General features: G+C 59.7%; 99 protein-coding genes and 1 pseudogene (2 of these 100 cut by a window edge). 49 read left to right on the forward strand and 51 right to left on the reverse strand.

What is annotated here, in order from left to right; genetic code table 11:
• The 3 genes from aceF to msrA form a co-directional block, all read left to right on the forward strand.
• On the forward strand, positions 1–800 hold the end of the coding sequence (gene aceF / locus AOC04_RS18390; protein ID WP_060695873.1) for a dihydrolipoyllysine-residue acetyltransferase. The gene continues 841 nt to the left of window position 1, outside the view; 800 of the gene's 1,641 nt are visible here — the last part of the coding sequence; its start codon lies off the left edge, out of view; its stop codon occupies positions 798–800.
• A 357-nt stretch (positions 801–1,157) separates the two neighbouring features.
• The gene (locus AOC04_RS18395; protein WP_060695875.1) at positions 1,158–3,857 is read left to right on the forward strand and encodes a putative bifunctional diguanylate cyclase/phosphodiesterase; all 2,700 of its coding nucleotides are present in this window, start codon (positions 1,158–1,160) and stop codon (positions 3,855–3,857) included.
• A 67-nt stretch (positions 3,858–3,924) separates the two neighbouring features.
• Positions 3,925–4,575 (forward strand): peptide-methionine (S)-S-oxide reductase MsrA, encoded by a 651-nt coding sequence (gene msrA / locus AOC04_RS18400; protein WP_060695877.1) that lies wholly within the window; start codon positions 3,925–3,927, stop codon positions 4,573–4,575.
• A gap of 98 nt (positions 4,576–4,673) precedes the next feature.
• On the opposite strand, the gene AOC04_RS18405 is transcribed toward msrA, so the two are convergent.
• The gene (locus AOC04_RS18405; RefSeq protein WP_060695879.1) at positions 4,674–5,510 is read right to left on the reverse strand and encodes a 23S rRNA (adenine(2030)-N(6))-methyltransferase RlmJ; all 837 of its coding nucleotides are present in this window, start codon (positions 5,508–5,510) and stop codon (positions 4,674–4,676) included.
• 183 nt (positions 5,511–5,693) lie between these two features.
• Complete coding sequence (putP, locus tag AOC04_RS18410) at positions 5,694–7,181, reverse strand: sodium/proline symporter PutP (protein WP_060695881.1); 1,488 nt, start codon at positions 7,179–7,181, stop codon at positions 5,694–5,696.
• Between the two features lie 475 nt (positions 7,182–7,656).
• Here putP and putA point away from each other — a divergent pair, with 475 nt between their 5' ends.
• Positions 7,657–11,610, forward strand: coding sequence for a trifunctional transcriptional regulator/proline dehydrogenase/L-glutamate gamma-semialdehyde dehydrogenase (putA, locus tag AOC04_RS18415; protein ID WP_060695883.1), 3,954 nt, complete (start codon positions 7,657–7,659; stop codon positions 11,608–11,610).
• An 88-nt stretch (positions 11,611–11,698) separates the two neighbouring features.
• Here the strand turns inward: putA and AOC04_RS18420 are convergent, their stop codons facing one another.
• Positions 11,699–12,280, reverse strand: a complete 582-nt coding sequence (locus tag AOC04_RS18420; protein WP_060695885.1) for a hypothetical protein — start codon at positions 12,278–12,280, stop codon at positions 11,699–11,701.
• A gap of 286 nt (positions 12,281–12,566) precedes the next feature.
• Here AOC04_RS18420 and AOC04_RS18425 point away from each other — a divergent pair, with 286 nt between their 5' ends.
• The 4 genes from AOC04_RS18425 to trxC all read left to right on the forward strand — a co-directional run bounded on the left by AOC04_RS18425 (position 12,567) and on the right by trxC (position 19,884).
• Positions 12,567–14,309, forward strand: a complete 1,743-nt coding sequence (locus AOC04_RS18425) for a potassium/proton antiporter (protein WP_060695887.1) — start codon at positions 12,567–12,569, stop codon at positions 14,307–14,309.
• A 35-nt stretch (positions 14,310–14,344) separates the two neighbouring features.
• Positions 14,345–17,686: a mechanosensitive channel MscK gene (gene mscK, locus AOC04_RS18430; RefSeq protein ID WP_060695890.1), complete on the forward strand. Its 3,342-nt coding sequence runs from the start codon at positions 14,345–14,347 to the stop codon at positions 17,684–17,686.
• 106 nt (positions 17,687–17,792) lie between these two features.
• Positions 17,793–19,256 (forward strand): protein adenylyltransferase SelO, encoded by a 1,464-nt coding sequence (selO, locus tag AOC04_RS18435; RefSeq protein WP_060695891.1) that lies wholly within the window; start codon positions 17,793–17,795, stop codon positions 19,254–19,256.
• 187 nt (positions 19,257–19,443) lie between these two features.
• Positions 19,444–19,884 (forward strand): thioredoxin TrxC, encoded by a 441-nt coding sequence (trxC, locus tag AOC04_RS18440; RefSeq protein ID WP_060695893.1) that lies wholly within the window; start codon positions 19,444–19,446, stop codon positions 19,882–19,884.
• Here the strand turns inward: trxC and AOC04_RS18445 are convergent.
• Positions 19,881–20,654, reverse strand: coding sequence for a ParA family protein (locus AOC04_RS18445; RefSeq protein ID WP_060695895.1), 774 nt, complete (start codon positions 20,652–20,654; stop codon positions 19,881–19,883). The two genes, trxC and AOC04_RS18445, sit on opposite strands and share 4 nt — an antisense overlap.
• 314 nt (positions 20,655–20,968) lie before the next feature.
• Here AOC04_RS18445 and AOC04_RS18450 point away from each other — a divergent pair, with 314 nt between their 5' ends.
• The 21 genes from AOC04_RS18450 to AOC04_RS18550 are packed head-to-tail and all read left to right on the forward strand — an operon-like array spanning position 20,969 to position 39,548.
• The gene (locus tag AOC04_RS18450) at positions 20,969–21,688 is read left to right on the forward strand and encodes a beta-ketoacyl synthase chain length factor (protein WP_060695897.1); all 720 of its coding nucleotides are present in this window, start codon (positions 20,969–20,971) and stop codon (positions 21,686–21,688) included.
• Entirely contained in the window at positions 21,664–22,470 is an 807-nt protein-coding gene (locus AOC04_RS18455) for a lysophospholipid acyltransferase family protein (protein ID WP_060695899.1), read from the forward strand. The genes AOC04_RS18450 and AOC04_RS18455 overlap by 25 nt, the downstream gene beginning before the upstream one ends.
• Positions 22,451–22,711, forward strand: a complete 261-nt coding sequence (locus AOC04_RS18460) for a phosphopantetheine-binding protein (RefSeq protein ID WP_060695901.1) — start codon at positions 22,451–22,453, stop codon at positions 22,709–22,711. The genes AOC04_RS18455 and AOC04_RS18460 overlap by 20 nt, the downstream gene beginning before the upstream one ends.
• Before the next feature lie 9 nt (positions 22,712–22,720).
• Complete coding sequence (locus tag AOC04_RS18465; RefSeq protein ID WP_060695903.1) at positions 22,721–22,975, forward strand: acyl carrier protein; 255 nt, start codon at positions 22,721–22,723, stop codon at positions 22,973–22,975.
• The gene (locus AOC04_RS18470) at positions 22,972–23,517 is read left to right on the forward strand and encodes a COG4648 family protein (RefSeq protein ID WP_060695904.1); all 546 of its coding nucleotides are present in this window, start codon (positions 22,972–22,974) and stop codon (positions 23,515–23,517) included. Before AOC04_RS18465 ends, AOC04_RS18470 begins: the two co-directional genes overlap by 4 nt.
• The gene (locus tag AOC04_RS18475; protein WP_060695906.1) at positions 23,514–25,223 is read left to right on the forward strand and encodes an acyl-CoA synthetase family protein; all 1,710 of its coding nucleotides are present in this window, start codon (positions 23,514–23,516) and stop codon (positions 25,221–25,223) included. Before AOC04_RS18470 ends, AOC04_RS18475 begins: the two co-directional genes overlap by 4 nt.
• The gene (locus AOC04_RS18480) at positions 25,216–25,950 is read left to right on the forward strand and encodes a glycosyltransferase family 2 protein (protein WP_060695908.1); all 735 of its coding nucleotides are present in this window, start codon (positions 25,216–25,218) and stop codon (positions 25,948–25,950) included. Before AOC04_RS18475 ends, AOC04_RS18480 begins: the two co-directional genes overlap by 8 nt.
• Positions 25,947–26,885, forward strand: a complete 939-nt coding sequence (locus tag AOC04_RS18485; RefSeq protein WP_060695910.1) for an LpxL/LpxP family acyltransferase — start codon at positions 25,947–25,949, stop codon at positions 26,883–26,885. Before AOC04_RS18480 ends, AOC04_RS18485 begins: the two co-directional genes overlap by 4 nt.
• Positions 26,866–28,410 (forward strand): HAL/PAL/TAL family ammonia-lyase, encoded by a 1,545-nt coding sequence (locus AOC04_RS18490; protein ID WP_060695912.1) that lies wholly within the window; start codon positions 26,866–26,868, stop codon positions 28,408–28,410. The genes AOC04_RS18485 and AOC04_RS18490 overlap by 20 nt, the downstream gene beginning before the upstream one ends.
• A complete protein-coding gene (locus AOC04_RS18495; RefSeq protein WP_060695914.1) occupies positions 28,403–28,828 on the forward strand; it encodes an acyl-CoA thioesterase in 426 nt (141 codons plus the stop codon). Before AOC04_RS18490 ends, AOC04_RS18495 begins: the two co-directional genes overlap by 8 nt.
• The gene (locus AOC04_RS18500; protein ID WP_125878531.1) at positions 28,825–29,532 is read left to right on the forward strand and encodes an outer membrane lipoprotein carrier protein LolA; all 708 of its coding nucleotides are present in this window, start codon (positions 28,825–28,827) and stop codon (positions 29,530–29,532) included. The genes AOC04_RS18495 and AOC04_RS18500 overlap by 4 nt, the downstream gene beginning before the upstream one ends.
• Positions 29,516–31,837, forward strand: a complete 2,322-nt coding sequence (locus tag AOC04_RS18505; RefSeq protein ID WP_418054923.1) for an MMPL family transporter — start codon at positions 29,516–29,518, stop codon at positions 31,835–31,837. The genes AOC04_RS18500 and AOC04_RS18505 overlap by 17 nt, the downstream gene beginning before the upstream one ends.
• Positions 31,831–32,991: a hypothetical protein gene (locus tag AOC04_RS18510; protein ID WP_060695917.1), complete on the forward strand. Its 1,161-nt coding sequence runs from the start codon at positions 31,831–31,833 to the stop codon at positions 32,989–32,991. Before AOC04_RS18505 ends, AOC04_RS18510 begins: the two co-directional genes overlap by 7 nt.
• On the forward strand, positions 32,982–34,229 hold the full coding sequence (locus tag AOC04_RS18515) for an NAD(P)/FAD-dependent oxidoreductase (protein WP_060695919.1): 1,248 nt from the start codon (positions 32,982–32,984) through the stop codon (positions 34,227–34,229). The genes AOC04_RS18510 and AOC04_RS18515 overlap by 10 nt, the downstream gene beginning before the upstream one ends.
• Positions 34,226–34,951, forward strand: a complete 726-nt coding sequence (locus tag AOC04_RS18520) for a class I SAM-dependent methyltransferase (protein ID WP_060695921.1) — start codon at positions 34,226–34,228, stop codon at positions 34,949–34,951. Before AOC04_RS18515 ends, AOC04_RS18520 begins: the two co-directional genes overlap by 4 nt.
• The gene (locus tag AOC04_RS18525; RefSeq protein WP_060695923.1) at positions 34,948–35,502 is read left to right on the forward strand and encodes a DUF3261 domain-containing protein; all 555 of its coding nucleotides are present in this window, start codon (positions 34,948–34,950) and stop codon (positions 35,500–35,502) included. The genes AOC04_RS18520 and AOC04_RS18525 overlap by 4 nt, the downstream gene beginning before the upstream one ends.
• Positions 35,499–36,686: a beta-ketoacyl-[acyl-carrier-protein] synthase family protein gene (locus AOC04_RS18530; RefSeq protein ID WP_060695925.1), complete on the forward strand. Its 1,188-nt coding sequence runs from the start codon at positions 35,499–35,501 to the stop codon at positions 36,684–36,686. Before AOC04_RS18525 ends, AOC04_RS18530 begins: the two co-directional genes overlap by 4 nt.
• Positions 36,683–37,150: a hotdog family protein gene (locus AOC04_RS18535; RefSeq protein WP_060695927.1), complete on the forward strand. Its 468-nt coding sequence runs from the start codon at positions 36,683–36,685 to the stop codon at positions 37,148–37,150. Before AOC04_RS18530 ends, AOC04_RS18535 begins: the two co-directional genes overlap by 4 nt.
• The gene (locus tag AOC04_RS18540) at positions 37,143–37,871 is read left to right on the forward strand and encodes a 3-ketoacyl-ACP reductase FabG2 (RefSeq protein WP_060695929.1); all 729 of its coding nucleotides are present in this window, start codon (positions 37,143–37,145) and stop codon (positions 37,869–37,871) included. The genes AOC04_RS18535 and AOC04_RS18540 overlap by 8 nt, the downstream gene beginning before the upstream one ends.
• Positions 37,871–39,097, forward strand: coding sequence for a beta-ketoacyl-ACP synthase (locus AOC04_RS18545; protein ID WP_060695931.1), 1,227 nt, complete (start codon positions 37,871–37,873; stop codon positions 39,095–39,097). The genes AOC04_RS18540 and AOC04_RS18545 overlap by 1 nt, the downstream gene beginning before the upstream one ends.
• A gap of 19 nt (positions 39,098–39,116) precedes the next feature.
• Positions 39,117–39,548: a hypothetical protein gene (locus tag AOC04_RS18550; protein WP_060695933.1), complete on the forward strand. Its 432-nt coding sequence runs from the start codon at positions 39,117–39,119 to the stop codon at positions 39,546–39,548.
• A gap of 46 nt (positions 39,549–39,594) precedes the next feature.
• On the opposite strand, the gene AOC04_RS18555 is transcribed toward AOC04_RS18550, so the two are convergent.
• Positions 39,595–40,497, reverse strand: coding sequence for a LysR family transcriptional regulator (locus AOC04_RS18555; RefSeq protein ID WP_060695935.1), 903 nt, complete (start codon positions 40,495–40,497; stop codon positions 39,595–39,597).
• A gap of 151 nt (positions 40,498–40,648) precedes the next feature.
• Between AOC04_RS18555 and AOC04_RS18560 the strand changes: the two genes are divergently transcribed.
• Positions 40,649–41,896 carry an MFS transporter gene (locus tag AOC04_RS18560; RefSeq protein ID WP_418054952.1) on the forward strand — a complete coding sequence of 416 codons (1,248 nt, stop codon included), beginning with the start codon at positions 40,649–40,651 and terminating at the stop codon, positions 41,894–41,896.
• 25 nt (positions 41,897–41,921) lie between these two features.
• Here the strand turns inward: AOC04_RS18560 and gspM are convergent, their stop codons facing one another.
• The 24 genes from gspM to pilM form a co-directional block, all read right to left on the reverse strand.
• The gene (gene gspM, locus AOC04_RS18565) at positions 41,922–42,374 is read right to left on the reverse strand and encodes a type II secretion system protein GspM (RefSeq protein ID WP_060695939.1); all 453 of its coding nucleotides are present in this window, start codon (positions 42,372–42,374) and stop codon (positions 41,922–41,924) included.
• Positions 42,371–43,468 (reverse strand): type II secretion system protein GspL, encoded by a 1,098-nt coding sequence (gene gspL / locus AOC04_RS18570; RefSeq protein WP_060695941.1) that lies wholly within the window; start codon positions 43,466–43,468, stop codon positions 42,371–42,373. Before gspL ends, gspM begins: the two co-directional genes overlap by 4 nt.
• On the reverse strand, positions 43,465–44,322 hold the full coding sequence (locus AOC04_RS18575; protein WP_060695943.1) for a type II secretion system minor pseudopilin: 858 nt from the start codon (positions 44,320–44,322) through the stop codon (positions 43,465–43,467). The genes gspL and AOC04_RS18575 overlap by 4 nt, the downstream gene beginning before the upstream one ends.
• A complete protein-coding gene (gene gspJ / locus AOC04_RS18580) occupies positions 44,322–44,882 on the reverse strand; it encodes a type II secretion system minor pseudopilin GspJ (RefSeq protein WP_060695945.1) in 561 nt (186 codons plus the stop codon). The genes AOC04_RS18575 and gspJ overlap by 1 nt, the downstream gene beginning before the upstream one ends.
• A complete protein-coding gene (gene gspI, locus AOC04_RS18585; RefSeq protein WP_060695947.1) occupies positions 44,875–45,243 on the reverse strand; it encodes a type II secretion system minor pseudopilin GspI in 369 nt (122 codons plus the stop codon). Before gspI ends, gspJ begins: the two co-directional genes overlap by 8 nt.
• Positions 45,233–45,748: a type II secretion system minor pseudopilin GspH gene (gene gspH / locus AOC04_RS18590; protein WP_335337692.1), complete on the reverse strand. Its 516-nt coding sequence runs from the start codon at positions 45,746–45,748 to the stop codon at positions 45,233–45,235. The genes gspI and gspH overlap by 11 nt, the downstream gene beginning before the upstream one ends.
• Positions 45,717–46,157 carry a type II secretion system major pseudopilin GspG gene (gene gspG, locus AOC04_RS18595; protein WP_060695951.1) on the reverse strand — a complete coding sequence of 147 codons (441 nt, stop codon included), beginning with the start codon at positions 46,155–46,157 and terminating at the stop codon, positions 45,717–45,719. The genes gspH and gspG overlap by 32 nt, the downstream gene beginning before the upstream one ends.
• A gap of 3 nt (positions 46,158–46,160) precedes the next feature.
• Positions 46,161–47,372: a type II secretion system inner membrane protein GspF gene (gene gspF / locus AOC04_RS18600; RefSeq protein WP_060695953.1), complete on the reverse strand. Its 1,212-nt coding sequence runs from the start codon at positions 47,370–47,372 to the stop codon at positions 46,161–46,163.
• A 2-nt stretch (positions 47,373–47,374) separates the two neighbouring features.
• Positions 47,375–48,847, reverse strand: coding sequence for a type II secretion system ATPase GspE (gspE, locus tag AOC04_RS18605; RefSeq protein ID WP_060695956.1), 1,473 nt, complete (start codon positions 48,845–48,847; stop codon positions 47,375–47,377).
• Positions 48,844–50,766: a type II secretion system secretin GspD gene (gene gspD / locus AOC04_RS18610; protein WP_060695957.1), complete on the reverse strand. Its 1,923-nt coding sequence runs from the start codon at positions 50,764–50,766 to the stop codon at positions 48,844–48,846. Before gspD ends, gspE begins: the two co-directional genes overlap by 4 nt.
• Before the next feature lie 9 nt (positions 50,767–50,775).
• Positions 50,776–51,309 carry a type II secretion system protein N gene (locus AOC04_RS18615; protein ID WP_237178881.1) on the reverse strand — a complete coding sequence of 178 codons (534 nt, stop codon included), beginning with the start codon at positions 51,307–51,309 and terminating at the stop codon, positions 50,776–50,778.
• Positions 51,310–51,373: 64 nt separating this feature from the next.
• Positions 51,374–51,907, reverse strand: coding sequence for a cytochrome b (locus AOC04_RS18620; RefSeq protein WP_060695960.1), 534 nt, complete (start codon positions 51,905–51,907; stop codon positions 51,374–51,376).
• Between the two features lie 59 nt (positions 51,908–51,966).
• Positions 51,967–53,439: an N-acetylglucosamine-binding protein GbpA gene (gene gbpA, locus AOC04_RS18625; RefSeq protein ID WP_060695962.1), complete on the reverse strand. Its 1,473-nt coding sequence runs from the start codon at positions 53,437–53,439 to the stop codon at positions 51,967–51,969.
• Positions 53,440–53,925: 486 nt separating this feature from the next.
• On the reverse strand, positions 53,926–54,993 hold the full coding sequence (gene hemE, locus AOC04_RS18630; protein WP_060695964.1) for a uroporphyrinogen decarboxylase: 1,068 nt from the start codon (positions 54,991–54,993) through the stop codon (positions 53,926–53,928).
• 207 nt (positions 54,994–55,200) lie between these two features.
• Positions 55,201–56,619, reverse strand: coding sequence for an FAD-dependent oxidoreductase (locus AOC04_RS18635; RefSeq protein WP_060695965.1), 1,419 nt, complete (start codon positions 56,617–56,619; stop codon positions 55,201–55,203).
• A 33-nt stretch (positions 56,620–56,652) separates the two neighbouring features.
• Positions 56,653–61,101, reverse strand: coding sequence for a glutamate synthase large subunit (gene gltB / locus AOC04_RS18640; RefSeq protein WP_060695967.1), 4,449 nt, complete (start codon positions 61,099–61,101; stop codon positions 56,653–56,655).
• Positions 61,102–61,431: 330 nt separating this feature from the next.
• Entirely contained in the window at positions 61,432–63,003 is a 1,572-nt protein-coding gene (locus AOC04_RS18645) for an AAA family ATPase (protein ID WP_060695970.1), read from the reverse strand.
• A gap of 10 nt (positions 63,004–63,013) precedes the next feature.
• Complete coding sequence (aroB, locus tag AOC04_RS18650) at positions 63,014–64,114, reverse strand: 3-dehydroquinate synthase (protein ID WP_060695973.1); 1,101 nt, start codon at positions 64,112–64,114, stop codon at positions 63,014–63,016.
• A gap of 339 nt (positions 64,115–64,453) precedes the next feature.
• Positions 64,454–64,972, reverse strand: a complete 519-nt coding sequence (gene aroK / locus AOC04_RS18655) for a shikimate kinase AroK (RefSeq protein ID WP_060695977.1) — start codon at positions 64,970–64,972, stop codon at positions 64,454–64,456.
• A 4-nt stretch (positions 64,973–64,976) separates the two neighbouring features.
• Entirely contained in the window at positions 64,977–66,332 is a 1,356-nt protein-coding gene (locus AOC04_RS18660; RefSeq protein ID WP_060695980.1) for a type IV pilus secretin PilQ, read from the reverse strand.
• A 12-nt stretch (positions 66,333–66,344) separates the two neighbouring features.
• Positions 66,345–66,872 carry a pilus assembly protein PilP gene (locus AOC04_RS18665; RefSeq protein ID WP_060695982.1) on the reverse strand — a complete coding sequence of 176 codons (528 nt, stop codon included), beginning with the start codon at positions 66,870–66,872 and terminating at the stop codon, positions 66,345–66,347.
• Entirely contained in the window at positions 66,869–67,489 is a 621-nt protein-coding gene (locus AOC04_RS18670) for a type IV pilus inner membrane component PilO (protein WP_060695985.1), read from the reverse strand. Before AOC04_RS18670 ends, AOC04_RS18665 begins: the two co-directional genes overlap by 4 nt.
• Positions 67,489–68,052, reverse strand: coding sequence for a PilN domain-containing protein (locus tag AOC04_RS18675; RefSeq protein ID WP_060695987.1), 564 nt, complete (start codon positions 68,050–68,052; stop codon positions 67,489–67,491). Before AOC04_RS18675 ends, AOC04_RS18670 begins: the two co-directional genes overlap by 1 nt.
• Positions 68,052–69,017, reverse strand: a complete 966-nt coding sequence (gene pilM, locus AOC04_RS18680) for a type IV pilus biogenesis protein PilM (RefSeq protein WP_060695989.1) — start codon at positions 69,015–69,017, stop codon at positions 68,052–68,054. Before pilM ends, AOC04_RS18675 begins: the two co-directional genes overlap by 1 nt.
• A gap of 207 nt (positions 69,018–69,224) precedes the next feature.
• Between pilM and AOC04_RS18685 the strand changes: the two genes are divergently transcribed.
• On the forward strand, positions 69,225–71,648 hold the full coding sequence (locus tag AOC04_RS18685; protein ID WP_418054953.1) for a penicillin-binding protein 1A: 2,424 nt from the start codon (positions 69,225–69,227) through the stop codon (positions 71,646–71,648).
• Between the two features lie 67 nt (positions 71,649–71,715).
• Here AOC04_RS18685 and AOC04_RS18690 read toward each other — a convergent pair whose 3' ends face one another.
• From AOC04_RS18690 to rpmE, 4 genes are all read right to left on the reverse strand, one after another.
• Positions 71,716–73,788, reverse strand: coding sequence for a lipase family protein (locus AOC04_RS18690; protein WP_237178882.1), 2,073 nt, complete (start codon positions 73,786–73,788; stop codon positions 71,716–71,718).
• A 264-nt stretch (positions 73,789–74,052) separates the two neighbouring features.
• On the reverse strand, positions 74,053–75,321 hold the full coding sequence (locus AOC04_RS18695; protein WP_003438767.1) for a malic enzyme-like NAD(P)-binding protein: 1,269 nt from the start codon (positions 75,319–75,321) through the stop codon (positions 74,053–74,055).
• Between the two features lie 181 nt (positions 75,322–75,502).
• Positions 75,503–76,330: a thermonuclease family protein gene (locus AOC04_RS18700; RefSeq protein ID WP_060695993.1), complete on the reverse strand. Its 828-nt coding sequence runs from the start codon at positions 76,328–76,330 to the stop codon at positions 75,503–75,505.
• Positions 76,331–76,335: 5 nt separating this feature from the next.
• The gene (rpmE, locus tag AOC04_RS18705; RefSeq protein WP_003438761.1) at positions 76,336–76,584 is read right to left on the reverse strand and encodes a 50S ribosomal protein L31; all 249 of its coding nucleotides are present in this window, start codon (positions 76,582–76,584) and stop codon (positions 76,336–76,338) included.
• A gap of 219 nt (positions 76,585–76,803) precedes the next feature.
• Between rpmE and AOC04_RS18710 the strand changes: the two genes are divergently transcribed.
• The 6 genes from AOC04_RS18710 (at position 76,804) to AOC04_RS18735 (ending at position 84,316) form a co-directional block, all read left to right on the forward strand.
• On the forward strand, positions 76,804–79,023 hold the full coding sequence (locus tag AOC04_RS18710) for a primosomal protein N' (protein ID WP_060695995.1): 2,220 nt from the start codon (positions 76,804–76,806) through the stop codon (positions 79,021–79,023).
• 201 nt (positions 79,024–79,224) lie between these two features.
• Positions 79,225–80,961 carry an arginine--tRNA ligase gene (argS, locus tag AOC04_RS18715; protein WP_060695998.1) on the forward strand — a complete coding sequence of 579 codons (1,737 nt, stop codon included), beginning with the start codon at positions 79,225–79,227 and terminating at the stop codon, positions 80,959–80,961.
• Between the two features lies 1 nt (position 80,962).
• Complete coding sequence (locus tag AOC04_RS18720; RefSeq protein WP_060696000.1) at positions 80,963–81,655, forward strand: SPOR domain-containing protein; 693 nt, start codon at positions 80,963–80,965, stop codon at positions 81,653–81,655.
• Positions 81,656–81,851: 196 nt separating this feature from the next.
• Positions 81,852–82,382, forward strand: a complete 531-nt coding sequence (hslV, locus tag AOC04_RS18725; RefSeq protein ID WP_003438754.1) for an ATP-dependent protease subunit HslV — start codon at positions 81,852–81,854, stop codon at positions 82,380–82,382.
• A 62-nt stretch (positions 82,383–82,444) separates the two neighbouring features.
• The gene (gene hslU / locus AOC04_RS18730; protein WP_060696002.1) at positions 82,445–83,779 is read left to right on the forward strand and encodes an ATP-dependent protease ATPase subunit HslU; all 1,335 of its coding nucleotides are present in this window, start codon (positions 82,445–82,447) and stop codon (positions 83,777–83,779) included.
• A gap of 147 nt (positions 83,780–83,926) precedes the next feature.
• A complete protein-coding gene (locus AOC04_RS18735) occupies positions 83,927–84,316 on the forward strand; it encodes a gamma-butyrobetaine hydroxylase family protein (protein ID WP_060696004.1) in 390 nt (129 codons plus the stop codon).
• 71 nt (positions 84,317–84,387) lie between these two features.
• Here AOC04_RS18735 and AOC04_RS18740 read toward each other — a convergent pair whose 3' ends face one another.
• Entirely contained in the window at positions 84,388–85,134 is a 747-nt protein-coding gene (locus AOC04_RS18740; RefSeq protein WP_060696006.1) for a phasin family protein, read from the reverse strand.
• A 148-nt stretch (positions 85,135–85,282) separates the two neighbouring features.
• A complete protein-coding gene (locus tag AOC04_RS18745; protein WP_060696008.1) occupies positions 85,283–85,558 on the reverse strand; it encodes a polyhydroxyalkanoic acid system family protein in 276 nt (91 codons plus the stop codon).
• A gap of 110 nt (positions 85,559–85,668) precedes the next feature.
• Between AOC04_RS18745 and ubiE the strand changes: the two genes are divergently transcribed.
• From ubiE to AOC04_RS24540, 11 genes and pseudogenes are all read left to right on the forward strand, one after another.
• On the forward strand, positions 85,669–86,439 hold the full coding sequence (ubiE, locus tag AOC04_RS18750; protein ID WP_003438744.1) for a bifunctional demethylmenaquinone methyltransferase/2-methoxy-6-polyprenyl-1,4-benzoquinol methylase UbiE: 771 nt from the start codon (positions 85,669–85,671) through the stop codon (positions 86,437–86,439).
• The gene (locus tag AOC04_RS18755; RefSeq protein ID WP_060696010.1) at positions 86,439–87,062 is read left to right on the forward strand and encodes a ubiquinone biosynthesis accessory factor UbiJ; all 624 of its coding nucleotides are present in this window, start codon (positions 86,439–86,441) and stop codon (positions 87,060–87,062) included. Before ubiE ends, AOC04_RS18755 begins: the two co-directional genes overlap by 1 nt.
• Positions 87,059–88,663 (forward strand): ubiquinone biosynthesis regulatory protein kinase UbiB, encoded by a 1,605-nt coding sequence (gene ubiB / locus AOC04_RS18760; protein ID WP_060696012.1) that lies wholly within the window; start codon positions 87,059–87,061, stop codon positions 88,661–88,663. Before AOC04_RS18755 ends, ubiB begins: the two co-directional genes overlap by 4 nt.
• A gap of 89 nt (positions 88,664–88,752) precedes the next feature.
• The gene (hisI, locus tag AOC04_RS18765) at positions 88,753–89,154 is read left to right on the forward strand and encodes a phosphoribosyl-AMP cyclohydrolase (RefSeq protein WP_060696014.1); all 402 of its coding nucleotides are present in this window, start codon (positions 88,753–88,755) and stop codon (positions 89,152–89,154) included.
• On the forward strand, positions 89,147–89,479 hold the full coding sequence (locus AOC04_RS18770) for a phosphoribosyl-ATP diphosphatase (RefSeq protein ID WP_003438737.1): 333 nt from the start codon (positions 89,147–89,149) through the stop codon (positions 89,477–89,479). Before hisI ends, AOC04_RS18770 begins: the two co-directional genes overlap by 8 nt.
• Before the next feature lie 23 nt (positions 89,480–89,502).
• Complete coding sequence (locus AOC04_RS18775) at positions 89,503–89,781, forward strand: twin-arginine translocase TatA/TatE family subunit (RefSeq protein WP_019825245.1); 279 nt, start codon at positions 89,503–89,505, stop codon at positions 89,779–89,781.
• 10 nt (positions 89,782–89,791) lie between these two features.
• A complete protein-coding gene (gene tatB, locus AOC04_RS18780) occupies positions 89,792–90,205 on the forward strand; it encodes a Sec-independent protein translocase protein TatB (protein ID WP_060696016.1) in 414 nt (137 codons plus the stop codon).
• A gap of 4 nt (positions 90,206–90,209) precedes the next feature.
• On the forward strand, positions 90,210–91,004 hold the full coding sequence (gene tatC, locus AOC04_RS18785; RefSeq protein WP_060696018.1) for a twin-arginine translocase subunit TatC: 795 nt from the start codon (positions 90,210–90,212) through the stop codon (positions 91,002–91,004).
• Entirely contained in the window at positions 91,001–91,711 is a 711-nt protein-coding gene (locus tag AOC04_RS18790) for a 16S rRNA (uracil(1498)-N(3))-methyltransferase (protein ID WP_060696020.1), read from the forward strand. Before tatC ends, AOC04_RS18790 begins: the two co-directional genes overlap by 4 nt.
• Positions 91,712–91,976: 265 nt before the next feature.
• Positions 91,977–92,990: pseudogene (locus AOC04_RS24535) on the forward strand (methyl-accepting chemotaxis protein); the annotation flags it as partial.
• 198 nt (positions 92,991–93,188) lie between these two features.
• Positions 93,189–93,893, forward strand: coding sequence for a methyl-accepting chemotaxis protein (locus AOC04_RS24540; RefSeq protein ID WP_397457322.1), 705 nt, complete (start codon positions 93,189–93,191; stop codon positions 93,891–93,893).
• Between the two features lie 81 nt (positions 93,894–93,974).
• Here the strand turns inward: AOC04_RS24540 and AOC04_RS18800 are convergent, their stop codons facing one another.
• The 15 genes from AOC04_RS18800 to hutC form a co-directional block, all read right to left on the reverse strand.
• On the reverse strand, positions 93,975–94,709 hold the full coding sequence (locus tag AOC04_RS18800) for an amino acid ABC transporter ATP-binding protein (protein WP_060696992.1): 735 nt from the start codon (positions 94,707–94,709) through the stop codon (positions 93,975–93,977).
• A complete protein-coding gene (locus AOC04_RS18805) occupies positions 94,702–95,661 on the reverse strand; it encodes an amino acid ABC transporter permease (protein WP_369826398.1) in 960 nt (319 codons plus the stop codon). The genes AOC04_RS18800 and AOC04_RS18805 overlap by 8 nt, the downstream gene beginning before the upstream one ends.
• Before the next feature lie 102 nt (positions 95,662–95,763).
• Entirely contained in the window at positions 95,764–96,561 is a 798-nt protein-coding gene (locus AOC04_RS18810; RefSeq protein ID WP_003438717.1) for a transporter substrate-binding domain-containing protein, read from the reverse strand.
• A 272-nt stretch (positions 96,562–96,833) separates the two neighbouring features.
• On the reverse strand, positions 96,834–99,386 hold the full coding sequence (gene mdoH / locus AOC04_RS18815; RefSeq protein ID WP_060696024.1) for a glucans biosynthesis glucosyltransferase MdoH: 2,553 nt from the start codon (positions 99,384–99,386) through the stop codon (positions 96,834–96,836).
• The gene (locus AOC04_RS18820; protein ID WP_171970587.1) at positions 99,379–101,064 is read right to left on the reverse strand and encodes a glucan biosynthesis protein G; all 1,686 of its coding nucleotides are present in this window, start codon (positions 101,062–101,064) and stop codon (positions 99,379–99,381) included. Before AOC04_RS18820 ends, mdoH begins: the two co-directional genes overlap by 8 nt.
• Before the next feature lie 276 nt (positions 101,065–101,340).
• Positions 101,341–101,778, reverse strand: coding sequence for a D-aminoacyl-tRNA deacylase (dtd, locus tag AOC04_RS18825; RefSeq protein ID WP_060696027.1), 438 nt, complete (start codon positions 101,776–101,778; stop codon positions 101,341–101,343).
• Positions 101,775–102,746, reverse strand: coding sequence for a prolyl aminopeptidase (pip, locus tag AOC04_RS18830; RefSeq protein ID WP_060696029.1), 972 nt, complete (start codon positions 102,744–102,746; stop codon positions 101,775–101,777). Before pip ends, dtd begins: the two co-directional genes overlap by 4 nt.
• 150 nt (positions 102,747–102,896) lie before the next feature.
• The gene (gene hutG / locus AOC04_RS18835; RefSeq protein WP_060696031.1) at positions 102,897–103,697 is read right to left on the reverse strand and encodes an N-formylglutamate deformylase; all 801 of its coding nucleotides are present in this window, start codon (positions 103,695–103,697) and stop codon (positions 102,897–102,899) included.
• 11 nt (positions 103,698–103,708) lie between these two features.
• Positions 103,709–104,914 (reverse strand): imidazolonepropionase, encoded by a 1,206-nt coding sequence (gene hutI / locus AOC04_RS18840; protein WP_060696033.1) that lies wholly within the window; start codon positions 104,912–104,914, stop codon positions 103,709–103,711.
• Between the two features lie 27 nt (positions 104,915–104,941).
• Positions 104,942–106,342 carry an amino acid permease gene (locus AOC04_RS18845; RefSeq protein ID WP_060696035.1) on the reverse strand — a complete coding sequence of 467 codons (1,401 nt, stop codon included), beginning with the start codon at positions 106,340–106,342 and terminating at the stop codon, positions 104,942–104,944.
• A gap of 74 nt (positions 106,343–106,416) precedes the next feature.
• Complete coding sequence (gene hutH / locus AOC04_RS18850; RefSeq protein ID WP_125878530.1) at positions 106,417–107,949, reverse strand: histidine ammonia-lyase; 1,533 nt, start codon at positions 107,947–107,949, stop codon at positions 106,417–106,419.
• A gap of 63 nt (positions 107,950–108,012) precedes the next feature.
• Positions 108,013–109,482, reverse strand: coding sequence for a purine-cytosine permease family protein (locus AOC04_RS18855; RefSeq protein ID WP_060696037.1), 1,470 nt, complete (start codon positions 109,480–109,482; stop codon positions 108,013–108,015).
• Between the two features lie 99 nt (positions 109,483–109,581).
• Positions 109,582–111,279 carry a urocanate hydratase gene (hutU, locus tag AOC04_RS18860; protein WP_060696039.1) on the reverse strand — a complete coding sequence of 566 codons (1,698 nt, stop codon included), beginning with the start codon at positions 111,277–111,279 and terminating at the stop codon, positions 109,582–109,584.
• 350 nt (positions 111,280–111,629) lie between these two features.
• Positions 111,630–112,208, reverse strand: a complete 579-nt coding sequence (locus tag AOC04_RS18865) for a HutD/Ves family protein (protein WP_060696041.1) — start codon at positions 112,206–112,208, stop codon at positions 111,630–111,632.
• On the reverse strand, positions 112,205–112,915 hold the full coding sequence (gene hutC, locus AOC04_RS18870; protein WP_171970595.1) for a histidine utilization repressor: 711 nt from the start codon (positions 112,913–112,915) through the stop codon (positions 112,205–112,207). The genes AOC04_RS18865 and hutC overlap by 4 nt, the downstream gene beginning before the upstream one ends.
• A gap of 146 nt (positions 112,916–113,061) precedes the next feature.
• Between hutC and AOC04_RS18875 the strand changes: the two genes are divergently transcribed.
• On the forward strand, positions 113,062–114,426 hold the full coding sequence (locus AOC04_RS18875; protein ID WP_060696045.1) for a formimidoylglutamate deiminase: 1,365 nt from the start codon (positions 113,062–113,064) through the stop codon (positions 114,424–114,426).
• Here AOC04_RS18875 and AOC04_RS18880 read toward each other — a convergent pair.
• On the reverse strand, positions 114,406–115,343 hold the 3' end of the coding sequence (locus tag AOC04_RS18880) for a RecQ family ATP-dependent DNA helicase (RefSeq protein WP_060696047.1). The gene runs 1,024 nt beyond the window's last position; the window shows 938 of its 1,962 coding nt (coding positions 1,025–1,962); its start codon lies off the right edge, out of view — the gene reads right to left on this strand; its stop codon occupies positions 114,406–114,408. The two genes, AOC04_RS18875 and AOC04_RS18880, sit on opposite strands and share 21 nt — an antisense overlap.

Here is a 115,343-nt window from a genome sequence, read left to right on the forward strand (position 1 = left end):
CTTACGTCAAAGCCATGATGCAGAAGGCCAAGGAAGCTCCAGCAGCCGGCGCAACCGGCGGCGCGGGCATTCCTCCGATCCCTGTAGTGGACTTCAGCCGCTTCGGCGAAGTTGAAGAAGTGGCCATGACCCGCCTGATGCAAATCGGCGCGTCGAGCCTGCACCGCAGCTGGCTGAACATCCCGCACGTGACTCAGTTCGACCAGGCTGACATCACCGAGCTGGAAGCCTTCCGCGTCGCGCAAAAAGCCGTCGCAGAAAAAGCTGGCGTGAAGCTGACCGTACTGCCTCTGCTGCTCAAGTCCTGCGCCCACCTGCTCAAGGAAATGCCGGACTTCAACAGCTCGCTGGCGCCAAGCGGCAAAGCGATCATCCGCAAGAAGTACGTCAACATCGGCTTTGCCGTAGACACCCCGGATGGCCTGCTGGTCCCTGTGATCAAAAACGTCGACCAGAAAAGCCTGCTGCAACTTGCCGCGGAGGCCGCTGCACTGGCTGCCAAAGCCCGTGACAAGAAGCTCACTGCCGACGACATGCAGGGCGCCTGCTTCACCATTTCCAGCCTCGGGCACATCGGCGGCACCGGCTTCACGCCGATCGTCAATGCACCGGAAGTGGCGATCCTCGGCGTTTCCAAGGCAACCATCCAGCCAGTCTGGGACGGCAAAGCCTTCCAGCCGAAACTGATGCTGCCTCTGTCGCTGTCCTACGATCACCGCGTGATCAACGGCGCGGCGGCTGCACGCTTCACCAAGCGCCTGAGCGACTTGCTGGGCGACATCCGCACTATCCTGTTGTAAGCCACGCCCCGGCCTTCTTCACCGAAGGCCGGGGTAGCGCACAGTTTTCCGGGCGCCACGCTCGTACCTCAACCCCGCCCGTTTGGCGGGGCTTTTTTTGCCCGCGATTTTTGCCGGTCATCCGACTCACCCCATAACCCTGAATGAACTGTGGCACCGATGACGACAGAACCGGGCAGACAGTCATAAAAACGCAATAGCCGACGGACAACCTGCAGCTATCGGCAAGCCCGCCGATAGCGCCTAGAGTCATCATGCTCACTTGTCAGCACCGTAAGCATGATGCAACCTTGCCCAAGACCGCAGGACCAGGGCGCCAGCCCGTATGCAATCAGCATTTGTGAAGCGAGTGTCTTAATGAAAAGCCATCCTGATACTGCCCTGCGTATGGCAGTCGAGGTCGTGACCCAGCTACCCGTGCCTTCCCGGCTCGGCATGCTGCGTTTCGAACGGCTTAATGAAGCCAGCTGGGCACTGCTCTACCTGGACCCGCACTGCGAACGCCAGTTCGGCCTGCCAGCGGCAGAACTGTGCGCGTTCACCGGCTCACCCTATGCCAGCCTGATGGAGCCCAAGGCCCGCTATCACCTGCACGATGCGATTGAGCTGCAACTGCGTACCAGCTCCCACTACGTGGTGCATTACACCCTGCATACGCCTCAGGGAGCGCTGAGCCTCATCGAGCTGGGCGAGGCTTACAAACAACATAACCGGCACTTGCTGCGTGGCTATCTGCTGGTGGTTGAAAGCGCGGTGAACAGTGCGCTGCCTGTGGTTGCGCCCGGGGCCGAACCCGAAACCCAGAACAGTCGCCTGCACCTTGCCCTGGAGCTCAACCAGCGGGCCCAGCAGGAACAACTCCAGCACCTGGAGCGGGTGCGGGCCCAACAGGATTTGATCCTGCTGCTGGCCCGCCACCGGTACAGCCAGCACAATTCGCTCCAGGAAGCCGCAGAACTGATTACCCGCAGTGCCTGCGAGATTTATCAGGTCGACGGCGCCAGCCTCTGGAACCTTGAAGGCAACCAGCTGCTGCCGATTTCGGCCTATCAACGCGAAAGCCAGGCCTTTGCCGAGCTGCAAGTCTTCGACGCCAGTGCCTTTCCGGCCTACCTCGAAGCCCTGCACACCAGCCGTTCCATCGATGCCCAAAACGCCAACCGCGACCCGCGCACCCGCGAGCTGATGGCAAGCCCGGGGCGATGCAAGGCCAACGCCATGCTCGATGCCAGCATCCGCATCGACGGTCAGGTCGTCGGCGTGCTGTGCCTGGAACAGACCGGTAAAACCCGCGTCTGGCAGGCGGATGAGATCGCCTTTGCCGGAGAGCTGGCAGACCAGTTCGCCCAGGTCATCAGCAACCACAACCGGCGCACCGCCACCAACGCCCTGCACCTGTTCCAGCGGGCCGTCGAACAAAGCGCCAACGCCTTTTTACTGGTCAACTGCATGGGAGTGGTCGAGTACGTAAACCCCAGTTTCACCGCCATCACTCAGTACAGCTCCGACGAAGTACAGGGCCACAAGTTGTCTGAACTACCGGCCCTGGAGAACCTCAGCGAGCTGCTGTTTGATGCGCACTCAAGCCTGAGCAAAGGCAATAGCTGGCAAGGCGAATTCAAAAGCCGGCGCAAAAACCTGGAACCTTACTGGGGCCAGATGTCGATCTCCAAGGTGTATGGCGACAACCGTGAACTGACCCACTACATCGGCATTTACGAAGACATCAGCGAATCCAAACTAGCGCAGCAACGCATCGAGCGCCTGGCCTATACCGACAACCTGACCAATCTGGGCAACCGCCCGGCTTTCATCCGAAACCTCGATCAGCGCTTCGCCCGCAACAGCACCACCCAGGTCTGCCTGCTGCTGGTGGACATCGACAACTTCAAGCGCATCAATGACAGCCTCGGCCACCAGACCGGCGACAAATTGCTGATCAGTCTGGCCAGACGCCTGCGCAACAGCCTCAACCCCGGTGACAACCTGGCGCGTTTCGCCAGCAATGAATTCGCCGTGCTGCTCGACGACACGGGCCTGGAAACCGGACAGAAAGTCGCCAGCCAGCTGCTGATGACCCTCGACAAGCCGATGTTCGTCGACAATCAACTGATCAGCGTCACCGGTTCGGTCGGGGTCGCCTGCTCCCCGCTGCACGGGCGTGACCCGCAAACCCTGATGCGCAACGCCGGCCTGGCGCTGCACAAGGCCAAAGCCAACGGCAAGCATCAGGTGCAAGTGTTCACCGAAGCCCTGAATGCCGAAGCCAGCTACAAACTCTTCGTCGAAAACAATCTGCGTCGGGCCCTGACCCAAAATGAGCTCGACGTGTTCTACCAGCCCAAGCTCTGCCTGCGCAGCGGCCGCCTGCTGGGCATGGAAGCCCTGTTGCGCTGGAACCACCCTGAAAAAGGCATGATCCGCCCCGACCAGTTCATCAGCGTGGCCGAAGAAACCGGGTTGATCATTCCGATTGGTAAATGGGTCGCGCGCCAGGCCTGCCGTATGAGCAAGCAACTGTCCGGCGCAGGCCTGGGCAACCTGCAGGTGGCAATCAATTTGTCGCCCAAGCAGTTTTCCGACCCAGACCTGGTGGCCTCGATTGCCAGCATCCTCAAGGAGGAGCAGCTGCCCGCCTCGTTGCTGGAACTTGAACTGACCGAAGGCCTGCTGCTCGAAGCAACCGATGACACGCGCCTGCAACTCGATCAGCTCAAAGAACTCGGCCTGACCCTGGCCATGGACGATTTCGGCACCGGTTATTCATCGCTCAGCTACCTGAAAAAATTCCCGATCGACATTCTCAAAATCGATCGCAGCTTTATCAAGGACATCCCCGACAACCAGAACGACATGGAAATCACTTCTGCGGTGATCGCCATGGCCCACAACCTCAAACTCAAAGTGGTTGCCGAAGGCATCGAAACCGCTGCACAGTTGGGGTTCCTGCGCCGCCATCGTTGCGATGTGGGTCAGGGCTACCTGTTCGACCGCCCGATTCCCGGCAGCGAACTGATTGCAAAGCTCAAACGCTATCCGCGTGGCCCCCTGGCCTGACAACGATGCAACACTGGGGCAAACTGCAGATCTTAATTCCTACAATCTGACTGAGAGGACTTGAAACATGGTCTTGCGCTCGGAAATCCTGGTGAATAAAAACGTGCTACCTACTCAAGAACAGGCCCTGCCGGGCCGTGAAACGCCCATGGTGTTGCCGCAATACCATTTCGTCCACAAAGACACCCCGCTGCTGGGCCCCTTTATCGGCAATGTCGGTTTTGCCATTTTCGGCCTGGGTTGTTTCTGGGGCGCTGAACGCAAGTTCTGGCAGCGTGAGGGCGTGGTCAGCACGGTCGTGGGCTACGCGGGCGGCTACACGCCGAACCCGACCTACGAGGAAGTCTGCTCCGGCCTGACAGGCCACACCGAAGTGGTTCTGGTGGTCTACGACCAGGACAAGGTCAGCTATGGCGAACTGTTGAAGATGTTCTGGGAACTGCACAACCCGACCCAGGGCATGCGCCAGGGCAACGACATCGGCACCCAGTACCGCTCGGTTATCTACTGCACCACGCCTGAACAGCTGGACGAGGCGCTGGCCAGCAAAGCCGCATTCCAGACCGAGCTGACCAAAGCCGGTCTGGGCACCATCACCACCGAAATCGAAGAAGCCCCGACGGTTTACTTCGCCGAGGCTTATCACCAGCAATACCTGGCGAAAAACCCGGAAGGCTACTGCGGTATCGGCGGCACCGGTGTGACCTGCCCGATTTGAGGTGACACAAACAACATCGCGAGCACGCTCGCTCCTACAGGTATCAACTAAACCTGCAGGAGCGAGCGTGCTCGCGATGGTTTTTTGCCTGATGCAAATTACTCTGCGATCAACCATTCCATCTGAAAGCCGCCCTGGGTTTGCCCCAGGTTCCTGGCCAGCCACGGCATCAATTCGCGCAGCTCTTCTTCCAGACCCCAGGGCGGATTGGCAATCGCCAGGCCTGAGCCATTGAGGCTGTTCGGGGTATCCAGTGGATGAACAAACAACTCCACCTGCAGCAATTTAGGCGCACCTGAACCTGCCAGGTCCTGATAGAAGCGACGCAGCTGACGCTTGTCCTTGATCGGGTACCAGATCGCTACAACGGTTTGACGCATACGGCTGATCGCATCTTTGAGCGATTCGGCACAGCGCTTCATCTCATCGAGCTTTTCAAACGGCGGGTCGATCAACATCAATCCGCGCTTCTCGGCTACCGGAAGCAGAGCCCGCGGCACATGCCAGCCCTCACCCAGGTGCACCGCCACCCGGCGATCGCCCTTCATGTTCTCTTTGAGCAACACGCCGTCTTCCGGGTGTTTCTCGTTCAACAGCACGCGATCATGGGAGCGGGTCAAACACCGCGCCAGCTCGGGCGAGCCCGGGTAATAGCGCAACTCGCCATCCGGGTTCATTTTGTTGAGCACCTGCATGTAATCGGCAGTCACCGCCGGCAAGTTCTTCTTGCCCCACAACCGCGCAATGCCTTCCAGATACTCGCCCGTGCGATTGGCCTGATCACCCTTGAGGTCGTACAGGCCGATCCCGGCGTGGGTATCGAGGTAGGCGAAAGGCTGCTCTTTACGCGACATCAGGGCGATGAGGCGGGTCAAGACAATGTGTTTAAAGACGTCGGCGTGGTTGCCGGCGTGGAAGGCGTGACGATAGTTCATGGTTGCTCCTGCGCAGGGAGCGAAGTTTACCCTGTGCAGCGGATAACGTCAGGGGTTAAGCCCGCGGCTGCGCCAAACGGTGCTGCAGATCCGCGCCACCGCGGCCTCGCAAGCAAAAAAGGCCCGCCTCCAAAGGAGACGGGCCTTTTTCAATAGCGCCAGAGCGAACCCGGCGCAAAGCATTTAGCTGTTCTGCAGGAAGTCTTTCTCGGCAGCGTCGAAGCGCTCGAGCATCTTCTTGCTAGGGCCCTGGCCCATGGCGCTGACTGCCAGAATGGCAATGCTGGCGAAGATGAAGCCCGGGATGATTTCGTACAGCCCGAACAGCGAGAAGTGTTTCCACACAATCACGGTAACGGCACCGACCAGAATACCGGCCAGCGCGCCGTTGCGGGTCATGCCTTTCCACAGTACCGAGATCAGTACCACTGGACCGAAAGCAGCACCGAAGCCTGCCCATGCGTAGCTCACCAGGCCCAGAACACGGTTCTCGGGGTTAGCGGCCAGCGCGATAGCAATCAGTGCAACGGCCAGCACCATCAGACGACCGACCCATACCAATTCTTTCTGGGACGCATTTTTACGCAGGAAAGATTTGTAGAAGTCCTCAGTCAGGGCGCTGGAACACACCAGCAACTGGCAGCTCAGGGTACTCATCACGGCAGCCAGAATGGCCGACAGCAGTACACCGGCAATCCACGGGTTGAACAACAGCTTGGCCAGCTCGATGAACACACGCTCAGGGTTTTCATTGACCGGGCCTGCCACTTCCGGGTGCGCCGAGAAGTAAGCAATACCGAAGAAGCCCACGGCTACGGTACCGGCCAGACACAGGATCATCCAGGTCATGGAGATGCGACGCGCCTTGGCGATCGACTTGACCGAATCGGCAGCCATGAAACGCGCCAGAATGTGCGGCTGACCGAAGTAACCCAGACCCCAGCCCATCAGCGAGATGATGCCGATGAAAGAAGTGCCCTTGAGCATGTCGAAGTTGCTTGGGTCTTTGGCTTCAATCGCCAGGAAGGTGGTATCTACGCCGCCGGTGGCCAGCAGCACGATGATCGGCGTCAGGATCAGCGCGAAGATCATCAAAGTTGCCTGGACGGTATCGGTCCAGCTGACAGCCAGAAAGCCGCCCACGAACGTGTAAGCAATGGTCGCTGCAGCGCCTGCCCACAGTGCAGTCTCGTAAGACATGCCGAAGGTGCTTTCAAACAGACGGGCACCGGCCACGATGCCGGAGGCGCAATAGATAGTGAAGAACACCAGGATCACGATCGCCGAGATGATCCGCAGCAGCCCGCTGTTGTCTTCAAAACGGCTGGAGAAGTAATCCGGCAGGGTTAGTGCATCACCGTTGTGCTCGGTCTGTACCCGCAGGCGACCGGCAACAAACAGCCAGTTTAGGTAAGCACCGGTTACCAGACCGATAGCGATCCAGCTTTCCGACAGGCCGGACATGTAAATCGCACCCGGCAAACCCATCAACAACCAGCCGCTCATGTCGGAGGCGCCAGCGGACAGTGCCGTTACTACGCTGCCCAGGCTACGGCCACCGAGAATATAGTCAGAAAGGTTGTTGGTGGAGCGATAGGCCATAAAGCCGATCAACACCATTGCCGCGATATAGATCACGAACGTGATCAGGGTTGGATTACTAACGATCATTGAATAAAGCCCTGGCATTGTTTTTATGTTTAGCGGCGGTCTGGCCGTACGCTCACAAACGTCCTGTCTGAGACGAATAACCTGGCCGCGCATTTATGACTGACGTTTCCCCAGGAAATCCATCAGCCGATGAACCATCCGCAAGTGAGGTTGCACCTTAACCGCGAATGCTATGCAACAAAGCAAATAAGGTGCAACCAGTTTCTTGCGCGACAGTTGCACCTTGTCGCATTTTCAACTCAATCGAGCTTTTTTGCTCCTTTTCGGAGCAAGAACTCACCGTAACGGCCAAAACACCACCCACCCTGCAGGAGCGAGCTTGCTCGCGAGCAAGCTCGCGCCTACATTCGGGTTAGACACACCGCCGATTTTTCCGACAAAAAACGGGTTGCACTAGGTTGCACCTCTATCAGCGCAGCGCTAATCTTGCCGCCAGCTGCTGCCACGCAAATGTGGCACCCATGAGGATAAAAATATGGCTACCACCACCCTTGGGGTCAAACTTGATGACCCTACCCGCGAGCGCCTCAAAGCCGCCGCGACCTCGATTGATCGCACGCCACACTGGCTGATCAAGCAGGCAATCTTCAATTACCTGGAAAAACTCGAGGGTGGTGCAACCCTGAATGAGTTGAGCGGTATCCCTGGCATTAACAGCGATGACGCCGACGACGTACAAACGGACCACGCGCATCAGTGCTTCCTGGAGTTCGCAGAAAGCATCCTGCCGCAATCCGTATTGCGCGCAGCCATTACTTCAGCCTACCGCCGCCCGGAACCGGAAGTGGTGCCCATGCTGCTGGAGCAGGCCCGTCTGCCCGCGCCAATGGCGGAAGCCACACAAACCCTGGCCGCCTCGATTGCCGAAAAACTGCGCAATCAGAAGAGCGCTGGCGGCCGTGCAGGTATTGTCCAGGGCCTGCTGCAAGAATTCTCCCTGTCGTCCCAGGAAGGCGTGGCACTGATGTGCCTGGCCGAAGCGCTGTTGCGTATCCCGGACAAAGGCACCCGTGACGCCCTGATCCGCGACAAGATCAGCACCGGCAACTGGCATCCGCACCTGGGCAACAGCCCGTCGCTGTTCGTTAACGCGGCCACCTGGGGCCTGTTGCTGACCGGCAAGCTGGTGTCGACCCACAACGAAGCAGGCCTGACTTCCTCCCTGAGCCGGATTATCGGCAAAAGCGGCGAGCCGATGATCCGCAAGGGCGTCGACATGGCCATGCGCCTGATGGGCGAACAGTTTGTAACCGGCGAGACCATCGCCGAAGCCCTGGCCAACGCCACGCGCTTTGAAGCCAAAGGCTTCCGCTATTCCTACGACATGCTCGGCGAAGCGGCACTGACCGCCCATGACGCGCAGAAGTACCTCGCGTCCTACGAGCAAGCCATCCACTCGATCGGCAAAGCCTCCAACGGCCGCGGCATTTACGAAGGCCCGGGCATTTCGATCAAGCTGTCGGCCCTGCACCCGCGCTACAGCCGCGCCCAGTACGAACGCGTCATGGACGAGCTGTACCCGATCCTGCTGTCGCTGACCCTGCTGGCCAAACAATATGACATCGGCCTCAACATCGATGCCGAAGAAGCCGACCGCCTTGAACTGTCGCTCGACCTGCTCGAGCGCCTGTGCTTCGAGCCACAGCTGAGCGGCTGGAACGGTATCGGTTTTGTGATCCAGGCTTACCAGAAGCGTTGCCCGTACGTGATCGACTACGTAATCGACCTGGCACGCCGCAGCCGTCACCGCCTGATGATCCGCCTGGTTAAAGGCGCGTACTGGGACAGCGAAATCAAGCGCGCCCAGGTCGAAGGCCTGGAAGGCTATCCGGTCTACACCCGCAAGGTGTACACCGACGTTTCCTACATTGCTTGCGCGAAAAAACTGCTGGCCGTACCTGAAGCCATTTACCCGCAGTTCGCTACGCACAACGCCCACACCCTGTCGGCCATCTACCACCTCGCCGGTCAGAACTACTACCCGGGCCAGTACGAGTTCCAGTGCCTGCACGGCATGGGCGAACCACTGTACGAGCAAGTCGTAGGCAAGGTTTCCGAAGGCAAGCTGAATCGTCCGTGCCGCGTGTACGCACCGGTCGGCACCCACGAAACCCTGCTGGCGTACCTGGTACGTCGTCTGCTGGAAAACGGGGCGAACACTTCGTTCGTTAACCGTATCGCCGACCACACGATCTCGATCCACCAGTTGGTGGCCGACCCGGTGAGCCAGATCGAGCAGATGGCGACCGCGGAAGGCGGCTTCGGCCTGCCGCACCCGCGTATCCCGCTGCCGCGTGACCTGTACGGTAGCGAGCGCGCCAACTCCAGCGGCATCGACATGGCCAACGAACACCGTCTGGCCTCGCTGTCCTGCGCCCTGCTGGCTTCGGCCCATAACGACTGGAAGGCCGCGCCGATGCTCGGCTGCCCGTCGAGCAACGAAGTGGCTGCAGCAGTCCTCAACCCGTCCGACCTGCGTGACGTTGTCGGCTACGTACAGGAAGCCACGGTTGAAGATGCCGACAACGCCATTCAGTGCGCCCTGAGCAACGCCCCGATCTGGCAGGCCACCCCGCCCGCCGAGCGCGCAGCGATTCTGGAACGCGCTGCCGACCTGATGGAAGCCGAAATCCAGCCACTGATGGGCCTGCTGGCCCGTGAAGCCGGCAAGACCTTCGCCAACGCCATTGCCGAAGTTCGTGAAGCGGTCGACTTCCTGCGTTACTACGCAGTACAGGCACGCAACGACCTGACCAACGACGCCCACCGCCCACTGGGTCCGGTGGTTTGCATCAGCCCGTGGAACTTTCCGCTGGCCATCTTCAGCGGCCAGGTGGCTGCAGCGCTGGCTGCCGGTAACCCGGTACTGGCCAAGCCTGCGGAACAGACCCCGCTGGTGGCGGCACAAGCAGTACGCATTCTGCTGGAAGCCGGTATTCCCGAGGGCGTGCTGCAACTGCTGCCGGGCCGTGGCGAAACTGTAGGTGCACGCCTGGTCGGCGACGATCGGGTCAAAGGGGTGATGTTTACCGGTTCCACCGAAGTCGCACGGTTGCTGCAACGCAACGTGGCCGGTCGTCTGGATGCCCAGGGTCGCCCAATCCCGCTGATCGCTGAAACCGGCGGCCAGAACGCCATGATCGTCGACTCCTCGGCGCTGACCGAGCAAGTGGTCATCGACGTCGTGTCCTCGGCCTTCGACAGTGCCGGGCAACGCTGCTCGGCCCTGCGCGTACTGTGCCTGCAAGAAGATTCGGCAGACCGCGTCATCGAAATGCTCAAAGGTGCCATGGCCGAATCGCGCATGGGCAACCCTGAACGTCTGAACGTGGACATTGGCCCGGTGATCGACGCCGAAGCCAAGGCCGGGATCGAGCAACACATCCAGGGCATGCGTGACAAAGGTCGCAATGTTTACCAGATGGCCATTGCCGACATCGAAGAGTGCAAACGCGGCACCTTCGTGATGCCGACCCTGATTGAACTGGAAAGCTTTGACGAGCTGGAACGCGAAATCTTCGGCCCGGTCCTGCACGTCGTTCGCTACAAGCGCAAAGACATCGACCAGCTGATCGCACAGATCAACGCTTCGGGTTACGGCCTGACGCTGGGCGTGCACACCCGTATCGACGAAACCATCGCCAAGGTGGTCAACAACGTCAATGCCGGCAACGTCTACGTCAACCGCAACATCGTAGGCGCAGTGGTCGGCGTGCAACCGTTTGGCGGCGAAGGCCTGTCAGGCACCGGCCCTAAAGCCGGTGGCCCGCTGTACCTGTACCGCCTGCTGTCGACCCGCCCGGCCAACGCGATCGAGCAATCATTCGCCAAAGTCGACGCCATCACCGCTCCGGACACCCAGGCCCGCGAAGTAATGAGCAAACCGCTCAACGCCCTGCAAGCCTGGGCCACCAGCAACCAGCAACCTGCGCTGGCAGAGCTGTGCGGCGAGTACGCAGCACATTCGCAAAGCGGCATCACCCGCCTGCTGAACGGCCCGACTGGCGAACGCAACAGCTACGCCATCCTGCCGCGCGAGCACGTGCTGTGCCTGGCCGAAGTTGAAAGCGACCTGCTGACCCAGCTGGCTGCGGTCTTGGCCGTAGGCAGCACGGCAGTCCTGCCGGAAAGCGAACTGGCCAAAGCACTGGTTGCACGCCTGCCAAAAGAAGTGAAGGCGCGCATTACTCGGGTGCCAGACTGGACCAAGGACGACGTCATCTTCGACGCCGTTGTCCATCACGGCGACTGCGATCAACTTCGTGACGTCTGCCAGCAAGTGGCAAAACGTCCGGGCGCCATTATCGGCGTACAGGGCCTGTCCCAGGGCGAGACCAACATCGCCCTGGAACGCCTGGTGATCGAGCGCGCACTGAGCGTCAACACCGCGGCAGCTGGTGGTAACGCAAGTTTGATGACGATCGGCTGACAGCTGGCTGAAACATGAAAAACCGGACGCCCCCAAGGGTGTCCGGTTTTTTTATGCCTTCACAAATACAACCCGCACACCCTGTTGCTCAGGGCCGGCCAGCGAACTCGATATAGACCACAAACGCCAAAGCTATCCCGCCCGCCAGTGTGCACAGCAGGTTCGCGCTGCTGAACGCGTGATTGCTGCGGCCTTGCGGGTCATCACCCAAGACATTGATTGCGCGCTGGGCGCCGATGAACAGGAACACACCCGCTACTACCAGCACTGCATCGGCCACCAGCACAAAGCCGGTGTCCGAGGGACGATCAAAAAACAGCGACAACAGGATGGCGATCATGACCAGCAACATGATCAGCAACGCCCTGGCTTCGGAATACCAACGGTATGAGCGCCCGCTGATGTCCAGGCTCTTCTGAATTTTGTCGAACAGTTCAAGAATGAAAAAAGGCCAGAACACAGCACGCATGGCGGGCATGATGTCGACCCTGCTGACGGCTCTGAACGACGTCCAGTTACGGTAGGACCAATAGAAGATGTAGCCGCCACCGGTCAGTAGATACAACAGTACAAATTTGCTGACGGACACAACATACAACTCGCCCGGGCTGTCAAAAAATGGCCGTTTCCCATCCGGCACACAGGCGTTATCGGCAGTGGTGGTTTTCATGACTCATCCATTCATCAAGAAGAAGATGTGTATAGATACAATTCACTCATGCAAAAAAATGCAGTCTTGCTCCCTTTCTTGCGTAAGAAAAAGCGCCATCACTGGATCCGAAGCTTCTGTGAAGCCGCGCACGCCACAAACACCGCACGAGCACGCTGGCTACTGCTGGCGTCATGCCCTTAAAAACCTTTTTGACAGTCCGCCAAGAACGCAGGTTAGAATCGCTGGCACGCAGACTGCATGAGCCGTTTGCGCCCTGTCTTTGAAGTTTTCCGGAGTACTGCCTTTGAATGCGACGACCATCAACAGCCTGTTCTTGATCGGCGCGTTGCTGGTAGGTGCAAGCATTCTGGTGAGCTCACTGTCCTCGCGTCTGGGCATCCCGATTCTGGTCATCATCCTCGCGGTGGGCATGGCGGCAGGTGTCGATGGCGGCGGGATTATTTTCGACAATTACCCGACTGCGTACCTGGTGGGCAACCTCGCCCTGGCAGTGATCTTGCTCGACGGCGGCTTGCGCACCCGGGTCTCGAGCTTCCGGGTGGCCTTATGGCCCGCACTGTCGCTGGCCACGGTCGGGGTGATGATCACCACCGGCCTGACCGGGATGATGGCGGCCTGGCTGTTCAACCTGAACATGATTCAAGGCTTGTTGATCGGCGCCATTGTCGGCTCCACCGATGCCGCGGCGGTGTTCTCGTTACTGGGCGGTAAAGGCCTGAACGAACGGGTCTCGGCCAGTCTCGAGATCGAGTCCGGCAGCAACGATCCGATGGCGGTGTTCCTCACGGTCACCCTGATCGACATGCTTGCCAGCGGCGAAACCGGCCTGCATTTGAGCCTGCTGCTTAACTTGCTGCGCGAGTTCGCGATCGGTGGCGCGGTGGGCCTGGCGGGAGGCTGGCTGCTGCTGCAAATGGTCAACCGCATCCACCTGGCCAACGGCCTGTACCCGATTCTGGTGATCGCTGGCGGCCTGGTGGTGTTCGCCCTGACCAACGCCCTGCATGGCAGCGGCTTCCTCGCGGTTTATCTGTGCGGCCTGGTGATCGGCAACAGCCCGATCCGCAGCCGCCACGGCATTTTGCACATGCTCGACGGCATGGCCTGGCTGGCACAGATCGGCATGTTCCTGGTTCTGGGTTTGCTGGTCACCCCGCACGACTTGCTGCCGATCGCCGTGCCAGCACTGGCGCTGGCACTGTGGATGATCCTGTTCGCACGGCCACTGTCGGTGATAGTCGGCCTGCTGCCCTTCAAGGCCTTCCACTCACGCGAAAAAGCCTTTATCTCCTGGGTCGGCCTGCGCGGTGCTGTACCGATCATTCTGGCGGTGTTCCCGCTGATGGCCGGTCTGCCCAATGCTCAGCTGTACTTCAACCTGGCATTCTTTATCGTGCTGGTATCGCTGCTGGTACAAGGCACCAGCCTGCCCTGGGTTGCAAAACTGTTGAAAGTTACCGTGCCGCCTGACTTGGCACCGGTATCGCGCGCAGCACTTGAGGTCCACCCGACCAGTGAGTGGGAGCTGTTCGTTTACCGGCTCGACGCACAAAACTGGTGCATCGGCGCGGCCCTGCGGGAACTGAAAATGCCGGAGGGCACCCGTATCGCGGCGTTGTTCCGCGACCAGAAATTGCTCCACCCGTCGGGCAGTACCACCCTCGAAATCGGCGATTTACTGTGCGTGATCGGTCACGAACACAATTTGCCGGCCCTGGGCAAGCTGTTCAGCCTGCCGCCGACCCGTGGCCTGGACCTGCGCTTCTTCGGCGATTTTGTGCTCGAAGGCGACGCCCGGCTGGGCGCGGTGTCGGCGCTGTACGGTCTCAAGCTCGACGGCATCGACCCCGACATGCCACTCAGCAGCTTCATTGCACAGAAAGTCGGTGGTGCACCGGTGGTCGGCGACCAGGTGGAGTGGAACAACACCATTTGGACAGTGGCGGTCATGGACGGGAACAAGATAGCCAAAGTGGGCGTCAGATTCCCCGAAGGAAGTGCCCCGGGTCCGGGGTTGTTCCTCTAAACTCTCACTTTTCGACCCTTGTCTGACCGGTATCTATGCCAACTCTGCGCACGTTTTTCGCAACAGTCCTGCTCGGCCTGAGCCTTAGTGTCGGCATGCTCCAGGCCGCCGAACCGCCCTCCGCTGAGGCGGTGCAGCAAAGCCTGGACAAAATAGCTGATCGCAAACTGCCAGAGGCCGATCAGAAAGCCTTGCAAACGGTGCTCCAGCAGACCCTCAGTCTGCTGGCCAACAAAGCCGATTACGAACAGCGTTTGAACGATGTCAAAGAGCTGCTGGCCAATGCACCCCGCCAAACTACAGAAAACCAGCGGGAACTGGCCCGGCTCAAGGCCACAAAACCCCTGCCGGTAGCCCAGCGCTACAGTGGCATGACCGTGCCGCAGCTGGAACAGATGCTGGCCGACCGCACCACGCAACAGGGCGAACTGCAAAAATCCCTGGCCAGCGCCAATAGCCAGAGCATCGCCGCCCAGACCCGACCAGAGCGTGCTCAGGCAGAAATCAGCAACAGCCAGACGCGCATCCAGGAAATCAGCAACATCCTGAAAACCGGTCGCGACAATGGCAAATTGCTCAACGCCGACCAGCGCAACCAGCTCAACGCCGAAGCCGCTTCGCTCACCGCATTGATTGCCCTGCGCCGCCAGGAACTGGCGGGCAACAGCCAACTGCAAGACCTGAGCGGCAGCCAGCACGATCTGCTGCTGGAAAAAACCACGCGCCAGGATCAGGAAATTCAGGAGCTGCAAACCCTGATCAACCAGAAGCGCCTGGCCTACTCACAGCAGACCGTGACCGAACAATCGATCGAGGCGCAAAAGTCCGGCAGCAGCAGCCTGCTGGCAACCGAAAGCGCGATCAACCTCAAGCTCTCGGACTACCTGCTGCGCAGCACCGACCGTCTCAACGAGGTCACCCAGCAGAACCTCGAAACCAAGCAACTGCTGGATAACGTTACCCAGAGCGATCAAGCGCTGGATGAGCAAATCAGCGTGCTCAAAGGCAGCTTGTTGCTGTCCAAGATTCTCTATAAGCAGAAGCAGGCGCTACCGCGCGTGCAGAAGATGGACAAGAATCTGGCAGATGAAATCGCCGATATTCGTCTGTATCAGTTCGAGATCAACCAGCAGCGCGAGCTGATCAGCAATCCGACGACCTACGTCGACAACCTGCTGTCGACTCAACCCGCTGATCAAGTAACCCCTCAACTGCGCAAAACCCTGCTTGAACTGGTTAACACCCGCAGTGATCTGCTCGACCGTCTGAACCGCGAATTAAGCTCGTTGCTCAATGAATCGATCACCCTGCAACTGAACCAGAAACAGCTGGTCAGCACCGCGCAGAGCCTGCGCGCCACCCTTGATGAGCAAATGTTCTGGATCCCCAGCAATAAACCGCTGGACCTGGAATGGCTGGAAGGTGCGCCACGCCAACTGGAGCGACAAGTCGTCACCCTGCCCTGGACGTCAAGTTTCAGCGAAGTCGCCGACGGTTTGTCCAAGCGCCCGCTGCTATTCCTGCCGTTTGTGCTGTTGATGGTGGGCCTGCTGTGGAAGCGCAGCTACCTGTACCGCAAGCTGAATAAAATCCACCAGGACATTGGCCACTTCAAACGCGACAGCCAATGGCACACGCCACTGGCGATCCTGATCAACATCCTGCTGGCAATGCCGGTATCGCTGGCGTTGGCGCTGTGCGGTTACGCCCTGCAGATTGATGCCCGGGGAATGAACAGCAACACCGGAGCGGCCCTGATTCAAATGGCCGAGGCCTGGCTGGTGTTCTATACCGCGTACCGGATCCTGGCGCCTGGCGGCGTGGCCGAGCTGCATTTCCGCTGGGAAAAACCGCTGGTTGAATTCCTCCAGAACTGGATCCGCAAGCTCGGCTTTGTGGTGCTGGCCCTGGTCGCAGTGGTGGCCTTTGCCGAACAACAACCGGCTGCACTGGCCGAAGACGTACTGGGCATACTCGTAGTCCTGAGCTGTTATGCCGCCATGGCCTGGCTGCTGATGCGCCTGTTGCTCAACGACAAGACCGAGAAAAAAGCCTATCGCCTGCGCAAGTTCCTCGGCTTTCTGTTTGCCATCTTGCCCATCGCCTTATTTGTGGCCGTGTGTTTTGGCTATTACTACACCGCCCTTAAACTCAGCGACCGCTTGATCAACACCCTGTACCTGCTGATGCTGTGGATGGTCATCGAAGCCGCCTTTGTTCGCGGTCTGGCCGTGGCGGCGCGACGCCTGGCCTATCAGCGCGCTCTGGCCAAACGCCAGGCCGCCAAGGAAGCCGGCGAAGGCAACGACATCATCATTGAAGAGCCGACACTGGACATCGAACAGGTCAACCAGCAGTCGCTGCGCCTGATTCGCCTGGCCCTGCTCGCGGGCTTTATCGGCGTGCTGTACTGGGTGTGGGCCGACTTGATCTCGGTATTTTCCTACCTCGACAACATCACCCTCTATGAGTACACCAGCGGCACCGGTGCCAACATGAGCATGGTGCCCATCAGTATTGGCGATGTGATCGGCGCACTGATCATCATCGGCATCAGCATTGCACTGGCGCGCAACCTGCCCGGCCTGCTTGAGGTACTGGTACTGTCGAGGCTCGACCTGGGCCAGGGCAGCGCCTATGCCACCACCACCTTGCTGACCTACGTGATTATCGGCATCGGCTTTGTGTCCACCCTGTCGACCCTCGGCGTGAGCTGGGACAAGTTGCAATGGCTGGTGGCCGCCCTCTCGGTGGGCCTGGGTTTCGGCATGCAGGAAATCTTCGCCAACTTTATCTCCGGCATCATGATCCTGTTCGAGCGTCCGGTGCGCATCGGCGACACCATCACCATCGGCAACCTGTCGGGTACCGTGAGCAAGATCCGCATCCGCGCGACCACCATCACCGACTTCGACCGCAAGGACATCATTGTCCCGAACAAAACCTTCATCACCGGGCAACTGATCAACTGGTCGCTGACCGACACCATCACCCGCGTCACCCTCAAGCTGGGTGTCGACTACGGGTCTGACCTGGACCTGGTGAAACAACTGTTGCTCAAGGCCGCCCAGGAAAACCCGCGAGTGCTCAAAGAGCCTGAGCCTCACGTGTACTTCCTCAATTTCGGCACCAGCACCCTGGACCACGAACTGCGCATGCATGTGCGGGATCTGGGCGACCGCAACCCGGTAATCGACGAAGTGAACCGCTTTATCAACCGCGAGTTCAAGAACCACCACATCAACATCTCGTTCCAGCAGATGGAGGTTTACCTTAAGAACCTCCAGGGCGAGGAATACAAACTGGTACCGGTAGAGCCGCAAGCGCAGTCCGAGACGCCAGCGCCGCAAAAGCCGCAACTGGGCAAGCTGGACTGATCACTTCCCCCTGTAGGAGCGAGCTTGCTCGCGAGCTTTTCCACATAGCCGCACAGAGCTCGCTCCTACAGACGACACGCCCCCCATTTTTCACTGGAGACGGTCATTGAAAGCCCTCGACGAACTGACCTTCGATAACCGTTTCGCCCGTTTGGGTGATGCCTTTTCGACCCACGTGCTGCCCGAACCCATCGACGCGCCGCGCCTGGTGGTTGCCAGCGATGCGGCGATGGCCCTGCTCGACCTTGACCCGGCTGTCGCCCGCGACCCGGTGTTCGCCCAGCTGTTTAGCGGCCACACCCTGTGGGCTGACGCCGAACCCCGCGCCATGGTCTATTCCGGCCATCAGTTCGGCTCGTATAACCCGCGCCTGGGTGACGGTCGCGGGCTGCTGCTGGGTGAGGTGTACAACCAGGCAGGCGAGCACTGGGACCTGCACCTCAAAGGTGCCGGCATGACGCCCTGGTCGCGTATGGGCGATGGCCGCGCCGTGCTGCGTTCATCGATCCGCGAGTTCCTCGCCAGCGAAGCACTGCATGCACTGGGCATCCCCAGCAGCCGCGCACTGTGCGTGATCGGCTCGGACACCCCGGTGTGGCGCGAGAAACAGGAGCGCGCGGCCATGGTCCTGCGTCTGGCGCAGAGCCATGTGCGCTTCGGGCATTTCGAGTACTTCTACTACACCAAGCAGCCCGAGCAACAAAAACAGCTGGGCGAGCATGTACTGGCGCTGCACTTCCCCGAGTGCCTGGAACAGCCGGAACCGTATCTGGCGATGTTCCGCGAGATCGTCGAGCGCAACGCCGAACTGATCGCCAAATGGCAGGCCTACGGTTTTTGCCACGGGGTAATGAACACCGACAACATGTCGATTCTGGGCATCACCTTCGACTTTGGTCCGTTCGCTTTCCTCGACGACTTCGACGCCAACTTCGTCTGCAACCATTCCGACCATGAAGGGCGCTACGCCTTCAGCAACCAGGTGCCCATTGGTCAGTGGAACCTCAGCGCACTGGCCCAGGCGCTGACACCGTTCATCAGCGTCGAAGCATTGCGCGAAACCCTGGGCCTGTTCCTGCCGTTGTACCAGGCCCATTACACCGATCTGATGCGCCGCCGACTGGGCCTGACCACCGCTGAAGACGATGATCAAAAATTGATCGAAACCCTGCTGCAGCGCATGCAAGGCAGCAGCATCGACTACACCTTGTTCTTCCGTCGCCTGGGCGATGAACCGGCCAGACAGGCCGTGGCCCGACTGCGTGACGAGTTTGTCGACCTCAAGGGATTTGACGAGTGGGCGGCACAGTATGTCGATCGGGTCGCACGTGATGGCGTGACCGATCAAAACGCCCGCCGCGAGCGCATGCACGCGGTCAACCCGCTGTACATCCTGCGAAACTATCTGGCGCAAAAGGCCATCGATGCGGCTGAGGCGGGGGACTACAGCGAAGTACGGCGCCTGCACCAGGTGCTGACCCAGCCGTTCACCGAACAAGCGGGCATGCAGAGTTATGCCGAACGCCCGCCCGAGTGGGGCAAGCATCTGGAGATCAGTTGTTCGTCGTAACAGCCATGAATGCGCGGCAGCTCACCGGGGCTGCCGATTGCTGCACCTTTACACTGGTCCGGCCAGTGGCGCATCCACCCATCATCTGCTGAACTGCACCTTCTAAAGACGTGTGCATGACTTGTGGGAGCTGGCTTGCCAGCGACTGGTTGGCATCTGCAACCAGCCCGATACCGGAGTATTTGAAATGACCGATCCGCTACTCATCCCCTGCCCTCACTGCAATGGCCTGAACCGCATTCCCGCGGCTCGTGTGGGCGAACAGCCAAAGTGCGGACGCTGCAAAAATGAGGTGCTGCTCGCCAGGCCTTTCGACTTGAAGCAAACCGACTACAGCAGTCAGATCAAGGGTGATCTGCCGCTATTGGTGGACGTATGGGCGCAGTGGTGCGGACCGTGCAAAGCGTTCGCGCCCGTATTTGAACAGGCGGCCGGCCAGTTGGTCGGAAAATGCCGCCTGGCCAAACTCGACAGCGAGGCCAACCAGCAACTGGCCGCGCAACTGGGGATTCGCTCGATCCCCAGCTTGATCCTGTACAAGAATGGCCAGGAAATTGCCCGTCAAAGCGGCGCCTTCCCGTTGCAACAACTCAAGGCATGGCTGCAAAGCCACGGCATCAGCGCTTAGGCGTTCTGGTCCAGATAATCGTGCAACTCAACAAACTGGCGGGTCAGTTTATGTCGCGGGTCAAAGTAGACCAGCGGCTGACTGGCCTGGTGCGATTCGCGCATACGCACTGAGCTGCCCAGATACACCGGCAGTACGGGCAAACCTTCAGCCATCAGTTCGTCGAGCATTTGCTGGGGCAGACTGGCACGGGCCTGGAACTGATTAACCACGATGCCTTCGACCTGCAGGTCTTGGTTGTGGTCCTCTTTAAGCTCTTCGATCTCCGCCAGCAGGCCATACAGGGCCTGCCGCGAAAAGCTGTCGCAGTCGAAAGGGATCAGTACCCGATCGCAGGCAATCAGCGCCGATACGGCATAAAAATTCAATGCAGGCGGGGTATCGACGTAAATCCGGTCATAGTCTTCGGCCAGTTCATCGAGCAACTTTCGTAACTTGTTGATCTTGTGCTTGGCTTCAAGTTTTGGCTGCAGATCAGCCAGTTCGGCGGTGGCGGTAATAACGTGCAAGTTCTCGAAGGGCGTTTCGTAAATATCGACCCGATTCTTCTTGCTTCCCACCCCGGCCGACAAACTGTGTTTGAAGAAGTCGGCGATCCCCATAGGGATGTCTTCGCCCGTAAGCCCTGTGAGGTATTGAGTGGAGTTGGCCTGCGCATCCAGGTCCACCAACAATGTCCGGTAGCCTTCGCTGGCGCTGACTGCCGCCAGATTACAGGCGATGCTGGACTTGCCCACGCCACCTTTTTGATTGAACACCACGCGACGCATTTCAAACCTCCGTGTATCAATAAGTGCCCGAGTGTAGATGCCATTTGTGACGCTTCGCTACCTTGGCGCGAAATGTACTTGAGCTCCAGCGAACATATCGCTGATTTGGAAGTCATAAAGGCTATCCGTAGTTCAATAATGGCAAAAAGACAGCTTTTTCTTCCGCAGCGGGCAAAAAACCCGATTCAAAATGCAAGCGATGTTTGCTACGAGCCAACCGCACCGGGATAATGCCGCCACTTTGTAATAGGTGCCGCATTGATCGCTGCCTACCTCCGTATCAAGGAAGCCCGCAAGGGCGGGATAGACCTGCAGTGATTAATTTCAATATTGCCGCATGGCGCGCCTGGGCTCCGGGCCTCGACAGCGTGGCCGATTGGCGGGCCTGGAGCCAGCAACCCCGCACGCTCGCCGTCAGCGACAGCGCCCCCGACGTCTCGTTTTTGCCTGCCATGCAACGCCGTCGTCTCAGCCGCCTGGCACGCATGGCATTCAGCGTCGGCTGGCCACTGGCAGAAGGTGTCGCAGACCTGCCGCTGGTGTTTGTCTCCCGCCACGGCGAAACCCCGCGCACCTTCGACATTCTCAGCGACCTTGGCGCAGCGCAACCCCTGTCACCCACTCAGTTCAGCCTCTCGGTGCACAACGCCGTGATTGGCCTGTGGTCGATCATGCGGGGCGAGACCAGCGAGATGACCGCCCTCGCAGCAGCGGGCGATGGCCTGGAACACGGCCTGATCGAAGCCTGTGCACTGCTCAACGAAGGCGCACCAGCGGTACTGCTGGTGATTACCGAAGAACAACCTCCCGAGGCTTATGCGCGCTGGATCGACGACGTGCCGTTCCCCTATGCCGTAGGCCTGCTGCTTGAGCCCGGCGAACAATGGCAGCTGTCGCTCGCCACTGGCGCGCCCTCTTCGACCGGCACCCGGTGGCCCCATGCCCTGGAACTGGTACGCCACCTGCTCGATGAGCGCACCTCGTTCCAACACGCCTGGAAAAGCCGTGTCTGGAACTGGCAACGCACCCCGTGAGCAGGCGCAGCGATGTCTATTACTGGCGCCTGATCGCCACAGCCGCAAGCTTCACGCTGTTCGGGCTCGGCGGCCTGAGCCTGCGTCTGGTGGTTTTCCCGCTTCTGAGTTGCCTGCCCGGCGATGCAGTACGCCACCGTCAACGTGCGCGTTACACCGTCAGCCGACTGTTCTGGCTGTTTATCCGCTTTATGACGCGTACCGGCGTGCTGAGCTATGAACTGCATGGCGCAGAACGTCTGGGCCGGCCCGGGCAAATGATCATTGCCAACCATCCGTCGCTTATTGACGTGGTGTTTTTGATCGGCCTGATGCGCGACACCAACTGCGTGGTCAAACAAAGCCTGTGGCAAAACCCGTTCACCCGCAGCCCGGTACGGGCCACGCAATACATCAGCAATGACGGCAGTGTCGACATGCTCGACAACGCCGCCGGGGCGCTCAAAGAAGGCCAGACCCTGATTATTTTCCCGGAGGGGACGCGCACCCGGCCCGGCCATGCACCTGCCTTTCATCGCGGCGCTGCCGCCATTGCGCTGCGGGGTGCGAAGATCCTCACCCCGGTGGTGATCACGGTCAATCCAACCTCGCTGACCAAGGCTGAACCCTGGTATCGGATCCCCAAACAACGCATGCACTTCAGTTTTCGTGTCGGGGCCGATATAGATCCACAAACCTTTGCCGTACTTGGCCCGCCGCCCAAAGCGTCGCGCCTGCTAAACGACTTCGTGCATGACTACTTTATTAAGGAGCTCGCCATAGATGAGCGATCTGAAACGTGACATCAAACAGCTGATCATTGACGCCCTGGGTCTGGAAGACATCAGCGTCGACGATATCGGCGATGAACAGACCCTGTTTGGCGAAGGCCTGGGGCTCGATTCGGTTGACGCCCTGGAACTGGGCCTGGCGATTCAAAAAACCTACGGCATCAAAATAGACGCCGACGCCAAAGACACCCGCGATCACTTTTCCAACGTGGCCAGCCTTGCGGCTTTTGTCACTGCCAAACAGGCTGCCTGAGACCGAACCATGCAAACCCGTGAAGACATTTTCAACACCCTGCGCGACTCTCTGGTCGAGCTCTTTGAACTCGAGCCCGAGCGCATCACTCTGGACGCCAACCTGTACCAGGACCTGGAAATCGACAGTATCGACGCCGTTGACCTGATCGATCACATCAAGCGCAAAACCGGCAAAAAAATTGCTGCCGATGAGTTCAAGTCGGTGCGTACCGTCAATGACGTGGTTGAGGCGGTTTATCGCCTGGTCCACCCCGGCGCATGAGTCGACTGATTGCCCCGGCACTGCTGCTGGCCGGCCTGCTGTACCCCTTCGCGGTGTATTTCGGCATGGCCCGTTTCGCCCCGTGGCAGTTTGCGCTGCTGCTCGGCGGCCTGTGGCTGGCGCGGGCCCTGACCGGCCAACGGCGTGCGGCCAACCTGTGGATGGCCGTGGTTGCGCTGGTGTTCTGCGCGTTGCTGGCACTGTTCAACAGCCCGGCCCTGCTGAGTTGGTACCCGGTGCTGATCAGCACATTCATGCTTAGCCTGTTCGGCCTGAGCCTGAAATTTGGCCCACCCATGATCGAGCGCATGGCGCGATTGCGCGAGCCCGTGTTGCCCGCCATTGCGATTCATTACACACGGCAGGTGACCAAAGTCTGGTGCCTGTTTTTTCTGCTCAACGGATTAGTCGCAGCCAGCCTGACGTTGTGGGCGCCGCTGAGCTGGTGGACGTTGTACAACGGCCTGATCGCCTACGCGCTGATGGGGTTGTTGTTTGCCATTGAATGGCTGATACGACAAAAAGTACGAGGCAGGGCATGAACTGGATAAAACTTGAGCAGTTATTGCTCAAGGGCTACACGCAACGGGCGGTCAGCTTCGACCCGGCCCTGGATCACGCCACCCTGCGCGAGCAGGCACTGAGCCTGGCAGGTGGCTTGCAGCAGCGCGGCGTGCAACGGATTGCCGTACACCTGGAGGATGCCGCCGAGCTGGCGATCGCCTTGCTCGGTGCCTGGCGGGCCGGCGTCAGCGTGTTACTGCCCGCCGACCTGCAAGCGCAAACCCGGCAACGCTGGGATGCCCAGGTTGACCTGTGGATAACTCAAGGCAGCGAACTGCAGGCGCTGTATGCCGCCCCTCTGCCTGCTGCCGCGCTGGATCTCGACGGGTGCCGGCTGAGCCTGTGTACCTCGGGCTCCAGCGGTGAGCCCAAGCGCATCGACAAGACCCTGCGCCAGATGGCCAATGAAGTTGAGGCGCTGGAGCAACTGTGGGGCAGTGAGCTGGGCGATGCCTGCATCATCGCCAGCGTGGCCGCACAGCATATCTATGGCCTGTTGTTCCGGGTGCTCTGGCCGCTGTGTGCGGGCCGCAGTTTTGTGCGTCAGCAACTGGCGTTCCCCGAAGACATGCAACGCGTCAGCCGCGAGCACCCGGCCTTTGCCTGGATTGCCAGCCCGGCCCTGCTCAAGCGCATGGGCGACAACCTCGACTGGGCCGCGCTGAGCCCGGTACGCCGGGTGTTTTCCTCGGGTGGCGCCTTGCCCGCCGAAGCCGCGCACGCCTTGCACCAGCGCCTGGGCCAATGGCCCACGGAAATTTTCGGCAGTTCTGAAACCGGTGGTATCGCCTGGCGACAGGGCCCGACCCTGTGGCAACCGTTTGCCGATGTACAGCTCAGTCAGGGCGAAGACGGCGCGCTACGCATCGCCTCCACCTACCTGCCCCCAGGCCATATTGAACACAGCGCCGATGCAGCACGTATCGAAGCCGACGGGCGCTTCGAATTGCTCGGGCGCCTTGACCGTATCGTCAAACTCGAAGAAAAACGCATCTCTCTGCCAATGTTGGAACAGGCACTGATGGCACACGACTGGGTGCTTGAAGCCCGCTTGGGTGTCGTGCGGGAAAACCGGGCTTCGCTCGGCGCCTTGCTGGTCCTGAGCGACAGCGGCCTGTTTGCCTTGCGTGAACATGGCCGCCGCACGCTGACCCAGACCCTGCGCCAGCACCTGAGCCAGCACTGCGAAGCACTGGCTTTGCCGCGTCGCTGGCGCTTGCTGCACCAGCTGCCCCTCACCAGCCAGGGCAAACTGGCGCAGTCCCAGGTCGATGCGTTGCTGCTGGCGCCACGGCCCAAACGGCCCGAAGTTCTGAGCCAACACCTGGTCGACGGGGTGTGGTCCCTGAGCCTGGCGGTGCCCCCGGACCTGGCTTTTTTTAGCGGTCACTTTCCCAAAACCCCGGTGCTGCCAGGGGTGGTGCAAGTGGACTGGGCCATCGGCCTGGGCCAGCAACTGCTCGACCTGCCACCGCGGTTTGCCGGGATGGAAGTGCTCAAATTCCAGCAACTGGTGCGCCCCGGCGACCAAATTGAGCTGACCCTGCGTTTTGACCCTGAGCGCAGCAAATTGCACTTCGTCTATCGCCATGGCGACGCCGCCTGCTCCAGTGGGCGCATTGTCCTGGCCGTCCATGACAGCCGCAGTGGGAGCAGCGACACAAAGGGGCCTGCCCATGCATAACCCCTGCGCGGTGATCCCGGTCTACAACCACGAAACCGCCGTGCCTGCAGTGGTTGATGCGCTGCTCGCCGCCGGTTTGCCCTGCGTGCTGGTGGACGACGCCAGCAGCCCCGCGTGCAGTGCCGTCCTCGAACAGCTGGCGCAAGGCGAAGGCATTCATCTGGTCCACCTGGCGGTCAATCAAGGCAAGGGCGGCGCGGTCATGGCCGGTCTGCGCGAAGCCTCTGCGCTGGGCTTTACCCACGCCCTGCAGGTGGACGCCGATGGCCAGCACGACCTGCGCGACGTGGCGACCTTTATCCAGGCCTCGCAACTCAACCCCCAAGCGCTGATTTGCGGCTATCCGCAATATGACGCCAGTGTGCCCAAAGGCCGTTTGTACGCGCGCTACCTGACCCACGTCTGGGTGTGGATCAACAGCCTGTCGCTGCAAATCCCCGATTCGATGTGCGGCTTTCGGGTCTACCCGCTGCCTGCAACCCTGGCCCTGATCAACTCGGTCAAACTGGGCAAGCGCATGGACTTCGACCCCGAAATCCTGGTGCGCCTGGCCTGGCGCAATCAACCGATGCGCTGGTTGGCGACCCGGGTCCATTACCCCCAGGACGGTCTCTCGCACTTTCGCCTGTTCCACGACAACGCGTTGATCAGCGCCATGCACACCAAGCTTTTCTTCGGCATGCTGATCCGTTTTCCGGTCATTCTCTGGAGACGCTGGCAGACATGAGCGATGCACAACAGCATTGGGCTGAGCACAAGGAGCGCGGCAATTTCTGGTTGATGAAGCTCACCTCCCTGGGCATCAAACTGCTTGGCCGCCGCCTGCTGACGCCGGTGTTGTATGGCATCGTGCTGTACTTCTTTGTCTTCGGCCGCCGCGCTCGCCACAGCATTTGGTGCTACCAGCAACGGCTGGCCGACTGGAGCGGGCAACCCGCCTTGCGCCCCTCTCACTGGAAGGTGTTCCGCCAGTTCATGGCATTTGCCGACGCGCTGCTGGACAAGCTCGACATCTGGAATGGCCGGCTCAGGATTGAAGACATCGAAATCGTCGACCCGGCCCGCCTGCGTGATCAACTGCGCGGCGAGCGCGGGCAAATGCTGGTGGGCGCGCATCTGGGCAACCTTGAGGTGTGCCGCGCACTCGCCGAGCTGGGCGAAAAGGTCACCATGAACGTGCTGGTGCACACCCGCCACGCCGAGCAATTCAATCGCCTGCTGGGCGAAGCCGGGGCCACCAACCTGCGGCTGATCCAGGTCAGCGAACTCAACCCCGGGGTCATGCTGCAGCTAAGCCAGCGCCTGGAAAACGGCGAGTGGCTGGCAATTGCCGGTGACCGGGTACCGCTGCATGGCGGGCGCAATGTGCAGGTCGATTTTTTAGGCCACCCGGCGCCCTTCCCCCAAGGCCCGTGGCTGCTGGCCGGGCTGCTCAAGTGCCCGGTCAATTTACTGTTTTGCCTCAAGCGCGAAGGCCGTTACCGAGTGATCCTCGAACCCTTCGCCGATGCCGTGCTGTGGCGGCGCAGCGACCGCCAGCAAGTGATTGCCGACTGGGCCACCCGCTACGCCGAACGCCTGGGCCATTACTGCCTTGAAGCGCCACACCAGTGGTTCAACTTTTACCCTTTCTGGAAAGCCGATGACGACGCAACCCCATGAGCCAGTAACCTTCGGCCAAACCCCATTGCGCATTGAAGACGTGCTGGCGCTGGCCAATCGTCAGGTGCCCTCCCGTCTGCAAGACGACGACGCCTATCGCGAGCGCATCGCCAGGGGCGCGCGTTTTCTCGATTCGTTGCTGGACAAGGAAGGCGTGATCTACGGCGTGACCACCGGTTACGGCGATTCATGTGTGGTGGCGGTGCCGCTGGAGCATGTCGAAGCGTTGCCGCGTCATCTCTATACCTTTCATGGCTGCGGGCTGGGCAAACTGCTCGACGCCCAGGCCACCCGCGCCGTGCTCGCGGCGCGTTTGCAGTCGCTGTGCCATGGCGTGTCCGGGGTACGCATCGAGCTGCTGGAGCGCCTGCAGGCCTTCATCGCCCACGACATCCTGCCGCTGATCCCGGAAGAAGGCTCGGTCGGCGCCAGCGGTGATCTGACCCCGCTGTCCTACGTGGCCGCCACCCTGTCCGGCGAGCGCGAAGTGCTGTTCAACGGCGAACGCCGCCTGGCGGCTGACGTCCACCGCGAGCTGGGCTGGGCCCCGCTGGTACTGCGGCCCAAGGAAGCGCTGGCGCTGATGAACGGCACCGCCGTGATGACCGGCCTCGCGTGCCTGGCCTATGCCCGCGCCGACTACCTGCTCAAGCTGGCGACCCGCATCACTGCGCTCAACGTCGTTGCGCTGCAGGGCAACCCTGAGCATTTCGACGAGCGCCTGTTCGCCGCCAAACCGCATCCGGGGCAAATGCAAGTCGCCGCATGGATTCGCCAGGACCTGGCCATCGACGCCCCGACCGCGCCATTGCATCGTCTGCAAGACCGCTACTCGCTGCGCTGCGCCCCCCATGTACTGGGCGTGCTGGCCGACAGCCTGAACTGGCTGCGGTCGTTTATCGAGATCGAACTCAACAGTGCCAACGACAACCCGATCATCGACGCCGAAGAAGAACGCGTGCTGCACGGCGGGCATTTCTACGGCGGCCATATCGCCTTTGCCATGGACAGCCTCAAGACTCTGGTCGCCAATGTCGCCGACCTGCTGGACCGCCAGCTCGCACTGCTGGTGGACGTGCGTTACAACCACGGCCTGCCGAGCAATTTGTCGGGCGCGACGGCGGAACGGGCCATGCTCAACCACGGCTTCAAGGCGGTGCAGATCGGCACCAGTGCCTGGACCGCCGAGGCCCTGAAAAACACCATGCCGGCCAGCGTGTTTTCGCGTTCCACCGAATGCCACAACCAGGACAAGGTGAGCATGGGCACCATCGCCGCCCGCGATGCGATCCGCGTGCTGGAGCTGACCGAACAAGTGGCCGCCGCAGCCCTGCTGGCCGCCAACCAAGGTGTGTGGCTGCGCAGCCGTGGTGAAGATGCCCGCCCGCTACCGCCGGCACTGGCGCATATGCACGCCGAACTGGCCAAGGACTTCCCGCCCGTGGTTGAAGACCGCGCCCTAGAAGCCGAACTGCGCCTGTGCCTGGCACGGATCGCCCAACAACACTGGAGGCTGCATGCGTAGCAAAGGCGTTCTGCACGTTGACACTGAAATTCTGGTGCCGTTTTTCGACATCGATACCATGCACGTGGTGTGGCACGGGCATTACGTCAAATACCTGGAAGTGGCGCGCTGCGCGCTGCTGGACCACATCGGCCACAACTACACCCACATGCTCGACGCGGGGTATGCCTGGCCGGTGATCGACATGCAGCTGCGTTATGTGCGCGGCGCCACCTTTGGCCAGCGGATCAACGTACGCGCCAGCCTGGTGGAGTGGGAGAACCGCTTGAAGATCAATTATCTGATCAGCGACCTGGCCAGCGGCGAACGCCTGACCCGCGCCTGCACCGTGCAGGTTGCGGTGCAGATTGCCAGTCGCGAAATGCAACTGGCGTCGCCCAAATGCTTTACCGACGCCGTCGCCAGGGTGCTGCCATGACCCCGATCGACAAATGTTGTAGTCGCTGCCGAAGGCTGCGATCGAGCCCGAAGGGGTCGCGCTTTTCCCGCAGTGAAGGTCCTTCGGCCCTTATCGCAGCCTTCGGCAGCGACTACAGGAAATGGCTGCTTACCCTCTTATTGGGCTTTTCATCTTTTGCCCATGCCTTCGACCTGCAACAGCTCAGCGCACAACTGGCCCGGCCGCAGGTTATCCACGGCGATTTCATCCAGGAAAAACACTTGCGCGCCCTGCCCAAGCCGCTGACCAGCACCGGGACCTTTGTGCTGGCCAGGGACCACGGCCTGCTCTGGCAGCTCAAAACCCCGCTGCAGCAGGATTACCGCATCACCGCCCAGGGCATCGCCCGGCGCAACGGCAATGAATGGCAAATGCTCCCCGGCAAGAGCGCCGGCGCCGAGCAAAACCGGCTGTTCCTCGCCGTATTGCAAGGCGACAGCAGCGGCCTGCAGCGCGACTTTGACCTGCAACTGCAAGGCGAAGCCAAGGACTGGAAGCTGACCCTGACCCCGCGTTCACTGCTGCTCAAACAGATCTTCACCCGTATCAATATCGACGGTGGCGAACTGGTGCAGCGCATCGAGTTGCAAGAAACCCAGGGCGACAGCACCTTGCTCAAGATGCAAAACAGCGTCAGCAACCAGCCATTGAGCGACGCGGAGCAGCATGATTTTGCGCAGTGAACGCTGGTTGCCCCGTGGTTTTCTGATCCTGCTGCTGGCCGTACTCGCAGTGGCCGCCTGGCAATGGCGTCATGGCGCACCGCTGTCGGCCAACCTGATGGAACTGGTGCCCGGTGAGTCGCCGGACGCCCTGGAACTCAGCGCCGAACAGCGCATGCAAGAACCGCTGAACCGCGAGATGCTGGTGCTGGTGGGCAGCGCCGATCGCCAGCAGGCCATCGCCACCGCTCAGCAGCTGGGCGAAACCTGGCAAGCCAGCGGCCTGTTTGAAAAGGTGCAGTGGAACCTGCAAGCCGACCTGCCGGCGCTGCGCCAACAACTGCTGCGCGGACGTCTGGCGATGCTGGCCGAAGATGACCGCACACAACTGATTGAACACCCCGATGCCTTCATCCAGCAGCGGGTGCAATCGCTGTACGACCCGTTTACCGGCTTCAGTCTGGTGCCGAGTCAGGACGACTGGCTGGGCCTGACCGGGCGCATTCAGAACAGTCAGCCGGCCCGCGGCACAGTGCAACTGGATATCGGCAGCGGGGCCCTGATCGCCGATGCCGACGGCAAAAGCTGGGTGCTGCTGCGGGCGCGGACCCGGGGCAACGCCTTTGACATGAAGCTGCCGCTGCAAGTGGCCGCCCTGCTCGAACAAAGCAGCCAGCAGGCCGCCAGCAACCACGTGCAACTGCTGGCCGCCAGCGGCCTGTTATATGCGGCGAGCGCGCAACAACAAGCGAGCCGCGAAATAACCTGGGTCGGCGGCGGTGCCACCCTGGGGATTCTCCTGCTGTTGCTGCTGGCTTTTCGTCGCTGGCGAGTGCTGCTGGCCTTTGTCCCGGTGCTGGTCGGCATGCTGTTTGGCGCGGTGGCCTGCGTCGCCTTCTTTGGCAGCATGCACGTGATGACGCTGGTGCTGGGCTCCAGCCTGATCGGCGTGGCAGTGGATTACCCGCTGCATTACCTGTCCAAGAGCTGGAGCCTGAAACCCTGGCGCAGCTGGCCTGCCTTGCGCCTGACCTTGCCCGGGCTGAGCCTGAGCCTGGCCACCAGTTGCATCGGTTACCTGGCCCTGGCCTTTACCCCGTTCCCGGCCCTCACCCAGATCGCCATTTTCTCCGCCGCCGGCCTGGTCGGTGCTTACCTCAGCGCCGTATGCCTGCTGCCCGCCCTGCTCAAGGGCGTCGAGCTGCGCCCCGCGCAATGGCCGCTGAGCATTGCGCAAACCCTGCTGGATATCCGTGGCGCATTGCTGAAAAAGATCCCCACACCCGCCTTGCTGGCCTTGTTGCTGGCGTTCTGCGCCGCCGGTTTGTGGCAACTGACCAGTAAAAACGATGTCCGCCAATGGGTCGGCGCACCGCCGCAGTTAATGGCCCAAGCCCAGGCTATTGCGCGGATCACCGGCTACCAGCCCACCAGTCAGTTTTTCCTGGTGCGCGCCGACAATGAACAGCAGTTGCTGGAGCGCCAGGCCGCCCTCAGTGAACGTCTGGATCAGCTGGTCAACATGGGCAAGCTGCAAGGCTATCTGGCGCTCAACCAGCTGGTCAGTCAGCCCGGCGAGCAACAGCAACTGCGGGCCGCCCTGGATCAGCTGCCGCAACACTGGCAGCCACTGCTGGAGCTTGGCGTCCCTCAAGAAGCCCTGCAAAACGAACTGGCGCAGCTCAAAGCCCTGCCCGAGCAGCATGTTGACGATGCCATGACGGGGCCGCTGGCCGAGCCGTGGCGTGCGCTGTGGCTGGGTAAAAACCCTCAGGGCGTGGCCGCGATGGTCAGCCTGCAAGGGTTGAACAATGCCAGCCTGTTGCGGGTGCAAGCACTGGACTTGCCCGGTGTGCAACTGGTGGACCGGCTGGGGGATTTGAACAAGGTGTTCGCCGCCACCCAAATCAGCGCCGCCGAATTGAAGCTGTTGTCCTGCGCCCTGATCGTGTTGCTGTTGATCGCACCCTTCGGTTTTCGCGGCGCGCTGCGCATCGTCGCCCTGCCATTGCTGGCCGCGCTGTGCAGCCTGGCCAGCCTCGGCTGGCTGGGCCAGCCGCTGACCCTCTTTAGCCTGTTCGGTTTATTGCTGGTAACGGCCATCAGCGTCGATTACGCCATCCTGATGCGCGAGCAAATCGGCGGGGCCGCGGTCAGCCTGCTCGGCACCTTGCTCGCGGCACTGACCACCTGGCTGTCATTCGGCTTGCTGGCCGTGTCCAGCACGCCTGCGGTGAGCAACTTCGGGCTGGCGGTGAGCCTGGGGCTGGCGTTCAGCTTCATCCTCGCGCCATGGGCCAGGAAACAGGAGCACACCCCATGCTGAGCCTGCTGTTCTGGCTCATGGCCCTGGCCTTGTTCGCCTTGGCCACCCGCCTGGGTCGCCGCTTCGGGGTGATCCCGATTGTCAGCCAGTTATTGCTGGCGTCCATCGGTTTGCCGCTGCTGATGCTGCTGTGGGTCGAACCCCACTGGCAGCTAAGCGGCGCACAGCTGGTCACGCCGGTGTGGCTTAAAAGCCTGTACAGCCTGAGTTTCGCCCTGTTGCTGGGGCATATCCTGAGCGATGTGATTGATCTGCGCATCGACCGCCAGAGCCTGAAAATCGCCGTGCCCAGTTTTGCCGTTCCGTTTGTCTGCGGGCTGGCCTGCGCGGTGTGGCTGTTGCCTGCACAACCCTGGCTGAGTTCGCTGGCGGTCGGCCTGGTGTTTGCGATCACCGCAATCCCGGTGCTGTTTCTGTACTTGCGCCATATCGACTACCCGCCCGCTGCCGCCCGGCGCCTGGTACAAAGCGCGATCCTGATCGATCTGACCTGCTGGAGCCTGTTCGGCCTGGCCCAGGGCAGCCTCAACCTCAACAGCTTGCTCCTGCCGCTGGCAGGCGCCCTGTTGCCATTGCTGCTGCGCGGGCTGCGGATTCGCCAGCCGCTGTGTTACAGCCTGAGCTTTTTCGCCCTGCTGGTGGTGGCCGAGCATTACCACCTCAACGCGCTGATTTTCGGGGTCGGTTATCTGCTGTGCATGGCGTGGCTCAAAGTCCCGCTGGCGATGCCATTGAAAGCCGCCTGGCTGGAAGCTTTGCAGACCCATTTCGCGGTGCCGTTGATCCTCACGTTCGGCATTGTGCAGATCAACCTGCACAGCGCCCTGAACACCATCAGTGCACTGCAGATAGCGGCGCTATTGCTGCTGCCGATGGCGAGCAAACTGCTGGGCAACTGGCTCGGCCTGAGCTGGGCCACACCCTCGTTCGCGGGCGCCAGCAAATGGCGTGAAAGCCTGCTGCTGAATATTCGCGGGTTGAGTGAAATCGTTTTTCTCAACCTGCTGCTGCAACAACAACTCATCAGCCCCGCGCTGTATTTCGCGCTGATGCTGATGGGCTTGATCGCCACGCTGTTACCGGCGCTGGCGGGCATGAACAAACCCCCTTTGAAGTCTGCTGTAACCCGCGACAAGGAGCCCTTGTGTCAGTAGTAGATATGGAACGTCGTCAGGTGGTGGTGATTGGTGCCGGGCCCTCCGGCGCAATCGCGGCTGCCCTGCTCAAACGCAAAGGCCATGATGTATTGATCGTCGAGCGCCAGCACTTCCCGCGCTTCTCCATCGGCGAAAGCCTGCTGTCGCACTGCCTGGATTTCGTCGAAGAAGCCGGCATGCTCGAGGCGGTGCAAGCCGCCGGTTTTCAGCTTAAGAACGGTGCTGCCTTTGCCTGGGGCGAGCAGTACAGCGCCTTCGATTTTGGTGACACCTTCAGCAATGGCAAGCCCACCACATTCCAGGTCCAGCGCGCCGATTTCGACAAGTTGCTGGCCGACCAGGCCGCACTGCAAGGCGTCGAAATCCGCTATGGCGAAACCGTGAGCGCAGTGGATGTCGAGCGCAGCAAACCGCTGCTGCAGGTTGTACGCGAAGACGCCAGCCGCTATCAGATCGAGGCCGACTTTATCCTCGACGCCAGCGGTTACGGACGCGTACTGCCGCGCTTGCTCGACCTCGAGGCGCCCTCCAGTTTCCCGATACGCCAGGCGGTGTTCACCCACATTGAGGACCGGATTGACTGCGAGGGTTTCGAGCGCGAAAAAATCCTCATCACCACCCACCCGACCCGGCGCGACATCTGGTTCTGGACCATCCCCTTCAGCAATGGCCGCTGTTCGGTGGGAGTGGTGGCGGCGGCAGAACAGTTTTCCGGACACAGCCAAAACCTCGACCAGTGCCTGCGCGGTTTTATCGATCAGACCCCAAGCCTGGGCCGGGTGCTGGCCAATGCCGTGTGGGACACCCCGGCACGCACCATCGGTGGTTACTCGGCCAACGTCAAAACCCTGCACGGGCCGGGTTTTGCCTTGCTGGGCAATGCCGCCGAGTTCCTCGACCCGGTGTTCTCTTCGGGCGTGACCATTGCCATGCGCTCGGCCAGCATGGCCGCCGCAGTGCTGCACCGCCAGCTGCAAGGCGAAGCCGTAGACTGGCAAACCGAGTTTGCCGAACCGCTCAAGCGCGGGGTCGACACCTTCCGCTGCTATGTCGAAGGCTGGTACGCCGGCACCTTCCAGGACGTGATCTATCACCCTGACAGCTCACCGCAAATACGCCGCATGATCAGCGCGATTCTGGCCGGCTATGCCTGGGATGAGCGCAACCCGTTTGTCAGCGAACCCAAGCGTCGCCTGCGCATGCTGTCGGACATCTGCGCCACGGAGACCGTATGAAACCTCTGAGCGATACCTACGTTGAAGAAACCCGTTTCGGGTTCTGGTTCTTGCGCAGCCACACCTGGCAGCATCACGTGTTGCGCGTGGCAATCAACGATCTGCGCAGCCTGTTCAGCGCTGAACTGCCAACTGCGCCGGTGATCCTCGATGCAGGCTGCGGCCAGGGCAAGTCATTCCAGTACCTGCACCGCACGTTTGCGCCCAAGCGCCTGATCGGCCTCGACGCCGACCCGCTGAGCCTGACCCTGAGCCGCGAAGAAGCGCGCCGCCAGGGCATCGACATTGAGCTGATCGGCAGTGACTGCGCCGAACTTGAAGTCGCGGACGCCAGTGTCGACATTCTGTTTTGCCACCAGACATTCCATCACCTGGTGCAACAGGACCGGGCGCTGGCCGAGTTTTATCGGGTGCTCAAGCCTGGGGGGTATTTGCTGTTTGCTGAATCTACCGAGGCCTACATCGACACCTGGGTGATTCGCTGGCTGTTCCGCCACCCGATGCACGTACAGAAAAGTGCGGCGCAGTACCTGGAGATGATCCGCGATCAGGGCTTTGAGTTTGAAGCGCAGAACGTGTCGTACCCGTACCTGTGGTGGAGCCGTTCCAAGGACTTCGGGCTGCTGGAACGCCTGGGCCTGCGTCGTGCAAAGCCGGTGGGTGAGCGCGAGGAAACCCTGGTCAACGTGGTGGCACGTAAACCTGCGGGACCTGCGCAGTGAGCCTGGCGATGCACAAAACCTGTAGGAGCGAGCTTGCTCGCGAGCTGTTTGATCTTTTTAAAAATCTCGCGCGCAAGCTCGCTCCTGCAGGGTTGCTGGCGTGTCTGCTATTGAGCGGCTGCACCAACCTGCCGCTGCCCAAACAAATGCCGACCCTGACGTTGCCGATGCAATTGCATATTCAGCGCGAACAGGGCGATCAGAGTCAGGACTGGCTGCTGGTGATTCAGCAACAAGACGCAGGCTTGCGCTGGTCATTGATGGACCCGCTGGGGATTCCCCTGGCGCGTCAGGTGCTGCAGGACGGCAATTGGCATGCCGACGGTTTGTTGCCTCCCAACCCCGAGGCCCGGGAGCTGTTTGCCGCCTTGCTGTTTGCATTGACGCCACAAGCCGGGCTGGCAGCTAATTATCCACAGGCAGAATCGGCGTCCGACGCGCGATTTCTGGGGTCGCGCTGGCAGGTGCATTATCAACCGCCACAAGCGTTTCGCATTGATATGAAGGGCAATCTGCACTACGCCATTAGCCCGTTGGAGGCGGCACCATGACCGCATACCTGAATGCATTGGGCATCATCTGTTCACTGGGCCGCGGCCCGGATGAAGTGGCTCACAGGCTGATGGCCGGCGACTGTTCGGGCATGCAGCGCGCCAGCGGCTGGGTGCCCGCACGCTCGGTGTCGGTAGCCGGTGTGCAGGGTGCACTGGCAGCGATTCCGGCTGAACTGAGCGGGCACAACAGCCGCAACAATCAATTGCTGCTCGAAGCGGCATTGCAGATTCGCGAGCCCATTGAGCAGGCAATCCGCACCTGGGGCCGCGATCGCATCGCCATTGTGCTGGGCACCAGCACCTCGGGTATCGATGAAGCCAGCAACGGTATAACCCATTACTTGCAGCATCAGCAGTTCCCTGCCGATTACGATTATCAGCAGCAGGAACTGGGCGCACCGGCCAACTTCCTGGCTGACTGGCTGAACCTCAGCGGTCCGGCCTATGTCATTTCAACCGCCTGTACCTCCAGCGCCCGCGCCCTGATGAGTGCCCAACGCCTGCTGGACATGAATCTGTGCGACGTGGTGCTGTGCGGCGGTGTCGACAGTTTGTGCAAGCTCACCCTCAATGGCTTTTCGGCGCTTGAGGCGGTGTCCGATGAGCGCTGCAACCCGTTCTCGGTAAACCGCAGCGGGATCAATATCGGCGAAGCCGCGGTGCTGTTTTTGATGAGCCGCCAGCCCGCCGCCGGGCATTCGATTGCCCTGCTCGGCGCCGGTGCCAGTTCTGACGCGCACCATATCTCCGCCCCCGAGCCCACGGGCCGGGGCGCGGCTCAGGCAATGCACAAGGCCTTGCGCCGGGCCAGTCTGCAAGCCAGCCAGATCGGCTACTTGAACCTGCATGGCACTGCCACCCGGCACAACGACGCCATGGAAAGTCACGCCGTGACCCAGGTGTTCCCCCAGGGGGTGTCCTGTTCCTCGACCAAGCCCATGACCGGGCACACCCTGGGTGCAGCAGGTGCTCTGGAAGCTGCGTTTTGCTGGCTGAGCCTGACCCACGGCAACCTGCTGCCTCCCCATGTCTGGGATGGCCAGGGCGATCCGGCACTGGCGCCGCTCAATTGGGTGACGCCCGGCCAGACTCTGGCATCTACACAACAACGCTGCCTGATGAGCAACTCGTTTGCTTTCGGCGGCAATAACGTCAGCCTGATTATCGGAGACGCCCCATGATTGATTGGCCGCTCGCCGAATTGCTGCCCCACGCCGGCGACATGATCCTGATCGATCAGGTGCTGGGGTTTGACCAGGAACAGATTCACACCCGCCTTACCGTGCGCGCCGGCGGGTTGTTCAACCGCGAAGACGGCAGCCTCCCGGCGTGGGTGGGCATCGAGTTGATGGCGCAAAGCGTGGCGGCCTATGCCGGTTGCCGCGCACGCAGTGAAGGCAACCCCGTCGAGCTGGGCTTTTTGCTCGGCACGCGCAAATTTGAATGTAACGTCGAGCACTTCCCGGCGGGCGCCGAGTTGCAGATCCACGCCCTGCGCTCGCTGGAAGACGACAACGGCATGGGCGTGTTCGAGTGTCACCTCAGCGGCCCCGGCATTCATGCCAGCGCCCGCCTGAACGTGTTCCGCCCGCCCCAGGCACAAAACTATCTTGCTCAAGCATCCCGGGAGACGCGTCATGACTGAGTCCATTTTGGTCACAGGTTCCAGCCGTGGCATCGGTCGTGCCATCGCCTTGCGTCTGGCCCGGGCCGGCTTTGATCTGGTGCTGCATTGCCGCAGTGGCCGCAGCGAAGCCGACGCCGTAATGGCCGAAGTACAGGCCCTGGGCCGCAGCGCCCGGGTGCTGCAATTTGACGTGTCGGATCGCGCCCGCTGCCGGGAGGTTCTTGAAGCCGACGTTGAAGCCTTTGGCGCCTATTACGGCGTGGTGCTCAATGCCGGTCTGACCCGCGATGGCGCCTTCCCGGCGTTGAGTGAAGACGACTGGGATGTGGTGATGCGCACCAACCTGGACGGTTTTTACAACGTGCTGCACCCGGTGATGATGCCGATGATCCGCCGCCGCAAGGCCGGGCGCATTGTGTGCATTACCTCGGTGTCGGGCCTGATCGGCAATCGCGGGCAGGTCAATTACAGCGCCTCCAAGGCCGGTCTGATCGGTGCCGCCAAAGCGCTGGCCATCGAACTGGGCAAACGCAAGATCACCGTTAACTGCGTCGCTCCGGGCCTGATCGACACCGCCATGCTCGACGAAAACGTCCCCGTGGAAGAACTGATGAAAATGATCCCCGCACAACGCATGGGCACCCCGGAAGAAGTGGCGGGCGCGGTCAACTTTTTGATGTCCGACGAAGCCGGCTACATCACCCGCCAGGTCCTGGCGGTTAATGGAGGCCTGTGCTGATGAAGCGCGTTGTCGTCACCGGCATGGCCGGCATCACCTCGCTGGGCAGTGACTGGGCCAGTATTGAAGCCAATTTTTTAGCCGGACGCAGCGGCATTCGCCGGATGGACGAGTGGGACCGGTTCACTGAGCTCAACACCCGTCTGGCCGGCCCTATCGATGACTTTGCGGTGCCAAAGCACTGGACCCGCAAACAGCTGCGCAGCATGGGCCGGGTCTCACGCCTGGCCGTTGGCGCTGCCGAGCTGGCCTTGCAGGACGCCGGTCTGCTCGGCAACCCGATCATTCGCGACGGGCGCATGGGGGTGGCCTGCGGCTCGTCCACCGGCAGCACCGACGAGATCAAGGCCTTTGGCAACATGCTGCTCAACTCGGTGGCCGACGGTTTGAATGCCAACAGTTACGTGCGCATGATGCCCCACACCACAGCGGCCAATATCAGCATCTTCTTTGGTCTCACCGGGCGCCTGATTCCCACTTCCAGCGCCTGCACCAGTGGCAGCCAGGGCATCGGCTATGCCTACGAATCGATCAAGTACGGACGCTTGCCACTGATGCTCGCGGGCGGCGCCGAAGAACTGTGCCCCACCGAAGCCATGGTGTTTGACGCGCTGTATGCCACCAGCCTGAAAAACGACGCCCCGCACACCAGCCCGCGCCCGTACGACAAGGACCGTGACGGGCTGGTGATCGGTGAAGGCGGCGGCATGCTGGTGCTCGAAGAGCTTGAACACGCCCTGGCCCGTGGCGCCCCTATCCATGCCGAAATCGTCGGTTTTGGCAGCAATGCCGACGGCCAGCACACCACCCGCCCGGAAGTCAGCACCATGCGCCGAGCCATGGAGCTGGCGCTGGAGGACGCAGGCATTGCGGCGCAGGCCATCGGCTATGTGAACGGCCATGGCACGGCCACCGAACAAGGCGACATTGCCGAAACCCTGGCCACCAGTGAGTTGTTCGGCAAGCACATGCCGATCAGCTCGCAGAAGAGCTTTCTGGGCCACACCCTGGGTGCGTGCGGGGCGCTGGAATCGTGGTTCTGTATCGAAATGATGAACCGCGACCGCTATGTACCGACGCTCAACCTGGATGAAGTCGACCCGCGCTGCGGCGAGCTGGATTACCTGCGTGGCGGGTTTCGCGAAATGCACAACGAATACGTGATGAACAACAACTTTGCCTTTGGCGGGGTCAACACGTCGTTGATCTTGCGCCGCTGGTCGTAACACTTCTGGAGCCAATGGAATGTCTTACCTGCTACGCGTAACCCTGATCGCCCTTGCCCTGCTGACCACTGTGTCGTGCAGCAGCAAACGCATGCTGACCCCCGACCGCACGCTGCACCCCTCGATTCATGCTGACCGGGCGCAGATGCAACAGGCGATCGTAAAGTCCCTGGTCGGCCGTGGCTGGACAGTGCAAAAAATCACCCCTGAACGGGTGCAGGCGCAAATCACCGTGCGTGAGCAATTCCACGCCGAAATCGACATCCCGTACAGCGCCACCCACTACCAGATCATTTACCGCAACAGCAGCGGCCTGGACTACAAGGACGGCAAGATCCACAAGAACTATATCCGCTGGGTACGCCTGCTGGACCGCGACATCGTGCGCGACCTCAAGGACAACCAGAACGAGCGTACGGCGCAGCAGCTGTCGGAAGCGGCTGCAAAGTGACAATTACCCCCTGTAGGAGCGAGCTTGTTCGCGAGCAAGCTCGCTCCTACAGGGGTTGGTTAACGGTTTTACGCGTCAGCAGTTCGGCAAATGCCGTGGCCATCGGCGAGCTTTGGCCCTTGCGCTGCACCAGCCACACCGCTGAATGGGCATCGGCATCAAGCAGCGGCCGATACACCACGCCCTTGATCCGCATGTGCTGATACGACGCCGGCAGCACCGATACGCCCAACCCCGCCGAGACCAGGCCAATAATGGTCATGGCCTCGCCCGCTTCCTGTGAAAAGTGCGGGCTGAAACCTGCCTGGCGGGCCAGGGTCATTAGCTGTGCATAGAGTCCGCTACCGTAACTGCGCGGGAAGAATACAAAGGGCTCCTCGGCCAGGGCCGCCAGCTGCAGGCCCGCTTCGCTGCCGGCAGCCAGCGGGTGGTCGCCCCGGATCACGGCCACCAGCGGTTCGCTGAACAGTTCAACGGCGGTCAATGAGTCCGGCAACGCCAGCGGGCGGATCATCCCGACTTCGATGGATTCGTCCACCACCCCTTCGGCCACTTCGCGGCTGCTCATTTCCTTGAGGTTTAAATGCACCGCCGGGAACGCCTGGCGAAAGGCAAATATGGCCTGGGGAATACTCGAGCTGAATGGCGCCGATGAGGTAAAACCGATTTTCAGTTCGCCCAATTCCCCCAGCTGTGCGCGCCGGGCTACATCGGCAGCCTTGTCGACCTGGGCCAGCACCAGGCGCGCTTCCTCCAGGAACAAGCGGCCCGCTTCACTGAGCTCGACCCGACGGTTGTTTCGATCGAACAGGCGAGCGCCCAGTTCTTGTTCCAGCGCCTGTATTTGCTGGCTCAGCGGCGGCTGGGAGATACCCAGCAACTGGGCCGCACGGCCAAAGTGCAGTTCTTCGGCAACAGCGATGAAGTAGCGTAAATGGCGCAATTCCATAGAAGTCCTATTAAGTCGTAAAACCTATCAAACAGGTCGAACAATATATTGGAAAGAATCGTTAGCCACCTATATTCTTTTGCCATTGCCGCTCGGCTTTACGCTTTCTGAGGTCCCCGTGAAAACTGCTGTCGCCCCTCTCGCCCACGAAATCACGCCGCCTGCACAGGATGATGTGATTGCGCAACTGAATGACATTTTTATCGAAAAAGGCACACCGCTATTTATGCGCACGGTGCTGGCGCTGTTCTCGGGGGGCTTTGCAACCTTTGCCTTGCTGTATTGCGTGCAACCGATGATGCCGGTGCTGTCCCATGAATACGGGATTAACGCGGCGCAGAGCAGCCTTATTCTGTCGGTCGCCACTGCAATGCTGGCTATCGGTTTGCTGATCACCGGGCCCATTTCCGACGCGTTCGGGCGTAAGCCTGTGATGGTGTTTGCGTTGTTTTCGGCGGCGGCGTTCACCCTCCTCAGCGCGCTGATGCCCACCTGGGAAGGTGTACTGATCACCCGGGCGCTGGTGGGTTTGTCACTGAGCGGACTGGCCGCCGTGGCCATGACCTATTTAAGTGAAGAAATTCACCCGCAACACATTGGCCTGGCCATGGGCTTGTACATTGGTGGCAATGCCATTGGCGGCATGAGCGGACGCTTGATCAGCGGCGTGCTGATCGACTTTGTCAGCTGGCATACGGCGATGATGGTGATCGGCGGTCTGGCGCTGGTCGCAGCCCTGGTGTTTGTGAAGATCCTGCCCGAGTCGCGCAACTTCCGCCCTCAGGCCATGAACCCGCGCAGCCTGCTGAACGGGTTCACGATGCACTTTCGCGATGCCGGCCTGCCATGGCTGTTTCTTGAGGCGTTCCTGCTGATGGGCAGCTTCGTGACGCTGTTCAACTACATCGGTTATCGCTTGCTGGCTGAGCCATACAACATGAACCAGGCGCTGGTGGGCTTGCTGTCAATTGTGTACCTGTCCGGTATTTACAGCTCCGCGCAGATCGGTGCGCTGGCCGACAAGCTGGGCCGACGCAAAGTGTTATGGGCCGTGATTGTGCTGATGCTGGCCGGGATCGCGCTGACCATGTTCGAACCCGTCGCACTGGTGATCATCGGCATGCTGCTGTTCACCTTCGGCTTCTTCGGCGCGCATTCGGTTGCCAGCAGCTGGATCGGCCGGCGCGCGACCAAGGCCAAGGGCCAGGCGTCGTCGTTGTACCTGTTCAGTTACTACGCCGGATCGAGCATCGCCGGGACCGCCGGCGGTTTCTTCTGGCATTACGCCGGGTGGAACGGCATCGGTTCGTTTATCGCCGCCCTGCTGGTGATTGCCCTGCTGGTGGCGTTGCACCTGGCCCGATTGCCGGTACTGCCGGGGAATCGGAAAACCCCGTAACCCGGCAGTTTTTCCTTGCTCGCGCCTACAAAGGGTTGTTGCTGAGCTGTAGCTGGGCCTGCAAGCTCAGATCGCGCTTTTCCAGGCGCACACTTTCGAACCGGGCATCTTCCTGTTCGATGCGCTCAAGCCAGCCCAGCACCGCCACAGCATCGCCACTCAGGGTTATACGCAACACCCGGGCATCCATCTCGAACTGCTGCACATTGAGCCCGGCACTCGCCGCACTTTCGCTCAAGCGGGTCGCCAGCGGTTGCTCGCCCCCCTTGGCCGCGAGAGTGGGCCGGGCCAGTTGCACTTGCGCCGCTTGCAGTACAGCCCTGGAGTACAGCGCCTGGGCTGTGTCCCAACGCTGGCCCGCCGGCTGCCAAAAGCCATAAAAGGCCAATACAGCCAACAGGAACACGCCGAGCATACCCAGCAGTTGACGGTCCCGGCCCGGCAGTTGCCGCCAATAGTCGCGTAGCTGGCTCTTCATAAATCGTCCTTCAGGGTGAGTAATGCCTGTACCCGGCGGCCCTGCTGGCTGGCATTGCCCAGGATGACCGGTAGTCCACTCTGCACGCCTCGCGCCCGCAGATGCTCAAGCTCGGTGAAGCTGCTGGCGGTGATGTTCAGCGTCCAGCCGGCTGCCGCCTGCCATTCCATACTCTGGACTTCGACACTGCTGGCACCAATCACCTGTTCGGTCAGTTGAAGTAACCGCCGCATGTGCCCGCTTGGTCCTGAGGCATCTTGCTGCTGCAAGTGCCTGAGCTGCGCGGACAGGTCGACAATGCGCGTTTGCTCGGGATACAGCGCCCTGAAACGCTGCTCGCTGAGGGTATGGAGGCGGGCCGTTTGCTCTTCCAGAAAACCGCTACGCAGATGGGAAAACCCCAGCCCCAGGCTAAAGACCACCAGCAAGGCAGCGCTGATTCCATACCAGGGCAAGCGCCGGGTGGCCTGTTTGAATTCGCCTTGCAGCAGGTCAATCGCCTGCTGAGCACTGAAAGCAGCCTGGGCCTCTGTGTGTAGCCAGACGATCTCAGGGGGCAGCGTCGCCTTGATGGCCTCAAGGTCTTGCGCTGATAACACCAGCCGTGCCGGCAGCGCACCGCCGATAATCCAGCGCCCGTCCCACCATGCTGCACAGGGCTTGTCACGGGGCAACATATCGGCATCTACCTGCACGCTGACGATGTTCAGCCCGCGCCGCCGAAGCTGCGCCAGCAAGTCCTTGAAACGCTGTTTATGAATGATCAGCAAGGGATAACGCTGTTGTGCATCTGCCCGACCGACGCCAATGTGCACGGCGTCGAGGTCGTCTGCCAGTTGCTCTTCGACGCTGAAAGCCAAGCTTTGCACGGTCGGTCGACGCCTGCCCGGCCAGGGATCGGTCAGCAGCCAGCTGCACAGGTGCATGGGCAAAATCAGGTGGATACTGTGGTCTTCAAGGCCCCTCACCGCCTCGTTCAAAGAGGTTCGGTGCAGGGCCAGAGGGTCTTGCCAAAAACATACTGGCGCGTCATCCAGATCGGTTTCATCGCCCCGGGAAAAACCCTCGGCGGTCAGGTAAAGCCAGCTTTTCATCCAGAAAACTCGTTGTGTGCCGGGGCCATGAAGCGCCGCTGCAGGAGATGCCATTTGCCGGTTTTACTGTCCCGGGCCATATCACTTTCAAGACGCAAACGGCTTTGCCCCAGACCCACGTCAGTAGTGATCCTGAACCAGCGGCTGTGGATACCCAGGCCCTGGCTGTTGATCCCCAGCCCGACCAGCGCCGGGGAAAAGGTGAAATCCTCGACCCTGGCATGGCCTTGAGCCGGACGTTCCCCCACCAGCCTGCGCGCCATGGCCGGCGTCACGCCTTCCAGGGTGGCCAGCAGCGTGGCGGGTGCAGTGTTGATGTTGAGCGCTGCGCCTTTGCCCAGGAGTACGAGCCAGGGCTGCATACGCGCGAACCACTGGCTATCCACGCCGGGTACCTGACGTAACTGGCTGATGTCGCTCAGGCTAAGTCCTTGAAAGGTACTGGCCGGTATCGGGGCCAGGTTGAGGCCGGTTTGCAGGCGAAACCAGCGTTGCGCGGTCAACTCGTCGACCGGCTCTTTAGTGAGCAGGGCCGAGACATTGAAGTACCCGGCCAAGTCTTCGATACGGACCTGGATCTGTCCATTGTCGATGGCCAGTGCCGGCGTCCCCGTGGCCCAGGCTTGCCCCGCGGCCACCGCGGCCGTCGAATCTGCGGGCAGGTCGCGCAAACGCTGGCGAGCCCAGGCTTCACCGGCAAAGCCCATTTGCCGCAGTTGCAGTTGATGGAGCTGTTGCGCGCTGCTGTTTAGGGCCAGCCGGTGGCTGCGTAGCATGCCCGCACAAATCAATAGCGCCAGGCTCATGACCAGCAACACGGTAATCAGTGCGATTCCTTGTTGAGCCCTGCGCATTACTCACCCTCCGGCAGCAGAAAAACCCGGCGAATCTGTTCCATACGCCCTGCCGAGAACTGAATTTCCAGAGCTTTGGGCGGGGCTTTTGGAGCGGCTTTGCCGACGGGCCACTCGCTGCGCCAACCCGCATTGGCATCGAACAGACGCCAGCTCAGATCACGCACATCGCCGAGTATTTTTTGCTTTTGCAGCAACGGCAAACCCAGGCCTTGGCTGTAACGCCAAAGCACGCCGTTTTCAAGACGGTAGCTGATCTCTTGCAGTTCGCTGCGGGGCTGATCCAGCGGATTGCGCCAGTTGCCACGGCGCAAGTTGAGTTGATCGGGATACAGGGTAAGGCCGGGAAATTTGGCTGAAGTGCGGACATGCAGCACATCGCGCTCGATGACCGCCACTGCCCGCTGCAGGCTGCGCAGCTCTTGCTCATGGGCGCTGCTGCTGCGCTCGACGCGCACGACGGCGTCAAACAATCGCCAGCAGCCAGTGCCCAGCATCGCGAATATGGCGATCGCAATGACCAGTTCAAGCAGGGTGAAACCAGCTTGGGGTTTAGTCATTTTCGGCGGCTATCCAGTGAGTCACTGCCTGCACGACCTGCTCGCTACCGGCAACACTGACGCTCAGCTCGACCCGCAGCAAGCCGGTGTTGGGCTCGGGCATGATGCGTTGCTGCAAACGCCAGTCGCGCTGGGCGAAACTCAGGTTCAGAGCCCGTTGCCCCGGCGCCGGAGCCACCGTTTGCAGTTGCATTTCGCTGAGGTGATTATCGGCCAGCCAGGCAGCCAGCAACCGGACCTCGACCCGGGCACTTTGCCCAAGCACATACTGGCTGGCAGACATTACCGCCGCTGCCAGTGTGGCGAAGATCGCGAGCGCGATCATGACCTCGAGCAAGGTGAAGCCTTTTTCAGTCTTCATGGGGTACGTCGATCGCGGCATCGCCGAGGCCATCGCTGACGATGCTGAGCCAGCGCCGGGGCGGGCTGTCAATGTGCAGGCTGAACACTGTGTTTTCATCACTGCTCAACCACACTAACTGCGGCGAATCTGAAGCGGCTGTCAGTGGCTGCTCTTGCCCCTCCAGACTCAGCGCCAGCGCCAGCCCCTCAGGCAGGCTCACTCGCGCTTCGGCCACCTGCCACTGCCCACCTGCAAAACGCACAACCTGGTAAGCCCCCGGCTCCAGCCGCAAGCCGTATTCCTGGCCCTCAAGCACGGATTTTTCACGCAAGCCATGCATCAGGCCGAGTAACACCCCGGCTTCCTGGCGAGCATGGCGGGCCCGATTGTCGCCGAGGCTGATATGCACCATTGAGACCAGTACACCAATCAGCACTATGACCACCATCAACTCAATCAAGGTAAACCCCGCCGCCGCCCGCCGCATGCCCTCAGTTGCTCCAGTTGCCGATATCGGCGGCATATCCTTCACCGCCCGGGACGCCGTCCGAGCCTAAGGAAAACAGGTCGTAGGCCGCCGAGCGGGTGCCCGGGTTGAGGTATTGATAAGGCTTGCCCCATGGGTCCATCGGCATGCTTTTGAGATAGCCCTGGGGATTCCAGTTTTTGGCCACAGGTGCGCCGGCCGGTTTTGTCACCAGCGCTTCGAGCCCCTGCTGGGTGGAGGGATAACTAAAGGTGTCGAGGCGATACATTTCCAGGGCAGTGGCGATCGCCTGAATGTCAGTACGCGCTGCCGTGACCTTGGCCTGGTCCGGACGGCTCATGAACTGCGGCACCACGATGGCACCGAGCACGCCGATGATGACCACGACCACCATGATTTCAATCAGGGTGAAGCCACGCTGGGAGGATTTTGCAGAGGTTTTCATGGTTCAGTTCACCAGTTGATTGAGACTAAGAATCGGCAACAGAATGGCCATGACAATCAGCAGTACCACTCCTCCCATCAGTACCAGCATGAGGGGCTCAAACAGGCTGACGACCAGGGCGATACGCGAGGCGAGGGTTTTTTCCTGCTGTTCGGAAGCGCGCGCCAGCATGCTGTCCAGCTCGCCGGCCCGCTCGCCGCTGGCAATCAGGTGCAGCATCATCGGCGGGATGTCCCCGCTGCGTTCCAGCCCACGGGCCAAGGTGCCGCCTTCGCGCACGGAGCGGGCGACATCGAGCATGCGTTGACGGATGGCAAAGTTCGCAATCACCGTGGCGGAGATTTCCAGAGCATCGACCAGGGGCACAGCACTCTTGCCCAAAATCGCCAGAGTGCTGGCAAACCGTGCTGCTTCCATTGCACGTAGCAACTTGCCCACCATCGGCAAGTCGAGCAGCAACCCGTGCCAGCGCAGTTTTAACCGGGGTTGGCGCAACACCCAGCGCGCCATGCAAATACCCGCAACCAGCAGCACCAGCAATAACCAGCCGTAGCGTCGCAGAGCGCTGCTCGTGGCGATCATGGCCTGGGTCAACAGAGGCAACGGCTGACCGCTGTCGACAAATATTTTGACCACGTCGGGCACCACGTAACCGAGCAAGAAGCCAACGATGGCCACCGAGGCAAACATCAGGATCATCGGGTAGACCAGTGCCAGCTGGATTTTCTGGCGCGAGGCATGCCTGGCTTCGGTGTAGTCGGCCAGTTGCTCCAGCACCTGACCCAAGTGGCCGCTGCGCTCACCGGCGGCGACCGTCGCGCGAAATAACTCCGGGAATGCCCGGGGAAACGCCGACATCGCAGTGGCCAAGGCATGACCTTCCAGCACCCGGCTACGTACCGCGGCCAACAGGTTGCTCACCGCGCGCTTTTCGCTCTGGGCCGTCACTGCGGCCAGGGCTTCTTCAAGAGGCAGGCCGGCATGAACCAGAGTCGATAATTGCCGGGTTAGCAGGGCCAGGTCGGTCACACCGAGCCGGGTTGCCGACTGCCCGAAGCCAGTGCCACGGGCATTTTTCCTGGCCGCAGTCAGGCGGGTCACGCGCATTCCCCGTTCGCGCAAAATCTGCCGCGCATGACGCGCGCTGTCGGCCTCTTGCTGTCCGCGACAGTTGCGCCCGCTGGCGTCCTGCGCCTGATAGTCAAAAGCCGGCATGCTCAGTCCTCCTGGGTGACACGCAGCAGTTCGTTGAGGCTGGTGATGCCTTCAATTACTAGCCGCTGGCCATCCTGAAACAATCCGGGAGACAGTCGCCGCGCCTCGCCTGTCAGCTCCGGTTCACTCGCACCCCGGTGGATCAAACCGGCCAGCGTCGCAGTGATGCCAATCAATTCATAGATGCCGGTACGGCCGCGATAACCTTGCTGACAATGACTGCAACCCTGCGCGCGATACAGGGTCAGGCTGGCCGAGTCAGCTAACCCGAGCCGGACACAGGTTTGCGGATCGGCGAGGTAGGGGACTTTGCAGTCAGCGCACAGGGTGCGCAGCAGGCGCTGAGCCAATACGCCGATAAGCGAGGACGCCAGCAGGTAGGCATCAACCCCCATGTCTACCAGGCGGGTGACTGCGCCAATGGCACTGTTGGTGTGTAAGGTCGAAAGTACCAGGTGCCCGGTCAGCGAGGCCTGTACGGCAATTTCGGCAGTTTCCTGATCGCGGATTTCCCCCACCATGACCACATCCGGGTCTTGCCGCAAAATCGCCCGCAAACCGCGGGCGAAGGTCATATTGGCCTTGGTGTTGACCGGCGTTTGACCGATGCCCGGCAGGTGATACTCCACCGGGTCTTCGACCGTCAGGATGTTACGGGACTGATGGTTCAGATGGCTCAGCGCGGCGTACAGGCTAGTGGTTTTGCCCGAGCCGGTCGGCCCCGTTACCAGAAATATGCCGTGGGGACGCGCCAACACCTGTTCAAAGCGACTCAGAATGGGAGCTGGCATGCCCAGGCATTTCAAGTCCAGGCGCCCGGCCTGTTTGTCGAGCAAACGCATGACCACGCGCTCGCCATGGGCCGAAGGCAAGGTCGATACGCGAACATCCACTTCATGCCCGGCCAGTCTCAGGCTGATACGGCCATCTTGCGGTACGCGTTTTTCGGCGATGTCCAGCCGCGCCATGACTTTGATTCGCGACACCAGCAAGTTGGCCAGTTCACGCTTGGGCCGCAGCACCTCACGCAGCTGACCGTCGACGCGCATGCGTACCGACAAGTAATGCTCGAAGGTTTCAAGGTGAACATCCGAGGCTTTTTCGCGCATGGCTTCACGCAACAAGGCATTGATCAACCGGATGATCGGCGCGTCGCCTTCTTGCTCCAGCAAATCGGCGGTTTGCGGCACCTGTTCAGCGAGGCTCATCAGATCGAGTTCCTCGTCCAGTCCTTGGGCCACCTGCTCGGCGGCACTTTGGCCAGCACTGTAGCTATTGGCTAACAACTCACTGAAGCGTGTATCTGTCACTGCTTGCAGGTCCAGTGCCTGGCCAGCCCAGCGCCGTGCTTCGGCCAGGGCGGTCAATGGTGTATCCGCGCGGATCAACAAAGCTGGCGGGCTCGCAGTGAAGTCCAGTAACACCCCGAAACGGCGGGCGAAGCTGAACGGCAATCGCAGGCTCGGCGATGTCATGGACGCGCTGCTTTCGAGGGGCGCAAGTCGACCGTGGCCGGAGCTTGCTGGTTGGGGTCAAACATCTGATGCGGGTCAACCGGCAGCAACCCGCGGCCCTCCTTGCTGGCGGGCTGGCTCAGGTGGCGCAGGGCGTTGTAGTTGTTGTCGCTGAACTCCCGGATATCGTGCTTGCTGCGCACGATGGTCGGGCGCAGAAACACCATCAGGTTGGTTTTGCTGTGGGTGTCTTTATTCCAGCGAAACAGCGCTCCCAGGTATGGAATGCTGCGCAGCAAGGGTACGCCACTGACCTGGGTGCGCACGCTGTCCTTGATCAGGCCACCAATAACGATTATTTCGCCGTCCTCCGCCAGGATGGTGCTTTTGAGGGCGCGCTTGTTGGTAATCAGGTCTGTCGAATCGACGCCTTGCAATGAAGGCGCGATTTCTGAATTTTCCTGTTCGACCTCAAGCCGCAACGAGCTGCCGTCATTGATGTGCGGTTTGATTTTCAGGCTGATGCCAATGTCCTGGCGCGTCACAGTGGTGAACGGATTTTGCGAATCATCACCGGGGCCGGTGTATGACCCGGTTTTGAACGGCACGTTTTGCCCAACCAGAATTTCTGCTTCCTGGTTGTCCAGGGTTAACAGGCTCGGTGTGGACAACACGTTGTTATTGGTATCGCTGGCCAGGGCCGATATCAGGGCGCTGAAGCGGTCACCGCCGATTTGTAGCGCCGCGCCTTCAGGCAACTGGCCATTGCTGGCAGACCATCCGCCGATTTGCAAATTAGTACCCGGGAAGGTAATCGCGCCTTGTGCACTGCCGGTGTTCGCCCCCCATTGCACGCCGAGGGTTTCAACAATGTCACCGGAGATTTCCACAATGGCCGCATGAATCAACACTTGCGAGCGTGGTTGATCGAGCTCGCGCACTATGCTTTCGAGGGCGCGGACCCGGGCTGGATCGGCCATGATCACCAGCGCATTCTGGCTCTCATCGGCTGCCACCATGACGTCCCGCGAATTCGCCGATTGTGCGGCACCGGCCAACGCCGTCTCTTGCTTCATGCCTTGCCCTATCGTTTCCAGCACCTCGGCCAGTTGCTTGGCATCGCTGTGACGCAGGCGGATGACCCGGGAGTTTTCCTGGCGCGGATTAGTCGGCGTATCAAGGGTCCGGGCCAAGGTGTTCAAGCGCTTGCGGGCCGCTTCACTGCCCAGAATCACCAGGCGATTGCCCGACATGTCCGGGATAACCTGGCTGCTCGCGCCCGTGGCTTTTTTGTCCAGTGATTGCTCCATGACCTTGGCGATGTCACTGGCCAGACCGTGCTTGAGCTCCACCAGGGAGTGGCCGTAGCGGGTACCTGCATCCAGCTGACGAACAATGTCGAGGATTCGACGGGTGTTGGCAGCGGTATCGGTAATGATCAGCGCATTGGCCGACACCGAGGGTCCAATGTAACCGTTGCTGGACACCAGGGGACGCAGCAGCCCTGCCAGATCGGCAGCCACACTGTCATTGAGCTCAACGACCCGGGTCACGAACGCCTGGGCGGGCTCAGTGTCGGTACTGTTCTGGCCGGCACGGGATTTCGCATCCGCAGCCGGGATGATTAACAGCCGGTCACCCTCATCGATAATCGAGAATCCCTGGGCATCCAGCACTGAATAAAACAATCGGCGTACGCCTTCACGGTCCAGGGCCTCATCGGAAACAACGGTAACGCGACCCTGTACACGAGGGTCGAGCACCACTGTGGCACCGAGTACCGAGGACATTTCCTGAACCACATCACGCAGCTCCGCGTCTTTCATTGCCAGCTGCCAGTAGCGCCCGTCCGCATGCGCCGAAGGTTGCAACAGCAACACAATGGACACAGCGCCACAGGCTAAAAAGTGGCCGATGCCGAACGCATTGGGCTTGGTCATGGAGTTTCTCTAAGGTTGCTCGGCGAAGGGCCGCAAGTGAAGGAAGCCAGCTCCGGGGGTGGCACTGTCAGTACTGGACACTGGCAAGACATGCTTGCCTGCGGGCCTGAGGGCCAGGCGCTCTTCGCGACCATTGCGCCAAAGCACCACGTGATCCACCTCGACCCGGCGCAGAACACTGCCACCGGGCAAGCGCTCGCCTTGCGAGTAAAAGCGAGCCGTGCGGGTGTCTGCCAACAAGGCTTGAGAGGTGCCGTCATTGGTCACAAAACAGGCCCGTAACTGCAAGGCCTCGGCACTTTGCACCCAGGTATTCTGCGCACCAAGGCCGAGTACAGTGGCAATCGCGTCGGGCTTGAACGCATCGGGAACCGCTACGGGTAACGCACTGACGGGGGCAAAAACGGGCACCGCGCGTAGAGACTGGCGATAGACCTGTTCTTGCCACGCCAAATAGCCGCCATAGATGACCGGCACTACCAGCAAGATCCACTTCAATACGACTGACCAATAGCGATTGACCGCTATTGTCGATCTGTTCAAAACCGTCTCATCTTTGTTCCCGGGTCAGTCTGATGAAGCATTTAATGTTGCGCCCTGAACACGTTCAGAAAGCCATGCGCTTGATAACCGACTGCCCTGCCAGTTGATGCTTGATGACGGCAGCAATATGCAGCGTCACCAGCAAGGCCAATAGCAGGCAAACAGCTATATGAAAACGAAAATAAAAAGCAATAGCTTCACTATTACTTAAGGGCTGAGGAAAAGAGAAAACGTCAAAAAAAACAATCGGCCGGTCCATCATCAAAATACCTGACACCAGCACTAACATCACCAGCACATACATCATTGTGTGAATAATAAACGCCATCCAGTGCGCCAGATTTTTATCACCTTTCACCGCTGCATAACCCCGGCCAAATGACACATAAGTGCGCACCAGAAAAATAGGGATCAACAGCAAACTTAGGGATACATTAAAAGCGCCGATAACATGCTTTAACGGTTCCTCTTCCTTGATTAACCCTGCGTAAAAACCCGACATCAACAACCACAAAATCATGAGCGCCGAAATAGCATGAAGAGCCTTTTGTAATTTTGTGTATTCGATTTTTTGCATAGTAATGTTCAGGCTGATCATAGGGGGCTCATTAAGCACCGGGCCGCTCATCAAGAACGGCCCGGTCATTTCAGAGTTGCTTACTTCTCAATCCAGGCATCCGCCCAGTGCGAACCGGTTCCCGGCTCGTAATGGGTAGCTGTTGGCGAGTATTGCGAGCACCAACCCGAATACGGGAACGGCTTGCATTCATACACCAGGCCGGTTTTTGGCTGCAGCACGGTGGTGCCTGCTTTGTAGTCTTTAATGCCTTCCGGGAAGATGGCGTCGTAATCCTGAGAACCGCCTTCACCGGTCAAGGTGATTTCTTTCAGTTCCTGGAAGTTTTCGCGCCCGTCTGCACTGGTTGCAATCAGCTTCAAGGAGTGGGCACCCGGAGCACTTTTCACCGCTACCGTCATCGGTACAGTGGTGGCATTGACCATTTGCGTGGACTGACCCACTGGCTTGTTGGCATCGTTGTAAACAGTCGCTTCTACCGAGATGTTTTTGTTGGTCATCAGGGTCATGCTGATGTTGGTCTGACCTTTGTCCAATACGTACTCGGCGGCAACATCATGCACATGCATGTAAGCACCCGGATCCGGGACCATAGTGGTCTGCATCTGGTAGCTGGTCACACCACTTTCAGCCTTGGCATAGAAGGTGTTGGTGCCCTTGATCGGCTCAATGGCGCCCTCTTCGTTACGCACACCTGCACGCACTGGCTTGTTCGCTGCATTCACCGTTTCGGCCAGTTTGAAAGCCCAGTTGGCAGGCTGACCCTCTTCGGCAGAATCGATACCGATGCTGAAGCTGTATTGCGCGCTTTCAGCACTGCCAGTGAATGCGCGGGCTGTAACCGTGTCACCTGGCAGCAGCGTCTGGGTAGGCGCAACGACACCGACATTGCTCCAGCCATCCGGATCCGGAGCAGCAGCCACGATGTTCACATCGACGACGTTGTAGAAGGCTGCCGCGGTGTTATCAATGGTCCATGCACCCAGAATGATGTGCTGACCGTTACGATCTGCAGGAATCACGCAGTCGTGTTTTACCGCGCCAGGTCCGGTGCCGCCTTCATTGCCATTGATAGGTACGCTCCCACCCCCTTCCACACTGCAAAACGGAGTTGCATCAAAGCTGGCACGACTCAGGGGCAGATTCGGGTTCCAGCCGGCCTTGGTAATGAAGTATTCCCATTTAGTGGTTTTATGGGCCGCCGTATAGAACCAGGAGAACTGGATGTTACGCTCGGTGATGTCGGTCAGGTGCCAACGGGTCGCCGACTGTGCGTCAACAGCTGCGAACTGGGTGAGACCGCCACTTGCCAGCTTGCCGTCAACCGGGCCCTGTGCCGGAAAGCCCTTGGGCCCTTCGCCAACGGATTGCGGCTCGTACTCGGCAGCACCACAACCAGTATTCAATGCCAACCTGCACGCATATGCACGCGAAGGCGGCTCACTCATATAACCGTGAGCCGCTGCTTGTTGCGAGGCAAACAGTGTAGCCATAAGCGTTAACGAGGACGCACACCCCATCATTACACGGGACGTTGAATGTGCACGTTTCATAAAGTTTCCTTTAGCTTTATTTATTGAACAACTCTGTTCCGCTGATCAAGACCTGCTATTTATATACTTAGGCAAAATAACAAATAGATATGACCAGCGCCGGTTAGTTAAGCGTCATTCAACCTCAACTTCTGCGGCCTCAAATTGACGGCTGACTGGTACGCTCCAACCTGAAAAATTCCACACTAACCCGATATAAACGCGTTATCGACAATGACGAGTTCCAGACAAGCTCGGTCCTGCGCAGACAACCACTAATTTGTCCTGGCACCTCTGCAAACAGCACAAACCAGAAAGTCATCTAGCTAATTTGTTTCACATGGGATTAAACATCTAGTGCCGGCATCTTACGGACACGCGGGAAAATTAAAATAGGAAAACTCCTAGCGACTGAGATAAAATCCTAAAAATATCCGATCGATCAAAGGATAAACACGCAAAAAACAAAAAACCCGGCATCGGCCGGGTTTTTTATGGGCGTTGAGCTTACTCGTGATACTGGCCCGAGAACTCGTGCACGGCGCTGATAAAGGCGCCGGCATGTTCCGGTTTCACTTCCGGGGTAATGCCATGCCCCAGGTTGAATACGTGGCCCGAACCCTTGCCGTAGCTGGCCAGAATGCGCTTGACCTCGGTACGGATCGCCTCGGGGTTGGCGTAAAGCACAGTCGGGTCCATGTTGCCTTGCAGCGCAACCTTGTTACCGACGCGCTGACGGGCTTCACCCAGATCGCAGGTCCAGTCCAGGCCCAGCGCATCAGCGCCGGCATCGGCAATGCTTTCGAGCCACAGGCCGCCATTTTTGGTGAACAGGATCACCGGTACTTTGCGCCCTTCATGCTCGCGGATCAGACCGCTGACGATTTTGCGCATGTAGGCCAGCGAAAACTCCTGATAGGCCGCAGACGACAGATTGCCGCCCCAGGTATCAAAGATTTGTACGGCCTGGGCTCCGGCCAGAATCTGGCCATTGAGGTAGGACGTCACCGACTGCGCGAGCTTGTCGAGCAACAGGTGCATGGCGTGCGGGGTGTCGTAGAGCATGGCCTTGGTCTTGCGGAAGTCTTTCGACGAACCGCCTTCGACCATATAAGTGGCCAGGGTCCACGGGCTGCCGGAGAAGCCGATCAGCGGCACACGGCCGTTGAGCTCGCGGCGGATGGTGCTGACCGCGTTCATCACGTAGCCGAGGTCTTTTTGCGGGTCCGGAATCGGCAGGGCTTCGATGTCGGCCAGGGTGCTGACCACTTTTTTGAAGCGCGGGCCTTCGCCGGTTTCGAAGTACAGGCCCTGACCCATGGCATCGGGGATGGTCAGGATGTCGGAGAAGAGGATGGCCGCATCCAGCTGCGGGAAGCGGTCCAGAGGCTGCATGGTGACTTCACAGGCGAACTCGGCGTTCTTGCACAGGCTCATGAAATCGCCGGCCTTGGCGCGGCTCGCGCGGTACTCCGGCAGATAGCGACCGGCCTGACGCATCATCCAGACAGGCGTGACATCTACGGGTTGCTTGAGCAAAGCGCGAAGGAAACGGTCATTCTTGAGATCAGTCATGTCTGCATCCGGAAAAAAAGTGGGGGCATTTTCTCAGAGACGGACGCAAAAGGCACGGCAAGAGCCGTGCCTTTTATCTATCGGGTCGATTTGTCGCGGAGATTTTGATTTGGCGCAGACCACAAACCCCATTCTGCAATGAGGTTTGTGTGGGAGCTGGCAAGCCAGCCCCCACATTTTGATCATATTTCACAAATTACAACCGCATCACACGCCCAGGTAATCCATGATCCCTTCAGCCGCGGTGCGGCCTTCGAAGATCGCGGTGACCACCAGGTCGGAGCCGCGCACCATGTCACCACCGGCAAAGATCTTCGGGTGGCTGGTCTGGTGTTTGAACTGCGACTGCTCGGGTGCAATGACACGGCCCTGACTGTCGGTCTGGATCTCGAACTGCTCAAACCATGACGCCGGGCTCGGGCGGAAACCGAAAGCGATGATCACGGCGTCCGCCGGGATGATCTCTTCAGAACCCGGGATCGGCTCCGGGCTGCGACGGCCGCGGGCGTCCGGTTCGCCGAGACGGGTCTCGACCACCTTCACGCCTTCGACCCGACCTTCGCCGACAATGGCGATCGGCTGGCGGTTGTAGAGGAATTTCACGCCCTCTTCCTTGGCGTTCTTCACCTCTTTGCGCGAGCCGGGCATGTTGGCTTCGTCACGACGATAGGCACAGGTCACCGATTTGGCGCCCTGACGGATCGAAGTACGGTTGCAGTCCATGGCCGTGTCGCCGCCACCGAGCACCACAATCTTTTTGCCTTTCATGTCGACGAAGTCTTCCGGCGACTTTTCAAAGCCCAGGTTGCGGTTGACGTTGGCGATCAGGAAGTCCAGCGCGTCGTGGACGCCCGGCAGGTCTTCACCGGCAAAGCCGCCCTTCATGTAGGTGTAAGTGCCCATGCCCATGAATACCGCGTCGTACTCGGCCAGCAGCTGCTCCATGCTGATGTCCTTGCCGATCTCGGTATTGAGGCGGAACTCGATCCCCATGCCGGTGAAGACTTCGCGACGGTGGCTAAGCACGGTTTTTTCGAGTTTGAACTCCGGGATGCCGAAGGTCAGCAGACCGCCGATTTCCGGATTCTTGTCGAAGACCACCGGGGTCACGCCGCCACGCACCAGCACATCGGCACAGCCCAGGCCCGCAGGCCCGGCACCGATGATCGCCACACGTTTGCCGGTCGGCACCACCCTGGACATGTCCGGGCGCCAGCCCATGGCAAAGGCGGTGTCGGTGATGTACTTCTCGACCGAACCGATGGTGACCGCGCCGAACCCGTCGTTGAGGGTGCAGGCACCCTCGCACAGACGGTCTTGCGGGCACACCCGGCCGCACACTTCGGGCAGGGTGTTGGTCTGGTGCGACAGCTCGGCGGCGGCGAGGATGTTGCCCTCGGCTACCAGCTTGAGCCAGTTGGGAATGAAGTTATGCACAGGGCATTTCCATTCACAGTACGGGTTACCGCAACCCAGGCAGCGGTGGGCCTGCTCGGCCGACTGCTGGGGTTTGAAGGGTTCGTAGATTTCCACGAACTCTTTTTTGCGTTGACGTAACAGTTTCTTCTTCGGATCTTTGCGCCCGACATCGATGAACTGGAAGTCGTTATTCAGACGTTCAGCCATTGTTAAAACCTCATCAAACTCTTCAGGCGCATATCACTGCGGATTGGCACGGATGCTGGAAAGCAGCGATTTCAAGCTGGCAGCCTTAGGCTTGACCATCCAGAAACGACGCAGGTAATCATCGAGGTTTTCCGAGAGGTTACGGCCCCACTCGCTGTTGGTTTCCTCAACGTATTCGTCCAGCACGTGTTGCAGATGGTTGCGATAGGCCTCCATCGCTTCGCCGCTGATACGCTGGATTTCCACCAGTTCGTGGTTCACCCGGTCTACGAAGGTGTTGTCCTGATCCAGCACGTAGGCGAAACCGCCGGTCATGCCCGAGCCGAAGTTGTAACCGGTCTTGCCCAATACGCAGACGAAACCGCCAGTCATGTATTCACAGCAGTGATCACCCGTGCCTTCAACCACGGTGTGGGCACCGGAGTTACGCACGGCGAAACGCTCGCCCGCAGTACCCGCAGCAAACAGCTTGCCGCCGGTGGCGCCGTACAGGCAGGTGTTGCCGATAATTGCGCTGTCCTGGGTTTTGTAGACGCTGCCTGCAGGCGGCACGATCACCAGCTTGCCGCCGGTCATCCCTTTGCCCACGTAGTCGTTGGCATCGCCTTCGAGGTACATGTTCAGGCCGCCGGCGTTCCACACACCAAAGCTCTGGCCAGCAGTGCCTTTGAAGCGGAACGTGATTGGCGCCTTGGCCATGCCCTGGTTGCCGTGGGCACGGGCGATCTCACCCGAAATACGGGCACCGATCGAACGGTCGCAGTTACAGATGTCCAGGGCGAAGTCCGCGCCACTCATGTCGTTGATGGCCGAAGTGGCCATGTCGACCATCTTCTCGGCCAGCAGGCCTTTGTCGAACGGCGGGTTGCGCTCTACCTGACAGAACTGCGGCTTGTCGGCCGGGATATGGTCGCTGCCCAGCAGCGGCGTCAGGTCGAGGTTGTGCTGCTTGGCCGTCTCGCCCTGCAGGATTTCCAGCAGGTCAGTACGCCCGATCAGCTCTTCGAGGGTGCGTACACCGAGCCTGGCCAGCCATTCGCGGGTTTCTTCAGCCACGTAGGTGAAGAAGTTGACCACCATGTCGACAGTGCCGATGTAGTGGTTTTTACGCAGCGATTCGTTCTGGGTCGCCACGCCGGTCGCGCAGTTGTTGAGGTGGCAAATACGCAGGTATTTACAGCCCAGGGCGATCATTGGTGCGGTGCCGAAGCCGAAACTTTCAGCGCCGAGGATCGCGGCCTTGATCACGTCGAGGCCGGTTTTCAGGCCACCGTCGGTTTGTACCCGAACCTTGCCGCGCAGGTCGTTGCCGCGCAGGGTCTGGTGGGTTTCGGCCAGGCCCAGTTCCCACGGTGCGCCCGCGTATTTGATCGAAGTCAGGGGCGAGGCGCCGGTGCCGCCGTCATAACCGGAGATGGTAATCAGGTCGGCATAGGCCTTGGCCACACCTGCGGCGATGGTGCCGACGCCCGCTTCCGCTACCAGCTTGACCGAGACCAGTGCCTTGGGATTGACCTGTTTGAGGTCAAAAATCAGCTGCGACAAGTCTTCGATGGAGTAGATATCGTGGTGCGGCGGTGGCGAGATCAGGGTCACGCCGGGTACTGCGTAACGCAGTTTGGCGATCAGACCGTTGACCTTGCCGCCTGGCAGTTGCCCGCCTTCGCCCGGCTTGGCGCCCTGGGCCACCTTGATCTGCAGCACTTCGGCATTGACCAGGTATTCCGGGGTGACACCGAAACGACCGGTGGCCACTTGCTTGATTTTCGAGCTCTTGATGGTGCCGTAACGCGCCGGGTCTTCGCCGCCTTCACCGGAGTTGGAGCGTGCGCCCAACCGGTTCATGGCTTCGGCCAGGGCTTCGTGGGCTTCCGGGGACAGTGCGCCGAGGGAGATACCCGCCGAGTCGAAACGCTTGAGGATCGAATCCAGGGGTTCGATCTGGTCGATGGACAGCGGCGTGTCGAGGGTTTTGACCTTGAACAGATCGCGGATCATCGACACCGGGCGTTTGTCGACCAGTGCGGTGTATTCCTTGAATTTGCTGTAGTCGCCCTGCTGTACGGCCGCTTGCAAGGTGGCAACCACGTCCGGGTTGTAGGCGTGGTATTCGCCGCCGTGCACGTACTTGAGCAGACCGCCTTGCTGGATCGGCTTGCGCGCGCTCCAGGCTTCGGCTGCCAGCAGCTTTTGCTCGGCTTCAAGGTCGATGAAACGTGCGCCCTTGATCCGGCTCGGTACGCCGCGGAAGCTCAGGTCACAGATTTCTTCGGACAGGCCAATGGCTTCGAACAGCTGCGCACCGCGGTACGAGGCAATGGTCGAAATGCCCATCTTCGAGAGGATCTTGAGCAAGCCTTTGGTGATGCCCTTACGGTAGTTTTTGAAGACTTCGTAAAGGTCGCCCAGCACTTCGCCGGTACGGATCAGATCACCCAGCACTTCGTAGGCCAGGAACGGGTAGACCGCCGAAGCACCGAAACCGATCAGTACCGCAAAGTGATGCGGGTCACGGGCAGTTGCGGTTTCTACCAGGATGTTGCTGTCGCAGCGCAGGCCTTTTTCGGTCAGGCGGTGGTGAACAGCGCCCACGGCCAGCGAGGCATGAACCGGCAGCTTGCCCGGCGCGATATGGCGGTCGGTCAGGACAATTTGCGTACGGCCGGCACGGGCGGCTTCTTCAGCCTGGTCGGCAATGTTACGCACCGCCGCTTCAAGGCCAACCGACTGGTCGTAGTTGAGGTCGATGATCTGACGCTCAAAGCCCGGCAGCTCGAGGTTCATCAGTGAGCGCCATTTGGCAGGCGAGATCACTGGCGAACTGAGGATGACCCGGGAAGCGTGCTCAGGGGATTCCTGGAAGATGTTGCGCTCGGCACCGAGGCAGATTTCCAGCGACATGACGATGGCTTCACGCAGCGGATCGATCGGCGGGTTAGTGACCTGCGCGAACTGCTGGCGGAAGTAGTCATACGGCGTGCGCACACGCTGGGACAAGACGGCCATTGGCGTGTCGTCACCCATCGAGCCCACGGCTTCGTAGCCCTGCTCGCCCAATGGACGCAGCACCTGGTCACGCTCTTCGAACGTCACCTGATACATCTTCATGTATTGCTTGAGCTGATCGACGTCGTAAAACGCCGAACCGTGATCATTGTCGTCAATGGTGGCCTGAATGCGCAGGGCATTCTTGCGCAGCCACTGTTTGTAGGGGTGGCGCGACTTCAAGCGGTTATCGATGGAATCTGTGTCCAGGACCTGGCCGGTTTCAGTATCGACGGCGAGGATCTGGCCAGGGCCCACACGGCCTTTGGCGATCACGTCCTGCGGCTGGTAGTTCCACACGCCGATTTCCGAGGCGATGGTGATATAGCCGTTGGTGGTGGTGACCCAGCGCGCCGGACGCAGACCGTTACGGTCGAGCAGGCAGACTGCGTAACGACCGTCGGTCATTACCACGCCCGCCGGGCCGTCCCACGGTTCCATGTGCATCGAGTTGTACTCATAGAACGCCCGCAGGTCGGGGTCCATGGTTTCAACGTTCTGCCACGCCGGTGGAATCAGCATGCGCACGCCGCGGAACAGGTCGATACCGCCGGTGACCATCAGCTCAAGCATGTTGTCCATGCTGGAGGAGTCAGAACCCACGCGGTTGACCAGCGGGCCGAGCTCGTCGAGGTCGCCGATCAGGTCGTTGGCGAACTTGGTGCGACGGGCCAGGGCCCAGTTGCGGTTGCCGGTGATGGTGTTGATCTCGCCGTTGTGGGCGAGAAAGCGGAATGGCTGGGCCAGCGGCCATTTCGGCAAGGTGTTGGTCGAGAAACGCTGGTGGAACACGCAGATCGCGGTTTGCAGGCGCTCATCGCTCAGGTCCGGATAAAAGGCGGTGAGATCCGCCGGCATCATCAGGCCTTTATAAATGATGGTCTTGTGGGAAAAGCTGCAGATGTAGTGATCGGTATCAGCGGCGTTGGCCACCGAGGAACGGCGACGGGCGCTGAACAGCTTGATCGCCATGTCCTGATCGCTCAGGCCGGCACCGGCAATGAACACTTGCTCGATCTGCGGCAGACGGTCCAGCGCCAGACGGCCCAGGACGCTGGTGTCGATTGGCACTTTGCGCCAGCCCACCAGTTGCAGGCCCGCCGCGAGAATTTCGCGGTTCATGTTGTTACGGGCCGCTTCAGCCTTGATCGGGTCTTGGTTGAAAAACACCATGCCGACCGCGTACTGCTTGGGCAAATCATTGCCGAACTGCTCTTTGGCGACTGCACGCAAGAACAGATCAGGTTTTTGAATCAGCAGGCCACAACCGTCACCGGTCTTGCCGTCTGCGTTGATCCCACCGCGGTGGGTCATGCAGGTCAGGGCCTCAATGGCGGTTTGCAGAAGGGTATGACTGGGTTCGCCCTGCATATGGGCAATCAGGCCGAAACCACAGTTATCCTTGAATTCATCGGGGTGGTACAGACCTGCTTTCATAGACACTTTCTCACCAGGCTGCCCTATAAAGGGGCAAATTTCTTTTAATTCAACCACTTGGTCCCCGCGCTGAACGTACGCCAGCTTGGCAGGGCAAAAGGGTGGTCATTCTACACACCGACGTAAGGGCTCACAAATTAAGCGGCGATTTGCCGTAAATTCATGTCGCATTTATGAAGGTTTAAAGCGATTGCCTGTGCTAGTCAAAACATTTTTGATGTTGACCGCCACACGGCGCAGACACCACAAGGCCTGCGGCTTAAGAAGTCGCAGGCACAAGCTGGAATTTTGATGTACTAGAACGGCGGCCTGGGTAAGGCCGCCGGAGCATCAGCGAGCTGCTGCCAGTTCTTGTTGGACGCTGGCGACAGTGCGAGGCCAAGGTTTACCAGCCTGAATCTTCGCTGGCAAGTTCTTGATTGCCGCAGTTGCTGCGGCATGGTTCGGGAAATTGCCGTAGGTGACGACAAACAGGGGCTTGCCGTTGAGCGATTTCTTGAAGTAGCGGGCTTCGCCACCCACCTCTTTGACAACGTTTTGCGCAGACGCTTCGGAGCTGGTGCCGACAATCTGCACCACGTAGTTAGTCGCTGGCTGGCTGGAGTACCAGCTACCGCCCGGTGCAGCCTTGGCCAGGGTGACCGGCTTCTCGGCAGGCTTCACGACAGGCTTTGGAGCCGGGGCCGGGGCTGGCTTGGCAACCGGGGCTAGCGCGGGCTTGGCTGCTGCAACGGCTGGCGCCGGGGCCGGACGCGGTGCGGCTACAGGCGCAGGGCCAGGTGTCACGCCCGCTGGTGGCGCGGTAGTGGTTACGGTTGGCGGCTGAGCCACACCACCGTCGACTGCCGGAACACCGCCGTCATCGCCTTCGGCAATGCCGCCAGCGGCCTCAGCCAGAGGCCCGCGCATTACCGGCTGCGACTGGCCCACCAGCGGCAATGGCATTGGCTGCGAGGAACCTGCGAAATCTATCGACGGGTTGGCGCCGCTGCTGGGCGTAGCCTGGCCCAGTTGCGTCTGCTCGGTAGCGGGTGCGGTTGGTGCTTTGCTGCGACCCGGAATCAGAATGGCAGCGGCTACAGCCACGACCACTACGGCACCAATGGCCAATACGTGTTTCTTAGGCATCTTGAACCCCATACTTGGACGCTTGACCGCAGAACGGCTAGCTATCATGGCTTCGATCATTGCATCGCGGGCGACCTGGTTGATGATGCCAGGCCAGCCTTCGGAGCTCTCGTGTATATCTGAGATCTGCTGTGCGCTAAAGAGTTCGATTCCGCGCCCGGCACCTTCAAGCCGCTGAGCCAGATACTCGCGGGTTTCTTCTTCGGTGTAGGGCTGCAACTCGATCACATGGAAGCGCTCTTCATCAGCACTCAACTGCTCAAGTCCGGCAATCATCGATGGCTCGCCGAACAGGAATACATGCGGCCGGCCTTCCGGCGCACCTGCTGCCAGTGCCAGCAACGCTTCAAGCGCAGACTCGTCGAGCTGCTCGGCATCATCGACCAGCAGGTAAACTTCCTGGCCGGTCAGCGCCAGCTGTACCACCTGCGCCAGAATCGCCCCCACATCGGCCCGGGCAGCGTTAAGCGTTTGCGCCACCTGGCGCAAGATGCCCGCAGCGTCACCGGCACCCCGTGCCGATACCACAACGCTCTGCACTGACTGCTTGTTGGTACTGGCCACCAGCGCCTGACGCAGCAAGGTTTTGCCGCTGCCTTCAGGCCCTGTCACCACCAACAGCAACTGGCTGTAGCGCGCTAGGTGGTGCAATTGCCCCAGCACCGGCTTGCGCTGGGCAGGAAAAAACTTGAACCCCGGCACCCGTGGTGCAAAGGGGTCGTGGTTGAGCTGGAAGTGACCGAGGAACGCCTCGTCGGCATGCAAACTAGTCATCAGGATCTTATTAACCTTTAAGCTGAGCCAGTGCGCGGTAATCCGCACCCAGCGTGGCTTGTAGAACCTCTTGTGGATAATCGTCAGTCACTGTGGCTTCGCCCATGCGGCGCAGCAGCACCAGTCGCAAACGACCGTCGATCACTTTTTTATCAACTGCCATGTGTTGCATGAAGTCGGCTTCGCTCATGCCTGCAGGCGGCACAACCGGCAAACCGGCACGCTGGAACAAGCGGATACCGCGATCACGCTCGGCTTGACTGATCCAGCCCAGGCGGTAAGACATTTCCAGCGCCATCACCGTACCTGCCGCAACCGCCTCGCCATGTAGCCAGACGCCATAGCCCATATGGGTTTCGATGGCGTGGCCAAAGGTGTGACCAAGGTTGAGCGTGGCGCGTAGGCCCGACTCGCGCTCATCGGCGCCGACCACTTCGGCCTTGGCGGCGCACGAGCGCTGAATGGCGGCAGTCAGGGCGACCTGATCAAGGGCACGCAGTGCATCCATGTTGTCTTCAAGCCAGGTCAGGAAAGGCTCGTCGCATATCAGCCCGTACTTGATGACTTCCGCCAGCCCTGCGGACAATTCGCGGGCAGGAAGCGTATTGAGGGTCTGTGTGTCGATCAGCACCAGATTGGGCTGATAGAACGCACCGACCATGTTCTTGCCAAGCGGATGGTTGATCCCGGTTTTGCCGCCAACTGACGAATCAACCTGAGACAGCAAGGTGGTCGGCACCTGGATGAAATCGACACCGCGCTGATAACAGGCAGCTGCGAACCCCGCCATATCGCCAATCACACCGCCACCAAGAGCAATCACAGTGGTGCGACGGTCATGCCGGGCAGTGAGCAGGCCATCGAAAATCAGCTGCAGGGTTTCCCAGTTTTTGAATGATTCGCCATCAGGCAGAATGATCGGCAGTACGGAGTACCCCGCCAGGCTGCGGGTCAGGCGCTCAAGATAGAGGGGGGCAATGGTGGTGTTGGTCACAATCGCCACCTGGCGACCGGCGATGTGCGGAGCCAGCAGCAACGGCTGATCCAGCAAACCTTCGCCAATGTGAATCGGGTAGCTACGCTCGCCTAGATCAACCTTCAGTGTTTGCATGAATCCCCGCATTGAAAAAGGACAGCCTGCGTCCTGTCTCACAATTATCAAGTGTGGGTCGCGCCGGGAAGTGACACAACCCTCTAGCCTTTGACCATACCGCTGAAACAATACAAGACAAGCTCTGTGGGAACTGGCCTGCCGGCGGCTGCATAAACCGGGTCAAACTGTGAGACCGCGGCGCCTGCATCGCTGGCGAGCCAGCCCCACACTAAATTTGACTGCCTGGTCCATGACCGGCGCCGAGGATAGCGCATTTCGCAGCGCACTTTAATGGCCCGGCCATGGATACACCGTCAAGGGAACGGTGGTTTTTTGTAACCGCTGTCGAGGCAACCGCTACCGTGGAGCAAGCTGAGCCAGACGCTCAAGAATATTCAGCACCACCATTCGCGGCGGCCGCTCATCGGTTTCGATCACCAGATCGGCGATTTCCCGGTAGAGCGGGTCACGGATCGCCAGCAAGTCCCGCAGGATTTTCTCCGGGTTCGCATTACGCAGCAGAGGCCGATTGCGGTCACGCGCGGTGCGTGCAACCTGCTGTTCAATGGAGGCATGCAAGTACACCACCCGCCCGCCATTGCGCAGCGCAAGCCGGTTTTCCGGGCGCATGACCGCGCCACCACCGGTTGCCAATACCACGCCATCGGCCTCGCAAAGTTCGGCAATCATTGCCGTTTCACGATCCCGGAAGCCCGGTTCGCCTTCTTTATCGAAGATCCACGGGATATTGGCACCGGTGCGCAATTCAATTTCCTTGTCGGAATCTTTGAAAGGCAGGTGCAGCTCTTTGGCCAGCAAACGTCCGATGGTGCTTTTTCCAGCCCCCATTGGCCCAACAAGAATCAAATTTCGCACAGAATCAATGACTCACAGCAATCGCCTGGTTGTTCATGATACGCGGAGTCAGGAACACCAGCAGTTCGGATTTTTTTTCCTGGACAACGTCTCTACGGAAAAGTCGGCCAACATACGGCAGATCGCCAAAAAATGGCACTTTATCTATTACATTGCTTTGAGTATTTGAGAACACCCCCCCAATCACAATGGTTTCACCATCTTTAACCAGCACTTTGGCCTTGACCTCATTCTTTTTGATCGGCGGCACATCGTTGACCATATTGATGTAATCAGGCTCGTCCTTGGTCACAACGACTTCCATGATGACGCTGTTGTCCGGAGTGATTTGCGGAGTCACTTGAAGCGACAGCGACGCTTCCTTGAACGACACCGAGGTTGCCCCGCTGCCACTGGTTTCCTGATAGGGGATTTCGGTGCCTTTAAGGATTTTGGCGGTTTCCTTGTCCGCGGTAACGACCTTGGGTTGAGAGATGATTTCGCCATTCCCGGTTTTTTCCATGGCGCTGAGCTCCAGGTCAAGCAACACATTGTTGCTGATGAAGGCGATGCCCAACCCCGAGGAATTACTCCTGATACCCAGATCGACGAAGCTCGTATCGCCGCTACCACCTGCCGGTTCAAGACCGCCAGCGCTCCACTTACCACCCTGGTTGATCGCACCGCCCCAGCGCACCCCCAGGTTCCTTTCAAAGTCCACCCCGGCCTCAACAATACGGGCCTCGATCATTACCTGACGCACCGGCACATCCAGCTGAGCCACGATGCGGCGCAACTCTTCAAGCTGCTCGGGGGACTGCAGCGCAATGATGTGATTGGTACGCTCATCGACCATCAGCGAGCCCCGCCCTTCTGCGCCAGGCTGGCTAGCGGCCCCTGACTCGAACAGCCGTGCAATGTCTGCTGCCCGGGCATGACTGACCTGCACCAGCTCTCGACGCAAAGGCACAGCTTCGGCCAGTTTATTTCGCACTTCTTGTTCATGCTGTTCACGGGCGTCTATTTCGTCAGCCGGTGCAACCAACAGCACATTGCCTTCAAGGCGCTTGTCGAGGTCTTTACTTTTGAGCACCAGCTCCAGTGCCTGATCCCAGGGAACATCCTGCAGGGTGAGCGTCACACTGCCCTCTACGGCGTCACTGACCACCAGATTGAATCGGGTGAAATCCGCCAGCAACTGAAGCACCGTACGCACTTCGATGTCCTGAAAGTTAAGCGATATTTTTTCGCCCGCATACACCGTACCGCTCGCTTCGGGCCCTGGTGCCACAAGGGCACCGGCCTGTGCGAGCGCCAGTATTGGCGGCGAATTCAGCGCACTCCATAGCGCCAGCCCAAACACCGGGAAAATCCTTTTCATGGCGTAGTTCCGTCAAGACTGCTGTTTTAATGGGATCGTCAGGGATCGCTCCAGCCAACCGCCCCGACCATCAGAAATCACTTCAAACACTTCAACCTGCGCAGCATCGATCGAGACAACCTGACCGTTATTGCGCCCCAGGTAATCACCTGTTTTCAAGCGATGGACACCCTCGCCAGCCCGCAACAAGGCGCTGGTTTGCTGGGCACCGGTGAGCGTGCCGACCATTTCGAATTGCTCAAGATCAAAACTCTCCAGAAATTGCCGCGGCCGGTTCTCGTCAAGCCCGTCACCCGCAAGACTTGCCTGCCAGCTCCCGGAAGCACCTTCTCCTGCGGCCATAAAAGGGTTGCGAAGAGTCTGCGCCTGGTAGACAAAAAGCGGCCGGAGCGCAATTTTCGGGACAGGCGCAATGGCATCTCCCGGGAGAGACCGGACTGTCTGAAACCAGGCTTGCAACTCCAGGGTGCCTTGCGTGTTGTCGCACCCCGCCAGAGCCACCATGCACCCCAGAACGCATAACCGGGTACGAGCGCTCATGGGACCAATCCTTGATCGTGGGTGCGGTAAGTAGTGGCCAGCAAGGTCATGCGCAATTGTTCGCTACCCGAACCACCAAGAGCCGCAAGGGTAAAGTCCTGCACTGTCACAACCCGGGGCAAGCTCGCAAGACCGCTGACGAAAAGGCCAAAGTCGTGATACCCGCCGACCAGCGACATCTGCAGTGGCAGCTCGGTATAAAAAGACTGAAGAACTTCAGGCAACCAGTGAATGTGTTCGATCCGCAGACCGCTGGTCAGGCCTATGCGCGCAATCTCATCCAGCAGCCCGGGCACTTCTGCCTTGCGGGGCAATTGCACCACCAGGTTTCTGAATGAGTTTTCGAGCTCCTGCATTTGCAGCAGGTGGGCATCAAGACCCGCAACATGCGACGCCCTGGCCTCAAATCCGGCCTTGAGCACCACCTCCGTCGCACGCTCCTCCTGGAGCCTGATTAACGGAGACTGAATCTGCAGCAGATACCCCGCCAGCGACACAAAGCCCGTTAACGCGAGCACCACCACTGACTTGCGCCTTACCGACCAATCCCCCGGATGCCCAGCTTCCAACTCGCGCAAATCAAGGCTGCGCAGGCTCTCCAGCCACTGCGCAACCATTAGAACGTACCTCCGGCCGGGGCATGCCGGCTGCGTACGGTCATCTGAAACAACCGCTCGTCGCCACCGGCCTGAACCGGACCGGCTTTCACATCGATGAGCACCGGCGTTTCCAGCCAATGCGAAGCATCCAGATTTCGCATCAACTCGGCGACGAGTGTGTTGGACAGGGCAACCCCCGTGATGACGATGGTGCGCTCAGTCATTTTGACGTCGGTGAAATACACGCCCACCGGCAGGCTGCGCGCCAATTGCTCCAGGATGATCCCGCTGTCCGACCGGTTTGCCTGGAGCGTCTCGATGGTTTGCATGCGCTCAAGCAATTGCTCGCGCCGCACCTTCAACTGATCGATTTGCCGGGCTCGCCCATCCAGTTGCACCGTGGCACTCCTGATCAGGTCATTGCGTGCCAGCTGGCGCTCAACCGCACGGTCAATAAAGCGCTCAATCACCAACAAACCACCTGCCGCCACCAGCGCCAGGGCTAACAGAACGATCAAAAAACGCCTGCGACGCTTTTCACGCGCCAATGCGCGCCAAGGCAGCAAGTTGATTCTCGCCATTAATCAAACCCCCTCAAGGCCAGACCGAAGGCAGTCAACAGCATCGGAGCATCGCAGAACAAGGCTTCAGGCGCGAGCGCAGGATCAAGGGCCATGAATGCAAACGGGTTGGCCACGCATGCCGGCAGGCCCAACTGCGCTTCAATCCACCGATCCAGCCCCGGACGGGACGCCCCTGTGCCCGCCAACATGATTGAAGCGACCGGCCTGTCATTCCCGTACCCGGCAATCTGCTCAAGCCCGTCACTCAGGTGCTGAACAGCCAGCGCTCTAAAGATTTCATCGCAAGGTTCGCCTGCCCCAAACAGCAATTGCCGGGAATGGGTTACACGGCCTTGCTGCACGATGCTTAACAGGGTCGTCTCTGTAGCGAACTCAACCACTGCCACTGCGCCTGAGGCTTGCAGAGCCGGACTCGGCATCCACAACACCGCACGGGCCAAAGCATGGGGCCGAACATCGATCACCCGTGCCTGCAATCCGGCACAGCTCAATAGCGCCTGATACCACGCCAGGGTCTCTTGCCGACACGCCACCAGCAAAACGCTGACTTGCCCCGGATTGATCGACAGCTCCTCTTGAACTTCGAAGTCCAGCGCAGCATCTTCAAGCGCATAGGGCAGGTATTGCTCGGCTTCCAGCCAGACGTGAAGCTCGAGTTCTTCCTGACTCAAGCCCGCTTGCACCTCAAAGGTTTTACCAATGACCTGCGTGTCAGACACAGCGACAACAGCCTCACGAGCCACCACTCCCGCCCTCTCCAATGCCATCGTCAGCGCCTGCGCGACACTTTTCGGATCAGCGCCGGTCTGATCCTCCGTACACAGGGGAGCCAGCGCTTCAATGGCATAGGCATGCAGCCTGAACGCACCGTGCGCACGGCTCAGTTCGACGACTTTAATCGCGTGCGAACCGATATCGATCCCCACGTATCGCTGGCCGGACTTGCTAAATAATCCGCTCACTGATGTTTTCCCTAATGCAATCCGTGACTTACGGAGGGGTAAAAAATGAGATCCGTTCAAAACCCGTTCTGACATGCGGTCCATGACGTCCATGAGCGAAAAATGCTTATAATGCCGGGCGTTTTTTTCCGTATCGTCGACCCGTCGCACTTGCGCACTACCCTGACGTGCAAACCCATTTCTTAATCTGGAAATCCAAAAGCCTTGATTCGTCTGCTGAAGTTTTTCGGGTGGTCTTTCGTTGCTGTGTTCTGCGGGCTCCTGCTCGTACTGAGCGGCGCGTTTCTCTATCTTAGCCCTGGCTTGCCGTCCGTAGAGTCGTTGAGAAGTATCCAGTTGCAGATTCCTTTGCGGGTCTTCACCAGCGACGGGAAATTAATCGCAGAGTTTGGCGAAATGCGCCGCTCCCCGATCAAGTTCGCCGACATTCCGCCCAATTTCATCAATGCGTTGCTGTCGGCAGAAGATGACAACTTCGCCAATCATTACGGCGTCGACCCCAGCAGCCTGATGCGCGCCGCAACCCAGCTGGTAAAAAGCGGACACATACAATCGGGTGGCAGCACCATCACGATGCAGGTTGCGAAGAACTATTTCCTCTCCAGCGAGCGCAGCTTTTCCCGCAAAACCAATGAAATCCTGCTGGCCCTGGAGATCGAACGCGAACTGACCAAGGACGAAATCCTTGAGCTGTACGTGAACAAGATTTACCTGGGCAATCGCGCTTACGGCATCGAGTCCGCAGCGCAGGTTTATTACGGCAAGTCGATCCGCGACCTGAGCCTGGCGCAGATGGCCATGATTGCCGGCCTGCCCAAAGCCCCTTCGCGCTTTAACCCGCTGGCCAACCCGGTGCGCAGCAAAGAACGGCGCGACTGGATTCTGGGTCGTATGTACAAGCTGGGGAAAATTGACAAGGCCAGCTACGAAACCGCGATCGCAGAGCCGGTCAACGCCAGCTATCACGTGCCAACCCCGGAAGTCAGCGCACCCTACATCGCCGAAATGGCCCGCGCCGAAATGGTTGGTCGCTACGGCAGCGAGGCCTACACCGAAGGCTATCGTGTTACCACCACCGTACCGAGCAACCTTCAGGAACTGGCCAATACCGCGGTTCACGAAGGCCTGATTGCCTACGACCAGCGCCACGGCTACCGCGGCCCGGAATCACACCTGCCGGGCAAGACTCCGGCCGCCTGGGCTCAAGAACTCACCAAGCAACGCCCGCTTAGCGGTCTGGAGCCAGCCATCGTGACCCAGGTCGACAAAAACGGCCTGCAAGTGCTGACCCGTACCGGCGAAGGCCACGTGCCGTGGGACAGCATGAAATGGGCGCGCAAGTTCCTCAATACCAACAGCATGGGCCCAATGCCCAAGCAGCCTTCAGATGTCGTGCAAGTCGGCGACCTGATTCGCGTACAGCCCCAGGCCAGTGGCAGCCTGAAATTCAGCCAGGTGCCAAACGTTCAGGGAGCCCTGGTTTCCCTTGACCCGGACAACGGCGCCATTCGCGCCCTGGTCGGCGGTTTCGCGTTCGAGCAAAGCAACTACAACCGCGCAATGCAGGCCAAGCGCCAGCCGGGCTCCAGCTTCAAACCCTTCATCTACAGCGCAGCGCTGGATAACGGCTACACCGCCGCCACCCTGGTCAACGACGCACCTATCGTGTTTGTCGACGAGTACCTGGACAAGGTCTGGCGCCCGAAGAACGACACCAATACGTTCCTCGGCCCGATCCGGGTACGCGAGGCGCTGTACAAGTCGCGCAACCTGGTCTCGATCCGCTTGCTGCAAAGCCTGGGCGTCGACCACACCATCGACTACATCAGCAAGTTCGGCTTCAACAAACAGGACCTGCCGCGCAATCTGTCGCTGGCCCTGGGTACGGCTACCCTGACCCCGATGGAAATTGCCACCGGCTGGAGCACGTTTGCCAACGGCGGTTACAAGATCACGCCGTACCTGATCGACAAGATCGAAAGCCGCAACGGCGATACCCTCTTCGTCGCCAACCCGCCAAGCGTGCCTAAAAACGCCAGCAAAGACGTACCGGCAGAAGCCGCAGCGCTGACCATCGACACCATCAATGCAGCCCCGGGCTTGCCGACTACAGAAACCCAGGCAGTCGCCGAGCGCATCGTTGACGGACGCACCACCTACATCCTGACCAGCATGCTGCAGGACGTGATCAAGCTCGGCACCGGGCGCCGCGCCCTGGCATTGGGCCGTACCGATCTGTCGGGCAAAACCGGTACTACCAACGAGTCCAAGGACGCATGGTTCTCCGGGTACAACGCCGATTACGTGACTACGGTCTGGACCGGCTTCGACCAACCCGAAAGCCTCGGGCGTCGCGAGTACGGTGGCACCGTAGCCCTGCCGATCTGGATGACCTACATGGGCGGCGCACTCAAGGGCAAGCCTGCTCACACCCAGCCCGAACCCGAAGGCATCCTCAGCCTGCGCATAGACCCGGTGAGCGGCCGCATCGCCTCACCCGGCACACCTGGCGCCTATTTCGAGCTGTTCAAGAGCGAAGACACGCCCCCCACCAACAGTGAGCTGGGCAATGGCGTAGCGCCAGGCAGCCCGCTGCCGGCAGATGATGGCGCGCCGATAGATCTCTTCTGACGCCGAGCTACCGAGCGCAGCACCCCGTCAAAGGCGCTGCGCTCGGTACCATCACCGCCAGCGCCGTTCAGGCCTGTATTCGTCCCGTCTGGAAAATCCGCAGATTCATTCCGTCGAGCGACTCTTCTACAGGCGCCATGGCCAACTGATCGGCACGCCGGCTTTCACTGTGCGCCAACCAGCGTGCCAACCCCTCGGCCAGCGCCTCGGGGTGTAGCGCAAACTGGCCATACACACTCGCCGGGCCGGGTACCTTGAACCTCAGACAGTACAAACGCTCGCGGGTCATGTGGACCTTGCTGATCTCGCGCATCAACAAATTTACCGTCCGAACCTGCCCGTGAGCCTTGCTCCCCGGGCGAGTCATCTGTTGCTGGTATTTGCCCCGCAGTTGTTGAGCGATGCTCTCGAACGCCCGGTCAATGAACATGACCTCACGCTCTGTCACCAGTGAGCGCTTCCCCTCCAGAGCTTGCTGATAACGACGCAGAGCGGCCCAACAACTCGGAATGTAGCTGTCGAGCATGAATTGCTGGCCCACGCTAACAAGCTCCTTGAGCGGCCCGTCACGCCCGGGTAATGCGCATTTGTGCTCAAGCACTGCGACGTTCACTGCGTGCTGGGTAACGGTATCGCTCACAGGCCCCCACATCACATGCGAGACCTGGCCCTGTCCAAACTCCACCGGCATAAAGTGCTGCAAGTTTCCGTGATGCTGATAAAGCTCCCCGGTCAGATGGTTAAGCCCCACCACAAACGCCCCGAACCCCGCAGGCACACGCTCAAACGTGAACACGTCTTCTGCGCCATACGCCGACAGCCTGGTGTTCATCCAGCCCCCCGGGGTACAGGGCACCGGGTCATCATGGTTGACCATACGATGATGCACCAGGGACCCGGCATCTTTGACGAAGGTCGCATCTGCCGCGCGCGGGGCGCCGTATGTGTAGAGCTGTACATCGCAAGCTGCAGAACGCTTGCGTAGCATCTGCGCCAGAATCAACCCGATGGCGCCGCCCGTGCTGTGACCACAAACCAGTATTTTTTGCCCCGCGTAGAATTTACCCAGGTAAGTGCTCACAAGCTCGTAAGCCTGCCTGGCGGCCTGATAAAACCCGCCATGCACCTTGCCTTCACCCTCCTCAAATTGCACTTGAAGTACATCTGCATCACACGAGATATCGGACCACGAACGGGTGCTCCGAACGGCAATCAGGATGATTTCGTCGTGATGGGTCACAAAGGTCTGTGCATCGCAGCCTTGTACTCCAAACCGGATATCGCCCAGAAAGTGAATATTGGCCGGGGTTTGCTGAGCGGCTTCTAATAGCGGGTCATTGAGCGGATATAAAACAGGATCGAAGGGCACGATCTCGAAACGCCTGGAGTACGGCACATCCTCATAGAGCGGGTAATAGCGCTTGGCTTGCTCCGGGTTGACCTGCCAGTCCCCCATACTCAGTTGCGCATACGCAGACTGTTCACTCCGAGTGCCTGATGCCTGACCAAACGGGCAATGACCCAACGTCGACATCAATGCCAACTGGTACAGGTTAAGCGCACAAAACTGCGGGCTCGTTGACAGCATCGGACGCAACGCCCGCAAGGGACGAATCTGCAGCACCGAGTGATGATTGCCAGCCAAAAGCAGCCCGGGCCGAGAGCGTCCGCAGGCTCTCGGCCGAGCTACATCATCGGCCGGAAAATGGCACTCAAGCTCTGGCGGCAAATGCGTAACGTGCTCGACCAGATGCCTTACTTCAACCTGGTAATAGTCATATCCGGCGCTCAGGTGCGCCGGTTTATTCGGTGCACGGCCAGCGTCACGGTCAAGGTGTCGGGTTCGCTCGGCCCTGACCTGAAGCTCGGTGATTTTAAGGGGGTAATGCGCCCGGTCCATTAATTGCGAGTAGAGCGGATCGCTACGGTCATGGGGCTGTGTAAACAGCAAGCGGACCGGACTGCTAACAAGATTGATCAGTCTGGCGCTACCTGTCTGATCCAGATAACCACTGTGCTTGCCGCCCTCCCTGTCGACGACATCAAAAGCTAATCCCGCATAGGGCTCTCCCGCACCGTGCGCATCGATTAATTGGAAAGTGGTGCAACTATTACTGTGCTCGCAGGCAAGAGTGGACATCCGTGATTCCTCTTTGGCGCAGAGGGCACGCTTCGAAACAAAGTAGCCCCCAATAAAGGGGGGCGAAGCTAACGAATAGGCTCAAGAAAATATGTAGGATAATTCTCAAAAGTAAGCAAAAACCGCCTAAACGATTACAAGTTATCTCCTACCACCCTTGAGGGTCTGGCTTTTGCTAGTTCAACAAAAAACCTGGCACCGCCAAAAAGCAAAAAGCCCCGATGCTTCGCAGCATCGGGGCTTCAGGTTTGACGCTAAACGGAATTAGCCGTTAAACACGTCATCCACGCTTTTGAGCGGGTAGTTTTTCGGGTATGGCAGGGTAGCAACGCCGGTCTCGATGGCGGCTTTAGCCACGGCATCGGAGATCAGGGTGATAAGGCGGGCGTCCATTGGTTTCGGAATGATGTACTCACGACCGAATTCCAGCTTGATGCCGCCGTAGGCGTCACACACTTCTTGTGGCACCGGCAGTTTGGCCAGTTCACGCAGTGCGTTGGCCGCTGCGATTTTCATTTCTTCGTTGATGCGCTTGGCGCGAACGTCCAGAGCACCACGGAAGATGAAAGGGAAGCCCAGAACGTTGTTGACCTGATTCGGGTAGTCCGAACGGCCAGTGGCCATGATCACGTCGTTACGCGTGGCGTGAGCCAGTTCCGGAGAGATTTCCGGATCCGGGTTGGAGCACGCGAACACGATCGGGTTAGGCGCCATGCGCAGCAGGTTCTCAGCGCTCAGCAGGTTTGGACCCGACAGGCCAACGAACACGTCTGCGCCTTCCATGGCATCAGCCAGGGTGCGTTTTTCGGTTGCGTGGGCAAATACCGCTTTGTACTGGTTCAGGTCGTCACGACCGGAGTGGATCACCCCGGTACGGTCGATCATGTAGATGTTCTCAATGGCTGCGCCCATGCTCACCAGCAATTTCATGCAGGAGATGGCAGCAGCACCGGCGCCCAGGCAGACGATTTTGGCGTCAGCCAGGGTTTTACCGGCGATTTCCAGGGCGTTGATCATGCCGGCCGCAGTCACAATGGCGGTGCCGTGCTGGTCATCGTGGAATACCGGAATATCGCACTGCTCGATCAGGGCACGCTCAATCTCAAAGCACTCAGGTGCCTTGATGTCTTCGAGGTTGATGCCGCCGAAGGTGATGGAGATGCGTTTTACAGTGTCGATGAAGGCTTGCGGGCTTTCGGAGTCAACTTCGATGTCAAAAACATCGATACCGGCAAAGCGCTTGAACAGTACGCCTTTGCCTTCCATAACAGGTTTGGAGGCCAATGGGCCGAGGTTACCCAAGCCCAGAATCGCGGTACCGTCAGAAATTACGGCTACCAGGTTGCCCTTGCCGGTGTACTTGTAGGCAAGTTCAGGGTCGCGGGCGATTTCGCGCACTGGTTCGGCTACACCCGGGCTGTAAGCTAGCGCTAGATCGCGGGCAGTCGCAGTAGGCTTGGTGAGCTCGACACTCAGTTTCCCTGGACGGGGCTGGGCATGATATTCGAGAGCGGCGGTTTTCAAATCAGACATATGGGCAATCCGCTTTTATGCTGTTGGACAGACGGACCGCCGAGCATACGCGTGTCGTAAAGTCCCGACAAGACTGACCAGTCAGCAGTGTCAAGGGCTTTACCTTACGACTTTGGGCCAAGAGCCGCGCCCTGCAAGGGCTAGAGTGTTCACAATCAGCATTAAAAATTGTCTACAACTTTTAATGCGCAGTGACTTGAAGCATCCCCGAATGGGTCAATGGCAACATCCAGCGCCCCTGCCCGTCCTTCAGGCCACCCCGGCGCTGGCGATCCAGCACCCAGCCACGGGCTTCAACCTGCGCACCTTGCAGCTTGAGCAAGGATTGTTGATCAAAGTTGGCAAGCTGATTGGGTGCAATGTGCAATACCAGACCGCCCTGCAGATCGATCCAAAGACCGCCACGATTGCGCTGCACCTTGCTGACCTTGCCGCCCACCAATGCAAAACCAGAATGGGTAATTTGCTGCGGCGCCAGCACCGGCGACTGGCGCCATAACCCCAAACCGGAGGCCCGGGCGCTGCGCTCCGCAGCCTGCTGGCACTCGAGCAGCTCGACGTTCGGGGCTATCGCGACCTGATACGCCAGTCCATCGGCCAGCAACCGGGCCTCGAGATTACTGCCATCGGCGCCAAACACATGGGCCAGAGTGCGACCGTAACGGTCCTGAGCCTGCCTGCCGGCGAGCAATCCGACCCGCCCGTCGCTCTGAGCCACCAGGTCTTGCAGACGCTTGCGCGCAGCCTCGGCAAAAGGCTCGGCGGACTGGCCTTTCTTCCCCGTCTCAGGGGCATTGAGACCGATCATGCGCACACTGCGGCCATCCGTGAGGCGCAACGTGTCGCCATCGACCACCCGCTGCACCTGTGCGTAAGACAGCGCTCCCGACGCGGCGCACAGCGGCGCAGCAGATACGCCAGCCAGCCAAATCGCAGGCACAAAAAAGGCGCCCACAAGGGACGCCTTTTTCAATAACCCGGCCAGACCAGAAAGCCTGACCAGAGTCATCAGCCTTACTCGGCTGCTTTGTCTGCTTCTGCTGCTGGAGCTGCTTTAGCGCCGAAAGCACCAAAACGAGTCTTGAAGCGATCAACACGACCGCCAATGTCCAGAGTTTTCTGCTTACCGGTGTAGAACGGGTGGCACTCGTTGCATACGTCAGTGCCCAGTGGCTTGCACAGGTTCGAACGGGTTTCGAACTTGTTGCCGCAGCTGCAAGTTACCAGGATTGTTTCGTACGCTGGATGGATATCGGCTTTCATGGGGTATTCCTCAGGCTAGCGTGCCGCCACTCAACACCATTGTTGAATACCGCACGTAAATTTAGGGCGCCGATAATACCAGACCTTTGCATTGACGCAAGTGACCAATCATGCTCCCCCCAAATTCTTTCACCATTCATTGACCTGCCTTTTAGTCCCGGACCGCGTTGTCTGCTAGGCTCCGGGCCATCTTTGCCGTTCATCACTTGAGAGCCCCGCGTGCCCGACGCCATTTTGCGCCTTGCCCTGCCTTCCCCCCTGCGCCGCCTGTTTGATTACCGGGCGCCTGCGGGCGTGCTGCGCAGTCAATTACAGCCAGGTATGCGCCTGCGGGTACCGTTCGGGCGGCGCGAAATGATCGGCATTCTGGTCGAAGTGGTAGACCACAGCGATGTGCCAGCCGACAAGCTCAAGCCGGCTATCGCACTGCTCGATGCCGCACCGCCGCTGCCAGCCTCCTTGTTCAAGCTCTGTTTATGGACTTCGCAGTACTACCAGCACAGCCTGGGCGACACCCTGAGCTGGGCGCTGCCAGTGTTGCTGCGTCAGGGCGAACTGGCCGAAACCCGTCAGGAGCGGTTCTGGCAGATTGCCCCCGGCGCCAGACTCGACGACCCACGCGTCGCCCGTGCCCCGCGTCAGCGCGAAGCACTGGCAACCCTCGCCCAGCACCCCCATGGCGTGGCCCATCAACTGCTCAGCAAATTGATGTTGAGCAAAGACAGCCTCGACCTGCTGCTGGCCAAAGAACTGGTCACCGTGGAAATCCGCCGTCACGCACCGAGTGAGCGCCACGAACACTGGCTGGCCCAGCCGGAATTGCCGCTCAACAGCGAACAACGGGCCGCCTACGAGGCGATTCGGGCAGGGTTCGACCACTTTCACGCCTTTTTACTGGCTGGCGTCACGGGCAGCGGCAAGACCGAAGTGTATTTGCAACTGATCCGAGAAACGCTCCAGGCGGGTAAACAGGCGCTGGTGTTGATCCCCGAAATCAACTTGGGCCCACAGACCCTGGCCCGTTTCGAGCAGCGTTTTAACGCGCGCATCGCACTGGTGCACTCGGCAGTCAACGACCGCGAACGCCTGGAAAGCTGGCTGGCAGCCCGGGATGGCGAAGCCGACATTATTATTGGCACCCGCTCGGCATTGTTCACCCCAATGAAAAACCCCGGGCTGATCATCATCGACGAAGAGCACGACGGCTCCTATAAACAGCAGGAAGGTTTGCGCTATCACGCCCGCGACCTGGCACTGGTCCGCGCCCGCCAGGAAAACATCCCGATTGTTCTGGGCTCCGCCACCCCATCCCTGGAAAGCCTGCACAACGCCTACACCGGTCGTTACGGCCTGTTGCGCCTGAACGAACGGGCGGGTGGCGCCAAACAGCCACGCTTCCTGCGCCTGGATGTGAAAAGCCGTCCACTGGACAGCGGCATTTCCGGCCCGATGCAGCAGGCCATCGGCCAGACCCTTGCCGCGGGTCAGCAGGTGCTGGTGTTTCTCAACCGCCGGGGCTTTGCGCCTACATTGCTGTGCCATGACTGCGGCTGGATGTCGGAATGCCAGCGCTGTGATGCGCGCATGACCGTTCATCAGCGTTCTGGCGAACTGCGCTGTCATCACTGCGGTTACGTCGAGCGCGTACCGCGCAATTGCCCGCAATGCGCCAAGGTCGATTTACGGCCCGTGGGCGCCGGCACCGAGCGCGCTGAAGAGCGACTGGGCATTTTATTCCCCGATTACCCGGTACTCAGGGTCGATCGCGACAGCACCTCGCGCAAAGACGCGATGAACCAGCTGTTTGCCACGATTCAAAAGGGCCAGCCATGTATTTTGATCGGCACCCAAATGCTCGCCAAAGGCCATCACTTCCCACGGGTGACACTGGTGTCGATCCTGGATGCCGATGGCGGCCTGTTCTCCGGCGACTTCCGCGCCAGCGAGCGCATGGCCCAGCTTATCGTTCAGGTCGCCGGTCGTGCCGGTCGTGCCGAAGAGCCAGGCAAGGTGATCATCCAGACTCACCTGGCCGACCACCCATTGCTGATTCAATTGACCGAGCAGGGGTACTTCGCCTTCGCCGAACAGGCCTTGAGTGAGCGTCGGGCAGCCGGGCTACCGCCATTTGCGCACCTGGCCCTGTTACGTGCCGAGGCCCACAAGCCGGGGCAGGCCGAAAGCTTTCTGGATGAGGCTTGCAGCGAGGCAGAACGTTTATTGGGCGAGCTGAATCTGGGCGGCATCGAACTGCTCGGCCCGGTGCCAGCGCCCATGGAGCGCCGCGCCGGACGCTATCGGGCTCAGCTACTATTGCAAGCCAACGCCCGCGGGCCTCTGCATCGACTGCTCAGCCAATGGCTGCTGGCACTGGAGCAAATGCCCAGCGGCCGACAGGTACGCTGGTCGCTGGATGTCGACCCGGTGGATTTGTATTGACCCACGCCTGCAGGCGCGAGCTTTTCAAGACCAGAAGACCGCAAGCAAGCTCGCTGCTGCGGGTTGTACCCGCTGCAATTTGCATAAACCGTGAACTACCCGACTGCCAAGGTTGGCAAGGCCGACCCGGCAACGGATAATACACAGTTTTTCCACCTGCGCACTGAGGCGCTACCGCGCTTGCGGTCGACAGAGAAGACCATGAAAGACACCATTCGCCAGCTGATTCAACAAGCCCTAGCCCAACTCGTCACAGAAGGTGTGTTGCCTGAAGGCCTGACGCCAGCGATTCAGGTGGAAAACGCCCGTGACAAGACTCACGGCGACTTCGCCAGCAACATCGCCATGATGTTGGCCAAACCTGCCGGCATGAAGCCGCGCGATCTGGCTGAAAAAATCATCGCGGCCCTGCCTGCCGATGAACAAATCAGCAAGACCGAAATCGCCGGCCCCGGCTTCCTGAATTTCTTTCAGAACACCCAGGCCCTGGCTTCGCGTCTTGACGCAGCACTGGCCGACCCGAAAATTGGCGTGCGCAAGGCCACCAAGCCAATGCGCACCGTCGTTGACATGTCCGCCCCCAACCTGGCCAAAGAGATGCACGTGGGCCATTTGCGCTCCACCATCATCGGGGACGGCGTAGCACGGGTGCTGGAGTTCCTCGGCGACGAGGTGATTCGTCAGAACCACGTGGGCGACTGGGGCACCCAGTTCGGCATGCTGATGGCGTACCTGGAAGAAAACCCGATCACCAGCGACGAGCTGTCTGACCTGGAGAACTTCTACCGCGCGGCCAAAAAACGCTTCGACGAGTCCCCTGAATTTGCCGACCGCGCTCGCGGCCTGGTGGTCAAGCTGCAAGCCGGCGACCCGGATTGCCTGGCGCTGTGGACCAAGTTCAAAGATATCTCGCTCTCGCACTGTCAGAAAATTTACGAGCAGTTGAACGTCAAACTGACGATGGCTGACGTTATGGGCGAAAGCGCCTACAACGACGACCTGATCAACGTGGTCAACGACCTCAAGGCCAAAGGCATGCTGGTCGAGAGCAACGGCGCCCAGTGCGTGTTCCTCGACGAGTTCAAAAATGCTGAAGGCGAGCCACTGCCGGTGATCATCGTTAAAGCTGACGGCGGCTATCTGTACGCCACCACTGACCTGGCGGCGATCCGCTATCGCAGCGGAGTGCTGAAAGCCGATCGCGCCTTGTACTTCGTCGATCAGCGTCAGGCACTGCACTTCCAGCAAGTGTTTGCAGTCGCCCGCAAAGCCGGTTTTGTAACCCATCCGATGGAGATGGAGCACATGGGCTTCGGCACCATGAACGGGGCTGATGGCCGCCCGTTCAAGACCCGCGATGGCGGCACGGTAAAGCTGGTCGACCTGCTCACCGAAGCCAAAGAGCGCGCCTACACCCTGGTCAAAGAGAAAAACCCGGAACTGGCGGAAGACGAACTGCGCGCCATTGCCAAAGTGGTCGGCATCGGCGCTGTGAAATACGCTGACTTGTCCAAACACCGCACCAGCGACTACAGCTTCAACTTCGATTTGATGCTGAACTTTGAAGGCAATACCGCCCCCTACCTGCTGTATGCCTACACCCGTGTCGCGGGCGTCTTCCGCAAACTGGGCAAGAACTTCCAGGAAGTTGAAGGCCAAATCGTACTTGCCGCACCGCAAGAGCAAGAATTGGCTGCCAAACTGGCGCAGTTCGGTGAAGTGCTGAACAACGTTGCCGAAAAAGGCACCCCGCACACCCTGTGTACTTATTTGTACGAAGTGGCCGGTCTGTTCTCCAGCTTCTACGAGAACTGCCCGATCCTGACAGCCGACGACGAAGCGCAAAAACAAAGCCGCCTGCGTCTGGCAGCCCTGGCCGGGCGTACCCTCAAGCAAGGCCTGGAACTGCTGGGTCTGGAAACACTGGAGCGCATGTAAGTTGGCCGCCAAGAAAAAACCTGCACCCAAGCGTGGCGCCAGCCGCTATCAGGCCCCTGCAAAGAAGCCAATCCCGGGCTGGCTATGGATGGCCATTGGCCTCACGGTGGGTGCGTTTATCGTGTTTCTGATGAAACTCGAGCCCGGCAAGGGTGACGACGTAAAACGGGTCAAGCAGGAGCAGCAGAAAGCTGCTCAAGTCGCTGAAGCGAATAAAACGGCGCCTAGCCCTACCCAGCCGGTCAAACCCAAGTACGACTTCTATACCTTGCTGCCCGAGTCTGAAGTGATCGTGCCGCCGGATGCCGTACCGGAGAAAACCCCGCCTACGCCGCAAACGGCGCCATTGGCACCGGTGACACCTGCCGAAGCGGCAAAAATCGACACCGCCCGCGCTCAGGCGGCCTTGAGCGGCATTACGCCACCTCCTGCGCCACCCATCGCCAAAGCGGCACCTGTAACCAAATTCTTCCTGCAAGCGGGCTCGTTCCGCAAACAGGCCGATGCTGAACGGGTTCGCGCGCAAATCATTTTGCTGGGCCAGACCGCCACGGTCGAAGCCGGCACAGTGAAAGATGAAACCTGGTACCGGGTGCTGGTCGGACCGTTCAGCAACCGCGAGCAATTGACCGTCGCCCAGAAACAGCTGGCGGGTAGCGGCTTCAACAATTTGTTGTTGCAACAACGTCGCTGATCAAAGGCGGCTCCCACAGAATTTGTAACAATCTGTGGGAGCCGGCTTGCCGGCGATGGCAGCACCGCATCATCTAACCCCCCCTCGTATCCGCGCTCCATTCATCTGCATTCCCTCCCCGCTGTTGAAAAACCGCCTACAACCCCCATATGTATTTCCATCAGGCATTTTCGCCCCGCTGCGTGGAGACTCTCCCTTGACCACCATCGTTTCAGTACGCCGTCACGGCAAAGTCGTTATGGCTGGCGACGGCCAGGTTTCTCTTGGCAATACCGTGATGAAAGGCAACGCGAAAAAAGTCCGCCGTCTCTATCACGGCCAGGTTATCGCCGGTTTTGCCGGTGCTACCGCTGATGCATTTACCCTGTTTGAACGCTTTGAAGGCCAGCTGGAAAAACACCAGGGCCATCTGGTTCGTGCGGCTGTCGAGTTGGCCAAAGAATGGCGTACCGACCGCTCGCTCAGCCGTCTGGAAGCGATGTTGGCCGTAGCCAACAAAGACGCATCCTTGATCATCACCGGTAACGGTGACGTGGTTGAGCCAGAAGACGGCTTGATAGCCATGGGCTCCGGCGGTGCATTCGCCCAGGCAGCAGCCCGCGCCCTGCTGATGAAAACCGATCTGTCGGCCCGCGAAATCGCCGAAACCGCTCTCGGTATCGCCGGTGACATCTGCGTATTCACCAACCACAACATCACTATTGAGGAGCAGGACCTCGCTGAATAAGCCACCTGCCGGGCCGGCTTGCCGGCCCGTTTGCTGATTCTGCTAGAGGAACGCCAATTACTATGTCCATGACTCCCCGCGAAATCGTCCACGAACTCAATCGCCATATCATCGGCCAGGACGACGCCAAGCGCGCCGTTGCCATCGCCCTGCGTAACCGCTGGCGCCGGATGCAGCTTCCAGAAGAGCTGCGCGTTGAAGTGACGCCAAAAAACATTCTGATGATCGGCCCGACCGGCGTCGGTAAAACCGAAATCGCCCGCCGCCTGGCCAAACTGGCCAACGCGCCGTTCATCAAGGTTGAAGCGACCAAGTTCACCGAAGTGGGCTATGTCGGCCGCGATGTTGAATCGATCATTCGTGATCTGGCTGACGCGGCGATCAAGCTGTTGCGCGAGCAGGAAATCGTCAAGGTTCGCCATCGTGCCGAAGATGCAGCCGAAGAGCGCATCCTCGACGCCCTGTTGCCGCCTGCCCGTACCTTTGGTGAAGAAGCGGCCACACCGCAGGACTCCAACACCCGTCAGCTGTTCCGCAAACGCCTGCGTGAAGGCCAGCTGGACGACAAGGAAATCGAAATCGAAGTCGCAGACATTGCCGGCGTCGATATTTCCGCGCCGCCCGGCATGGAAGAAATGACCAACCAGCTGCAAAGCCTGTTTGCCAACATGGGCAAAGGCAAGCGCAAGAACCGCAAGCTCAAAGTCAAAGAAGCACTGAAAATGGTGCGTGACGAAGAAGCCGGCCGCCTGGTCAATGACGAAGAACTCAAGGCCAAGGCCCTGGAAGCCGTTGAGCAACACGGTATCGTGTTCATCGACGAAATCGACAAGGTTGCCAAGCGTGGCAATGTCGGCGGTGCCGATGTCTCCCGTGAAGGCGTGCAACGTGACCTGCTGCCGCTGATCGAAGGCTGCACCGTGAACACCAAACTGGGCATGGTCAAAACTGACCACATCCTGTTTATCGCTTCGGGGGCATTCCATCTGAGCAAGCCAAGCGATCTGGTGCCGGAGCTGCAAGGCCGCCTGCCGATCCGGGTCGAACTCAAGGCGCTGACGCCGGAAGACTTCGAGCGCATTCTCAGCGAACCGCACGCGTCCCTGACCGAGCAATATCGCGAACTGCTGAAAACCGAAGGCCTGAACATCGAGTTCCTGCCCGAAGGCATCAAGCGTCTGGCCGAAATTGCCTGGCAGGTAAACGAAAAAACCGAAAACATCGGTGCTCGCCGCCTGCACACATTGCTTGAGCGTTTGCTTGAAGAGGTGTCTTTCAGCGCCGGTGATATCGCCAGCGCACAAAAAGACGAGCCGATCCGCATTGACGCTGAATACGTGAACAGCCACCTGGGCGAACTGGCCGAGAACGAAGACCTCTCGCGCTATATTTTGTAAGCCCTCACCAAACCTGTAGCCGCTGTCAAAGGCTGCGATAAGGCCAAAAGCCTGCTGCGATCCCCCGGATCCAGCGCCAACCCGGTTGGCAATCGCAACCTGTGGCCGCGGCTACAGCGTGTGTGATGACAAAAAGGTTTTGTCCCAATGAGCCCTACTCCAGCGCCAATCCCCAACGCCATCAACCTGCACAAAGCCTCTAAAACCCTCACGCTCAAATACCCCTCCGGCGAGCAATACCACCTGCCTGCTGAGTTTCTGCGCGTGCACTCGCCCTCCGCCGAAGTCCAGGGCCACGGCAATCGGATTCTGCAAGTCGGGAAAATCAACGTAGGCCTGAGCAAGATAGAACCCGCGGGCCAATATGCGTTGAAAATAACCTTCGATGACGGTCACGACAGCGGCCTGTTTACCTGGGAGTACCTCTACCAGCTCGGAGCGCGCCAAGAGGCGTTGTGGGCTGATTATCTGCAAGAACTGAAAAAAGCCGGCAAGTCCCGCGACCCTTCGGAATCCATCGTCAAGCTGATGCTTTAACGCCCATCCCGAATGGCTTGCCAGCGATAGTGTCTGCATCGCGGGCAAGCCTCTTCTGAAGTTGCTATGGGCTAAACCGTAGCTTCAGGTTTTGCCTCAGGAGCAGTGACCGGCGGTTTAGCGGCGGCCGGCTTTTTAGCTGCAACCGGTTTTTTTGCCGAAGGCTTGGCTGCTACAGATTTGGCAGCGGCAGGTTTTGCTGCAGGCTTGCTCGCAGCAGTTGCAGGCTTGGCGGCGGGTTTAACTGCGGGTTTGGTCGCAGGTTTGGCTGTTGTCCTGGCGGCGGGTTTGGCCACTGCTTTAACAGCTGGCTTGGCCGCTGCGGTTTTTGCCACGGGCTTGGCAGCCGCTTTGGCAGGCGCCGGCTTGCTGGCAGCCGAAGGCTTGGTTGCAGCCACTTTGGCTGCCGCAGCGGTGAGCTTCTCAATATGTTTGGTCAGGGTCTCGACCTTGGTGTGCAACGCTTTGACCTCTTCACGGCTGGGAACACCCAAACGTGAAATCGCATTGTTCAGACGCTTATCGAACGCCTCTTCGAACTCGCTCCACTTGCCCAGAGCCAGGTCTTTGACATCCTCGACCCGGGTACGGGCAGATGAGGTGGTTGATTTAGCGCCGTCGGCCAGTTTAGCGACCGCTGCCTTGGACAATTTCTCGGCCTTTTCCCCATCTTTGACTAACGTATCAAACAGCTTGCTACCGTCGGTATCGATCTTTGAGTACACACCCAAACCTGCCAGCCAGATTTTGCGTGAGTACTCCTCAACCTTGCCTACCCATGAATTGCTTTCTTTGGCAGTCGGTTTTTTAGCAGCCATCGTGTTCCCCTCAATGTTAAGTCGCGACGTCAGTGAGCAAGATCGTCGAATCATCAAGATGAACATAGTGCTCACCTGCATCAGGTTTAGACGCTAAGTGGCCTCGCTGCCAGTCAGAAGCCAATCAGGGTTGGCCAGCGCTGCTATTTCATGACAAAGCCTTGTCCAGGGAACGCTCGATTTCCGATTGAATCATGCCGCTCATCGCAGACATCAACATGCCCAGTTCAACATCGACCCTGATGGTTTTGTCGCTGATGGCCAGGGTGCCGTTCACTCCCGAACGCTTGAGTTTTACCGTGTCTCCCGACCAGTCGGGTGTCAGGCCATACTGCCCCGCCAGCTTGGCAACCAGGGGTTGAGCTTTTTCACGTGCTGCTTCCAGGCCCAGGGTATGGGTCCGTTCAACGCTGATACGAGCCATTGGTTCACTCCGAGTAAATAAGGCCGACACTATACTTACCTTCAGCCTCGCCAAGACAAAGCCGGCCACCGGGATTAGAATGTCCAGCATTCTCTTTTGGTGACAGCGATATGACTGATCAGCGCAAAGGCAGCGATGCCGAACCCACCACTCACTTCGGCTTCAAAAATGTTCCGGAAAGCCAGAAGGCGGAAAAAGTCGCCGAGGTTTTTCACTCTGTAGCCGCTAAATATGACTTGATGAACGACGTCCTCTCAGGCGGCATGCACCGTCTGTGGAAGCGTTTCACCATCGAACTGTCCGGCGTACGCCCGGGCAACAAGGTGCTGGACATCGCAGGCGGCACCGGTGACCTGGCCCGCAAGTTTTCCCATCTGGTCGGCCCTACCGGCCAGGTCGTGCTGGCTGATATCAACGCCTCCATGCTCAAGGTCGGCCGTGACCGCCTGCTGGACAAAGGTGTTGCCGGCAATATCGAGTTTGTTCAGGCCGACGCTGAAAAGCTGCCGTTCCCGGACAACCACTTCGATTGCGTAACCATCGCCTTCGGCCTGCGCAACGTGACCCACAAGGAAGACGCATTGCGCTCCATGCTGCGGGTACTCAAGCCGGGCGGACGCCTGTTGGTGCTGGAGTTCTCCAAACCGACCAACCCCTTGATGTCCAAGGTTTACGATGCTTATTCGTTCGCCTTCATGCCGATGGTTGGCAAGCTGATCCTCAATGACCCGGAGAGCTATCGCTACCTGGCCGAGTCAATCCGCATGCACCCGAACCAGGAGACGCTGAAGTCGATGATGGTCGAGGCCGGGTTTGACCGGGTGACCTATCACAACATGACTTCAGGCATCGTCGCGCTGCACCGCGGCATCAAGCCCTGATGTTATTGCGCGGCCTTCTCGCCAGCGTTGAAAACGGCGTCAATCGTATTTTACGGTTGGACAGTACAGCCATGGCGCGCCTGCAGCCTTTGACCGGCAAAGTCATTGCCGTCGAATGCGCGGCTCCGCCATTGCAGCTGTTTATCCTGCCCAGCGATGAAGGCCTGCTGCTGGCTACCCAATGGGCAGCCGATGCCGATTGCACCCTGCGTGCACCCGCATCCAGCTTGTTGCGCCTGGTCCTGAGCAAAGACAAAACCGCCGTGCTGCACAGCCCTGAAGTAGATCTTGAGGGCGACAGCCATGCATTGATGGCGCTCGCCCAGGTGCTGCAGGACCTGGAGCTGGACTGGGAGTACGAACTCTCGCGCTGGCTCGGGCCGGTCGCCACGGCACTGGTTGGTGGTCACCTGCGCAGCCGCGCCAACTGGTATCAGCAAGGGTTCGCCAGCCTGAATCAGAATCTGGCCGAATACCTCAGCGAAGAAGCCCGCACCTTGGTCGGACAACGTGAAGCGCAAGCGCGTTTTGACGAACTCGACCAACTCAAACTCGACCTGGACCGCCTTGAGGCGCGCTTTGAGCGCCTTGGCCGATCCCTCAATTCCAGCGATAACGCATGAAGCTGCTTGCCATACGCCGTTTGTTTCGCATCCAGCGCGTCGTCATTCGCTACCGCCTTGATGACTTGCTGTTCGCCCTGCCCTTGCCGTGGTGGATGCTCTCGCTGCGCTATGCGCTGCCGTGGCGCTGGTTCCCGCGCAAGAAGCTGGAACTGAGCCGCGGCGCTGCACTGCGCCTGGCGCTGCAGGATCTGGGACCGATCTTTATCAAGTTCGGGCAAATCCTCTCGACCCGTCGCGACTTGCTGCCCGAAGACATCGCCGACGAACTGATGCTGTTGCAGGACCGCGTACCTCCGTTCGACCCCCAAGTGGCGGTCAAACTGATCGAAGAGCAACTCGGCGCCACAATCAGCGAAGTGTTCAGCCGTTTTGACATCGAGCCGCTGGCCTCGGCCTCGGTGGCCCAGGTTCACTCGGCCAAGCTCAAAACCGGCGAAGAAGTTGTGGTCAAGGTCGTACGCCCGGGCCTCAAGCCAATCATTGGTTCAGACCTGGCGTGGCTGTTCATTCTGGCCAGGGTTGCCGAACGCCTGAGCGCCGACGCCCGGTTGCTGCATCCGGTGGACGTGGTCAGTGACTACGAAAAGACCATTTACGACGAACTCGACCTGTTGCGTGAAGCGGCCAACGCCAGCCAGCTCAAACGTAACTTCGAAGGCTCGCCGATGCTCTACGTGCCGCAGATTTACTGGGACTGGTGCCGCCCCAAAGTCCTGGTGATGGAGCGCATCTACGGGGTTCAGGTCACAGACCTCAAAACCCTGGCCGACCAGCGCACCGACATGAAGATGCTGGCCGAACGCGGAGTCGAGATTTTCTTCACCCAGGTATTTCGTGACAGTTTCTTTCACGCCGACATGCACCCCGGCAACATTTTCGTCAGCACTGTCAGCCCGTGGAGCCCGCAATACATCGCTATCGACTGCGGCATCGTCGGCAGCCTGACGCCCGAGGACCAGGACTACCTGGCGCGCAACCTGTTTGCCTTCTTCAAGCGTGATTACCGCCGGGTGGCGCAGTTGCACATTGATTCGGGCTGGGTACCGGCACACACCAAACTCAACGAGTTTGAAGCCGCGATCCGTACCGTATGCGAGCCGATCTTTGAAAAACCGCTTAAAGAAATTTCCTTTGGCCAGGTGCTGATGCGCCTGTTCCAGACCGCCCGGCGCTTCAATATGGAAGTCCAGCCGCAGCTGGTGCTATTGCAAAAAACCCTGCTCAACATTGAAGGCCTGGGACGTCAGCTGTACCCCGACCTCGACCTGTGGAGCACCGCGCAGCCGTTCCTCGAGCGCTGGATGCGTGAACGCGTGAGCCCCAAAACCTTGCTGCGCAACCTGCACAGCCAGGTCGAGCAGATCCCGCATCTGGCCGGCATGACCCGGGACTTGCTGGAGCGCATGTCGCAACCCCATGCCAAAAACCAACGCCTGGTGATCAGCGAACCACGGGACAGCTGGTTCCTGCGTCTGCTCGGTGCCGGGCATCTGGCCGCAGGGGCCCTGCTGGCCAGTGTCGGGCCGCTGCACACCCTGAGCTACTGGCCGGCCGGGATCCTGCTGGCCGTGGGCCTGTATCTGATCGTGCGCCGATAATCTGCAGGAGCAAGCTCTCTCCTGCAGGAGTTCTGGCCACTATCTGGCGAGGCTGGCAAACTGTTAAATCGCTACGCGCGGAGTCGAACATGAACAACTGGCTGGACGAAATCAAATGGGACAGCGACGGCCTGGTGCCGGCGATTGCCCAGGACCATAAAACCGGGCGCGTCTTGATGATGGCCTGGATGAACCGCGAAGCCCTGAGCCTGACCGCCGCCGAAAACCGTGCCATTTACTGGTCACGTTCGCGTGGCAAATTGTGGCGCAAGGGTGAAGAATCAGGCCACGTGCAAAAACTGCATGAAATGCGCCTGGACTGTGATGCTGACGTCATCATTTTGACCGTTGAGCAAATCGGTGATATCGCCTGCCATACAGGCCGTCAGAGCTGCTTCTATCGCGTGTACGAAAACGCCGGTTGGAAGACCGTCGATCCGGTGCTTAAAGACCCGCACGCCATCTATCACGCAGGACACTCCCATGACTGACACATTGAGCCGCGTTGCCCGGGTACTCGAAGAGCGCAAAGGCGCCTCGCCGGACAGTTCGTATGTCGCCAGCCTGTACCACAAGGGTTTGAACAAGATTCTGGAGAAGGTCGGCGAAGAGTCGGTTGAAACCATCATCGCAGCCAAGGATGCGGCCATCAGCGGGGATTGCAGCGATGTGATCTACGAAACCGCCGATTTATGGTTCCACAGCATGATCATGCTTGCCCAGCTGGGTCAGCATCCTCAGGCCGTACTGGATGAGCTGGAGCGCCGCATCGGCACCTCCGGCCACGTGGAAAAAGCCTCGCGGCCATCCGCTTAAACTTATTTAGCAAGGAATTCATCATGGGCATTTTTGACTGGAAACACTGGATCGTCATTCTGGTAGTCGTGGTCCTGGTCTTCGGCACCAAAAAACTGAAAAACCTGGGTACTGACGTGGGCGAATCGATCAAGGGCTTTCGCAAAGCCATGAACGACGACGAGAAGCCTGCCGAGCCGGTAGTGCCGCCTGCACAGCCAACGGCCGCCCCGCAGCCACACACCACTTCGACCCTGAACGAGCCGCACACTATTGACGTGCAGGCGCAAAAAGTCGAAGAGCCGACCCGCAAAGACGTGTGAGCCAAAAATAATGTTCGGTATCAGCTTCAGTGAACTGCTGCTCGTTGGCCTAGTGGCCCTGTTGGTGCTCGGCCCCGAGCGCCTGCCGGGGGCAGCACGCACGGCGGGCCTGTGGATCGGCCGCTTGAAACGCAGCTTCAATGCGATCAAACAGGAAGTTGAGCGTGAAATCGGCGCCGACGAAATTCGTCGGCAACTGCATAACGAGCACATCCTGTCGATGGAAGAAGAGGCCAAGAAAATTCTGGCCCCGCTTCAACCGCCGGCACCTGCTGTGCCGACCGAGCCTCTAGCAACGCCTGAGCAACCGGTGCCTGCAGAGCCGCCGGGCCCTGCTCCGATCAACCTGAGCAAGACCGGGTCCGAGCCTGCGCACCAAACGCCAGCGCCTCACGACTCAACCCTGCCACCGCGAGCCCCCTAAGCGCATGAGCGACAAGACTGAACACGACCAGCCGATGCCGCTGGTATCGCACCTGACCGAGCTGCGCACCCGCCTGCTGCGCTGCATCGCCGCGATTTTTCTGATCTTCATCGGGTTGTTCGCCTTCACCCAGCAGATCTACACCCTGGTTTCCACGCCGTTGCGTGAATACCTGCCGGTGGGTGCCACGATGATCGCCACCGACGTGGCATCGCCGTTCCTCACGCCGCTCAAGCTGACCATGATGGTGTCGCTGTTTATTGCGATTCCGGTGATCCTGCACCAGATCTGGGGCTTTATCGCACCCGGCCTGTACAAGCACGAAAAGCGCATTGCCGTACCGCTGCTGGTTTCCAGCATCTTCCTGTTCTACGCCGGCATGGCGTTCGCCTACTTCCTGGTGTTCCCGCTGGTGTTCAAGTTCTTTGCCGCCGCGACACCGGAAGGCGTCGCCATGATGACCGACATCAGCAGCTACCTTGATTTCGTCATGACCCTGTTTTTTGCCTTTGGCGTGGCCTTTGAAATCCCGGTGGCAGTGGTGCTGCTGGTATGGATCGGCATTGTCGACGTCAAATACCTGCGCAAGATCCGGCCGTACGTGATCATCGGCTGCTTCGTGGTGGGCATGATTCTGACGCCGCCGGACATCTTCTCCCAGACCCTGCTGGCAATCCCGATGTGGATGCTGTTTGAAATCGGCATTCTGTTTGGCAGCCTGATCAGCAAAAACAAACGTGGCGATCACCCGGACGAGCAGCCTGGCAGCGACGCCCAGCCGCCAGCACCGCAAGCGTGAACCTGCTGCTCCTCGAAGAGGCTGATTTCATTGCCACCGACCGCGTGATCCTGCGCGACCGGCGTCTGACCCACATGCAGGACGTTCACCGCGCCGCCGTAGGCGACAGCCTGCGGGTCGGGCGCATCGGCGGGTTGATGGGCAGCGCCGAACTGGTACGCCTTGAGGCCAAGGAAGCCGAACTGGTTATCCACAGCCTCGACCAGCCACCGCCCGAGAAACTTCCCCTGACCCTGTTACTGGCCTTGCCACGCCCGAAAATGCTGCGCCGGGTGCTGCAAACTGTCGCCTCGATGGGCGTGCCGAAAGTGGTGTTGGTCAACAGTTACCGGGTCGAAAAGAGTTTTTGGCAGACGCCGTTCCTGGGACCTGAAGCGATTCGTGAACAGCTGATTCTGGGGCTCGAGCAGTCCCGCGATAGCGTGTTGCCTGAAATCGTCATCGAAAAACGCTTCAAACCGTTTGTCGAAGACCGCCTGCCACAGCTGGTCGAAGGCACATTGGGCCTGGTTGGCCACCCGGGTGATTACCCCCCTTGCCCGCGCGGCCTGAGTGAACCGGTGACCCTGGCCATCGGTCCGGAAGGCGGCTGGATCCCTTACGAAATCGACCTGCTGGCCAAAGCCGGCCTGCAACCGGTGCAACTCGGCGCCCGCATATTGCGGGTCGAAACTGCCGTCACCGCCCTTCTCGCCCGGCTGTTCTGACACCGGCCACGTAGTCGCTGACGAGGTAGGAGGCTGCGATGGACGGCGCAGCAGGCCCCGGGGTTGAAGGCCCTGCGGCCCTTATCGCAGCCTCGTACCTCGTCAGCGGCTACAGGGTTGTGCCATAGCACTTGCGACCTGCATCACACATTCAGTACCCGCCCTACAGTTCTGCTCCCGCGCGCCGATGCCCTGTTACCCATAAAGACCGTAAAGCGATGGTCTGCTTGGCGTCTTGCGATCTGCGCCGTAAAGGAGCCTCACCATGTACCGTCAACTGGCCCGACTGCTCGGCAACATCAGCGTTAACCGCAAACTGAGTCTCGGGTTTGGGCTGGTGCTGGTTTTAACAGTGCTGATTACTGCTACCGGTTGGAGGGGGCTGGTTTCGGTGATCGACCGCGGCGACAAGCTGGCCAACATCTCAAAGATCATCGGGTTGACCAAGGACCTGCGAATTGCGCGCCTGGACTATGAGCGGGACAAGGGTGAGAAAGGCAACGCAGAGGTAAATGAGCAACTGGCCGCACTGGACCAGGCGCTACAGCTTTCGCACAAGCAGCTCACCGATCAGGCGGAGCTGGCACTGGTCGAGCAACAACTCAGCGCAGTGGCTGAATACAAACGGGCGTTCGCCGATTCCGGCCTGGCCATTCAGGCTCGCGAAGCCAGCCGTGCACAGCTCGGCAGTACGGCTGACAGTGCCGTTGCCAGCGTTGCAGAAGTCGAAAAAGCTTTGCTGCAAGGCGACAGCCTGGCGCAGTTCAACAGCGTGATTCAACTGGGAAAATTGCTGCAACAAGCCCGGTTCCAGGTGCGTGGCTACACCTATAGCGCCAACCCCGAAGCCGGGCAGCCGGCTCTGGACGCCATCGACAATGCACTCAAAGAGCTCGACAGCCTGCCCGCCAGACTCCCCGAAGAACACCTCACCCGCATGCAGCAAGCCAAGCAAGCAATGCAAAACTATCGGACAGCCGTGACCGCCTATGGCGATGCTCAAGTCGATAACGCCCGGGCGCTGACGCGCATGCAGCTGCAGGGCAGCGCCCTGATCGATCTGAGCCAGAAACTTTCAACGCTGCAAACTGCAAAACGCGACCAGGACAGCCAACAGGCCCAAATCCTGCTCTTCAGCTGTGCGTTGCTGGCGCTGATACTGGGCATCATTGCTGCCTGGGTCATTACCCGACAGATCGTCATACCGCTTCAGCGCACGCTCAAAACCGTTGAGTCGATCGCCTCAGGCGACCTGAGCCATGACATTCAGACCGATCGCCGCGACGAATTGGGCCAGCTACAGCAAGCGATCCAAAGGATGACCCGCAGTCTGCGCGAGCTGATTGGCGGAATCAGCGATGGCATAACCCAGATTGCCAGCGCCGCCGAACAACTCTCGGCCGTGACCGAACAAACCAGCGCCGGGGTCAACAGCCAGAAAGTCGAAACCGATCAAGTGGCTACCGCCATGCACGAAATGGCGGCAACCGTGCAGGAGGTGGCACGCAATGCCGAAGAGGCATCAGAAGCCGCCGTTGTCGCCGACCAGCAAGCCCGCGAGGGTGACAAAGTGGTCGGCGAGGCAATTGCCCAGATCGAGAAACTGGCGGTCGAAGTGGGGCAGTCCTCCGAGGCCATGGACCACCTCAAGCGTGAAAGCGACAAGATTGGCAGCGTGCTCGATGTCATCAAGTCTGTCGCCCAACAAACCAACCTGCTGGCGCTCAATGCCGCCATTGAGGCCGCACGGGCCGGTGAAGCAGGACGCGGTTTTGCGGTGGTTGCCGACGAGGTGCGCAGCCTGGCGCAACGTACGCAAAAATCCACAGAGGAGATTGAAGCGCTGATTGAGGGCCTGCAGAGCGGCACCCGGCAAGCCTCCAGCAGCATGGACAGCAGTCGCACCCTGACCCATAGCAGCGTTGAACTCACCCGCCGCGCAGGCGAAGCCCTGGGCAGTATTACGCGCACGGTCTCGACCATTCAGGGCATGAATCAACAGATCGCCGCGGCAGCCGAACAGCAAAGCGCCGTGGCTGAAGAGATTAATCGCAGCGTACTGAATGTGCGTGATGTGTCAGAGCAAACGGCGGCGGCCAGTGAAGAGACGGCAGCGTCCAGCACTGAGCTGGCCCGCCTGGGAACGCATCTTCAAACGCTGGTGGGGCGCTTCAAGGTATGAAGGATCTGTAGGCGCGAGCTGGCTCGCGAGCTCTTCGCAGCGATTTAGAAAAAGCTCGCGAGCCAGCTCGCTCCTACAGGGTTACAGCACCTGGCGCAGAAACGCCTGGGCCCGCAGGTCTTTGGGCGAGTTGAAGAAGTCTTCCGGGGCGGAATCCTCCAACAGTTTGCCGTGGTCAAAGAACAGCACGCGATTGGCCACTTCACGGGCAAAACCCATCTCATGGGTCACGCAGACCATGGTCATGCCTTCGCGGGCCAGGGTCTTCATCACGTCCAGTACTTCGCCGACCATTTCCGGGTCTAGCGCCGAGGTCGGTTCGTCGAACAGCATCACCTTGGGCTCCATCGCCAGCGCACGGGCAATCGCCACGCGCTGCTGCTGGCCGCCCGAGAGCCGCGACGGGTACTCATTGGCCTTCTGCCCGATTCCGACCTTCTCCAGCAACGCACGGGCTTTGGCTTCACGCTCGGCCTTGCCGCGCTTGCGCACGACCTTCTGCGCCAGGCACAGGTTTTCGAGCACGGTCATGTGCGGGAACAGGTTGAAATGCTGGAACACCATGCCGACTTCACGCCGATAAGCGTTTACGTCAGTTTTCGGGTTGGCCAGGTCCAGGCCGTCGATGCTGACCGAACCGGAGTCGAATTCTTCCAGCCCGTTCAGGCAGCGCAGAAAGGTCGATTTACCCGAACCCGAAGGCCCTATCACCACCAGCACTTCGCCTTTGGCGACTGTGGTGCTGACATTGTCTACCGCGCGGACGATCTGCCCGCGGGTATCGAAGACTTTTACCAGTTCGCGAACTTCAATCACTTTGCGCAAGCCTCCGCTCAAGCCGGCTGGCCAAATGCGACAGCGGCAGGTTGATCAACAGGTACAGGCCCGCCACGCAGAACAGGATTTCGAACGGCGAAAACGAAGTGGTGATGACTTCACGGCCGCTTTTAAGCAGCTCGGTAATCGCAATCACCGACACCAGAGAGGTGTCTTTTACCAGACTGATAAATTGCCCGGCCAACGGCGGCAGTACGCGCTTGAAGGCCTGCGGCAGTACCACGTGGCGCATCGACTGGCTGGCATTGAGGCCCAGCGAGCGCGCCGCCTCGTCTTGCCCGCGGGCGATGGACTGCACGCCCGAGCGTATGATTTCGGCCACATACGCACCGGTAAACAGCGACAGCGCGGCAATACCGGCAAATTCGCGGGACAGGTTGAGCACGGTGCCAATAAAGAAGTAGAAGATAAAAATCTGTACCAGCAGCGGTGTGCCACGCACCAGTTCGACGTACAGGGTCGAAAGATCGCGCAGGGTCGGGTTTTTCGACAACCGGCACAGCCCTGTGGCCAGACCGATCAGCAAGCCCAACACACCCGATACCAGCGACAGCCAGACGGTGGTCCACAAGCCCCAAAGCAGCGGCCCAGCTGCCCAATGACGATTGACGCCCACCACGTCGCCTTCGGCCACATCGTCGCCCTCGGCCAATTGCAGGCTGTTGTCGGCAACGGTCAGACGCTGTTCAGCGCCATCATCGCCTTTCAATACCACTTCGGTGTTGTCGCCCTTGCGCACCAGCTCAATCACGGTCGAAGTTTCTGCTGCCCGCTGGGCTTCTTCAGCCTGGTAGGCGAAGTACTGCGGGACACGATTCCAGCGCCATTCGTAGGACATCAGCGAGGTGGCGTAGTACAAACCGCCCGCCAGACCGATGAGCACCAGCACGGTCAATACATGCCAGGGCCACTGGGGTTTTTTCTGTTTGATCACTTTCAGGTTCCACGTTTTGTGTCGCTAGGGAGGCCGTCAATCGCGAGCAAGCTCGCTCCTACAGGGGATAACGCCAATGCTCGCGATTGAAAAACAGCCTTATTCCATGTCCTTGAGCCAGGCAGTGTCTTTGAACCACTTGTCATGGATGCGATCGTAGGTGCCGTCTTCGTGGATCTGGTGCAGGAAGTTGTTGATGTAGTTGATGCTGTCGTAGTCGCCTTTCTTCAGACCAAAGGCCAGCGGCTCGTAGGTGAATGGCTTGTCGAGGAACACCAGCTTGCCGTTACCGAACTTGTTGACTGCCACAACGTTGTAAGGCGCGTCGTAGATAAACGCATCAGCCTTGCCGTTGACCACGTCCAGTACCGCTTCCGGTTCGTTGTCGTAACCGTGGTACTGGGCTTTGGACATCAGTTTGCGGGCGACGATTTCACCCGTGGTGCCGATCTTCGAAGTCAGGCGGTATTGCGGGTCGTTCAGGTCTTTGTAGGATTTGACCTTGTCTTCCAGCTCCTTGCGAATTAGCAGGGTCTGGCCCACAACAATGAAGGGTTCGCTGAAATTGAGGCGCAGGTTGCGCTCCTGGGTCAGGGTCATGCCGCTGCCGATCATGTCGAACTTGTTGGTCATCAGGGCCGGGATGATGCCGTCATAGCCGGTGGACACCAGTTCCAGTTTGACGCCCATGGACTTGGCCATGGCTTTGAGCAGATCGACTTCGAAGCCAATGATCTGACCGCGTTTATTGGTCATTTCGAACGGCATGTAGGTCGGGTCCATGCCCACTTTCAACGTACCGCGCTTGACCGCGTCCTCGATTGCGCCTGCATGAGCGGCGCTCACCGCCAGCAGTGCAGTGACACCACACAGCAGTTTTGACAGAAACTTCTTCATCATCAACTCCCCCTCGACCTGCTTATAAAGGTGTTGGCCAACGGCCGGCCCGATTCAAAAAGCCAATAAAGCCGGGCACTCACCCATTCGGAGACGGATGCTAACTCACAGAGGGGTTATGAGACGAGTTTTGAGATAGAAAAGCGTGACAGGCGGGGGGGGGGGTGCTGGCAGGGAGTGATCTGTGGGGGGCCGGCTTGCCGGCGATACGGCCCGGGCTATCGCGGGCAAGCCCGCTCCTGCAAAAGCAGGAGCAGGCTGCTCACGTCAGATCAAGCAGCAGGTTGTAATGGCAACAAGGGTGCGTGAGGGTCAGCTGCGACCGATTCACGCCAGGCGTTCAACCAGTCTTCGTGACCTTCGCTCCACACCAGCTCATGCAGGCGCGCCAGTGCAACAGGGTCGCTCAACAGCGCCATGCGCTCATTGTTGTTCAGACCCTGAGGTCCGACCTTGATTGCATGGCGCACGCGCTCGGCCCGCAACCATTCAATCGGTTCGGCCTCACGGTGACGCGAAGTTGCCAGGCCACAGGCCAAGGCATTCTGCTGCGGATCAACTACGGCCCGGACAAAGCCGTCATGCAGCGCGCGGTAGCGGTTCTCATGGGTGTACTCGGCAGTAGCCGACAACTCACGTGGCGGTGCGTATTCCTCAGGAATCAGGAACAGGCTTTCGTCACGGGACTTGAGGCCCAGCTTGACCCGGCTGGAAATCACCGACACCGGAATCGACAGCATCAGCGAACCGACAATCGGCACCAGCCACCACAGGAAGCTTGGGTTCAACCACAGCACCAACGCAGCCCAGGCCGCACCCAGAAGGGTTTGCGGGCCATGCCGGCGTACGGCTTCGCTCCATGGCGTGGAGTCGTCGTCGCGTTGTGGCGAGTTCCAGGTCGCCGCCCAGCCAAGGAATGCAGCCAGTACAAAGCGGGTGTGGAAGATCATGCGCACCGGTGCCAGCAGCATCGAGAACAGCATTTCCAGCAACATCGACAACGTGACTTTGAACTTGCCACCAAACTCTTTGGCGCCCTTGGCCCAGATCAGAATGATGCTGAGCAATTTAGGCAGGAACAGCAGCACGATGGTGGTCGAAAACAGCGCCACGGCCTTGTCCGGGTGCCATTGTGGCCACAGCGGATAAAGCTGGCGCGGTTCCATGAAGTACTGCGGCTCCATCAGCGTGTTGACCGCCAGCAGGGCCGTCGACAGCAGCAGGAAGAAGAACCACAACGGCGCCGACAGGTACGACATCACGCCCGTCAGGAACACCGCACGGTGAACCGGGTGCATGCCCTTGACCAGGAACAGGCGGAAGTTCATCAAGTTGCCGTGACACCAGCGACGGTCACGCTTGAGTTCGTCCAGCAGGTTTGGCGGCAGTTCTTCATAGCTGCCCGGCAAGTCGTAGGCAATCCATACGCCCCAACCGGCACGACGCATCAATGCGGCTTCAACGAAGTCGTGGGACAGGATCGCCCCCGCAAAAGCCCCTTTACCCGGCAACGGCGCCAGGGCGCAGTGTTCGATAAAAGGTTGCATGCGGATGATCGCGTTGTGGCCCCAGTAGTGGGATTCACCCAGCTGCCAGAAGTGCAAACCGGCTGTAAACAGCGGCCCGTATACCCGCGTCGCAAATTGCTGCATCCGCGCATACAGAGTGTCCATGCCCGACGCACGTGGCGCGGTCTGGATAATGCCGGCGTCTGGCGTGGCTTCCATCAAGCGCACCAGGCTGGTCAGGCATTCGCCGCTCATGACGCTGTCTGCGTCGAGCACCACCATGTACTTGTAATCACCGCCCCAGCGACGACAGAAGTCGTCCAGGTTGCCGCTCTTACGTTTCACACGGCGACGGCGACGGCGATAGAAAATCCGCCCGAAGCCTTCTGTTTCGCGGCACACATCCAGCCAGGCCTGTTGTTCGGCGACGCAGATGTCAGGGTCGTTGCTGTCGCTCAGAACAAAGAAGTCGAAGCGATCCAGATCACCCGTGGCCGCGACCGATTCGTAGGTAGCCCGCAAGCCCGCAAACACGCGGGTTACGTCTTCGTTACAAATAGGCATGACCAACGCTGTGCGTGCCTGCTCCGGGATCGGCTCATTGCCGGCACTTTTGCCGGAAATTCGGTATTTGTCATGCCCTGTCAGCAGTTCCAGAAAACCCATCAGGGCCGTCCAGAAACCTGCCGACACCCAGCAGAACAGAATCCCGAACAAGATCAGGATGCTGGTCTGCAAGGCATAGGGCAGTACTTGCTGCGCCGTCTGCAGCAACGGCTGGTGCAGCACTTCTTCGAGGTCGACGAAGGCCCAGCCCTGATACGGCATGATGCCTTTCATGTACCAGCCGGCGACGATGGTTTGACCCAACATCAGGACCAACAGGATGTAACGGCGGATCGAACCCACCGTACGCCAGCGGGCCTTGGGCAGCACGCGCTCGTCGATTTGTTGCTTGGGCGGGTTGCTGCGCCCGGTCAAACGGCGCCAGCCACGAACCAGGATATTGGTCCGCCACGGTTCGGGTACCACTTTGGTACGACGAATCGGCGGCGTCGCCTTGAGCATCACCCGGCCGCTGGCGTCGAGGGCGAGCATTTCTGCTTCCTCGAGTTCAGCTGCCGAACTGAGGTTCAGACGCGTGCCCACCGAAGCCTGGGCGGCCTCGGCGGCATCGATGTCGGTCTGTGCCGACAAACGCGCGTGCAACTCGGCGAACGAGGTGCAGCTCGCCAGTTCGGCGCGCTGCTCATCGTTCAGTGGCAAATGCGCCAGATACTCGCCGAGCGAGTCTGGCCGGGCTTGAGCATTACTCATCGGCGGGCAACTGGTAGCTCCAGGTCTCAGTCAACACTTTCTCAGTCTTGACCGGTTCCGGCGTGGCCGGGGCAGCTTCGGCCGCAGGCGCCTTGGCGTCCTTGGCGTTGTGCTCTTGCTTGTCCTTGGCCTTGGCCGCAGCTTTTTCAGCTTTGGTAACAGGGGCTGCAGGTTTGGCCGCCGGCGTTTCTACATCCTGGACCAGTGCCGCACGCATTTCCGTGGCCTTGCTCGGATCTTTGATTTTCATCCGCAGGGTCAGGCGCCAGCCTTTGGTCTCAGGGTTGTAGCGCACGCTGTTTTCAACCAGATCGGCATTGTCGCCAACACTGACCTGGCTACGCACGGGTGCATTTTCAGGCAGTTTCTCAAGCGACGGGCCTTCGAAGTCGACCAGGTACGCCACGCTGCCGTCTGGCTGACGGATCAGGTTGGACTGCTTGACGTCGCCAGTCGAACGCAGGGTCTGTTTGACCCACGCGCTGTCAGTCGGGTGCAGGGCAGCCTCATCCAGGGTCCAGTGCATGCGGTAAGCGAAATCAAACGGTTTAAGCGGCTCAGGCTGTTTTTCCGGGCTCCAGAACGCAACGATATTGTCGTTGGTTTCGTCAGCAGTCGGAATTTCCACCAGGTTTACAGTGCCCTTGCCCCAATCGCCTTTTGGCTCGATCCAGGCGCTTGGGCGCTTGTCGTAGCGGTCGTCGAGGTCTTCATAGTGGCTGAAGTCGCGGCCACGTTGCAGCAAGCCAAAGCCCAGCGGGTTTTCGACCGAGAAGTTGCTGACCGAAAGATGTTTCGGGTTGTTCAGCGGACGCCAGATCCACTCGCCATTGCCGGCATGGATCGCCAGGCCCGACGAATCGTGCAGTTCGCGACGGTAGTTGAGGACTTTGGACGGCTGATTGGCGCCGAACAGGTACATGCTGGTCAGCGGAGCGATGCCCAGCTTGCCCACTTTGTCACGCAGGAACATTTGCGCCTGGACGTCGACCACAGTGTCCATGCCTGGACGCAGGGTAAAGCGGTAAGCACCGGTCGCACGTGGCGAATCGAGCAAGGCGAAAATCACCAGATGCTTGTCATTGGGCTTGGGCTTTTCAATCCAGAACTCGGTGAAGCGCGGGAACTCTTCGCCCGATGGCAATGCCGTGTCGATTGCCATGCCACGAGCCGACAGACCGTAGATCTGCCCTTTGCCCACTACGCGAAAGTAGCTCGCGCCGAGCATGGTCATGATTTCGTCCTGCTTATCCGCCTTGTTGATCGGATACAGCACGCGGAAACCGGCCCAGCCGAGATTTTCGGTGGCCTTGGGGTCGAACTTGACGTCACCGAAGGTGAAACGGCTCGGGTCGTACTTGATCTCTTCGACCTTGGTGGCAGTCACTTCATTGATTTTCACCGGCGTGTCGAAATGCATGCCCTGGTGATAGAAGGACAGTTTGAAAGGGGTTTTATCCCCTGCCCACTGGGCTTTGTCGCGGTTGAACTGAATCTTTTGATAATCCGCGAACTTCATGTCGCGGAATTCGTTCGGCAGATTACTGCGTGGCGCTTGGTATTTCTGTTCAGCCAGGGTCTTCGCCTCAGCCGCCACGTCATCCAGACTAAATGCCCACAGTTGACCCGCACCGAACAAGCAAAAGAGCGCAGAGCCCGTCACCAGTGCGTTGCGCAACCGCTTGGCAGACCTTTTTGGTGCATTAATTGGACTAACAATCACGAGCAAACCTCGCCGAAAACAGATGATGAAACCAACGGCCAGCGATCTTTATGCCAGGTTGGCGAGCACTCTTCCGACAGCCAAAGGAATGAATGATTCCCCAAGACAGTAGGACAAGACTCTATGTAGCGCAGGATTATCTAGTAGGCCGCGTTACAACGCATCTAGTCACAGCAAGTATTTCTCGCTAAAACCCCCTGTTTTCGGACGAAAATGCGATTTTTTGAGCTTTTAGGTACTTAACAAAAATGTAACCGGGCCGTCGTTGACTAAATGCACCTGCATATCGGCTCCGAAGCGACCCGATTCGACGGTCGGATGCAGGCGTGCGGCTTCGCTCAGCAGGTGATTGAACAGCGCCTCGGCCAGCGCAGGGGGCGCTGCCGTGGAGAAACTCGGGCGCAGGCCGCTTTTGGTATCGGCGGCGAGGGTGAACTGTGAAACCAGCAGCAAACCGCCGTTGATGTCGGCCAGCGACAGGTTCATCTTGCCTTCCTCATCGCTGAAAACCCGATAATTAAGCAATTTGTGCAGCAGCTTGGCGGCATTCGCCTCGGTGTCACCCGGCTCGACAGCAACCAGCACCAGCAAGCCCTGATCAATTGAACCGACAATCTCCCCGCCGACCTCTACCCGTGCGCCACTGACGCGTTGTAACAGCCCCTTCATGCTTCGTCGGGCTGCAAACGCAGCAGACGGCGGGCCATTTGCTCAGTTGCACGCACCAGCGCATCGGTAATACCGGGCTCAGACGCCACGTGCCCGGCATCGCGAATCACTTGCAGCTCGCTGTCGGGCCAGTTCTGATGCAGCTCCCAGGCATTGTCCAGCGGGCAAATCATGTCGTAACGACCGTGCACGATCACACCCGGCAAGTGGGCAATCTTGTGCATGTCGCGGATCAGTTGGTTGGACTCCAGAAACGCGCTGTTCATGAAGTAATGGCACTCGATCCGGGCAATCGACAAGGCCCGGTGCGGCTCGCAGAAGCGGTCGACCACCTGCGGGTTAGGGCGCAAGGTAGCGGCACGCCCTTCCCAGGTCGCCCACGCCTTGGCCGCATGCATCTGGGCAATCTGGTCGTTGCCGGTGAGACGCTGATGAAAAGCCCCCAACAGATCATGACGCTCTTCCTCTGGAATGGGCGCCACATAATCTTGCCAGTAATCCGGGAAGATCCGGCTTGCCCCCGACTGGTAGAACCATTCGATTTCTTGTGGCCGGGCCAGAAAGATCCCGCGCAGGATCAGGCCGTGCACCCGGTCCGGATGGCTTTGCGCATAGGCCAGCGACAGCGTCGAGCCCCACGAGCCGCCAAACAGCACCCATTTGTCGATGCCCAAGAACAGACGAATCCGCTCCATGTCGGCCACCAGATCCCAGGTCGTGTTGTTATCCAGGCTCGCGTGGGGAGTCGAACGCCCGCAACCGCGCTGATCGAACGTGATGATGCGGTACAGGTTGGGATCGAAATAGCAGCGGCTGTTGGCATCGCAACCAGATCCCGGCCCCCCGTGGACAAACACCACCGGCAAGCCGTCCGGGGAGCCACTTTCATCAATGTAGAGCACGTGTGGCTCTTCCACTGCCAGTTCATGCCGGGCGTAGGGTTTGATCTGCGGGAACAAGGTTTGCATTACGCACTCCATGTGAGGCTGAAAAATGTTGCCGTCCGGCATCATAAACCCGATTGATGGAATGAGCATTCCCCCATAACGCTGCAGGAGCGAGCTTGCTCGCGAGCTTTTCCATTCGCTGGCAAACAGCTCGCTCCTACAGGGTTCAGGTTACGCGTAGCGCTGTTGGCCCCACTCGATGATCCGCGTCAGCAATTGCCGGAGCACCCCTTGAGTCGGCGCGGCCAGATCCTGGCGATACTTGAACGGCTCGAACTCTTCCATATAGGTGCACTGCGCCAGCTCCAGTTGCACCGCATGAATGTTATCCACAGGGCTGCCGTAATGGCGGGTGATATGTCCGCCCTTGAAACGCCCGTTCAGCACGTGGCTGTAGGCCGGGTGCTCAGCGCAAATCGCCTCCAGATCTCGGGCCAGGGCCGGGTCGCAACTGGCGCCATTGAAGGTCCCCAGGTTGAAGTCCGGCAGGCGGCCATCAAACAGATGCGGCACCTGTGAGCGAATGGAGTGCGCGTCGAACAACAGCGCGTAGCCAAACTCATCCTTGAGGCGTTTGAGCTCTTGCTGCAAGGTCTGGTGGTAAGGCTTCCAGATCTGCTCCAGATACGTTGCCCGCTCTGCCGCCGACGGCACCTGCCCCTCGCGAAACAACGGTACGCCGTCGAACAGCGTGGCCGGGAACAGGCCGGTGGTTGCACCTACATACATCGGCGCATCGTCTTCGGGGCGATTGAGGTCGATCACAAAGCGCGAATACTCGGCCGCCAGGGTGCTGGCCCCCAGCGCTTGAGCAAAATCGTAAAGCTGCGGGATATGCCAGTCGGTGTCCGGCAGGCTTTGCGCCTCGGGGATCAGACCTGCTTTGACTGCCGGGGTCAGCTTCAAGCCCGCGTGGGGCATGCTGATCAGCAATGGCACGCGACCCTGTTTGAATGTCAGAACCTTATCCACAAGCGTTTCTCCTAAAGCTCGACGTCGACGCCATTGCGCACGACGCGTTTATCCAGATCACCGCCCAGCCAGTAGGCCAGGTCTGCCGGGCGATCGATATTCCAGGCTACAAAGTCGGCCACTTTGCCCGGTTCCAGCGAACCGTGGGTTTCGCCCATGCCCAATGCCGTGGCTGCGTGCTGCGTCACGCCGGCCAGGGCTTCTTCAGGCGTCATGCGGAACAAGGTACAGGCCATGTTCAGCATCAGGCGCAGCGACAAGCCTGGCGACGTGCCGGGGTTGAGGTCACTGGCGATAGCGATTTTCACCCCGTGCTTGCGCAAGGCATCCATGGGCGGCAGTTGCGTTTCACGCAGGAAGTAAAACGCGCCCGGCAACAGCACCGCAACGGTGCCGGCTTTTGCCATGGCAATAGCGTCTTCTTCAGTCATGAACTCCAGATGATCCGCCGACAGCGCCTGATAGCGCGCCGCCAGGCTGGAACCGTGCAAGGACGACAGTTGCTCGGCATGCAGTTTTACCGGCAACTCCAGCGCCTGGGCCACTTTGAACACCCGTTCGACCTGCGCGGGCGAAAACGCCAGGTATTCGCAGAAAGCATCTACCGCATCCACCAGCCCTTCAGCCGCCAGCGCGGGGAGCATTTCACTGCAGATATGCTCGATGTAGTCGTCAGCACGGTCCTTGTATTCCGGTGGCAAGGCGTGGGCTGCCAGACAGGTGCTGCGCACCGTCACCGGCAACTCCTGGCCAAGGCGACGAATCACCCGCAGGATTTTGCGCTCACTCTCAAGACTCAGTCCGTAACCGGACTTGATCTCGACGCTGGTCACACCATCGCGCAGCAAACAGATCAAGCGCTCACGGGCACTGGCGAACAATTCGTCTTCGCTGGCAGCACGGGTCGCACGCACGGTACTGGCAATACCACCACCGGCAGCGGCGATTTCTGCATAACTAACGCCTTGCAGACGTTGCTCGAACTCGCCGCTGCGGTTACCGCCAAATACCGTATGCGTATGGCAATCGATGAGCCCCGGGGTAACCCACGCGCCTTCCAGTTCGCGGGTCCGACCGTACTCGCCCGCTGGCAATTGCAGACGCGGGCCTATCCACTCAATGAACTCGTCACGGGTCACAATGGCCGCATCCTCGATGATCGAGTACGTACCGTTGGCCATGGTCGCGACATTGCAGTGCTGCCACAGGGTTTTCATTCAGTCACTCCGTCAATGATCAGAAACTCAGGAAAGCTCGGGAGCCACTTCAATCGCACGGCCGGCAGCCGGTTTTACCCACAGCAGGTAAGCCACCACCAGCAGCACAATCCAGACCGCACCGACCATCAACGCCGCCCGGGTGTCAGGGAAATAGCCCAGCACGCCAAAGATAAACACCATGAACACGATGGCCGCGATGGGTGCATACGGCCAGAACGGCACCGGGAACTTGAGCTCGGCCACTTGTTCACGGGTCATGGAGCGGCGCATGGCTACCTGGGTCACCAGAATCATCAACCATACCCACACGGTGGCGAAGGTCGCAATCGAGGCGATGACCAGGAAGATGTTTTCCGGGATCAGGTAGTTAAGCAGCACCCCGCCCAAAAGTGTGGCACCCATGACCAAAACGGTCATCCACGGCACACCGTGACGGGAGATTTTGGCGAAGCCCTTGGGCGCCTGCCCTTGCTGGGCCAGACCGAACATCATGCGGCCCGCGCCGAAGATGTCGCTGTTGATTGCCGACACGGCCGCCGAAATCACCACAATGTTGAGGATGGTAGCCGCCGAGCTGATGCCCAGACTGTCAAAAATCTGCACAAACGGGCTGCCCTGGCTGCCAATCTGGGTCCAAGGGTAAATGGCCATCAGCACAAACAGGGTCAGCACGTAGAACAGCAAAATCCGCAACGGGACTGCGTTGATTGCCTTGGGGATGACGCGCTGCGGGTCTTTGGCTTCGCCGGCAGTGATGCCAATGATTTCAATGCCGCCAAACGCAAACATCACCACTGCAAACGAAGCGATCAAACCGCCGATACCATTGGGTATAAAGCCGCCATAGGCCCAGAGATTGCTGATTCCGGTGGCAGCTGCGTCCGTGCTGGAAGTACCGATGCCAAACAGCATGATGCCGAAGCCGGCCAGAATCATCGCCACAATGGCGGCGACTTTGAGCAGCGACAGCCAGAACTCCATTTCACCGAAGACTTTAACGCTGCACAGGTTCAGCCCGCCGATCAGCAGCACGATGCCCAGCACCCAGATCCAGCGCGCCACTTCGGGGAACCAGAAGCCCATGTAAATACCAAACGCAGTGATATCGGCCAGACACACGATGATCATCTCGAAGGCATAGGTCCAGCCGAGGATAAAGCCGGACATCGGCCCCAGGTAGGTGCTGGCGTAATGACCGAACGAGCCGGAGACCGGGTCGCGCACAGCCATTTCGCCCAGTGCGCGCATCACCATAAAGACCGCCGCGCCGCCAATCAGATACGCCAGCAGCACAGCAGGTCCAGCCATTTGGATGGCAGCGGCTGAACCATAAAAAAGACCCGTCCCGATCGCTGAACCCAGCGCCATAAAACGGATGTGACGAGCCGATAGCCCGCGCTTCAAACCTTGAGTTTGACTTTGCATTTCGCGTCCCTAGTTATTTTTGTCGGCGAAAACAGATACGCAGAACGCTCCAGGAGCGTTCTGCGATTTTGGGGTTACAGGCTCGGAAGAATGTTGGCAGGCACCAACGCATTCAGACAACGGGATGCCAGCAGGTGCATGGCGGCTTCGATGTCCGGAGCGAAGAAGCGGTCCTTCTCGTAGAACGCAACTTTGCTGCGCAGGGTGGTACGGGCAATTTCAAGCTTGACCGAGGTTTTCAGACCATCGCGCAGATCGAGCCCCTGGCACGCGGCCAGCCACTCGACCGCCAGCACGCCACGGGTGTTCTCGGCCATTTCCCACAGACGCTTGCCTGCAGCCGGTGCCATCGAGACGTGGTCTTCCTGGTTGGCCGAGGTCGGAATACTGTCGACGCTATGGGGATGGGCCAGCGCCTTGTTCTCGCTGGCCAGGGCTGCCGCCGTCACCTGAGCGATCATAAAGCCGGAGTTGACGCCGCCATTGGCCACCAGGAACGGCGGCAGTTGCGACATGTGCTTGTCCATCATCAACGAGATGCGGCGCTCGCTCAGCGAACCGATTTCAGCAATGGCCAAGGCCATGTTATCGGCCGCCATCGCAACCGGCTCGGCGTGGAAGTTGCCGCCCGAGATCACATCGCCCTGCTCGGCAAACACCAGCGGGTTGTCCGACACGGCGTTGGCTTCAATGGCCAGCACTTCGGCGGCCTGGCGGAACTGGGTCAGGCAGGCGCCCATCACTTGCGGCTGGCAGCGCAGGGAGTACGGGTCTTGCACCTTGTCGCAGTTTTTGTGCGACTCGGAGACTTCGCTGCGGGTGCCCAGCAGGTCACGGTAGATCGCAGCGGCGTCGATTTGCCCGCGCTGACCACGTGCCGCATGAATGCGAGGGTCGAATGGCGAGCGCGAACCCAGCACCGCTTCCACCGTCAGGCCGCCGCAGGCCATGGCGGCCGCGAACAGGTCTTCACCTTCAAACAGGCCGCGCAGCGCGTAGGCAGTCGATACCTGAGTGCCGTTGAGCAAGGCCAGGCCTTCCTTGGCGGCCAGGGTCAGCGGCTCAAGACCGGCCTGCTTCAAGGCGCCAACGGCGTCCAGCCATTGACCTTTGTAGCGCGCCTTGCCTTCGCCCAGCAGCACCAGGGACATATGGGCCAAAGGCGCCAGATCACCCGATGCGCCGACCGAACCTTTAAGCGGGATATGCGGATAGACCTGGGCATTGATCAAAGCGATCAAGGCATCGATCACTGTGCGGCGGATCCCGGAAAAACCACGGCTCAGGCTGTTGACCTTGAGCACCATGATCAGGCGCACCATGTCGTCGCTCAACGGCTCGCCGATACCGGCCGCATGGGACAGCACCAGCGAACGCTGGAGGTTTTCCAGGTCTTCGCTGGCAATTTTTGTCGAAGCCAACAAACCAAAACCGGTATTGATGCCGTAGGTGGTGCGGTTCTCGGCAAGGATCTGCTCGACGCAGGCCACGCTGGCATCAATCTGCGCCGAAGCGCTTTCGTCCAGACTGAGGGTTACCGGCTGCTGGTAGATTTCACGCAGTTGGGCAAGACTCAGTTGGCCGGGGATCAGGTTTAAACGGTTCACATTAATGCTCCTTTGAAATTCTTGTTGGCTGCCATTCACTGTGGGCGAGTTGATGCTTGCAGGCTAAATCGTTGCGGCCACAACGGGCAGAACAGCTGCCGTATGGGCGGGCGCATGGGATTCGGCCGGTAAAATCAGGTGATCGGGAACCGGCCGCGCCCACTTCCTTGCAGCCCAGTAATACAGGGCTGCAGGCACGACCAGACCGATGATCCAGGAGATATCGGTGCCGCCCAGGCTATCCACCAGCGGGCCGGTGTAAAAATGGGTCGACATAAAAGGCATTTGAATCAGCACGCCAAACACATAGACGCTCAAGCCAACCCGGTTCCAGCGGCCATATCGACCCTCGGGGTTGGACAGCGCCGGGATGTCGTAGCGCTCTTTGGTAATGCAGTAGAAATCCACCAGGTTGATCGCGCTCCAGGGCGTGAAAAACGCCAGCAGAAACAGGATAAAAGCGGAGAAATCCTTGAGGAACGAGTCTTTGCCCAACAATGCCAGGGTGGTGGCCATGGCGACCATCACCAGGATGTAGAGCAGGCGCACACCACTGGGAATCCGCCGGCTGCCACGAAAGCCGCTGACGATGGTGGCGATGGACATGAAGCTGCCGTAGGCATTGAGTGTGGTGATCGTCACCTTGCCGAAGGCCACGGCGAAATACAGCAACGCCGCCACAATGCCGGTGCCGCCCAGTCCGACAATGAATGACACCTCGTGATGGGCGAATTGCGAGCCTGCCAGAGCGGCAGCCAGTACGCCGAACACCATGGCAATCTGGGCGCCGACGACAGAACCCAGACTGATGGCCCAAAAGGTTTTGACCGGCGAAGTCTTGCTCGGCAGGTAGCGCGAGTAATCCGCCACATAAGGACCAAACGCAATTTGCCAGGAGGCGGACAGGGAGATCGCCAGCAGAAAGCTGCTGATGGAGAAATGCTTGTTGGCCAGCAACGCACCGATGTCATTGGCTGCCAGCAGCTTGTAGAACAGATAGATGAAGGCAATCACACCCAGCACACTGGCGACCCGGCCAATGCCGTGAATCACCCGGTAGCCGAAGATGGTCAGGACGACGATAAAGCCGGCAAAGGCGACAATGCCGACCCAGTCCTCAACCTGCAGCAACTGGGCAATCGCCTGCCCGGCCAGCAGCGAGCCGCTGGCCGAAAACCCGATGTACATCAGGCACACCAGCACCAGCGGCACCACCGCGCCATACACCCCGAACTGCACACGGCTGGAAATCATCTGCGGCAGACCCAGTTGCGGCCCCTGGGCACCGTGCAGCGCCATCACCGCGCCGCCCAGCACCTGCCCGACAAACAGGCCTATCAGCGACCAGAACACATCGCCGCCCAGCACTACGGCCAGCGCACCTGTCACGATTGCCGTGATCTGCAGGTTGGCGCCCAGCCACAGCGTGAACTGGCTAAAGAGCCGACCATGACGTTCGGACTCGGGGATGTAGTCGATCGAACGTTTTTCGATCAGCGGCGATGCGCCTGCACGATCATCATTAACAGCCATGTGCCCCACCTCAAATAAAGGAAAACGGGATGTGCTCTGAATTCGCAGTTCCTGTGGGAGCTGGACAGCCAGCCCCCACAGTTTTTGGTGCCAGCCGGGTTAGCCGTTAATCATCGGCAAGTTAAGGCCTTGTTCATTGGCGCAGTCGATGGCGATGTCGTAGCCGGCATCGGCATGGCGCATCACGCCGGTGGCCGGGTCGTTATGCAACACGCGGGCAATGCGTTCGGCCGCTTCGTCGGTGCCGTCACACACAATCACCATGCCCGAGTGCTGCGAGAAGCCCATGCCTACGCCGCCGCCGTGGTGCAAGGACACCCAGGTCGCGCCGCTGGCGGTGTTGAGCAAGGCGTTAAGCAGTGGCCAGTCGGATACGGCATCCGAGCCATCTTTCATCGATTCGGTTTCGCGGTTCGGGCTTGATACCGAACCGGAGTCCAGGTGATCGCGACCGATCACGATCGGTGCTTTCAACTCGCCGCTACGCACCATTTCGTTGAACGCCAGACCCAGCTTGGCGCGCTGGCCCAGGCCGACCCAGCAGATACGTGCCGGCAGACCCTGGAAGCTGATGCGTTCGCGCGCCATGTCCAGCCAGTTATGCAGGTGGGCATCGTCAGCAATCAGTTCTTTGACCTTGGCATCGGTTTTGTAGATGTCCTCAGGATCGCCCGACAGAGCAACCCAACGGAACGGCCCTACACCACGGCAGAACAATGGGCGGATGTACGCCGGCACGAAACCCGGGAAGTCGAAGGCGTTTTCGACGCCGACTTCCTTGGCCATCTGACGGATATTGTTGCCGTAGTCGAAGGTTGGAATGCCGGCCTTCTGGAACGCCAGCATGGCTTCAACATGTTCGCCCATCGAAGCCTTGGCGGCTTTGACCACGGCAGCCGGATCGGTCACGGCGCGGTCGCGGTACTGCTCCCAGGTCCAGCCTTTTGGCAGGTAACCGTTGAGCGGATCGTGGGCGCTGGTCTGGTCGGTGACCATGTCCGGGCGCACACCACGACGGACCATTTCCGGCAGCAGCTCGGCAGCGTTGCCGCACAGGGCGATGGAGATGGCCTTGCCTTCAGCGGTGTATTTCGCGATACGGGCCAGTGCGTCATCCAGATCGGCGGCTTGCTCGTCGACATAGCGCGTGGCCAGACGGAAGTCGATGCGGCTTTGCTGGCACTCGATGTTCAACGAGCAGGCGCCGGCCAGGGTAGCGGCCAGTGGCTGCGCCCCGCCCATCCCGCCCAGGCCTGCAGTCAATACCCACTTGCCTTTGAGGCTGCCGTTGTAATGCTGGCGACCGGCCTCGACGAAGGTCTCGTAGGTGCCCTGAACGATGCCCTGGCTGCCGATGTAGATCCAGCTGCCGGCGGTCATCTGGCCGTACATGGCCAGGCCTTTGGCGTCGAGTTCGTTGAAGTGTTCCCAGGTGGCCCAGTGCGGCACCAGGTTGGAGTTGGCGATCAGTACCCGCGGCGCGTTGCTATGGGTCTTGAACACGCCGACCGGCTTGCCCGATTGCACCAGCAAGGTTTCATCGTCATTGAGGTTGGTCAGGCTTTCGACGATTTTGTCGTAGCACTCCCAGTTACGCGCTGCCCGCCCAATACCGCCATACACCACCAGCTCGGTCGGGTTCTCGGCCACTTGCGGGTCGAGGTTGTTCATCAACATCCGCAGCGGCGCTTCAGTCATCCAGCTTTTAGCAGTGAGCTGGGTACCACGGGCAGCGCGGATTTCACCCTCACGATGACGGGTGAACGCAGCAGGCGATTTAGGGGTAGTTGAAGTCACGGGTAACTCCTCAGCGATGGGCAGATGCGTCGGGGGACAAGAGGGTCGACGCACACTTATGTACTTGTACATACAAGCATATGCAAGTAAGCGGCCAAAGTGAGATATCAGCCCGTGAAATTTAAGCGCACGCCGCTGCAAGGCTTGAAAATCAAGGCCATGAGACATGAAGGATTTTTTTGGAAGGGGTGAGAGGTAAAGCGAAGGGATGTTACTGGAGCGGGGTTTTGCGTCTTTTTGGGGCGTTCGGTAACAAGATGAGGCACAGCAATAACTTAACCCTGTAGGAGCGAGCTTGCTCGCGAGCTCTTAAATGCGGCCACCAAAAGCTCGCTCCTACAGGTAGCGGGTTAAATCCCGCTCAACTCAATCACGCAGCAGCGACCGGTCACAGTGATTTCCAGCAACTCACTATTGTCGTTGAGTTGAAGGCAGTCATAACGCCCAAGTTGTTCGTGGCGAGTGTTACCCACACAGACACTGACGTGTTCATCAGCACCGAAAACCAGCAGGGTCCGGGCCGAGCTGAAGAAACGCAGCGGTGTTGTCGCTTGCAGCCATTGCAGGCGGGCGGTGTAGCGATCAGGCGCATAGATCAGATTGAAGTCACGGATTGGCCCGTCAATCAAGGTACAGCTGACCGTGCTTTGACCTTTGAACGCGTAGGCATCGAACGGTAACAATGCCCGGGTACTCGCGCCATCGACCTGCAGGTTCATGCCTGCACCTTGCAGCACGCTGATAATCCGCTGGTAGCCGTCGAAACGGGAAAACCCGCCCGATTCACCGATATCCGCAATGGACAGGCGCCAGCCAAAGCCTTCAAGGCCTTCGCCTGCGTCACGGGTAATTTCTTCGGTGCTGCCGCCGCCGTTTTTCCACGGCATGCGCGGGTAATCAGCAGCGCGTAATACGTTCAACTCATTCATTTACTGAAGCGTCCTTCCAGGCGATGGCGGGAACCGGGGTGGATCAACCGGGCGGCGGTAACAGGCTGACGGCCCGACCAGGTACGGCGGCGGATCAGCAGGCACGGCTCGCCGGGCTCGATTTGCAGCAATTGGCACTCTTTGGGATCAGCCAGAATCGCTTCGACTATGTGCTCGCCCTCGGTCAGGGGAGCCACTTGGGACAGATAGGCGTAGGGCGTTTGCAACGTGAAGTCTTGCTTCAAGTAATCCGGCGCCACCTGGGCATTTACGAAACGGTCCTCAATTTGTACGGCAATTTCGTTTTCGTAATGCACGATCAATGAGTGAAACACCTTCTGCCCTTCGCGCATGTCGAGTACGGCGGCGCGCTCTGAACCGGCGAGCTCTTCACCCAGGCTGATGACCTTGCACGAATGCTTATGCCCGCGAGCAGCGATTTCATCGGCAATGTTATTCACTTCAAACAAGGCCGACTGGGTTTTGGGCTCGGCCACAAAGGTGCCGACGCCTTGCATGCGCACCAGCAAGCCGTCGGCGGTCATTTCACGCAGCGCACGGTTGATGGTCATACGGCTGAAGCCCAACTGGCTGACCAACTCGCTTTCAGAAGGCACGCGGTAATGGGCAGGCCAGTTACCACTCTGGATTTGCTGAGTGATCATCTGCTTAACACGGGCGTATAGCGGGGCCGGACTATCGCCCATGTGGGCGGCCAGCGGGGACACGACAGGCGGAGTCGACACAGGCAATCCTTGTTTATGAGTTAGGGGGGCTAGATTGCCGGAGTTTACCGAGCAGGCAAACGTCTGTATATGTATATACAAATAACAAACCATGGGATGCCGAACCAATGTCCGTCTTCTTTGCCGAGCGTGCGCTGTTACCCACAGGCTGGGCTGCCAATGTCCGAATCGAGGTAGGTGCCGATGGCCGCCTGACCAGCATCCGGGCCAATGCCGACGCGCAAGACGCCGAACGCTTGAGCGGCCCGCTGTTGCCGGGCATGCCGAACCTGCACTCTCACGCGTTCCAGCGTGCCATGGCCGGGCTGGCCGAAGTGGCGGGCAATCCTGATGACAGCTTCTGGACGTGGCGCGACCTGATGTATCGGCTGGTCGGCAAAATCAGCCCCGAGCAGCTTGGCGTCATTGCCCGCCAGCTGTATATCGAAATGCTCAAGGCCGGCTACACCTCGGTCGCCGAGTTTCATTACGTGCACCACGACCTCGCCGGCCAGCCCTATGCCAATCCGGCAGAGCTGGCGCTGCGGATCAGCGAAGCGGCACGTTCGACCGGTATTGGCCTGACCCTGCTCCCCGTGCTGTACAGCCACGCCGGTTTTGGCGGCCAGGCGCCCAATGACGGGCAGCGCCGTTTTATCAACAGCACCGAGCAGTACCTGAAGCTGCAGCAACAGTTAACACCGCTGCTGGCGCAACAACCGGCACAGGCTTTGGGCCTGTGTTTTCACTCGTTACGTGCCGTAACCCCCGAACAGATCCGCCAAGTACTGGCTGCCAGCGACAAGACCTGCCCGGTGCATATCCATATCGCCGAGCAGCAAAAGGAAGTCGACGACTGCCTGGTCTGGAGCGGCAAACGCCCTATCCAGTGGCTGTATGACAACGTAGAGGTTGATCAGCGCTGGTGCCTGGTCCATGCCACCCACGCCGATGCTGATGAAGTGGGCCGGATGGCACAAAGCAAAGCCGTGGCTGGTCTGTGCCTGACCACTGAAGCCAATCTGGGTGACGGTATTTTTCCGGCGGTGGACTACCTTGCCCGGGGCGGGCGCCTGGGGATTGGCTCGGACAGTCATGTGTCATTGAGCGTGGTCGAAGAATTGCGCTGGCTGGAATACGGCCAGCGTTTGCGTGACCAGCGCCGCAACCGGCTGTATCGCGGTGATCAGCCCATGGTCGGGCGCACCTTGTACGACGCGGCCCTGGCAGGCGGCGCACAAGCGATGGGCCAGCCGGTTGCAGGTCTGGCCGTAGGCCAGCGCGCCGACTGGCTGGTGCTCGACGGCAATGACCCCTACCTGGCCACTGCCCGGGACGACGCCATTCTCAACCGCTGGTTGTTTGCCGGTGGTGACCGTCAGGTGCGCGACGTACTGGTGAATGGCCAGTGGGTGGTCCGTGACGGCCATCATGCCGATGAAGAAGCCAGTTGCCGCGACTTCACCCGGGTATTACGCGAGCTCTTGGACTGACCCATATCCTGTGCCTTGATGTTGCGCGGCCCATTCCCGTACTTCGGCGTAGGGGTAGTTTTCCAACGCCGCAAACCCCGGAATCGCCCGCGCTTTCATCTTTGTAAACAACGGCACGCTGATCCCGCATAAAAACCGGGTCAGGCGTTCCTGCGGGGGATAACTTGCGGTGAATTCCTGGTGCCTGTGGATAAAAGCACTACACAGCGCTTCGAAGTTTTTATCCACAAGCGGCGCCAGCATGGGGGGCTCAGGCAAGTGCGCAACCTGCCCGGCACACACCGAACAATGCCCGCACTGATGTGGCGCCTGTTCGTCGCCGAAGTAGTGCGCCAGGCGATAACTCAGGCAGGTGTCGCTGGCGAACAATGCCAGCATGGCGTGAATGCGCACGATCTCGCCGCGCTCATGGGCCGTGAAATACTCATGCAATTCCAGGCTCAGCGCCTCGGCATCGAAATCTGTCACCAGCAGGCTGTAGACCTCGGTCATCTGCTTGCTTTCAAGCTCGATCCAGCCTTTTTCCTGAAAGTAATCCAGTGCTTTGACCACCCGGTTACGGTCGGCCCGGTGCTGGCTGTACAGCGTGTCGAAATTGACCGTGGCCCAGGTCCGGGCGCGACTGGAGGTCTGGATGATGGCCGAGACAAACTGCTGGCGCTCGCCCTCGAATCTGGCCAGCAGTGCATCGGGCTCAATGAGGAACTTGAATCGATACTCGGCAAAATAGGCATAGCGCGGTGCAATCAGGCCACGCAATTCCAGCTGCACCAGCAGCGTCTTAAGCGGTAACTGACGGATATTGCTCTGATCGGCCAAAGGCCCAAGCAAGAATTCCCACTGCCCTTCAGGGATGGAGGCACGCAGTTCTTCCAACACACAGCGAATGCCCTGCAACTCGGGTGTGTCGCCGTACA

The organism is Pseudomonas versuta, assembly GCF_001294575.1.
Taxonomy (GTDB): Bacteria; Pseudomonadota; Gammaproteobacteria; order Pseudomonadales; family Pseudomonadaceae; genus Aquipseudomonas; species Aquipseudomonas versuta.

Excerpts from the sequence above, each read along its gene's own strand:
- AOC04_RS18865 (WP_060696041.1), bottom strand. The coding sequence starts at position 112,208 with ATGAATGAGTTGAACGTATTACGCGCTGCTGATTACCCGCGCATGCCG.
- tatB (WP_060696016.1), top strand. The coding sequence starts at position 89,792 with ATGTTCGGTATCAGCTTCAGTGAACTGCTGCTCGTTGGCCTAGTGGCC.
- hutC (WP_171970595.1), bottom strand. The coding sequence starts at position 112,915 with ATGGGCGATAGTCCGGCCCCGCTATACGCCCGTGTTAAGCAGATGATC.
- AOC04_RS18510 (WP_060695917.1), top strand. The coding sequence starts at position 31,831 with ATGCTGAGCCTGCTGTTCTGGCTCATGGCCCTGGCCTTGTTCGCCTTG.
- AOC04_RS18620 (WP_060695960.1), bottom strand. The coding sequence starts at position 51,907 with ATGATCAGCCTGAACATTACTATGCAAAAAATCGAATACACAAAATTA.
- AOC04_RS18690 (WP_237178882.1), bottom strand. The coding sequence starts at position 73,788 with ATGTCCACTCTTGCCTGCGAGCACAGTAATAGTTGCACCACTTTCCAA.
- AOC04_RS18470 (WP_060695904.1), top strand. The coding sequence starts at position 22,972 with ATGAGTCGACTGATTGCCCCGGCACTGCTGCTGGCCGGCCTGCTGTAC.
- AOC04_RS18530 (WP_060695925.1), top strand. The coding sequence starts at position 35,499 with ATGACCGCATACCTGAATGCATTGGGCATCATCTGTTCACTGGGCCGC.
- tatC (WP_060696018.1), top strand. The coding sequence starts at position 90,210 with ATGAGCGACAAGACTGAACACGACCAGCCGATGCCGCTGGTATCGCAC.
- AOC04_RS18660 (WP_060695980.1), bottom strand. The coding sequence starts at position 66,332 with ATGAAAAGGATTTTCCCGGTGTTTGGGCTGGCGCTATGGAGTGCGCTG.
- AOC04_RS18535 (WP_060695927.1), top strand. The coding sequence starts at position 36,683 with ATGATTGATTGGCCGCTCGCCGAATTGCTGCCCCACGCCGGCGACATG.
- mdoH (WP_060696024.1), bottom strand. The coding sequence starts at position 99,386 with ATGAGTAATGCTCAAGCCCGGCCAGACTCGCTCGGCGAGTATCTGGCG.
- AOC04_RS18520 (WP_060695921.1), top strand. The coding sequence starts at position 34,226 with ATGAAACCTCTGAGCGATACCTACGTTGAAGAAACCCGTTTCGGGTTC.
- putA (WP_060695883.1), top strand. The coding sequence starts at position 7,657 with ATGGCTACCACCACCCTTGGGGTCAAACTTGATGACCCTACCCGCGAG.
- AOC04_RS18550 (WP_060695933.1), top strand. The coding sequence starts at position 39,117 with ATGTCTTACCTGCTACGCGTAACCCTGATCGCCCTTGCCCTGCTGACC.
- AOC04_RS18665 (WP_060695982.1), bottom strand. The coding sequence starts at position 66,872 with ATGAGCGCTCGTACCCGGTTATGCGTTCTGGGGTGCATGGTGGCTCTG.
- AOC04_RS18875 (WP_060696045.1), top strand. The coding sequence starts at position 113,062 with ATGTCCGTCTTCTTTGCCGAGCGTGCGCTGTTACCCACAGGCTGGGCT.
- gspH (WP_335337692.1), bottom strand. The coding sequence starts at position 45,748 with ATGCCGCCGATATCGGCAACTGGAGCAACTGAGGGCATGCGGCGGGCG.
- AOC04_RS18495 (WP_060695914.1), top strand. The coding sequence starts at position 28,403 with ATGCGTAGCAAAGGCGTTCTGCACGTTGACACTGAAATTCTGGTGCCG.
- dtd (WP_060696027.1), bottom strand. The coding sequence starts at position 101,778 with ATGAAGGGGCTGTTACAACGCGTCAGTGGCGCACGGGTAGAGGTCGGC.
- AOC04_RS18405 (WP_060695879.1), bottom strand. The coding sequence starts at position 5,510 with ATGAACTATCGTCACGCCTTCCACGCCGGCAACCACGCCGACGTCTTT.
- AOC04_RS18545 (WP_060695931.1), top strand. The coding sequence starts at position 37,871 with ATGAAGCGCGTTGTCGTCACCGGCATGGCCGGCATCACCTCGCTGGGC.
- AOC04_RS18460 (WP_060695901.1), top strand. The coding sequence starts at position 22,451 with ATGAGCGATCTGAAACGTGACATCAAACAGCTGATCATTGACGCCCTG.
- AOC04_RS18735 (WP_060696004.1), top strand. The coding sequence starts at position 83,927 with ATGAGCCCTACTCCAGCGCCAATCCCCAACGCCATCAACCTGCACAAA.
- putP (WP_060695881.1), bottom strand. The coding sequence starts at position 7,181 with ATGATCGTTAGTAATCCAACCCTGATCACGTTCGTGATCTATATCGCG.
- AOC04_RS18500 (WP_125878531.1), top strand. The coding sequence starts at position 28,825 with ATGACCCCGATCGACAAATGTTGTAGTCGCTGCCGAAGGCTGCGATCG.
- AOC04_RS18575 (WP_060695943.1), bottom strand. The coding sequence starts at position 44,322 with ATGCGCAGGGCTCAACAAGGAATCGCACTGATTACCGTGTTGCTGGTC.
- AOC04_RS18420 (WP_060695885.1), bottom strand. The coding sequence starts at position 12,280 with ATGAAAACCACCACTGCCGATAACGCCTGTGTGCCGGATGGGAAACGG.
- gspM (WP_060695939.1), bottom strand. The coding sequence starts at position 42,374 with ATGAAGAGCCAGCTACGCGACTATTGGCGGCAACTGCCGGGCCGGGAC.
- gltB (WP_060695967.1), bottom strand. The coding sequence starts at position 61,101 with ATGAAAGCAGGTCTGTACCACCCCGATGAATTCAAGGATAACTGTGGT.
- trxC (WP_060695893.1), top strand. The coding sequence starts at position 19,444 with ATGACCGATCCGCTACTCATCCCCTGCCCTCACTGCAATGGCCTGAAC.
- AOC04_RS18775 (WP_019825245.1), top strand. The coding sequence starts at position 89,503 with ATGGGCATTTTTGACTGGAAACACTGGATCGTCATTCTGGTAGTCGTG.
- ubiE (WP_003438744.1), top strand. The coding sequence starts at position 85,669 with ATGACTGATCAGCGCAAAGGCAGCGATGCCGAACCCACCACTCACTTC.
- AOC04_RS18745 (WP_060696008.1), bottom strand. The coding sequence starts at position 85,558 with ATGGCTCGTATCAGCGTTGAACGGACCCATACCCTGGGCCTGGAAGCA.
- hemE (WP_060695964.1), bottom strand. The coding sequence starts at position 54,993 with ATGACTGATCTCAAGAATGACCGTTTCCTTCGCGCTTTGCTCAAGCAA.
- rpmE (WP_003438761.1), bottom strand. The coding sequence starts at position 76,584 with ATGAAAGCCGATATCCATCCAGCGTACGAAACAATCCTGGTAACTTGC.
- AOC04_RS18395 (WP_060695875.1), top strand. The coding sequence starts at position 1,158 with ATGAAAAGCCATCCTGATACTGCCCTGCGTATGGCAGTCGAGGTCGTG.
- AOC04_RS24540 (WP_397457322.1), top strand. The coding sequence starts at position 93,189 with ATGGCGGCAACCGTGCAGGAGGTGGCACGCAATGCCGAAGAGGCATCA.
- AOC04_RS18845 (WP_060696035.1), bottom strand. The coding sequence starts at position 106,342 with ATGCAAAGTCAAACTCAAGGTTTGAAGCGCGGGCTATCGGCTCGTCAC.
- aroB (WP_060695973.1), bottom strand. The coding sequence starts at position 64,114 with ATGCAAACACTGAAGGTTGATCTAGGCGAGCGTAGCTACCCGATTCAC.
- AOC04_RS18555 (WP_060695935.1), bottom strand. The coding sequence starts at position 40,497 with ATGGAATTGCGCCATTTACGCTACTTCATCGCTGTTGCCGAAGAACTG.
- msrA (WP_060695877.1), top strand. The coding sequence starts at position 3,925 with ATGGTCTTGCGCTCGGAAATCCTGGTGAATAAAAACGTGCTACCTACT.
- AOC04_RS18675 (WP_060695987.1), bottom strand. The coding sequence starts at position 68,052 with ATGGCGAGAATCAACTTGCTGCCTTGGCGCGCATTGGCGCGTGAAAAG.
- gspL (WP_060695941.1), bottom strand. The coding sequence starts at position 43,468 with ATGAAAAGCTGGCTTTACCTGACCGCCGAGGGTTTTTCCCGGGGCGAT.
- gspG (WP_060695951.1), bottom strand. The coding sequence starts at position 46,157 with ATGAAAACCTCTGCAAAATCCTCCCAGCGTGGCTTCACCCTGATTGAA.
- AOC04_RS18700 (WP_060695993.1), bottom strand. The coding sequence starts at position 76,330 with ATGACTCTGGTCAGGCTTTCTGGTCTGGCCGGGTTATTGAAAAAGGCG.
- AOC04_RS18485 (WP_060695910.1), top strand. The coding sequence starts at position 25,947 with ATGAGCGATGCACAACAGCATTGGGCTGAGCACAAGGAGCGCGGCAAT.
- AOC04_RS18670 (WP_060695985.1), bottom strand. The coding sequence starts at position 67,489 with ATGGTTGCGCAGTGGCTGGAGAGCCTGCGCAGCCTTGATTTGCGCGAG.
- ubiB (WP_060696012.1), top strand. The coding sequence starts at position 87,059 with ATGAAGCTGCTTGCCATACGCCGTTTGTTTCGCATCCAGCGCGTCGTC.
- hisI (WP_060696014.1), top strand. The coding sequence starts at position 88,753 with ATGAACAACTGGCTGGACGAAATCAAATGGGACAGCGACGGCCTGGTG.
- AOC04_RS18445 (WP_060695895.1), bottom strand. The coding sequence starts at position 20,654 with ATGCGTCGCGTGGTGTTCAATCAAAAAGGTGGCGTGGGCAAGTCCAGC.
- AOC04_RS18480 (WP_060695908.1), top strand. The coding sequence starts at position 25,216 with ATGCATAACCCCTGCGCGGTGATCCCGGTCTACAACCACGAAACCGCC.
- AOC04_RS18540 (WP_060695929.1), top strand. The coding sequence starts at position 37,143 with ATGACTGAGTCCATTTTGGTCACAGGTTCCAGCCGTGGCATCGGTCGT.
- hslU (WP_060696002.1), top strand. The coding sequence starts at position 82,445 with ATGTCCATGACTCCCCGCGAAATCGTCCACGAACTCAATCGCCATATC.
- AOC04_RS18855 (WP_060696037.1), bottom strand. The coding sequence starts at position 109,482 with ATGGCTGTTAATGATGATCGTGCAGGCGCATCGCCGCTGATCGAAAAA.
- AOC04_RS18490 (WP_060695912.1), top strand. The coding sequence starts at position 26,866 with ATGACGACGCAACCCCATGAGCCAGTAACCTTCGGCCAAACCCCATTG.
- gspJ (WP_060695945.1), bottom strand. The coding sequence starts at position 44,882 with ATGACTAAACCCCAAGCTGGTTTCACCCTGCTTGAACTGGTCATTGCG.
- hutI (WP_060696033.1), bottom strand. The coding sequence starts at position 104,914 with ATGAAAACCCTGTGGCAGCACTGCAATGTCGCGACCATGGCCAACGGT.
- AOC04_RS18770 (WP_003438737.1), top strand. The coding sequence starts at position 89,147 with ATGACTGACACATTGAGCCGCGTTGCCCGGGTACTCGAAGAGCGCAAA.
- gbpA (WP_060695962.1), bottom strand. The coding sequence starts at position 53,439 with ATGAAACGTGCACATTCAACGTCCCGTGTAATGATGGGGTGTGCGTCC.
- argS (WP_060695998.1), top strand. The coding sequence starts at position 79,225 with ATGAAAGACACCATTCGCCAGCTGATTCAACAAGCCCTAGCCCAACTC.
- AOC04_RS18740 (WP_060696006.1), bottom strand. The coding sequence starts at position 85,134 with ATGGCTGCTAAAAAACCGACTGCCAAAGAAAGCAATTCATGGGTAGGC.
- AOC04_RS18635 (WP_060695965.1), bottom strand. The coding sequence starts at position 56,619 with ATGGCTGAACGTCTGAATAACGACTTCCAGTTCATCGATGTCGGGCGC.
- gspD (WP_060695957.1), bottom strand. The coding sequence starts at position 50,766 with ATGACCAAGCCCAATGCGTTCGGCATCGGCCACTTTTTAGCCTGTGGC.
- AOC04_RS18505 (WP_418054923.1), top strand. The coding sequence starts at position 29,516 with ATGATTTTGCGCAGTGAACGCTGGTTGCCCCGTGGTTTTCTGATCCTG.
- gspI (WP_060695947.1), bottom strand. The coding sequence starts at position 45,243 with ATGAAGACTGAAAAAGGCTTCACCTTGCTCGAGGTCATGATCGCGCTC.
- gspE (WP_060695956.1), bottom strand. The coding sequence starts at position 48,847 with ATGACATCGCCGAGCCTGCGATTGCCGTTCAGCTTCGCCCGCCGTTTC.
- AOC04_RS18475 (WP_060695906.1), top strand. The coding sequence starts at position 23,514 with ATGAACTGGATAAAACTTGAGCAGTTATTGCTCAAGGGCTACACGCAA.
- AOC04_RS18810 (WP_003438717.1), bottom strand. The coding sequence starts at position 96,561 with ATGAAGAAGTTTCTGTCAAAACTGCTGTGTGGTGTCACTGCACTGCTG.
- AOC04_RS18695 (WP_003438767.1), bottom strand. The coding sequence starts at position 75,321 with ATGTCTGATTTGAAAACCGCCGCTCTCGAATATCATGCCCAGCCCCGT.
- pip (WP_060696029.1), bottom strand. The coding sequence starts at position 102,746 with ATGCAAACCTTGTTCCCGCAGATCAAACCCTACGCCCGGCATGAACTG.
- gspF (WP_060695953.1), bottom strand. The coding sequence starts at position 47,372 with ATGCCGGCTTTTGACTATCAGGCGCAGGACGCCAGCGGGCGCAACTGT.
- AOC04_RS18645 (WP_060695970.1), bottom strand. The coding sequence starts at position 63,003 with ATGACTAGTTTGCATGCCGACGAGGCGTTCCTCGGTCACTTCCAGCTC.
- AOC04_RS18755 (WP_060696010.1), top strand. The coding sequence starts at position 86,439 with ATGTTATTGCGCGGCCTTCTCGCCAGCGTTGAAAACGGCGTCAATCGT.
- AOC04_RS18465 (WP_060695903.1), top strand. The coding sequence starts at position 22,721 with ATGCAAACCCGTGAAGACATTTTCAACACCCTGCGCGACTCTCTGGTC.
- mscK (WP_060695890.1), top strand. The coding sequence starts at position 14,345 with ATGCCAACTCTGCGCACGTTTTTCGCAACAGTCCTGCTCGGCCTGAGC.